Annotated in this window: 104 protein-coding genes, 2 tRNA genes and 1 pseudogene (1 of these 107 running past the window's edge); 47 read left to right on the top strand and 60 right to left on the bottom strand. The window is 56.1% G+C overall.

The features are described from left to right. The 7 genes from ABJF76_RS09565 to ABJF76_RS09535 form a co-directional block, all read right to left on the bottom strand. Positions 1 to 447 carry the 5' portion of a dihydroxyacetone kinase subunit DhaK gene (locus ABJF76_RS09565; protein ID WP_413822209.1) on the bottom strand. The gene continues 1,179 nt to the left of window position 1, outside the view, so 447 of the gene's 1,626 nt are visible here — the first part of the coding sequence; the start codon lies at positions 445 to 447; the stop codon falls past the left edge of the window. Between the two features lie 12 nt (positions 448 to 459). After that, positions 460 to 1,455 (bottom strand): ABC transporter ATP-binding protein, encoded by a 996-nt coding sequence (locus tag ABJF76_RS09560; RefSeq protein ID WP_413822208.1) that lies wholly within the window; start codon positions 1,453 to 1,455, stop codon positions 460 to 462. Continuing rightward, on the bottom strand, positions 1,448 to 2,545 hold the full coding sequence (locus ABJF76_RS09555) for an ABC transporter ATP-binding protein (protein WP_413822207.1): 1,098 nt from the start codon (positions 2,543 to 2,545) through the stop codon (positions 1,448 to 1,450). The genes ABJF76_RS09560 and ABJF76_RS09555 overlap by 8 nt, the downstream gene beginning before the upstream one ends. A 4-nt stretch (positions 2,546 to 2,549) precedes the next feature. Then, the gene (locus ABJF76_RS09550) at positions 2,550 to 2,738 is read right to left on the bottom strand and encodes a hypothetical protein (RefSeq protein ID WP_413822206.1); all 189 of its coding nucleotides are present in this window, start codon (positions 2,736 to 2,738) and stop codon (positions 2,550 to 2,552) included. Positions 2,739 to 2,783: 45 nt separating this feature from the next. Continuing rightward, the gene (locus ABJF76_RS09545) at positions 2,784 to 3,722 is read right to left on the bottom strand and encodes a carbohydrate ABC transporter permease (protein ID WP_413822205.1); all 939 of its coding nucleotides are present in this window, start codon (positions 3,720 to 3,722) and stop codon (positions 2,784 to 2,786) included. Between the two features lie 88 nt (positions 3,723 to 3,810). Beyond that, a complete protein-coding gene (locus ABJF76_RS09540; RefSeq protein ID WP_413822204.1) occupies positions 3,811 to 4,755 on the bottom strand; it encodes a carbohydrate ABC transporter permease in 945 nt (314 codons plus the stop codon). A gap of 96 nt (positions 4,756 to 4,851) precedes the next feature. Next, entirely contained in the window at positions 4,852 to 6,171 is a 1,320-nt protein-coding gene (locus ABJF76_RS09535) for an ABC transporter substrate-binding protein (protein ID WP_413822203.1), read from the bottom strand. A gap of 431 nt (positions 6,172 to 6,602) precedes the next feature. On the opposite strand from ABJF76_RS09535, the gene ABJF76_RS09530 reads away from it, so the two are divergent. The 6 genes from ABJF76_RS09530 (at position 6,603) to ABJF76_RS09505 (ending at position 13,588) form a co-directional block, all read left to right on the top strand. Then, positions 6,603 to 7,091 carry a twin-arginine translocation pathway signal gene (locus ABJF76_RS09530; RefSeq protein ID WP_413822202.1) on the top strand — a complete coding sequence of 163 codons (489 nt, stop codon included), beginning with the start codon at positions 6,603 to 6,605 and terminating at the stop codon, positions 7,089 to 7,091. Between the two features lie 10 nt (positions 7,092 to 7,101). Beyond that, positions 7,102 to 7,719 carry a ferric reductase-like transmembrane domain-containing protein gene (locus ABJF76_RS09525; RefSeq protein WP_413822201.1) on the top strand — a complete coding sequence of 206 codons (618 nt, stop codon included), beginning with the start codon at positions 7,102 to 7,104 and terminating at the stop codon, positions 7,717 to 7,719. Positions 7,720 to 7,813: 94 nt separating this feature from the next. Further along, positions 7,814 to 9,412, top strand: a complete 1,599-nt coding sequence (locus ABJF76_RS09520; RefSeq protein ID WP_413822200.1) for an FMN-binding glutamate synthase family protein — start codon at positions 7,814 to 7,816, stop codon at positions 9,410 to 9,412. A 115-nt stretch (positions 9,413 to 9,527) separates the two neighbouring features. Further along, the gene (locus tag ABJF76_RS09515; RefSeq protein WP_413822199.1) at positions 9,528 to 10,688 is read left to right on the top strand and encodes an acyl-CoA dehydrogenase family protein; all 1,161 of its coding nucleotides are present in this window, start codon (positions 9,528 to 9,530) and stop codon (positions 10,686 to 10,688) included. 102 nt (positions 10,689 to 10,790) lie between these two features. Beyond that, positions 10,791 to 12,812, top strand: a complete 2,022-nt coding sequence (locus tag ABJF76_RS09510; protein ID WP_413822198.1) for an acetate--CoA ligase family protein — start codon at positions 10,791 to 10,793, stop codon at positions 12,810 to 12,812. Further along, positions 12,809 to 13,588, top strand: coding sequence for a carnitinyl-CoA dehydratase (locus ABJF76_RS09505; protein ID WP_413822197.1), 780 nt, complete (start codon positions 12,809 to 12,811; stop codon positions 13,586 to 13,588). Before ABJF76_RS09510 ends, ABJF76_RS09505 begins: the two co-directional genes overlap by 4 nt. A gap of 36 nt (positions 13,589 to 13,624) precedes the next feature. On the opposite strand, the gene ABJF76_RS09500 is transcribed toward ABJF76_RS09505, so the two are convergent. After that, the gene (locus tag ABJF76_RS09500; protein ID WP_413822196.1) at positions 13,625 to 14,878 is read right to left on the bottom strand and encodes a cytochrome-c peroxidase; all 1,254 of its coding nucleotides are present in this window, start codon (positions 14,876 to 14,878) and stop codon (positions 13,625 to 13,627) included. A gap of 57 nt (positions 14,879 to 14,935) precedes the next feature. Here ABJF76_RS09500 and ABJF76_RS09495 point away from each other — a divergent pair, with 57 nt between their 5' ends. Further along, a complete protein-coding gene (locus tag ABJF76_RS09495; protein ID WP_413822195.1) occupies positions 14,936 to 15,406 on the top strand; it encodes a tetratricopeptide repeat protein in 471 nt (156 codons plus the stop codon). Between the two features lie 122 nt (positions 15,407 to 15,528). On the opposite strand, the gene ABJF76_RS09490 is transcribed toward ABJF76_RS09495, so the two are convergent. The 8 genes from ABJF76_RS09490 to ABJF76_RS09455 form a co-directional block, all read right to left on the bottom strand. Continuing rightward, positions 15,529 to 16,587: a transporter substrate-binding domain-containing protein gene (locus tag ABJF76_RS09490; RefSeq protein WP_413822194.1), complete on the bottom strand. Its 1,059-nt coding sequence runs from the start codon at positions 16,585 to 16,587 to the stop codon at positions 15,529 to 15,531. A gap of 396 nt (positions 16,588 to 16,983) precedes the next feature. Then, complete coding sequence (locus tag ABJF76_RS09485) at positions 16,984 to 18,207, bottom strand: HAMP domain-containing protein (protein ID WP_413822193.1); 1,224 nt, start codon at positions 18,205 to 18,207, stop codon at positions 16,984 to 16,986. A 264-nt stretch (positions 18,208 to 18,471) separates the two neighbouring features. Further along, entirely contained in the window at positions 18,472 to 19,530 is a 1,059-nt protein-coding gene (gene dctP, locus ABJF76_RS09480) for a TRAP transporter substrate-binding protein DctP (RefSeq protein ID WP_413822192.1), read from the bottom strand. A 32-nt stretch (positions 19,531 to 19,562) separates the two neighbouring features. Continuing rightward, positions 19,563 to 21,035, bottom strand: a complete 1,473-nt coding sequence (locus ABJF76_RS09475) for a TRAP transporter large permease (protein ID WP_413822191.1) — start codon at positions 21,033 to 21,035, stop codon at positions 19,563 to 19,565. Then, on the bottom strand, positions 21,036 to 21,617 hold the full coding sequence (locus ABJF76_RS09470; protein WP_413822190.1) for a TRAP transporter small permease: 582 nt from the start codon (positions 21,615 to 21,617) through the stop codon (positions 21,036 to 21,038). It lies immediately after the preceding gene. A gap of 69 nt (positions 21,618 to 21,686) precedes the next feature. Beyond that, positions 21,687 to 22,196 (bottom strand): flavin reductase family protein, encoded by a 510-nt coding sequence (locus tag ABJF76_RS09465; protein WP_413822189.1) that lies wholly within the window; start codon positions 22,194 to 22,196, stop codon positions 21,687 to 21,689. Continuing rightward, complete coding sequence (locus ABJF76_RS09460) at positions 22,196 to 23,086, bottom strand: aldo/keto reductase (RefSeq protein ID WP_413822188.1); 891 nt, start codon at positions 23,084 to 23,086, stop codon at positions 22,196 to 22,198. Before ABJF76_RS09460 ends, ABJF76_RS09465 begins: the two co-directional genes overlap by 1 nt. Then, positions 23,086 to 24,240: an LLM class flavin-dependent oxidoreductase gene (locus tag ABJF76_RS09455; protein WP_413822187.1), complete on the bottom strand. Its 1,155-nt coding sequence runs from the start codon at positions 24,238 to 24,240 to the stop codon at positions 23,086 to 23,088. Before ABJF76_RS09455 ends, ABJF76_RS09460 begins: the two co-directional genes overlap by 1 nt. A gap of 102 nt (positions 24,241 to 24,342) precedes the next feature. On the opposite strand from ABJF76_RS09455, the gene ABJF76_RS09450 reads away from it, so the two are divergent. The 4 genes from ABJF76_RS09450 (at position 24,343) to ABJF76_RS09435 (ending at position 28,077) form a co-directional block, all read left to right on the top strand. Continuing rightward, positions 24,343 to 25,053 carry a GntR family transcriptional regulator gene (locus ABJF76_RS09450; RefSeq protein WP_413822186.1) on the top strand — a complete coding sequence of 237 codons (711 nt, stop codon included), beginning with the start codon at positions 24,343 to 24,345 and terminating at the stop codon, positions 25,051 to 25,053. Between the two features lie 12 nt (positions 25,054 to 25,065). Then, positions 25,066 to 26,175 (top strand): Gfo/Idh/MocA family protein, encoded by a 1,110-nt coding sequence (locus ABJF76_RS09445; RefSeq protein ID WP_413822185.1) that lies wholly within the window; start codon positions 25,066 to 25,068, stop codon positions 26,173 to 26,175. A 370-nt stretch (positions 26,176 to 26,545) separates the two neighbouring features. Beyond that, positions 26,546 to 27,163 (top strand): AAA family ATPase, encoded by a 618-nt coding sequence (locus ABJF76_RS09440; protein ID WP_413822184.1) that lies wholly within the window; start codon positions 26,546 to 26,548, stop codon positions 27,161 to 27,163. Further along, positions 27,142 to 28,077 carry a carbohydrate kinase family protein gene (locus tag ABJF76_RS09435; protein WP_413822183.1) on the top strand — a complete coding sequence of 312 codons (936 nt, stop codon included), beginning with the start codon at positions 27,142 to 27,144 and terminating at the stop codon, positions 28,075 to 28,077. Before ABJF76_RS09440 ends, ABJF76_RS09435 begins: the two co-directional genes overlap by 22 nt. A 31-nt stretch (positions 28,078 to 28,108) precedes the next feature. On the opposite strand, the gene ABJF76_RS09430 is transcribed toward ABJF76_RS09435, so the two are convergent. Continuing rightward, on the bottom strand, positions 28,109 to 29,377 hold the full coding sequence (locus ABJF76_RS09430) for a glutamine synthetase (RefSeq protein WP_413822182.1): 1,269 nt from the start codon (positions 29,375 to 29,377) through the stop codon (positions 28,109 to 28,111). A gap of 528 nt (positions 29,378 to 29,905) precedes the next feature. Further along, positions 29,906 to 30,706 carry an IclR family transcriptional regulator gene (locus ABJF76_RS09425; RefSeq protein ID WP_413822181.1) on the bottom strand — a complete coding sequence of 267 codons (801 nt, stop codon included), beginning with the start codon at positions 30,704 to 30,706 and terminating at the stop codon, positions 29,906 to 29,908. Between the two features lie 92 nt (positions 30,707 to 30,798). On the opposite strand from ABJF76_RS09425, the gene hpaE reads away from it, so the two are divergent. The 3 genes from hpaE (at position 30,799) to ABJF76_RS09410 (ending at position 34,889) form a co-directional block, all read left to right on the top strand. Then, positions 30,799 to 32,310 carry a 5-carboxymethyl-2-hydroxymuconate semialdehyde dehydrogenase gene (gene hpaE / locus ABJF76_RS09420; protein ID WP_413822180.1) on the top strand — a complete coding sequence of 504 codons (1,512 nt, stop codon included), beginning with the start codon at positions 30,799 to 30,801 and terminating at the stop codon, positions 32,308 to 32,310. A 106-nt stretch (positions 32,311 to 32,416) separates the two neighbouring features. Next, complete coding sequence (gene hpaD, locus ABJF76_RS09415) at positions 32,417 to 33,397, top strand: 3,4-dihydroxyphenylacetate 2,3-dioxygenase (RefSeq protein WP_413822179.1); 981 nt, start codon at positions 32,417 to 32,419, stop codon at positions 33,395 to 33,397. Positions 33,398 to 33,491: 94 nt separating this feature from the next. Beyond that, entirely contained in the window at positions 33,492 to 34,889 is a 1,398-nt protein-coding gene (locus tag ABJF76_RS09410) for a pyridoxal phosphate-dependent decarboxylase family protein (RefSeq protein ID WP_413822178.1), read from the top strand. On the opposite strand, the gene ABJF76_RS09405 is transcribed toward ABJF76_RS09410, so the two are convergent. The 4 genes from ABJF76_RS09405 to xylF all read right to left on the bottom strand — a co-directional run bounded on the left by ABJF76_RS09405 (position 34,886) and on the right by xylF (position 38,941). Continuing rightward, positions 34,886 to 35,803, bottom strand: coding sequence for a glucokinase (locus ABJF76_RS09405; RefSeq protein ID WP_413822177.1), 918 nt, complete (start codon positions 35,801 to 35,803; stop codon positions 34,886 to 34,888). The two genes, ABJF76_RS09410 and ABJF76_RS09405, sit on opposite strands and share 4 nt — an antisense overlap. Next, entirely contained in the window at positions 35,796 to 36,551 is a 756-nt protein-coding gene (locus tag ABJF76_RS09400; protein ID WP_413822176.1) for an ATP-binding cassette domain-containing protein, read from the bottom strand. Before ABJF76_RS09400 ends, ABJF76_RS09405 begins: the two co-directional genes overlap by 8 nt. Next, positions 36,551 to 37,816 carry a sugar ABC transporter permease gene (locus ABJF76_RS09395; RefSeq protein WP_413822175.1) on the bottom strand — a complete coding sequence of 422 codons (1,266 nt, stop codon included), beginning with the start codon at positions 37,814 to 37,816 and terminating at the stop codon, positions 36,551 to 36,553. The genes ABJF76_RS09400 and ABJF76_RS09395 overlap by 1 nt, the downstream gene beginning before the upstream one ends. A gap of 93 nt (positions 37,817 to 37,909) precedes the next feature. Beyond that, positions 37,910 to 38,941, bottom strand: coding sequence for a D-xylose ABC transporter substrate-binding protein (gene xylF / locus ABJF76_RS09390; RefSeq protein WP_413822174.1), 1,032 nt, complete (start codon positions 38,939 to 38,941; stop codon positions 37,910 to 37,912). 178 nt (positions 38,942 to 39,119) lie between these two features. Here xylF and ABJF76_RS09385 point away from each other — a divergent pair, with 178 nt between their 5' ends. Together ABJF76_RS09385 and ABJF76_RS09380 are read left to right on the top strand one after the other, a co-directional pair. After that, positions 39,120 to 40,322, top strand: a complete 1,203-nt coding sequence (locus tag ABJF76_RS09385) for an ROK family transcriptional regulator (RefSeq protein WP_413822173.1) — start codon at positions 39,120 to 39,122, stop codon at positions 40,320 to 40,322. Further along, positions 40,315 to 41,883: a CRTAC1 family protein gene (locus ABJF76_RS09380; RefSeq protein WP_413822429.1), complete on the top strand. Its 1,569-nt coding sequence runs from the start codon at positions 40,315 to 40,317 to the stop codon at positions 41,881 to 41,883. Before ABJF76_RS09385 ends, ABJF76_RS09380 begins: the two co-directional genes overlap by 8 nt. Before the next feature lie 119 nt (positions 41,884 to 42,002). Here ABJF76_RS09380 and ABJF76_RS09375 read toward each other — a convergent pair whose 3' ends face one another. From ABJF76_RS09375 to xylB, 3 genes are read right to left on the bottom strand one after another with little or no spacing between them, the layout of a single operon-like run. After that, positions 42,003 to 43,307: a cytochrome-c peroxidase gene (locus ABJF76_RS09375; RefSeq protein ID WP_413822171.1), complete on the bottom strand. Its 1,305-nt coding sequence runs from the start codon at positions 43,305 to 43,307 to the stop codon at positions 42,003 to 42,005. Beyond that, positions 43,288 to 44,595, bottom strand: coding sequence for a xylose isomerase (gene xylA / locus ABJF76_RS09370; RefSeq protein WP_413822170.1), 1,308 nt, complete (start codon positions 44,593 to 44,595; stop codon positions 43,288 to 43,290). The genes ABJF76_RS09375 and xylA overlap by 20 nt, the downstream gene beginning before the upstream one ends. After that, positions 44,592 to 46,040 (bottom strand): xylulokinase, encoded by a 1,449-nt coding sequence (xylB, locus tag ABJF76_RS09365; RefSeq protein WP_413822169.1) that lies wholly within the window; start codon positions 46,038 to 46,040, stop codon positions 44,592 to 44,594. The genes xylA and xylB overlap by 4 nt, the downstream gene beginning before the upstream one ends. 216 nt (positions 46,041 to 46,256) lie before the next feature. Here xylB and rpe point away from each other — a divergent pair, with 216 nt between their 5' ends. After that, positions 46,257 to 46,946, top strand: a complete 690-nt coding sequence (gene rpe, locus ABJF76_RS09360) for a ribulose-phosphate 3-epimerase (protein ID WP_413822168.1) — start codon at positions 46,257 to 46,259, stop codon at positions 46,944 to 46,946. Positions 46,947 to 46,993: 47 nt separating this feature from the next. On the opposite strand, the gene ABJF76_RS09355 is transcribed toward rpe, so the two are convergent. The 6 genes from ABJF76_RS09355 to ABJF76_RS09330 form a co-directional block, all read right to left on the bottom strand. Then, positions 46,994 to 48,505: a class I adenylate-forming enzyme family protein gene (locus ABJF76_RS09355; RefSeq protein ID WP_413822167.1), complete on the bottom strand. Its 1,512-nt coding sequence runs from the start codon at positions 48,503 to 48,505 to the stop codon at positions 46,994 to 46,996. Next, positions 48,502 to 48,921 (bottom strand): PaaI family thioesterase, encoded by a 420-nt coding sequence (locus ABJF76_RS09350; protein ID WP_413822166.1) that lies wholly within the window; start codon positions 48,919 to 48,921, stop codon positions 48,502 to 48,504. Before ABJF76_RS09350 ends, ABJF76_RS09355 begins: the two co-directional genes overlap by 4 nt. Beyond that, complete coding sequence (locus ABJF76_RS09345; RefSeq protein WP_413822165.1) at positions 48,902 to 49,972, bottom strand: acyl-CoA dehydrogenase family protein; 1,071 nt, start codon at positions 49,970 to 49,972, stop codon at positions 48,902 to 48,904. The genes ABJF76_RS09350 and ABJF76_RS09345 overlap by 20 nt, the downstream gene beginning before the upstream one ends. A 2-nt stretch (positions 49,973 to 49,974) precedes the next feature. Then, the gene (locus tag ABJF76_RS09340; protein WP_413822164.1) at positions 49,975 to 51,174 is read right to left on the bottom strand and encodes an acyl-CoA dehydrogenase family protein; all 1,200 of its coding nucleotides are present in this window, start codon (positions 51,172 to 51,174) and stop codon (positions 49,975 to 49,977) included. A 3-nt stretch (positions 51,175 to 51,177) separates the two neighbouring features. Beyond that, positions 51,178 to 53,271, bottom strand: a complete 2,094-nt coding sequence (locus ABJF76_RS09335) for an FAD-dependent oxidoreductase (protein ID WP_413822163.1) — start codon at positions 53,269 to 53,271, stop codon at positions 51,178 to 51,180. Positions 53,272 to 53,383: 112 nt separating this feature from the next. Beyond that, positions 53,384 to 53,881, bottom strand: a complete 498-nt coding sequence (locus ABJF76_RS09330) for a class I SAM-dependent methyltransferase (RefSeq protein ID WP_413822162.1) — start codon at positions 53,879 to 53,881, stop codon at positions 53,384 to 53,386. A gap of 146 nt (positions 53,882 to 54,027) precedes the next feature. On the opposite strand from ABJF76_RS09330, the gene ABJF76_RS09325 reads away from it, so the two are divergent. From ABJF76_RS09325 to ABJF76_RS09305, 5 genes are read left to right on the top strand one after another with little or no spacing between them, the layout of a single operon-like run. Continuing rightward, positions 54,028 to 55,797 (top strand): dipeptide ABC transporter ATP-binding protein, encoded by a 1,770-nt coding sequence (locus tag ABJF76_RS09325; RefSeq protein ID WP_413822161.1) that lies wholly within the window; start codon positions 54,028 to 54,030, stop codon positions 55,795 to 55,797. Then, positions 55,790 to 57,718, top strand: a complete 1,929-nt coding sequence (locus ABJF76_RS09320) for an ABC transporter substrate-binding protein (protein WP_413822160.1) — start codon at positions 55,790 to 55,792, stop codon at positions 57,716 to 57,718. Before ABJF76_RS09325 ends, ABJF76_RS09320 begins: the two co-directional genes overlap by 8 nt. Beyond that, on the top strand, positions 57,715 to 58,743 hold the full coding sequence (locus ABJF76_RS09315; RefSeq protein WP_413822159.1) for an ABC transporter permease: 1,029 nt from the start codon (positions 57,715 to 57,717) through the stop codon (positions 58,741 to 58,743). Before ABJF76_RS09320 ends, ABJF76_RS09315 begins: the two co-directional genes overlap by 4 nt. Positions 58,744 to 58,750: 7 nt before the next feature. Beyond that, positions 58,751 to 59,902, top strand: coding sequence for an ABC transporter permease (locus ABJF76_RS09310; RefSeq protein ID WP_413822158.1), 1,152 nt, complete (start codon positions 58,751 to 58,753; stop codon positions 59,900 to 59,902). Continuing rightward, the gene (locus tag ABJF76_RS09305) at positions 59,902 to 60,978 is read left to right on the top strand and encodes an enolase C-terminal domain-like protein (protein WP_413822157.1); all 1,077 of its coding nucleotides are present in this window, start codon (positions 59,902 to 59,904) and stop codon (positions 60,976 to 60,978) included. The genes ABJF76_RS09310 and ABJF76_RS09305 overlap by 1 nt, the downstream gene beginning before the upstream one ends. A 9-nt stretch (positions 60,979 to 60,987) precedes the next feature. On the opposite strand, the gene ABJF76_RS09300 is transcribed toward ABJF76_RS09305, so the two are convergent. After that, the gene (locus ABJF76_RS09300; protein WP_413822156.1) at positions 60,988 to 63,096 is read right to left on the bottom strand and encodes a DEAD/DEAH box helicase; all 2,109 of its coding nucleotides are present in this window, start codon (positions 63,094 to 63,096) and stop codon (positions 60,988 to 60,990) included. Positions 63,097 to 63,186: 90 nt separating this feature from the next. Then, positions 63,187 to 65,517 (bottom strand): mechanosensitive ion channel domain-containing protein, encoded by a 2,331-nt coding sequence (locus tag ABJF76_RS09295; RefSeq protein WP_413822155.1) that lies wholly within the window; start codon positions 65,515 to 65,517, stop codon positions 63,187 to 63,189. A gap of 298 nt (positions 65,518 to 65,815) precedes the next feature. Here ABJF76_RS09295 and ABJF76_RS09290 point away from each other — a divergent pair, with 298 nt between their 5' ends. The 9 genes from ABJF76_RS09290 (at position 65,816) to ABJF76_RS09250 (ending at position 73,532) form a co-directional block, all read left to right on the top strand. Continuing rightward, on the top strand, positions 65,816 to 67,039 hold the full coding sequence (locus ABJF76_RS09290; protein ID WP_413822154.1) for a glycosyltransferase family protein: 1,224 nt from the start codon (positions 65,816 to 65,818) through the stop codon (positions 67,037 to 67,039). Next, entirely contained in the window at positions 67,036 to 68,274 is a 1,239-nt protein-coding gene (locus tag ABJF76_RS09285) for a glycosyltransferase family 4 protein (protein WP_413822153.1), read from the top strand. Before ABJF76_RS09290 ends, ABJF76_RS09285 begins: the two co-directional genes overlap by 4 nt. Beyond that, on the top strand, positions 68,271 to 69,332 hold the full coding sequence (locus ABJF76_RS09280; protein WP_413822152.1) for a glycosyltransferase family 4 protein: 1,062 nt from the start codon (positions 68,271 to 68,273) through the stop codon (positions 69,330 to 69,332). Before ABJF76_RS09285 ends, ABJF76_RS09280 begins: the two co-directional genes overlap by 4 nt. Further along, the gene (locus ABJF76_RS09275; protein WP_413822151.1) at positions 69,332 to 69,916 is read left to right on the top strand and encodes a histidine phosphatase family protein; all 585 of its coding nucleotides are present in this window, start codon (positions 69,332 to 69,334) and stop codon (positions 69,914 to 69,916) included. Before ABJF76_RS09280 ends, ABJF76_RS09275 begins: the two co-directional genes overlap by 1 nt. Continuing rightward, the gene (locus tag ABJF76_RS09270) at positions 69,913 to 71,043 is read left to right on the top strand and encodes a glycosyltransferase family protein (RefSeq protein WP_413822150.1); all 1,131 of its coding nucleotides are present in this window, start codon (positions 69,913 to 69,915) and stop codon (positions 71,041 to 71,043) included. The genes ABJF76_RS09275 and ABJF76_RS09270 overlap by 4 nt, the downstream gene beginning before the upstream one ends. Then, positions 71,040 to 71,786, top strand: coding sequence for a polysaccharide deacetylase family protein (locus ABJF76_RS09265; RefSeq protein WP_413822149.1), 747 nt, complete (start codon positions 71,040 to 71,042; stop codon positions 71,784 to 71,786). Before ABJF76_RS09270 ends, ABJF76_RS09265 begins: the two co-directional genes overlap by 4 nt. After that, positions 71,783 to 72,262: a class I SAM-dependent methyltransferase gene (locus ABJF76_RS09260; RefSeq protein ID WP_413822148.1), complete on the top strand. Its 480-nt coding sequence runs from the start codon at positions 71,783 to 71,785 to the stop codon at positions 72,260 to 72,262. Before ABJF76_RS09265 ends, ABJF76_RS09260 begins: the two co-directional genes overlap by 4 nt. Positions 72,263 to 72,374: 112 nt before the next feature. Continuing rightward, a complete protein-coding gene (locus tag ABJF76_RS09255; protein ID WP_413822147.1) occupies positions 72,375 to 72,941 on the top strand; it encodes a PA14 domain-containing protein in 567 nt (188 codons plus the stop codon). Between the two features lie 81 nt (positions 72,942 to 73,022). Next, positions 73,023 to 73,532: an REP-associated tyrosine transposase gene (locus tag ABJF76_RS09250; protein ID WP_413822146.1), complete on the top strand. Its 510-nt coding sequence runs from the start codon at positions 73,023 to 73,025 to the stop codon at positions 73,530 to 73,532. A 263-nt stretch (positions 73,533 to 73,795) separates the two neighbouring features. Here ABJF76_RS09250 and ABJF76_RS09245 read toward each other — a convergent pair whose 3' ends face one another. Together ABJF76_RS09245 and lepA are read right to left on the bottom strand one after the other, a co-directional pair. Then, on the bottom strand, positions 73,796 to 74,710 hold the full coding sequence (locus ABJF76_RS09245; RefSeq protein WP_413822145.1) for a hypothetical protein: 915 nt from the start codon (positions 74,708 to 74,710) through the stop codon (positions 73,796 to 73,798). Beyond that, positions 74,703 to 76,499, bottom strand: a complete 1,797-nt coding sequence (gene lepA / locus ABJF76_RS09240; protein WP_413822144.1) for a translation elongation factor 4 — start codon at positions 76,497 to 76,499, stop codon at positions 74,703 to 74,705. Before lepA ends, ABJF76_RS09245 begins: the two co-directional genes overlap by 8 nt. Before the next feature lie 65 nt (positions 76,500 to 76,564). Here lepA and ABJF76_RS09235 point away from each other — a divergent pair, with 65 nt between their 5' ends. Further along, positions 76,565 to 77,977, top strand: a complete 1,413-nt coding sequence (locus tag ABJF76_RS09235) for a hypothetical protein (RefSeq protein ID WP_413822143.1) — start codon at positions 76,565 to 76,567, stop codon at positions 77,975 to 77,977. A gap of 356 nt (positions 77,978 to 78,333) precedes the next feature. Continuing rightward, positions 78,334 to 78,693: a hypothetical protein gene (locus tag ABJF76_RS09230; protein WP_413822142.1), complete on the top strand. Its 360-nt coding sequence runs from the start codon at positions 78,334 to 78,336 to the stop codon at positions 78,691 to 78,693. Positions 78,694 to 78,747: 54 nt separating this feature from the next. Here the strand turns inward: ABJF76_RS09230 and ABJF76_RS09225 are convergent, their stop codons facing one another. The 7 genes from ABJF76_RS09225 to ABJF76_RS09195 form a co-directional block, all read right to left on the bottom strand. Next, the gene (locus ABJF76_RS09225) at positions 78,748 to 79,209 is read right to left on the bottom strand and encodes a low molecular weight phosphatase family protein (protein WP_413822141.1); all 462 of its coding nucleotides are present in this window, start codon (positions 79,207 to 79,209) and stop codon (positions 78,748 to 78,750) included. Continuing rightward, the gene (locus tag ABJF76_RS09220) at positions 79,210 to 79,689 is read right to left on the bottom strand and encodes a UPF0262 family protein (RefSeq protein ID WP_413822140.1); all 480 of its coding nucleotides are present in this window, start codon (positions 79,687 to 79,689) and stop codon (positions 79,210 to 79,212) included. It abuts the gene before it with no gap. A 154-nt stretch (positions 79,690 to 79,843) separates the two neighbouring features. Next, complete coding sequence (gene hisD, locus ABJF76_RS09215; RefSeq protein WP_413822139.1) at positions 79,844 to 81,145, bottom strand: histidinol dehydrogenase; 1,302 nt, start codon at positions 81,143 to 81,145, stop codon at positions 79,844 to 79,846. A gap of 62 nt (positions 81,146 to 81,207) precedes the next feature. Continuing rightward, positions 81,208 to 81,771, bottom strand: a complete 564-nt coding sequence (locus tag ABJF76_RS09210) for an N-acetyltransferase family protein (RefSeq protein ID WP_413822138.1) — start codon at positions 81,769 to 81,771, stop codon at positions 81,208 to 81,210. Further along, positions 81,731 to 82,201 (bottom strand): DUF2948 family protein, encoded by a 471-nt coding sequence (locus ABJF76_RS09205; RefSeq protein WP_413822137.1) that lies wholly within the window; start codon positions 82,199 to 82,201, stop codon positions 81,731 to 81,733. The genes ABJF76_RS09210 and ABJF76_RS09205 overlap by 41 nt, the downstream gene beginning before the upstream one ends. Continuing rightward, positions 82,198 to 83,469, bottom strand: coding sequence for a UDP-N-acetylglucosamine 1-carboxyvinyltransferase (gene murA / locus ABJF76_RS09200; RefSeq protein ID WP_413822136.1), 1,272 nt, complete (start codon positions 83,467 to 83,469; stop codon positions 82,198 to 82,200). Before murA ends, ABJF76_RS09205 begins: the two co-directional genes overlap by 4 nt. Continuing rightward, on the bottom strand, positions 83,462 to 83,623 hold the full coding sequence (locus ABJF76_RS09195) for a hypothetical protein (RefSeq protein ID WP_413822135.1): 162 nt from the start codon (positions 83,621 to 83,623) through the stop codon (positions 83,462 to 83,464). The genes murA and ABJF76_RS09195 overlap by 8 nt, the downstream gene beginning before the upstream one ends. An 83-nt stretch (positions 83,624 to 83,706) precedes the next feature. On the opposite strand from ABJF76_RS09195, the gene ABJF76_RS09190 reads away from it, so the two are divergent. The 3 genes from ABJF76_RS09190 to ABJF76_RS09180 all read left to right on the top strand — a co-directional run bounded on the left by ABJF76_RS09190 (position 83,707) and on the right by ABJF76_RS09180 (position 87,099). After that, positions 83,707 to 83,781, top strand: a tRNA-Thr gene (locus tag ABJF76_RS09190). A 523-nt stretch (positions 83,782 to 84,304) separates the two neighbouring features. Further along, positions 84,305 to 86,395: an acyltransferase family protein gene (locus ABJF76_RS09185; RefSeq protein ID WP_413822134.1), complete on the top strand. Its 2,091-nt coding sequence runs from the start codon at positions 84,305 to 84,307 to the stop codon at positions 86,393 to 86,395. Positions 86,396 to 86,706: 311 nt separating this feature from the next. After that, positions 86,707 to 87,099 carry a VOC family protein gene (locus ABJF76_RS09180; protein WP_413822133.1) on the top strand — a complete coding sequence of 131 codons (393 nt, stop codon included), beginning with the start codon at positions 86,707 to 86,709 and terminating at the stop codon, positions 87,097 to 87,099. Between the two features lie 35 nt (positions 87,100 to 87,134). On the opposite strand, the gene ABJF76_RS09175 is transcribed toward ABJF76_RS09180, so the two are convergent. Next, positions 87,135 to 87,815: a DUF1045 domain-containing protein gene (locus ABJF76_RS09175; protein ID WP_413822132.1), complete on the bottom strand. Its 681-nt coding sequence runs from the start codon at positions 87,813 to 87,815 to the stop codon at positions 87,135 to 87,137. A 35-nt stretch (positions 87,816 to 87,850) separates the two neighbouring features. On the opposite strand from ABJF76_RS09175, the gene ABJF76_RS09170 reads away from it, so the two are divergent. Then, positions 87,851 to 88,993 carry an alpha-D-ribose 1-methylphosphonate 5-triphosphate diphosphatase gene (locus tag ABJF76_RS09170; RefSeq protein ID WP_413822131.1) on the top strand — a complete coding sequence of 381 codons (1,143 nt, stop codon included), beginning with the start codon at positions 87,851 to 87,853 and terminating at the stop codon, positions 88,991 to 88,993. A gap of 27 nt (positions 88,994 to 89,020) precedes the next feature. Here ABJF76_RS09170 and urtE read toward each other — a convergent pair whose 3' ends face one another. From urtE to mscL, 7 genes are all read right to left on the bottom strand, one after another. Next, positions 89,021 to 89,728, bottom strand: a complete 708-nt coding sequence (gene urtE, locus ABJF76_RS09165) for an urea ABC transporter ATP-binding subunit UrtE (protein WP_413822130.1) — start codon at positions 89,726 to 89,728, stop codon at positions 89,021 to 89,023. Then, positions 89,718 to 90,458 carry an urea ABC transporter ATP-binding protein UrtD gene (gene urtD / locus ABJF76_RS09160; protein ID WP_413822129.1) on the bottom strand — a complete coding sequence of 247 codons (741 nt, stop codon included), beginning with the start codon at positions 90,456 to 90,458 and terminating at the stop codon, positions 89,718 to 89,720. Before urtD ends, urtE begins: the two co-directional genes overlap by 11 nt. After that, entirely contained in the window at positions 90,455 to 91,747 is a 1,293-nt protein-coding gene (urtC, locus tag ABJF76_RS09155) for an urea ABC transporter permease subunit UrtC (protein ID WP_413822128.1), read from the bottom strand. The genes urtD and urtC overlap by 4 nt, the downstream gene beginning before the upstream one ends. Positions 91,748 to 91,750: 3 nt before the next feature. Continuing rightward, positions 91,751 to 93,706, bottom strand: a complete 1,956-nt coding sequence (gene urtB, locus ABJF76_RS09150) for an urea ABC transporter permease subunit UrtB (RefSeq protein ID WP_413822127.1) — start codon at positions 93,704 to 93,706, stop codon at positions 91,751 to 91,753. 67 nt (positions 93,707 to 93,773) lie between these two features. Then, entirely contained in the window at positions 93,774 to 95,051 is a 1,278-nt protein-coding gene (urtA, locus tag ABJF76_RS09145; RefSeq protein WP_413822126.1) for an urea ABC transporter substrate-binding protein, read from the bottom strand. A 295-nt stretch (positions 95,052 to 95,346) separates the two neighbouring features. Then, complete coding sequence (locus ABJF76_RS09140) at positions 95,347 to 95,730, bottom strand: hypothetical protein (RefSeq protein WP_413822125.1); 384 nt, start codon at positions 95,728 to 95,730, stop codon at positions 95,347 to 95,349. Between the two features lie 160 nt (positions 95,731 to 95,890). Continuing rightward, on the bottom strand, positions 95,891 to 96,319 hold the full coding sequence (gene mscL, locus ABJF76_RS09135) for a large conductance mechanosensitive channel protein MscL (protein ID WP_413822124.1): 429 nt from the start codon (positions 96,317 to 96,319) through the stop codon (positions 95,891 to 95,893). 148 nt (positions 96,320 to 96,467) lie between these two features. Between mscL and ABJF76_RS09130 the strand changes: the two genes are divergently transcribed. Further along, a complete protein-coding gene (locus tag ABJF76_RS09130) occupies positions 96,468 to 97,166 on the top strand; it encodes a glutathione S-transferase family protein (RefSeq protein WP_413822123.1) in 699 nt (232 codons plus the stop codon). A gap of 69 nt (positions 97,167 to 97,235) precedes the next feature. Here the strand turns inward: ABJF76_RS09130 and ABJF76_RS09125 are convergent, their stop codons facing one another. Next, positions 97,236 to 98,843 (bottom strand): GMC family oxidoreductase, encoded by a 1,608-nt coding sequence (locus ABJF76_RS09125; RefSeq protein WP_413822122.1) that lies wholly within the window; start codon positions 98,841 to 98,843, stop codon positions 97,236 to 97,238. Between the two features lie 170 nt (positions 98,844 to 99,013). Here ABJF76_RS09125 and ABJF76_RS09120 point away from each other — a divergent pair, with 170 nt between their 5' ends. The 3 genes from ABJF76_RS09120 (at position 99,014) to ABJF76_RS09110 (ending at position 102,553) form a co-directional block, all read left to right on the top strand. Further along, positions 99,014 to 100,237 (top strand): hypothetical protein, encoded by a 1,224-nt coding sequence (locus tag ABJF76_RS09120; RefSeq protein WP_413822121.1) that lies wholly within the window; start codon positions 99,014 to 99,016, stop codon positions 100,235 to 100,237. After that, complete coding sequence (locus tag ABJF76_RS09115; RefSeq protein ID WP_413822120.1) at positions 100,234 to 101,580, top strand: cytochrome P450; 1,347 nt, start codon at positions 100,234 to 100,236, stop codon at positions 101,578 to 101,580. Before ABJF76_RS09120 ends, ABJF76_RS09115 begins: the two co-directional genes overlap by 4 nt. A 79-nt stretch (positions 101,581 to 101,659) precedes the next feature. Further along, positions 101,660 to 102,553: a fructose bisphosphate aldolase gene (locus tag ABJF76_RS09110; RefSeq protein WP_413822119.1), complete on the top strand. Its 894-nt coding sequence runs from the start codon at positions 101,660 to 101,662 to the stop codon at positions 102,551 to 102,553. A gap of 99 nt (positions 102,554 to 102,652) precedes the next feature. On the opposite strand, the gene ABJF76_RS09105 is transcribed toward ABJF76_RS09110, so the two are convergent. The 5 genes from ABJF76_RS09105 to pheS form a co-directional block, all read right to left on the bottom strand. Beyond that, a complete protein-coding gene (locus ABJF76_RS09105; protein ID WP_413822118.1) occupies positions 102,653 to 103,099 on the bottom strand; it encodes a YtoQ family protein in 447 nt (148 codons plus the stop codon). Between the two features lie 76 nt (positions 103,100 to 103,175). Next, entirely contained in the window at positions 103,176 to 105,575 is a 2,400-nt protein-coding gene (gene pheT, locus ABJF76_RS09100; protein ID WP_413822117.1) for a phenylalanine--tRNA ligase subunit beta, read from the bottom strand. A 132-nt stretch (positions 105,576 to 105,707) separates the two neighbouring features. After that, a complete protein-coding gene (locus ABJF76_RS09095) occupies positions 105,708 to 106,520 on the bottom strand; it encodes an alpha/beta hydrolase family esterase (RefSeq protein ID WP_413822116.1) in 813 nt (270 codons plus the stop codon). A 103-nt stretch (positions 106,521 to 106,623) separates the two neighbouring features. Continuing rightward, positions 106,624 to 107,556 (bottom strand): glutaminase, encoded by a 933-nt coding sequence (locus ABJF76_RS09090; protein WP_413822115.1) that lies wholly within the window; start codon positions 107,554 to 107,556, stop codon positions 106,624 to 106,626. A gap of 21 nt (positions 107,557 to 107,577) precedes the next feature. Further along, complete coding sequence (gene pheS, locus ABJF76_RS09085) at positions 107,578 to 108,651, bottom strand: phenylalanine--tRNA ligase subunit alpha (RefSeq protein ID WP_413822302.1); 1,074 nt, start codon at positions 108,649 to 108,651, stop codon at positions 107,578 to 107,580. A 294-nt stretch (positions 108,652 to 108,945) separates the two neighbouring features. Between pheS and ABJF76_RS09080 the strand changes: the two genes are divergently transcribed. From ABJF76_RS09080 to ABJF76_RS09070, 3 genes are all read left to right on the top strand, one after another. Beyond that, positions 108,946 to 109,773: an OmpA family protein gene (locus ABJF76_RS09080; RefSeq protein WP_413822114.1), complete on the top strand. Its 828-nt coding sequence runs from the start codon at positions 108,946 to 108,948 to the stop codon at positions 109,771 to 109,773. 342 nt (positions 109,774 to 110,115) lie between these two features. Then, the gene (locus tag ABJF76_RS09075) at positions 110,116 to 110,865 is read left to right on the top strand and encodes an OmpA family protein (protein ID WP_413822427.1); all 750 of its coding nucleotides are present in this window, start codon (positions 110,116 to 110,118) and stop codon (positions 110,863 to 110,865) included. A gap of 125 nt (positions 110,866 to 110,990) precedes the next feature. Continuing rightward, on the top strand, positions 110,991 to 111,293 hold the full coding sequence (locus ABJF76_RS09070) for a hypothetical protein (protein ID WP_413822112.1): 303 nt from the start codon (positions 110,991 to 110,993) through the stop codon (positions 111,291 to 111,293). 321 nt (positions 111,294 to 111,614) lie between these two features. Here ABJF76_RS09070 and ABJF76_RS09065 read toward each other — a convergent pair. Continuing rightward, a tRNA-Ala gene (locus tag ABJF76_RS09065) sits at positions 111,615 to 111,690 on the bottom strand. Positions 111,691 to 111,784: 94 nt separating this feature from the next. Next, on the bottom strand, positions 111,785 to 112,117 hold the full coding sequence (locus ABJF76_RS09060; protein ID WP_413822111.1) for a TIGR02300 family protein: 333 nt from the start codon (positions 112,115 to 112,117) through the stop codon (positions 111,785 to 111,787). A 131-nt stretch (positions 112,118 to 112,248) separates the two neighbouring features. Here ABJF76_RS09060 and ABJF76_RS09055 point away from each other — a divergent pair, with 131 nt between their 5' ends. The 3 genes from ABJF76_RS09055 to ABJF76_RS09045 all read left to right on the top strand — a co-directional run bounded on the left by ABJF76_RS09055 (position 112,249) and on the right by ABJF76_RS09045 (position 114,134). Further along, a complete protein-coding gene (locus tag ABJF76_RS09055) occupies positions 112,249 to 112,941 on the top strand; it encodes a M48 family metallopeptidase (RefSeq protein WP_413822110.1) in 693 nt (230 codons plus the stop codon). 31 nt (positions 112,942 to 112,972) lie between these two features. Then, positions 112,973 to 113,623 carry a GntR family transcriptional regulator gene (locus ABJF76_RS09050; RefSeq protein WP_413822109.1) on the top strand — a complete coding sequence of 217 codons (651 nt, stop codon included), beginning with the start codon at positions 112,973 to 112,975 and terminating at the stop codon, positions 113,621 to 113,623. Positions 113,624 to 113,963: 340 nt separating this feature from the next. Then, on the top strand, positions 113,964 to 114,134 hold the full coding sequence (locus tag ABJF76_RS09045) for a hypothetical protein (protein ID WP_413822108.1): 171 nt from the start codon (positions 113,964 to 113,966) through the stop codon (positions 114,132 to 114,134). On the opposite strand, the gene ABJF76_RS09040 is transcribed toward ABJF76_RS09045, so the two are convergent. Both ABJF76_RS09040 and ABJF76_RS09035 read right to left on the bottom strand, forming a co-directional pair. Further along, a complete protein-coding gene (locus ABJF76_RS09040) occupies positions 114,131 to 115,093 on the bottom strand; it encodes an acetyl-CoA carboxylase carboxyltransferase subunit alpha (protein ID WP_413822107.1) in 963 nt (320 codons plus the stop codon). The two genes, ABJF76_RS09045 and ABJF76_RS09040, sit on opposite strands and share 4 nt — an antisense overlap. Before the next feature lie 59 nt (positions 115,094 to 115,152). Then, a pseudogene (locus tag ABJF76_RS09035) lies at positions 115,153 to 115,343 on the bottom strand (LysE family translocator); the annotation flags it as partial.

The following is a 115,343-nucleotide window of genomic DNA, read 5'->3' as shown; positions in this document are numbered from 1 at the left end:
GCCGCGCGGTTGGGGTAGATGCGGCAATGCGATATCATCATCAACGACGACCATCGCAACCTTCAACCCAAAGGCCCGCGCGCGTTCAGCCGCAAGACCAAAGTTCAGTCGATCACCGGTATAGTTTTTGACGATCAGCAAGCAACCAGCCGACCCCGTCACAGCCAAAATACCCGCCAACACCGCATCAACAGAGGGCGACGCAAAGACTTCGCCGCACACCGCCGCTGTCAACATACCCGCACCGACAAAGCCCGCATGGGCCGGTTCGTGCCCCGATCCGCCGCCCGAGATCAGCGCAACGCGGGATTTGTCCCAATCCGCACGGCACACCACCTTGATATGAGGATAACCATCCAGCCGCGTCAGCGCCCCACCCGAGGTTTGCAAAATCCCGTCAACGGCGTCAGTAACCAGCGTTTCTTTAGCATTGATGAATTGGCTCATGGGGTGTCCTCCTCAGATAATCCGCTGGCCTTGCGCGTCAAAGCACAAGGGGTTCTTGGGCGCGATTTTGAGCTGTGCGCCGGGCGTATAGTTGGTTTCAGGATTGGCAATCGTGGTGATCGCATGGCCCTTTAAATCAAGATGCAGGCGCGTTTGATCGCCCAGATGTTCAACCCGCTTGATCTGCGCGTCTTGCCCATCGCCTTGGGCAATATGTTCTGGGCGCAGCCCGATTTGGGTTGTGCCGTCAGGCCCGCCGCCAAACAGATCAGCAGGCAGGATGTTGATGCGTGGCAACCCAAGGCGCGAGGCCACATAAAGGCTGTTGGGATTCTCGTAAATCTCACGTGGGGTGCCGTATTGCACCAAGTGTCCTTCGTTCAAAACGCCCACATGGGTGGCCATCGTCATCGCCTCAATCTGGTCGTGCGTGACATAAAGCAGGGTCGCGCCAAGGCTGGCATGGATGCGTTTAAGTTCCACCCTCAAGTCGGTGCGCAACTTAGCGTCCAGCGACGACAGCGGTTCATCCATCAGATAAATCGAAGGATCCCGCACAAGGGCGCGCCCAATGGACACCCGTTGCATTTCTCCGCCCGACAGGGCCGTCGCTTTGTTGTCGAGTTTGTGAGTGATTTGCAAAACAGATGCAACTTCGGCCACTTTACGTTCGATTTCGTCGGCCGTAGTTTTAAGGATCGGCGACTTTAACGGAAAGGCCAGATTGTCGCGTACACTGAGGTGCGGATAAAGCGAATACTGCTGAAACACCATCGCCACATCCCGCTGCGCAGGTGTTTCGGCCCCGACATTACGCCCACCGATCCAAACCTCGCCCGCGTCGGCCTTTTCCAGCCCTGAAATCAGCCGCAATGTTGTCGTCTTACCAGCCCCCGTAGGGCCAAGCAGCACAACAAAAGCACCATCAGGAATGGTCATGGACATGTCTGCGACGCCGACGTCTGTGCCAAAGGATTTCGTCAGGTTTTTCAGGATCACCTCAGCCATGGGCCAGCACCTTTTCATTAAGCTCTGAACGCAAGGCCTGCCCTGATGCAGCATCAAACAAGGTCACCGTGCGTGCTTTGAAATTGAGCCCAACCGTTTCACCCACATTGGCAATCTGATCGCTATCGATACGCGCCTTTACCTCTCCATTTGGAGTGGCAAGGGTGATGATTTGGGTGGTGCCCAGATACTCAGTCGCCAGCACTTCGCCGCGATAGGCACCACTGTCGGACAATGTGATGTGTTCAGGACGTACGCCAAACACCAACTTGCCTGATGCCCCGTCGATCTGGCGCGGAATGCCCAACACCTGACCATTAAGGTCAACGGCGTCGGCCCCTGTCGCAACCGTGCCATCGAAATGCAGAAAATTCATCGATGGCGACCCGATAAAGTCAGCGACAAACATGGTCGCGGGCGTGTCATAGATTTGCTGGGGCGTGCCGAACTGTTCGACGACCGCATTGTTCATCACCACAATCTTGTCGCCCATCTGCATCGCTTCAAGCTGGTCATGTGTGACATAAACGGTCGTCGCATTCATGCGATCATGCAGGGCGCGTAATTCCTCGGACATATGTTCGCGAAATTCGGCATCTAGTGCGCCCAGCGGTTCGTCCATCATAAACGCCTTGGGATCACGCACGATGGCACGCCCCAAAGCGACGCGCTGGCGATCACCGCCAGACAAGCCACCGACGGGGCGTTTCAAGATGTCCTGAATGCCAAGGATCTGCGCCACCTCATCCACCTTGGCTTTGATCTGCGCGCGTGGCATGCCTTGGGAAACCAGCGGATAACTTAGGTTCTTGCCCACGTTCAAATGTGGATAAAGCGCAAACATCTGGAACACGAATGCAATGTCGCGTTTCGACGGGGGTAGCTGGCTGATCTCTTCGCCATCAAGGTAAATCTCGCCCGAAGTGGGCAATTCAAGCCCTGCAATCATACGCAAAGTGGTGGTCTTTCCGCAGCCCGACGGACCTAGCAGCATAAAGAACTCACCATCCTCGATGGTAAAACTACTTTCCTTAACGGCGTTGAAGTCGCCAAAATCCTTGCGGATATTCTTGATCTGAATTTGTGCCATTCAGTTATTCCTTGAAGTGGGAAACGATGATGAACATCACGGTCCCGATAAGGGTGACAGTGAAGGAATAGGTGTAAAGCCACAGCACAAAGGGCTGCATCAGCATGAACACGCCAAGACCAATCAGAATGGTCGCTAACATCTCCCACGGGCCACGTCGCAGACGCATCAGCCCGTCAACAAAGTCACGCATGGCGGCCCCCTTCATTGTTCATCAAATACTCAAATTCACATGCCATCATTTTCGCACCGCCCCAAAGGTGATCCCGCGCAACAGATGCTTGCGCAAAAGGATGGTGAAAATCATGACCGGCAGCAAAAAGATGGTGGCCCCCGCCGCAACGGCAGGCCAATCCAGACCGCCCACACCAATAATGGTCGGGATGAAAGGTGGTGCCGTCTGGGCCGTGCCCGACGTCAAAAGCACTGCGAACGCATATTCATTCCAGGCAAAGATCAGGCAGAAGATGGCTGTCGATGCGATACCAGTTGCGGCCTGCGGCAACACGACTTTGTAAAAAGCCTGAAACCGCGTGTAGCCATCAATCAGCGCCGCTTCTTCGTACTCGAGTGGGATTTCATCAATAAATCCCTTCAGCAGCCAAACCGCGAGGCTGATGTTCACCCCAGTATAAAGCAAGATCATGCCAAGGTGGGTGTCCGACAAACCAAGCTGACGGTACATCAGAAAAATCGGGATCGCGACGGCAATGGGGGGCATCATGCGCGTACTAAGAATGAAGAAAAGCAAATCGTCCGCGAGCGGAATCTTAAAACGCGAGAAAGCGTATGCCGCCAATGTTCCCAAAAAGATCGATAAGAAAGTTGAACCGAAACCGATGATTACCGAGTTCAAAAACCGTTCGCCGAATTTCGAAGGACCCGCGATAACCATGTCATATTCGCGGACGATCTCTTCGTACCAAGTCTGCGGTGGGTTGGCCTCAAGGAATTCTGGCGTCTGTCGCGTGCGCGTGGTGAACAGGTTAACGTAACCTTCAAGCGTTGGTTCGAACAGCACCTTTGGCGGATAGCTGATCGCGTCAGCGGGCGATTTGAACCCTGTCAGCATGATCCAAGCCAACGGCACCATGGTGATCAGCGCATAAAGGATGACCAACGTACCTGCGAACCATTTGGATCGTTTGGACGGTTCAGTGACTGAATAACTACTCATGTTCCGGCTCCGACTTTTGCAGCGGGCAAAAATATTTCGAAATATTTTTGGACAAAGTCTTTTTCAAGACTTTGGGGTGCGGTGGTGGTCATCGTTCTTTCACCTTGTTCAGCGCTTTGACGTAGATCGAAGCAAGCCCGAACACCGTGACAAAGAGGATGATGGCATAGGCACTCGCATAACCCGTGCGCCATTTCTCAAACGCTTCGCGTTTAAGGTTGATCGAGGTCAGTTCGGTCGTAGACCCCGGCCCGCCACCGGTCAGTTGCACCACGAGATCAAACATCTTGAAATTTTCGATGCCGCGGAACAGCACCGCAAGCATCAAGAACGGCAACACCATCGGAATGGTGATGGTAAAGAACTGCCGTAGCTTACTGGCACGGTCCACCTCAGCCGCCTCATAGATATAGTCGGGGATAGATCGCAGCCCCGCGAGGCAGATCAACATCACAAACGGCGTCCACATCCACGTGTCCACAATCACGATGGACCAAGGCGCAAGGCTCACACTGCCCAGCATCTCGAAACTCGATGGGTCTTTGCCTGTGAAAAAGCCAACGACGTAATTGAACAAGCCTATTTGCGGCTGATAGAGGAACTTCCAAAAGTTCCCAACCACAGCCGGGGACAGCATCATCGGCAACACGATGATCGTCGTCCACAGGTCATTTCCCTTGAATTTCTTGTTGATCAGATAAGCCAGTGTGAACCCAATCAGCACTTGGAAGAAAATCGTCCAAAACAGGAAATGCGCAGTCGCCTGCATATTTAGCCAAATGTCGCTGTCGGTCAGGATGCGTTCGTAGTTGCGTGTCCCGACCCATTCAATCGGGCGATTTCGATTGGCTTTGAAGTTTGTAAACGACAGCCGGATTGTCCAAATCAGCGGAAAGATGTTGATGGCCAGCAGCAAAAATATCGTGGGCCCCACAAAGATCCATGCAATGGCACGGTCACTCAGACCTCTGATCTTGCGCGCGACGCTGGGCGGTGTGGCCGTTGCGGCGCGGGTGGCAGGGGTGTCAGTCATCAGGCACGTCTTTCCAATGAGGTCGGCAAAGCGCCCACCCTACGGCTTGCAGAAAAAGTTGGATGCGGGGTGGACGATCCGCCCACCCCAAAAGGCTTAAAGCTTGCCTTCGTCCTCAAACACTTCGGTCCAATCTTCGACCAACTTGTCCAAGGCTTCTTGTGCGGTGCCTTGATCGGCAACCACATAGTCATGTAGGCGCTTTTGCATCGCCAAAAGCAGTTCGGCATAGGCCGGTTCTTGCCAGAAATCCTGCACCGAACCCATGGCTTCGATGAAGTCACCGGCAAATGGCGCGCTGTCTGGGAAACCGGGATCGTTCAGCACCGAATTGTGTGCCGAATAACCACCCAAGGACCACCATTTCGCCTGCACTTCCGGGTCAGCGAACCACTTGATGTATTCAAGGGCTGCGTCCTGCTTGTCAGAATAAGAGACAACCGAAATGCCCTGTCCGCCCAAAGTGGAACCCGCGACATTTTGCGGTGGGTTCACAAAGAAATCGATCTTGTCGCCGCCTGTATTTGGGTCTGCATAAAGGCCCGGGAAGAATGCAAACCAGTTCATGGCCATCGCGACCTGACCTGATTTGAATGCATCCAACGATTCACCCATGTACGAGTTGGTGTAGCCCGGAGGCGTCGCTGTTTCATAAAATTCTTTATAGAATTCCAGCGCTTCAACCGCTTCTGCCGAATTCACAGCCCCGTCCATGTCGTAGGACCCGGGCGTGTTCTCATACTTGAACCCCCAAGGATACAACGCCGACGTCACGCCCATCGTGATCCCTTCCGAGCCACGCTCGGTAAAGATTGATGCACCGTAAACAGTTTTGCCGTCGATTTCGCGTTCTTGGAAAAACTGTGCGATTTCTAACAGTTCTTTTTGCGATTTCGGTTCTGCTAAATCACGGCCTGTTGCCTCTTTAAAGGCGGCCTTGATGTCGTCGCGCTCGAACCAATCCTTGCGATAGAACCAACCGTTGGCATCCCCCATGGCAGGCAGCGCATAATAGTTTGGCGTGCCCTTGGGCCACGTGGAATAGGCATAAACTGTCGCCTCGGCGAAATCGTCCATGCTGATGCTTTCGGCATCAAAAAAGTCGTTCAATTTAACGTAGTGGCCGTTTTCCGCACCGCCACCGATCCATTGGCTGTCACCAATCAACAGATCACACAATTTACCGCCCGAATTCAGCTCGTTCAGCATACGGTCGGCAAAATTGGGCCATGGGATGAACTCAAAGCTCATCGTATGGCCGGATGCCGTTTCAAATTCTTTGCTGAGTTCGACCAGCGCATTTGCAGGGTCCCAAGCAGCCCAACACAGAGTCAGGTCTTCGGCCTGAGCGCTGCTTGCGAAAGACGCGGCGGCAATGCTGAGCGCACTGACCGATGCCAATTTCATATTTTTCATATTCAATCCTCCCAGTTTGAATTCGGCAACTCTTACGGCCCCCGAATCGTCAATCAGACAAGACCAACGCTAGATGAGGTACGCACCTCACGTCTACTTATTTTTGAGGTGCGCACCTCAAAATGGCATCAAAATAGAAGCAACCCTCTGCTATAAAATGAAAATAAATTAAATATTGCGAAAAATCACGTCACCTCCGGACCCGATTCTTCGACGTGCGTCCAACCAAAGCAAGCCATTCGCAATGCGCATTAAATAGCCGTCTCATCCACGTGCGGATACACACAGGCCCATTTCACAAAGCTTTGGGTACACTTTTTACGACATTCCCCTATCTAATGTTGCAACAACTTTTCCACACGGAAACGATTATAACTGTTACTCATCACAGGCGAGTAGCGGCTCAAATGAACGTCAGAATGGAGACCAAGATGACGCACAAACTACGCACCCGACGCACCGTCCTGGCAGCTGGCGGAGCGGCCTTACTCACTGGGATGTCGGGCCTTCGCTTGCCCGCGCGTGCCCAAGGCATTGCGCCCACACAAACCATGCGCGGCGGGTCCAACAACTACCGCCCCGGCGCCCCCATTGTCGAAAAAATCGGGGGCGGTGGTTTTTGGATGACAGGATCAGTGCGTCGCGCCAATGATGGCGCGCCGTTGTCCGGCCAGCGCATTCAAATGTGGGCCCACACGACTGAAGGGCATGAACGCGACCCACAAAGCCACGGCGCAACTCTGACCGACGAAGACGGGCTATTCCGTTTGGAAATGCCGCAGATTGTACCCGCGTTTGGTCAAGCACACGGGCATTTGGCCTATGACGATGCGGATTTTCAAACTGTGTTTTTGCGCCCTGTTATGAACAGTCCGAATGACACAACATTGAACGTGGATTTCGTTTTGCAACCAGCCTGATAACGTGCGCATGCGCCCCTTATCTTATTGGCTCAAAGTTTTGATCTGGGTCGCGTTAGCTTTGGCCGTTGCGATACCGCTGGGCGCCGCGGCCCTTAGCCCGCAGCTCGCGTGGCGCGACCCGATCTATATCATTGCTGGCTTTGCAGGTATTTTAGCGATGACGTTGCTTTTGGTGCAACCGTTGCTGGCCGGGGGGCACCTGCCCGCACTGTCCGCTATGCGCGCACGCCGTTTTCATCGCGTAATCGGCGCAACCCTTGTCGTGGCCGTCATTGTGCATGTTGGCGCGCTTTGGATCACAAGCCCGCCCGATGTTATCGACGCACTTTTACTTGCGTCGCCGACACCGTTTTCGATCTGGGGAGTATTGGCCATGTGGGCGGTTTTTGCCGCAGCACTTGTGGCAGCATTGCGCAAACACATGCCCGTGCGCACATGGCGTTTGGTTCACATGGCCCTGGTTTGCATTGTCGCGGCGGGCACCGTCGCGCATGCCCTATTGATCCAAGGCACGATGGGCACCTTTTCAAAAATTGGTCTGAGCATCCTTGTTGTCGCCGCAACCGCAAAAGTTGTGGCCGACAGACGCATATGGACACTGTTGCGACGATCACGCCGTGATTGACGCCCTCGGCCCTTCCCACCCTCGTCTTTCAAAGTTTCCGATCCCTCGTTAGACCGATAACTAACAATTGACGTCTGACGCTGAGGATACGTTTATGACCCGCTATAGCCTTCTTTTTGCTGCCGCCGCTTTGACCGTTTTGTCATTGATCGGGCTAATCTGGTCTGGTTGGATGAGTGTTCCAGTCGTTATCTTTGCCGCGCTCACAGCGCTTGGTATCTACGACGTCATGCAACCTGATCATGCGATCCTGCGCAATTATCCGATCATGGGGCACTTGCGATTTTTATTCGAAGGCATTCGCCCAGAGATCCGCCAATACCTGTTAGAAGCCGATCAGGACGAAGAACCCTTTTCGCGCGACCAACGTTCGCTTGTGTATCAGCGCGCCAAAGGGGTCGAGGACAAGCGCCCATTTGGCACCCAAAAACGGGTTTACGATTCCGGTTATGAATGGATCACCCATTCGATTGCCCCTAAGCAAATCGCCGATCATGATTTTCGCGTCCACATCGGTGGACCCGACTGCAAGCACCCCTATGACGCATCAATCTATAACATTTCGGCCATGAGCTTTGGGTCGTTGTCTGGCAATGCCATCCTTGCGCTGAACAAGGGGGCGCAAAAAGGCGGCTTTGCCCATGACACAGGCGAAGGAAGCATCAGCCGCTATCACCGCGAAGGCGGCGGCGATCTGATTTGGGAACTGGGTTCGGGTTATTACGGCTGCCGCACGCCCGAGGGGCGATTTGATGCGGAGAAATTTTCGCAACAGGCCAGTAACCCACAAGTCAAAATGATCGAACTTAAACTAAGCCAAGGGGCCAAGCCCGGTCATGGTGGCGTATTGCCGGCCTCAAAAATCACCCCCGAGATCGCAGAGGCGCGCGGCATTCCGATGGGTGCCGATTGCGTGTCGCCTGCGGCCCACCCCGAATTTTCGACACCCATCGAATTGATGCAATTCATCGGCAAGCTGCGCGAACATTCCGGCGGCAAACCCGTTGGTTTTAAGCTGTGTATCGGACACCGCCGTGAATTCATGTGCATCGTGCGCGCCATGCTTGAAACGGACATCGTACCTGATTTTATCGTCATCGACGGCAAAGAGGGCGGCACTGGGGCGGCTCCGCTAGAATTTGCCAATCACGTCGGCATGCCATTGATCGAAGGGCTGACATTTGCGCACAACACATTGCGCGGCGCAGGATTGCGTGATCGGCTCAAAATCGGCGCATCGGGCAAAATCGTGTCGTCCTTTAATATGGCAAAAATTCTGGCCCTAGGTGCCGATTGGGCCAACTCGGCGCGCGGTTATATGTTCGCCATTGGGTGCATTCAGGCGCAGGCTTGCCACACCAATCACTGCCCCGTGGGCGTGGCGACCCAAGACCCATTGCGCGCGCGTGCATTGGTGGTGCCCGACAAGGCAGAACGCGTCTATCGTTTTCACAAAAACACCCTCAAAGCCTTGGCCGAAATGACTGGGGCTGCAGGGTTAAGCCATCCCAATGACTTCCGCCCGCACCATTTGTTGATGCGCGAAGGCGATTGCAACATGGTCACAGGCGAAGAAGTACACCCCTATTTGCCCGACGGTTTTCTGCTGCGCGGCGAAGCGGACAAATACGGCTATCTTGAGCGCTGGAAGCGGTCCCGCGCCGAAAGTTTCGCCCCTTTTGATGCCGAATAAGGCGAACCTTTCCGCAGCGTCGCGTTTCCCCCAAACTTTGGCGTTTAAGAGCTAAACCTCGGCATCGAATTGGGGCAGTGTAGCGCAATTATTGCCCCGAGGCAGGAGACCACGAATGCAGTTTGGTTTAAGCGAAGAACAAGAAATGATCGTGTCGACCGTGCGCAGTTTCGTGGAAAACGAAATCTATCCGCACGAGGCAGACGTTGAACGCACAGGCCATGTGCCGCCCGAATTGGGCGAAGCGATCAAAAGCAAGTGTATCGATCTAGGGTTTTATGCCTGCAACTTCCCCGAAGAGGTTGGCGGTGCTGGGTTAAGCCACGTCGATTTCACACTGGTCGAACGAGAACTAGGCCGTGGATCGATGGCGCTGACCCATTTCTTTGGCCGCCCTCAGAACATTTTGATGGCTTGTGATGCCGAACAACGCGAACGCTATTTGCTGCCCGCCGTTCGCGGCGAACGCATGGACGCACTGGCAATGACAGAACCGGACGCCGGATCAGACGTGCGCGGCATGAAATGCAGTGCTGTGCGCGATGGCGGAGATTGGGTTGTGAACGGGTCCAAGCATTTTATATCGGGTGCGGAACATGCCGATTTCTTTATCGTTTTCATCGCCACCGGCGTTGATGACACGCCCAAAGGACCAAAGAAACGCATTACCACCTTTCTTGTGGATCGCGGCACGCCCGGTTTTGAAGTCCGTGACGGTTATAATTCGGTCAGCCACAAGGGGTACAAAAACTGCATTCTGGATTTTGATGACTGTCGCCTGCCGGATTCTCAGGTGCTGGGCGAGGTCGATGGTGGTTTTGCGGTGATGAACGAATGGCTTTATGCCACGCGGATCACGGTTGCAGCCTTTTCCGTCGGACGCGCGCGCCGCTGCTTTGATTATGCGCTGTCTTATGCGGCGGAACGCAAGCAGTTCGGCCAACCCATCGGCAAGTTTCAAGGTGTCGGCTTTCAGATTGCCGATATGATCACCGAGATTGATGCCGCCGATTGGCTCACTTTGGCGGCGGCCTGGCGGCTTGATCAAGGCCTGCCCGCCAATCGAGAGATCGCGAGCGCCAAGCTTTATGCCTCTGAGACGTTGGCGCGGGTGACTGACGCGACCTTGCAAATTTATGGTGGTATGGGATTGATGGATGATTTCCCAATTGAACGGTTCTGGCGCGATGCGCGGGTAGAACGCATCTGGGATGGCACATCGGAAATTCAGCGTCACATAATCAGTCGCGACTTGTTGCGGCCTTTGGGTGCTTGAAATGGTTTCGAATGAGCATGGCTCATCCGATAGGAGCGAGGGGTTTCCCCTCGCGCTCCCCAAGGTATTTGGGACCCAAAGAAAGGCAAAGAGTGGTTTTTGGTGGCACGGTTAAGTCGTCTTTTTAGACCGCGTAGCGTTGCGGTCATTGGGGGGGGCGCTTGGTGTGCGGCCGTCATCGAGCAAACCCAAAAGATGGGGTTTGACGGCCAGATTTGGCCTGTCCATCCACGTGCTGCAACTGTGGGCGGATATACGGCGTTTCCGTCTGTCAACGCCCTGCCGGGGTCTCCGGATGCGGTGTTTATTGGTGTAAACCGTCATGCGACGATCGATGTTGTGGCGCAACTCGCGCGTATCAATGCGGGCGGGGCCGTTTGTTTTGCCTCTGGCTTTTCCGAGGCGAGTGCCGAGGATGCCGCGGCGCAGGACCTTCAGGCACAACTGGTCCGCGCGGCAGGTAATATGCCGATCCTAGGCCCTAATTGTTACGGCTTTATCAATGCGCTGGATGGAGCGTTGCTGTGGCCGGATCAGCATGGCTGCGCGTCGGTTGATCGCGGTGTCGCCATCCTGACGCAAAGTTCAAACATCGCCATCAACCTTACGATGCAGCAGCGCGGGTTGCCCATCGCCTATACGGTGACTTGTGGGAACATGGCGCAGACGTCTCAGGCGCAGATTGCCATGGCGCTGTTGGATGATCCGCGGGTGACGGCAATTGGTCTGCATATCGAAGGGTTCGGAAATCTGCGTGATTGGGAGGCGCTGGCCACCAAGGCGCATGCAAGGGGTATCCCGCTTGTCGCCTTAAAGGTCGGCGCATCCGAACAGGCGCAGCGTGCGACCATTTCCCATACTGCGTCGTTGGCCGGAAGTGATGCCGGGGCTGATGCTTTACTTGCGCGCCTTGGCATTGCACGGCTGCGCACCCTACCCGACTTTTTAGAAACGCTGAAACTGCTACATGTCCAAGGCCCTTTGGCGGGATCAAAGATCGCGTCGATCAGCTGCTCGGGGGGCGAGGCGAGCCTGATTGCCGATATGGCTGTCGACACGCGCATCAGCTTTCCTGCGTTGACCGACACCCAATCCCACGATTTGCGCGCCGCTTTGGGCCCGATGGTCGCCCTGAGCAACCCACTTGATTACAACACCTATATCTGGCGTGACAGAGACGCGATGGCGCGCGCGTGGGGTGCCATAACGGGGCCGGGCATTGATATGACCCTGTCGATTATTGACTATCCCGCAACGGATGCAAAAGACTGGGTGTGTGCCACAGATGCCGCGTTAGCAGTGCGCACGCAAACGGATCGTCCCTTTGGCGTTGTTGCGTCTTTGCCGGAGCTGATGCCAAAAGATATCGCCAAACAGCTGATGGCCGGCGGCGTTGTTCCTTTTTGCGGCCTAGGCGAGGCTTTGGCCGCGATTGAGGCCGCAAGTCACGGGGCAGTGCCCCATGCTTTGCCCCTATGCCTGCCCGCCGAGCTAAGCACCGACACGCACACCCTAAGTGAGGCTGAGGCCAAAGCGGCCTTGAACGCGCATGGTGTGGATGTACCGCGCAATCTCACCACGTCTGCGGATCAAGCGTACCTAGCCGCGCAGGACCTGACCCCGCCCTTTGCCATTAAGGGCGTGGGCTTGGCTCACAAAACCGACGCAGATGCGGTGCGCTTGAATGTGTCGATGGACGGCGTCGCACAGACCGCCGTGCAAGTTAGCACCCCGGTCGTGTTGATCGAGGAAATGATCGACGGCCCTGTTGCTGAGTTACTGGTCGGTGTCACCCGTGATGACGCCCACGGATTGATCCTGACCCTTGGCGCAGGGGGCGTGCTGACCGAACTGCTGCGTGACACGGTTTCGCTGTTGTTGCCTGTCACCAAAGACGACGTGACCTATGCCTTAAACGCACTGGCCTGTGCGCCGCTGTTACACGGATATCGCGGCAAGCCCGGTGCGCATATGCCCAGCGTCATCGATGCTGTCATGGCCGTGCAATCCTATGCCCTTGCCCAAGCCGACACCTTGAGCGAAATTGAGATCAACCCGCTTTTGTGCACGCCCACCCGGGCCGTTGCAGTGGATGCGCTGATAGAGAAAGCTGACCCAAAATGAGCCCCATCAAAACACGACGCGAAGGTGCGATCCTTGAAATCACTTTGGACCGCCCCAAAGCAAATGCCATTGATCTCGCCACCAGCGTGGTGATGGGCGAAGCGTTTATGGCCTTCCGTGACGATCCCGAATTGCGGGTCGCGATCCTGACTGGGGCTGGACAAAAATTCTTTTGCCCCGGTTGGGACCTTAAGGCGGCGGCGGACGGGGACGCCGTGGATGGCAACTATGGTGTGGGCGGTTTTGGCGGCCTGCAAGAACTACGCGACATGAACAAACCGGTGATTGCCGCCGTGAACGGGATTGCCTGTGGTGGTGGGCTGGAACTGGCGCTGAGCGCCGACATCATTCTGGCCGCAGATCACGCCAGCTTTGCCTTGCCCGAAATACGATCCGGCACTGTGGCGGATGCGGCGTCGGTCAAGTTGCCCAAGCGCATTCCTTATCACATCGCGATGGAACTGCTGCTGACTGGCCGGTGGTTTGATGTCAACGAAGCGCATCGTTGGGGCTTGGTGAACGAGATCGTTGCGGGCGCGGATTTGATGGATCGTGCATGGGATTTGGCCCGCCTGCTCGCCTCTGGTCCGCCGTTGGTTTATGCGGCGATCAAGGAAATCGTGCGCGATGCTGAGGATGCAAAGTTTCAAGACGCCATGAACCGCATTACCAAAAGCCAGTTGGCCTCTGTGGAAAAACTGTATCGTTCGGATGATCAGTTGGAAGGTGCGCGTGCCTTTGCTGAAAAACGCGACCCCGTCTGGAAAGGCCGTTAAGGCCCGCTGCTGAGGCTGACCAATTTGGCGGGCAATTCAACGTTTGGGGCGTGCATCCATTGGCAGGCCACTTGGCACGTTGGGTGGAATACCCAGCTTGCCCTCCTTCGCCGTTTCACCGGTTAACGCGCCCAGAAAATCAACAATTGCGGTGACTTCTGTATCCTGCAATGGCGTTGGATCAAGTGTGATCGCCGCCCGCTGGCGTGTGATTTCGCGGGCATCGCGCCTGACCATGAAGTCCGCTTGTTCCAGCCACGGCACAGACACCAACGCCGCCATCTTTGGCATCCACGTATCAAAACTGCTGCGTGGATCTAAGTGGTGGCGCACGATGCCCTCTAGCGTCGGATAGGCCCCGTTGTGCCCATAGGGCGCAGTCAGCGCGACATTGCGCAACATCGGCGTTCGGAACGCATAGGCATCTTCTAGGCGGTCACTTTTGCCCATCCGCCCCACGTCCCGCACCATCGGATCAAAGGGCCGCGTGCGCCCCGGCCCAAAGGGCGGCAGGCCAATTGCATGAAAGCCGTGATCGCTTAGCAGTGAGCCACTGTGACAGCTCGCACAGTCTGCCTTGCCGTAAAACAGCGCCATACCGTCCTGTTGTTGCGGTGTCAGGGCCCTCGTTTCGCCAGCAAGATAGGCGTCAAAGGGGCTATCAAAGCTGGTCCATTCATGGACCATAAAGGCGCTAAGGCTGTTGGCGATATCCGCAATTGTGATGTCAGATGCGGATTGAATGTGCGGGAAGGCCTGCGTGAACATTTTGGCATAGGCGGGGATATGGCGCACGCGGTCGGTCAGGATTGGCCATGCGTAATCAATGCGATTGTGCACGGCCCCTGCCACTTCGTTTTCGCGCGGATTACCCGCCATTTCAAATTGTGCAACCAGCGGAAAGATGGATTGCGCGGCCAACAGATTATCAAGGCCGTCGGGCAACCATTCCTGCGCGGGCGAGTTAAAACCGTTCTCGTAGGTGTCTTGAGCCATCAGCCGCCCGTCATGAAACATCACCGACAAATCACGCGCGCCAAGGTTCCACAGCCCCGGCGCATTGCGCGGGATGCGTTTGCGAATACGATCATCGCCCGTGCCCGGCGTGCGTTCAGGGCCAAGGCCCACACCGCCCTCTCCGATCCCAAGGCTTAGCCCATCGGCGGTGCCAAGATCAGGGTGGTGACAGGTTGAACAGGCGATATTTTGATTGCCCGACAGAATGCGATCGTAAAACAGCAATTGACCCAGTTTAGCTTGTGCCAGATCGACAGGAATGAAATCATCCATGGTCAACGAACGCGGTAAATCGGTGGCAAAAGCCGGTGTCGCGGCAAGGAGGACAACATGCGCAAACTTGCCATAGCCTTGGCGTTTCTGGCCCTGCCCGCCTGGGCCGAAATGGAAGAGGCCCGCGATTTGATGGAGGCGGGTGAATATACCGCCGCCTATGATGCATTGTGGCCCGCCGCGCGATCCGGCAACGCCGAGGCCGAAGAATTGATCGGTGTCCTTTACGCGCTTGGCCTTGGGGTTGAACGCGACGACGAGCGTGCTTTTGAATGGTATCTGCGCGCTTCGTTGAAGGGGCACCCGGGCGCGCAAAGCGGCATCGGCTGGTATTACGAAGTCGGACGCGGCATGCCCGCCCGCGACCTTGTGCGCGCTTACATGTGGTACACGTTGTCCGCCATCGGCGGCGACCCGGACGCGGCCATCTCGCTTGAGGAAGTGGTCAAGAAAATGACGAAAGAAGAGATTGATCGGGCGCATATTCTGGTCGCTGATTACAAGGTGTGGATGTATCCATTTCGCTGAGTTTGGCAGTCTGCCCTATCCAATGGAAGATAGAACTGCCAAAATTTACAATACGCTCCATCACACGGCAATCAAGGCAGGCACCAACCGGAAAATCCCTTGGAAAACGGGATTTTAATGACTTAGCGCCCCACCCCAAACCACTTTGCACGCAGGCTATCGTATGTCCCATCCTCGCGCAGGCGCAGCAAAGTCTGATTAAGCGGCTCAAGCAACGAACTGTCAGTGGGCAACGCGATGCTATAGTTCTCGGGTTTAAAAATGGGGTCCAGCATGCGCCCCGTTTTCTGTCCACGCGTCGTGACATAGTAATCAAGGATTGGTTTGTCGAAAACGACCGCGTCCAAGTCGCCGGCTTCAAAAACACGATACATCTCTTCGAGATTGTCGAGCTCAATGAAATTTATGTCTCTGTTCAGCAAAAACGTAGAAGCGGTTGACCCGCCGATTGTGCCGACGCGCTTGCCTTCAAGATCCGACAATGAAGTGATTTCATTTTTCAACGCATTAACCGTCATTGCCGCTGTGATTGTCGCCACAAAGACGGACACCACAAAAAGGGATGATACGACTAAAAGCACCGCAAACCCGCGCCCAGCCCGCGATTGCGGCATGCGTTCTTCGAACCCCCCATTAACCACCAAATTCAACGCCCACCAAAACGCAGGGAAAGCCGCATCTTTGGCGGGGCGACGAAAGTAATCCGACACGTTGCGTTCGAACACCCACATCAGCATGCCGCCACCAAAAAGCAGCAGTATTGCAATCGCCAACGCAAAAAAGATATCCCACGTCAGCAATGCAGAAAAAATCGAAGACCTTTTCCCGCCAAACGGAACCATAATTTGCAAGCCGCTGTCAAAAATCGGCTGGGTGAAATCCATGACCGTTTCGCGCGCGGCCGTGATCGAGATATTGGCAATCGCGCCGTCCACAGCCCCCGTTTCGACAGCCGCCAACATCTCACCAAAGCTGTCCGTGCGAACAAACGTCGCCGTCAGATCCAACCGTTTGGCAAGCTCTTGGAACAGTTCGATACTAAATCCGACGTGCTCACCCTCGCGTTCCATCGAAAATGGCTCGCGCGTGACCGTCGAAATCGAGATATCAGTTTGTTGCGCCAGAACCGACGACCCAAATGAGACCGCCGCAAGAAACAACAGCACAAGTAGCTTTCTCACCTTGACCCCCAAAATTCACGCAAAAGTGCGTGGGACGTAGAAACGCACGCTTAAACAGCCAAACCATCAGCATCAAGCATCCAATTTCGGCTAGCCCCGGAATATTCCAATCCCGAGGCTGATCTGTCACGCCGGAGGCAAACGCGCGTTCAGGTGCATCAGATTTAAGCGCAGTACTGTTGGCCATATAAAAAACGGCTGTCCGCACCAAGACGGCTCGCATTTTGTGTTGGCGTCGGCGCATAAATGTTAAAACCGTCGGCGACGATCTTTTTGCGTGCAGCAATCGACGGACTCTTAAGCGACGCGAAAAACCAACTGGTCCATATTGGCACTAACCTACACTTCGGTCAGCCTAAATTATGATGGGTCTACATTGTGACTTACATTTCACCACTACTTACTTTTTGCGTTCGGAGTGGGGCGCAACCTACTGACCAGTTTGCTGCCGGTTTCAATAACCGTCTTCATCCGTTCTTCGAGGCGCGTCATTTCGGCGATACCATTCTTCAGTTGCTCGGCCTCATCCCCCAACACCGTCAATTCCCCGTATAACTGTTCAGATCCCTCAATCTGCGCCTCTGCCCCTGCAACAACGGAACGCAGCGTTTCAACGAGTGAGCCAGCCTCAGGAGCACCCTCGACGCTCGCCATGGCCGCATCCAATTCTGCGATCGATTTTCGCATGGCATCGAACCATTCAGATGATAGCCGCGGTTCTCTTTTTGCAGTCAGCATCGCGCCGCGTTCCAATGAGCGGCTTTTTGACACGACAGTGTCGATCTGATCACGCAGCGAAACCTGAACCTGAATGATGTCATCATTTACGGACACCACACGACGCAATACCAAGTCGAGTTCATCAACAAGCAGGCTAATGCGATCAAGAAAGACATTCAGGTCGCGGGCCAAGACACCAAACTCATCGGCTGTCTTAACTTCAACGCGCCGATTAAGATTGGTGTAAGCCTTGGACAAACTGCTTACGACAGCGCGCAGCCGCAAAAGAGGCTCCATTCGGCTTCGCAGGATCAAGAACAGCAAAAACGAATGCAAAACGATCTTTCCGATCGCCAAGCCGAGAGTGACCTTGATGTCTTCCCACCAGACAAGGAAATCACGGGCCAAGTAATTTCGCACCACAATATGCCCAAGCACGTCCCCCACATCCGCATCTGTGTGGCAACTGAGACAGAATGAATTTGCCGCAATTTCGACGATTGCAGTCTTGTGACGCGTGTCCGGAACAGGTGAAATTGGAACACCTTCCGGAGTATAGCCAAACGCGTCTTCGATTGACGTTACCGTAACTTCGGACGGCACGATGCCAATTTCGTAACCCAGATCTTCCCAGTTTTGGTCCAGGATCGGATAGATCGTGCGGGCCGCGACTGGACCGCCTTCGTTTAACATGATGGATACCACGTTCTCGGCAAGTTCTTCAGCGACCACGCGCGCCTGGTTTTCGCCGTCGCTGGAATATACCCGATAAACATTCGCCCCCTTCAACGCGAACTCAAGGGCTGAAACAGCCATGAGAACGATAAAAAAGTCTTTGATCATGTGAATGAGGAAGGATTTGTCGAACCGACCAATAGAAAGTTCGTCAGGTTTAGACATAAACAATTGCTTTCTTGTCTTCATTGGCAACCAACGAGTTCGCAATGTCTGAAGCGCAGCGAGGCCGGCAGCTTTGATTGACCCAAGGGTAACCATCTCGCTGGAAATGGAACTACAAAATATAGTTATTGGAGTTTCTTAAGAGATTCACCTAGCTTAGGCCGTTGATTGCACGGCCTCGCACAGAGGCGAACACACAACAAAAAAGGCCGCCCCAAAAAGGAACGGCCTTTCTAAAACATGCAGGCGGTTGCCTGCCTTGGGTTAGTTCAAATCGGCATCGCGCGCGGCACCAATTTCCGCCTCAGCCTCGGACACAGCCGAAGTCAACGCATCAAAGATCGCGGGACCACGGGCCACGTTGTCTTTGAACCAGTCATAAACCGGTGTGGACGCTTCGGCGAAAGCCGCCTTTTGCGTAGGTGTCGGCACATACAGATCACCACCACCGGCGACGAACTCTTCGTAAGCGGCAATCGACTTGCGCTTGGGCGATGCGAACGTGGCCTGTTGCAGGGCATAGAACCCATCAACCACAACGCGGCGCATGTCTTCTGGCATCCCGGTGAACTTTTCATTGCTCATCCACCACAGCGCGCCCATGTAGGCGTGCCCATCCAGCGTCACATATTGCAGACCCGCATCAGGGAACTTCATGCCCATGATGTCGGTGATGCCGTTCTTGGATCCTTCAACAACGCCCGTCTGGAACGATGTGAACAGTTCAGGCCATGGGATCGGCGTTGGGGACGCGCCCAATGCTTTGACCAACTCTTGGGGCAGGTCGGCGACCACGGTGCGGATTTTCAGACCGTCCATATCGGCAGGCTCGGCCACACGGCGTTGCGTGTTGGCAAAGTTGCGCCAGCCACCTGTGTTGCCGATGGTCATCAGGCGGATCGAGTTGTCGGAATCCTCAAGCGCCATGTCACGCATGGTGCGGGTGAAATCGCCCGACAGTACGTGTTCGGCGATACGGTCGTCGGCCATCAAATAGGGCAGATCAAGCACCTGCACATATGGGAAAATGCCGGACGCACCCCCCGAGGTCGAGATATAGACATCAATGCTGCCATCCGCGACGCCTTGCAGGCATTCCGCACCGTTTGAACACAGCTGGGTGCCGATGAACAATTCCACAGCGATGGCACCGTTGGATGCTGCCTCGACGTAGTTTTTGAACACAACAAGACCGTCATAATCTTCGTCGTTTTCGTTGGAGTTGGCCGTGGCCCGGATTGTGAAATCCTGCGCACTTGCCATCATGGTGCTGCCTGCAAGCAGCGCGGCGGCCGTAAGGGCCTTGAGGGTTGTCTTGAGCATAATTTAGGTTCCTCCCATTGGTACTCAATCGTTTAGTTGGCGAACCCCGTCAGGCGGGGAATGGTCATCGAAATCGCGGGGATATATGTAATCAAAAAGATCACGATCACCTCGACTGCGAGGAATGGCAAGATGGCTTTGGCGATGGTTTCGACCTTTTCTTGGCTGACCGCTGCGGCCACAAACAGCACAAGCCCCATGGGCGGCGTTGCCAGCCCCACAGTCAGATTCACGCTCATGATGATGGCAAAGTGGATCGGGTCGACGCCCAGATCGGTAAAGATCGGCGCAAGGATTGGACCCAAGATGATAATCGCCGGACCCGCATCCAAAAACATGCCCACGACGAACAGCAGCAGGTTGATCAAAAACAGCAGGATCAGTGGATTTTCCGACAACGTCAGGATGTAGTCGGCCAAGATTTGCGGCGCATATGACAGTGACACCACTGTCTTGAACGCCATCGCAGCCCCCACCAACAGCAGCACAATGGCCGACGTCAGCCCAGCGCGCGACAGGATATTAGGAAGGTCTTTCAAAGACATGGTGCGCAACACAAAGAACGCTACAAACATCGCATAGGCCACGGCAACGGCGGCAGCCTCGGTTGGGGTGAACACCCCGCCAAGGATACCGCCGAGGATCAGAACTGGGGTTTGCAACGGCACGATGGCGCGTTTGCAGATGGTGCGGAATTGCCCGCTAACTTGGGTGCGCAGCGCCAACATCAGCGCGTGAGCCACGGCGACGGCCCCGGCAAGGGTTACCCATTGCATCAGCGCAGATGTGGCCGGGATGGGAACAATGGCCCAGATCAAAAGACCGATGTTCAGGCGCACCAAAACAAAAGACACCCATTTTTCCAGCGGCTTCAGTTCGACCCCGTCAAATTCAACCCGTTTGGCCGCAGGTAGGTCGTAGTGATCCGCAGTCAGCCGGATCATCACCATCAACCCCACACCGACCATGATCCCCGGCACAATGCCCGCAAGGAACAAGGCCGCAACGCTTTCGCCCATCACATAGGCATAGATAATCATAATGCCCGAAGGCGGGATAATCGGCCCGATCACTGAACTCGCCGCGGTGATCGCAGCGGCAAAGCGGCGGGTATAGCCTTCTTTTTCCATGGCCGGGATCAGCATGGACCCCAGTGCAGATGTGTCCGCCACAGCCGATCCCGACAGCCCAGCAAACAGGATCGACGACAGCACGTTGACTTGCGCCAAGCCGCCACGCAAATGACCCATCAGTGCTTGGGAAAACTGCACAAGGCGGATGGTGATGCCGCCTTTGTTCATCATTTCGCCCGCAAGCATAAAGAACGGGATCGCCATAAGCGGAAAGCTGTCCATCCCGTTGTAAACATTGCGATAAAGCAGCGTGATGTCTTTTTCCTGTCCATTCAACCACAACAGCAAACCCGGTGCGGCCAACAGGCCAAAGAACACCGGCAGACCGATCAAAAGGAATAACAAAAACAAGGGCAAGAACCAGATCAACATTTATTCAGCCCCCGCCATTTCGCCCATATCGATGACAGGCAAGCGGTCTTTGCCGCCTAGCATTTGCACAATGCCGCGCAGGATCAGTTCGATGTTTACGGCCAGCAAAAGGATGACGCCGACGAGCAGCGACAGCATCATCCAGCTGCGCGGAATACGAAACCAACCGTCGAATGTAGGCAGGTAAAGGGATGCAGTGGCAAAGCGGCCTCCGAACCCGGTGACTTCGCCCCAGCCGATTTGTACCGCGACGACCAAAATCAGGGCCGATATCAGCAACAGGATCAGCGACAGTACAGCCGACACACGTGCTGACATAAACCCCGAGATCATATCAAGCGCCACAAACCCGCCGCGCCGAAACGCAGTGGGCGCCATCAACCCCGTCATCCAAAGCATGCAAAACCGCGCAGCCTCATCCGGCCAAGGCAGGGCGTTGTTGAACACATAGCGCGCGACAACCTGTATCAAAATTGCAGCCACCATGATGGCAATGGCGGCAATGCCAATGCCGCGCCCAATCTTGAGCACGAGAGCATTCACAACACTGATAGGTGCAAGCACCGTCAGCAAAAGCCCCATATGGGCCCCCTCCCTTTTTGTTATCGGCCCGACGCTTATCTGCGTCGTGGCCGGGGTCGTCCCGAAAGCCTAGCCAATCGGGCCGATTTGTCCGCCATAAAACGTCAACGGCGCGCCATCGCGCATTTCGGTGCGCTGCACTTGGCCCACGATAATGATGTGATCACCTGCATCATGTGCAGCCACCCTGCGGCATTCAAATCGCGCAAGGCAATGATCAATCAGGGGCACGCCGTCCGCATTCAATGTATGCGCCACTGCGCCCAGCGCGTGCACATCCCGCGATACCTGCGTGCACAGGTCTTGTTGTTCAGCCGCCAAAACGTGGATCGCGTAGTGATCCGCTGCCTCAAAATAAGGAAAGCGACGTGACGTGCGATCGACTGACCACAACACAAGTGCTGGATCCAGCGACACTGACGCAAAGCTGTTGGCAACAATAGAAACCGGGCCATCCGCACTATGCGCCGTGATCACGGTGATGCCTGTGGCGAACTTTCCAAAGGCGTCGCGCAACTGGCGGCTTGTGCTCTCGTCGGGCGAAAACACCGTAGGTTGGATCGGGTCTTGCAGGCTCATCACGCCACCTCGTGCCCAAGTGCTGCTTCGTACAGACGGAACCATGTGGGGCGATCCAGGTTGACGCGCATCGCGTCGCTGATCCGTTTAATCCGGTCCAGATTGTTGGTGCCCATCACTGGCAAAATGCCCGCCGGGTGCGCCAGCAAAAAGGCGACAGCAACGGCGGCGCGGTCCACGTTATGTGTCTCGGCCAATTCATCCATGACCGCATGCAGCTTGTCACTGCCCGACATCAAGCCGCCCCCACCCAAAGGGGACCACGCCATCAGGTGATGCCCGTGTCGTTGGTGGAAAGCCAAATCACCGTTGCTAAAGGGGTCAATCTGCCCAAGGCTGATTTCGATCTGGTTGGTGATCATCGGTGTTTTCATCGCCGATTGCAGCAAGTCCCAGTCATAGGGCCGGAAATTCGATACACCTACGGCGCCCACTTTGCCGGATTTTACCACTTCGTCCAGCGCGGCGCCGGTTTCATGGTGATCCATGAACGGGTCGGGGCGGTGGATCAGCAGCAGATCAATATGGTCAATCGCCATATCTGTCAGCGAGTTTTCAACCGATTGCAGGATGTGCGCACGGCTGGTGTCGTAGTATTTGACAGGTGCCGCGGCATAGCGGCCCGCCGGGGCGACGATATCGCATTTGGTCACGATTTCCATGCGTCCACGCAAGGATGTGTCGGCCTTCAAAGCCTCACCCAAGATCGCCTCGGCAACATATCCGCCATAGATGTCGGCCTGATCAAAGGTTGTGATGCCCTGATCAAGGCAGGCGTGAATTTTGGCCTGCACGTGTTTGGCGGATGTGTCGGTGTCGTCACCGATACGCCACATGCCATAGACGATACGGGAAAAATTTGTGCTGTCAGATAGTTGGACGCGATCCATTAGTGGCGCTCTCCTAGCGAAAGGGGTGTTGCGGGCGCGCCGGTCGGCACCCGTCCATAAGCATGGGGCAAAGAACAGGTTTTCAAGTGCGGCATGACGCGCGACCCAAAGTGCTTTGCCTCGTCAATGTGCGGATATCCCGAAAAGATAAAGGCCCGGATACCCATCTTCTGGTATTCTTCGATCTTGGACAAGACTTGATCGGTGGACCCAACCAAAGCCGCTCCGCAGCCAGAGCGTGCACGACCCACGCCTGTCCAAAGACCCGGTTCAACATAGCCGAACTTGTCTGCCAATTCGCGCGCTTTGGCCTGATGCGCCACACCCAAAGACGTGGAATCCAACGCGCGATCACGGATCAACTGTCCGTACTCATCATCAAGTTTCGATACGATGTAGTCGGCATATTCGCGCGCCTCGGCTTCAGTATCGCGCACAATCATGTGGACGCGCAGACCATAATCCAGCGTGCGATTGTATTTTTCAGCCACAGCATTCACATCGCGCATGCGGCCTGCCAATGCCTCTTTGGGCTCGGGCCACATAAGGTAGACGTCACAGTGTTGCCCACAAAGTTCGAGGGCCGCAGGGCTGTAGCCGCCAAAGTACAAAAGCGGGCCGCCCGTTTGGTAAGGGCGCACGGGGTCTGTCGTCAGACCTTGAAAATTGTAAACGTCGCCTTCGAAATTGATCTCATCCTGCGTCCACGCTTGTTTCAGGATTTCGACCACTTCGCGCGAGCGTTGGTAACGGAAATTACTGTCGGCCTTTTCGCCGGGAAAGTCGCTGCTGATGATGTTGACCGTCAACCGCCCCTCTAGCATGTGATCCAGCGTCGCGATGGTACGGGCCAGCATGATCGGTTGCATTTCTCCGCAGCGCACTGCGGCCAGCATGTTGATCTTGTCAGTAATCGGCGCACAGCCCGCCACAAAGGACAACGTGTCTTGCCCAACCTGATAGGACGAAGGGCACAAAACGTTGCGAAAGCCCTGCGCCTCGGCCTCGCGTACGATGTTGCTGCAATGCGCCCAGCTGGATCGCATATCGCCGTCGGGCACACCAAGGAACTGATAGTCGTCTGAACACAGCGCCGAAAACCACGACACTTCGGCACCATCAAGATCAGGGGACGTGATCGGAACAACGGTCATGTGCGGTCTTTCGATTGGTGCAACTTCATACTTGCGTAACACTGTCATTGATGTAGATCAATAATGTATCAATTTTCACTTCCACTGGCCCTGGCACATCGCGTGACGTCACCACATCCCTCCCCCCAAGCGCTGCCGATCTATGTGCAGATCGCCGAACTTCTGACGCGGGACATCGTGTCAGGGCGCTTGATAGATGGCCAACGCCTACCCCCCGAACGCGAGATGGCGGTAGAGCTGGGCGTGTCTGTAGGCACCCTGCGCAAAGCGCTGCGGGATATGGGGGAAAAGGGGTTGATCGAAGCGGTTCAGGGGTCGGGCAACTATGTGCGCGCTGGGGGCGACACAGGGTCGGTCTATGCGATGTTTCGGCTAGAACTGATGGAAGGCGGCGGCTTGCCGCGCGCCCAAGTGCTAAGCCTAGATCACATGGACAAGCCTGCTGATTTGCCCGCTTTTGGCACATCGTCACAGGCCACACGCATCCGCCGTCTTCGCAGCCTCAATGAAACAATTATAGCGGTCGAGGAAATTTGGCTCGATGCGGATGCAGGTTTGATCGAGGAAAGCACAATGTCCGAATCGCTGTATGCCACGTATCGAAAAACCTTGGGCCTTTGGATCCAACGCGCCCAAGATCGCGTTGGCTTGGCATCCGTCCCCGACTGGGCACCCGATGACTACGCCCCGCGCCCAGGCGATGCCGTGGGCTTTATCGAACGTCTTAGTTGGGCCGATCGCCCCGACGCGATTGAATTTTCGCGCACATGGTTTGACCCTGCGCGCGCCGTCTACGTCCAACGACTGAAATAAGGAACGCCACACATGGCACAACAGGTAAGATACGGCATCATTGGATGCGGCATGATGGGGCAAGAGCATTTGCGCAATATCGCGCTGCTGCCCGACACCCAAGTTGCTGCAATTTTCGAACCTGACGCCGAAATGGCAGCCAAGGCGCAATCCCTAGCACCGGACGCTTTGATGGTCGAAAGTGTCGCTGCATTGCTGGCGGTAGAAGATCTGGATTGTCTGCTTATCGTCAGCCCCAACTTTCGTCATGTCGAACAGTTGCAAGATATTGCCGGCACGCGCGCGCTGCCTATTCTGGTGGAAAAGCCGCTCTTTACCGATCCTGACGACGTGGCAAAACTGGTCACCTTCCGGGACACCTATCGGGCCCCTGTTTGGGTCGCGATGGAGTATCGTTATATGCCCGTCATCTCTCATTTCTTGGATCGTGCGGATGATGCAACAGGTGGGATCAAGCAATTTTCAATCCGCGAACACCGATTTCCGTTTCTTGAAAAAGTGGGGGATTGGAACCGGTTCAACCGCTATACGGGCGGGACATTTGTGGAAAAGTGCTGCCACTTCTTTGATCTGATGCGCCATACTTTGGGCGCTGAACCGATACGCGTTATGGCATCGGCTGCGCAGGCCGTGAACCACCTAAGCGAAGCTTACGAAGGGGAAACGCCGGATATCATCGACAGCGGTTATGTGATCGTCGATTTCGAAGGTGGCGCCCGGGCGATGTTAGAATTGTGCATGTTCGCCGAAGGGGCCGCCTATCAAGAAGAACTGTCTGCCGTTGGTCCCACAGGCAAGATCGAAGCCTTTGTACCCGGTCCGGGACGGTTCTGGCCGACGCATCTGGGCCCTGCTCCGGTCGCCAAATTGGTGACCTCACCCCGCGCACCGCAAGGGCCGATAACCCATGACATTCCTGTAGACCCCACACTGCTTGAGGCAGGGGACCACAACGGATCAACATTCTATCAACATCAGAAATTTGTCGCATTGGTGCGCGGCGAAACAAGCGTTGCTGAAGTGTCGCTTAATGATGGGTGGGCCGCAGTCGCAGTTGGAATCGCAGCGCAGGAAAGCGCACGCACAGGTCAAGCCGTAGACCCACGATATTGGATGCCCTAAGTTTCGGGCGCAAATCCTCAATGAGGATTTGTACACAGACTTTTTAAAAAGTCTGCGTCTGCCTTAATACACCGTGTCTTGTTGCTCGGGCGGGGCCTCGAATTTGGCTAAATCCTGCCGATTTCAACGGAATTTTCTGTTGTGGCCTTCAAGGTCAACATTTCTGCCATCACAGATCACCCCGCCGCTCTGGATAAACTCGACCACATGCGCGCCATTTCAATGCGGCACATAGGTTTGAAATTGCGCATCGAATCCATGTACACGGGTTGGGTCGTCGTTTCTCTGTGATCAAACCAACGAAACATCCCCTGCCCGATGCCCTAGGCGCAACGATTACAGCGTCCGTTCCGAAGAGATAGAGAGTGATATGACCTTAGACGACGTAACGGCGCAAATCCTAGCCCAGCCCCTTACCCCGCACAGACGCATCGTAGCCATTGCGGGCCCACCAGCGAGCGGCAAAAGCACTGTGGCAGAGGCTTTGGCAAAACGCCTTACTGCACAGGGCGAAGACGCGTTCGTCGTGCCGATGGACGGCTACCACCTTGACGATCGTTTGCTTCATTTAGATGGCACTCAGAATCGTAAAGGTGCGCCTCATACCTTTGATGCTGACGGTTTTGTTCGCCTAATCACAGCACTTCAATCTGTTAATCCAGTCATTTACCCTATATTCGACCGAAACCGCGAAATTGCCATCGCAGGTGCGGGCCGCGTGCCCGCAAAGTGCACAACCGTCATTGTCGAAGGCAACTATTTACTGCTGCAACAAGAGCCTTGGACGCGGCTACTTGATCTATGGAGCTTTTCCATTGCGTTAAAACCGCCAATGGAGTTGCTGATAGAGCGCTTAAAGGCACGATGGGTCGAACATGACAAGCCAGATGCGCAAGCATGGATTGACACCAACGACGTACCGAATATCACCACGGTACTAACCAAGTCGGCCCCGGCTGACGTCACATGGACGGAGACACCAACATGATCTTGTGTTGCGGAGAAGCGCTGATCGACATGATCCCGGATGCGGACGGGGCTTATGTCCCCCATGTCGGAGGGGCTGTGCTGAACACGGCTGTGGCCCTTGGACGCCTTGGCGTGCCTACGGGATTGATCACTGGCCTGTCTTCGGACCCGTTTGGCGCGATGATTGCAGCACATATGACGGCCAGCGATGTGTCGACCGCACATGTTGTGCGCAGCGCGCGAAATACCACGTTGGCTTTTGTCCATCTGGACCAAGGGCAGGCGACCTATACCTTCTATGACGAAGGCACTGCGACCCGCGAAATCAACCCAGACGACATCGACCCGGTTCCATCCGACATCGAGGCGATCTTCTTTGGCGGTATCTCTTTGTGCAACCCGCCTGTGGCCGATAGCTTGCTTACCCTTGCAATTGCCCAGCCCGAACGGCGTTTGGTCATGGCTGACCCCAACATTCGCCCCAGCTTTGTGTCGGACCACGGTGGGTATCGCGCGCGATTGAACGCGCTTATCGGGCGGGCCGATATCATCAAGCTGTCTGACGACGATCTGAACTGGATTGAACCCGGCGACGCGTCGTTGGCAGACAAAGCCCAAGCGATCCTAGCCAAGGGCCCAAAAATGTTTCTACTGACCGAGGGCAGCGAAGGGGCCACGGCCTATCTGCAAGGTGGCCGCCACCTGCACGTCCCCGCAGCAAAGGCCACGGTTGTTGACACAGTCGGCGCAGGCGATACCTTTAATGCTGGATGTTTGACGGCGTTGCGTGCGGCTGATGCGCTAAAGCCCGAGGGGCTTGCCACGTTGCCCGAAGAAACCTTGCGCGACATGCTAACCCTTGCAGCACGCACGGCCGCAATCACCGTATCACGTGCAGGCGCAAATCCACCGTGGGCGAACGAACTCGACTAAGGCGAGTTGCGCAAAATGCGCACCTTACATCTTACACAAAGGGCAGGTAAAAATCGCGGATTTCATCCCCGGACCTGCCCTTAAGCCGTTTCCATTCGTCTTGTTTCAAAAAGACTACTGCGTCGCAGATGTCTTTGCCGACGGCTTTCTGCAAGGCCTTGTCTTTCTCCAAGGCTTGCATCGAGCGGTCCAGCGTCGTTGGCACATGTCGCGTGGCGCGGGTGTTTTCCAAGCCATCAAGGTCTTCGGCCCCAGGCAACTCATAGCCGTTTTCAACACCCAAAAGCGCCGCCTGCAAGACAGCTGTCACCGCCAGATAGGGGTTGGTCGCGCAATCCGCCGTTCGATGTTCCAACCGCGCTGAGTTCGGCGAAGCGATACAGGTTCGCGTTGTCACCAATCGGTGATCCTCGGCCCAATTCGCCCAATATCCCGCCATCGACGCAGGCCCAAGGCGATCGTAACTATTTACTGTCATCGCCAACAGCCCCGCCAGCCCTTCATGGTGATGGATCAGCCCAGCCATGCACCCCTTGGCCACGTCCGAAAGCACCCCATCCGGCGCTATCACGTTGGTCCCACTTTCATCCGCAAAACTAAAATTCACGTGCAAACCCGACCCACCCCGATCCGGGATCGGCTTGGGCAGAAACGTCAGCAACAGTCCCATATCAGCGGCCACTTCCCGCGCCATCGTTTTGAACAGAAACGCAGCATCACAGGCCGCCACGGCATCATCAAAAGCCAAGGTCAGTTCGAACTGACCGTTGTCATATTCCCCGTTCATCGACTCGATCCGCAAACCGGCATCCGTTGCCGTTGCCCACAGTGCGTTCATCAACCTATCGGGATCATTTTGCGGCCCAGTGCCGTACACAAATGCACCGGGTGTATCATAAGGAATCCAGACGCCATCATCGTCCTGCTCAAAAACATAGGCCTCCATTTCCAGCCCGACTTTGGGCGACAATCCACGCGCCTGCCAAGCCGCAACTGCCGTCTGTAGCCGCCCCCGCGCGCACAGGCCAAAAGGCGCGCCGTCGGCATGCAGGGTGCCCAGCGCAATTTCGCAATCTTGCTGCCAATCTGGATGGCGGGCGTCGTCCAACATCAGCTCCATATCCGGGATACCATCAAACACGCCGGCCCCCGGCACAGGGATCAGATTGCGATCAAACGTGGTGCCAAACACCCCGCGTGCAAAACTGACTTTGCCCCTTGCCGCCGCATCCATGGGCACAAATTTGCCACGCGGAAGGTTCAACAAATCACAAAACAGAACTCGGGTGCGTTGGGTCATTTGATCCTCTTTAGATTATGGCGTTGGGTCAGTAGATTGCCCTGCAGATAAAACCAAATCGTGTCCATGTGAGCGCGGATGTGGCCTTAAGCTTAGTGATACGCGAAGCCAATTCTTGCAACATGCACTTGGGTCCCAAATTCGCCGACTACTTTTCGAGAACAGGGGGCAATTTGCCCTTCAGACGTTTTCAGTTGAAATTGAACTGACCAAAAACGAACCAAATCGCCGGGCAGTGTGCAGTTTTTCCATCCTGCCTAAATGATCAAGATCACAAGGGCTAACAGCACGAACCCTACCGCACATAACGACAAGATTAAGCGCCATCGCCACCGAGCCTCATTCACATCCTCAACAGTTTCGCGCTTTGCCACACTGTTGCGGCTGGCAAATTCACGCCCCCGTGATTTTGATCGCATCGGTGCATGTCGCATCACGCTTGTCAGTGTTGGGGGGGAAACGCGGCTTTTCACGAGGCCAACATGTTGCCAGACATGCGGCCCATCGCGCATATCAAAGCCGCAGTTTTCACAACGCGGCCTTTTCGCGGCTCATCGTCCAAATGTCCTGCACATTGCGCGGCACATCACCGCCCAAAGCACGCGACATCTTGGCCCCGGCAGCCATCAACAAACCGGCAAGGCGTTGTTCTGCATCCACCCCACCGCGCCCCGTAGGAAACGCAATCGCGCCGGTGGCAACGACAACATGATTAGCGTCAAATAGCGGAATGGCCACAGACGACACGCCCGTGCGCAACGTATCGCGGCTGCGCGCATAGCCACATCGCGCAATGGCATCAAGTTCGGCCCGAAGCGCAGTCTTGTCCGGAGGGTTCTCTGGCGTCACCCATGTGCGCGGCACATCCAAGGCCTCAATCAGTTTCGAGGCCGGTGAAAACGCCAAAAACGCCTTGCCCGACGCCGTCGCAAACAAAGGCGGCAACCCATAAGCATCAAAGCTAACGCGCACCGGATGACTGTGATGTTCGGCGTGATAGACATCGACAAGATCAAAACCCCGAAGGCGGCTGATATGCACCAATTCGCCAGCTTCACGGCTCAGGGCATCGACAACTGTGCGCACCATCTCGACCTCGGGCACCGTGCGCGCGCGCATTCCTGCAAGTCGGGTCAAGGTCGGGCCAAGGCAGTAGGCGCGCGTTTCTGAATCTTGCTCCAAAAACCCAATTTTCTCTAAGGCGACCAAATGGCGATGCAGCGTTGCCTTGTCGCGAGCAGTCAAGCGCTGCACATCCGACAGTCCCAACCGCGGGCGCGCGTCGGTAAAAAGCTCAAGAAGTTCGAAGGCTTTTGCAATCGTCGACATGAGGTACAGCTTGACGCACCTCGTTTCAGCTTACAATATATTTTTGCAGCCACTGGTTCATTTAATGAACCCATCAAGAAAGCAGGATGCCCATGACCGATCTTGAGCGTAACATCGAAAGCCTTGCCCCCCACTTGGCCAAAGTCGGCAAGACAGGCATCCTTAACCATATCGCGGGACAAGCCGTTCCTGCGGTTTCAGGCGCGTGGTTTGACACGATATCCCCTGTGGACGACAGCCAGATCGCCCGCGTTGCGCGCAGCGACGGGGCTGACGTGGACGCAGCGGCGCGCGCAGCACTGGACGCGTTTCCCGATTGGCGTGACACCCCGGCAACCCAGCGGCGTGCCATCCTGAACGCCATCGCTGACGGCATCGAAGCACGCGCCGAAGAAATCGCGCTATGCGAATGCTGGGACACGGGTCAAGCCTTGCGCTTTATGTCCAAGGCAGCCCTACGCGGTGCCGCCAACTTCCGCTTCTTCGCTGATCGCGCCCCTTCTGCGCGTGACGGGCAATCCCTGCCCTCACCCAGCTTGATGAACATCACAACGCGTGTACCGCTTGGACCCGTTGGGATCATCACGCCATGGAATACGCCATTTATGCTGTCCACATGGAAGATTGCACCGGCACTGGCTGCGGGCTGCACAGTCGTGCACAAACCCGCCGAATTTAGCCCATGGACAGCCCGCATTCTGATGGAAATTGCCGAAAATGCGGGCCTGCCAGCGGGTGTTTGGAACCTCGTCAACGGAATAGGCGAAGAAGCAGGCAAAGCGCTGACAGAACATCCCGCCATCCGCGCCATCGCCTTTGTCGGAGAGTCCGCAACCGGCTCTGCGATCATGGCGCAGGCCGCACCAACTCTAAAAAGGGTGCACTTTGAACTCGGCGGCAAAAATCCGGTGATTGTGTTTGACGACGCGGATCAGGACGCCGCACTCGATGCAACAATCTTTATGATCTACTCACTCAACGGCGAACGGTGCACGTCCTCTTCTCGGCTTTTGATCCAAGATACCATCGCCGACGACTTCGAAGCCAAACTCGCAGCCCGCGCCAAAGCAATCAAAGTCGGCCACCCGCTTGACCCCAAGACCGAAGTCGGGCCCCTGATCCACCCCGTGCATCACGCAAAAGTCATGGCCAGTTTCGACACAGCCCGCACCGAAGGCGCAACAATCGCAGCTGGTGGAACCCGCGTGAGCGAAGTTGGGCAATACGTCGCCCCAACCCTGTTCACCAACGCCACCAACGACATGAAAATCGCGCAAGACGAAATCTTTGGCCCCGTGCTGACATCCATCCGCTTCACCACCGAAGACGAAGCCCTCAGCATCGCCAATGACACGCCTTACGGGTTAACCGGGTATGTCTGGACTTCCGATGTCACGCGCGCCATGCGGATTACAGACGGGCTAGAGGCCGGGATGATCTGGGTCAACTCGGCCAATGTGCGCCACTTGCCAACCCCGTTCGGCGGTATGAAAGCCAGCGGCATCGGGCGCGACGGCGGCGACTGGAGTTTTGAATTTTATATGGATCAGAAACATATCGGCATTGCCACAGCTGATCCAAAAATTCCAAAACTTGGGATATAACCCCTCTTTGGGTGTAAAATACCTTCGGGGAGTTTGAGGGGCAGACAGCCCCTCATTCAAGCCAAATACAACGCGGCGCAGCCGCACATTATGACAGGACCGGATTATGGCAATACCCCCTCCAGTGCTCTACCCGCCCTTCAACATCGTGCGGCTCAGCCATGTGGAATACCGGGTCACCAACCTTGCGGAATCCCGCGCATTCTACGTTGACACATTGGGCCTACAGGTCACTCAAGAGGACGCAGGCACGATCTACCTGCGCGCCATGGAAGAACGAGGGCACCACTCAATCATCCTGTCCCAAAGCGACAGCGCCAATGTGGCCCGCTTGGGCTTCAAGGTGTTCGATGATCCTGATCTGGACAAAGCAGCAGACTGGTTTTCCCAACAAGGCCTGCCAATCGCGTGGACCACCCGGCCTTTCATGGGGCGTGTGCTACAAACCCAAGACCCGTGGGGCGTGCCGCTAGAATTCTACGCCAAAATGGAACGGCTCCCGAGCATTGCACAGAAATACGCACTTTATCGCGGGGTTAAACCGCTGCGGATCGATCACTTCAACTTGTTCTCATCGGATGTAGACGGGGCGGTCGCTTTCTATACTCAAATGGGGTTCCGCACGACCGAATACACCTCAGACGCTGAGACCGGCAAAACATGGGCGGCATGGATGCACCGCAAAGGGGGCGTGCATGACATCGCCTTTACCAACGGCACAGGACCACGCCTACATCATTCCGCCTTTTGGGTGCCAACCCCGCTCAATATCATCGACTTGCTCGATCTGATGAGCACGACAGGCTACCGCGAAAACATCGAACGAGGTCCTGGGCGACACGGTATTTCAAACGCGTTTTTCCTATATGTGCGCGACCCTGATGGACACCGGGTAGAGATCTATTGCTCGGACTACCAGACGGTTGACCCCGACCACGAACCCATCAAGTGGGACCTCAAAGACCCGCAACGCCAGACCTTGTGGGGCGCCCCCGCACCGCGCAGTTGGTTTGAAGAAGGCAGCATGTTTGATGACGTCCCAACCCAAGCCCCCCTTCTCAAGGCGCAACCAATCGTGGCACCCTAAGCGGGGCGGAGGAACCTCCGCCTTACCTAGAAACGCATCCTCATGATGCGAAACGTAAGGCGCATCCTGATGCGCCTCTCTGGAAAGGACCCGCATGAGCTGGGATGAATTTGCCAAACACGCCAAGGATACCGCAGATTGGGGGGCCAACTATCACAAGACGTTACGAGAACGCCCTGTGCGTGCCCAAACCGCGCCCGGTGAAATTGCGGCACAACTGGGTGCAACACCCCCCGAAGACGGCATTGACCTGTCCGCCATCATGGCCGATTTCGAAACCATCGTGATGCCCGGCATCACCCATTGGCAGCATCCCCGCTTCTTTGCCTATTTCAACTCGAACGCCGCTCCGGCATCAATCTTGGCCGAATTCTTAGCCTCGATCATCGCCCCGCAATGTATGCTTTGGCAGACCTCTCCCGCAGCGACCGAAATGGAAACGCGGATGATGGACTGGTTGCGCCATGCTTTGGGCCTACCGGAAATCTATCAAGGTGTCATCCAAGACAGCGCGTCGTCTGCCACCCTTGCAGCAGTTTTAACGATGCGTGAACGCGCGCTTGCGTTCCGTGGCAACATCGAAGGGCTGCACGGCCAACCTCAACTGCGCATCTACTGCTCGGATCAGGTCCACAGTTCTATCGATCGCGCCATCTGGGTTGCCGGCATTGGGCAGGACAATCTGGTTAAAATCCCCACCACAGGTGATCTGCGCCACATGGACCCGGTCGAACTTGAGGCCGCCATTCGCAAAGACAAAACCGCTGGTCGTGTTCCTGCAGGTATCATCGCCGCGACGGGGGCAACAGGCATGGGCGCTTGCGATGATTTAAAGGCCGTTGCACGCATCGCAAAGGCCCACAATCTTTATATGCATCTAGACGCGGCTTGGGCCGGCACAGCAATGATCTGCCCCGAATTCCGCCCCCTTTGGGCCGGTGCGGAACATTTCGACAGCATCGTCTTTAATCCGCACAAATGGTTGGGGGCACAGTTTGATTGCGCCGCTCATTTCCTGCGCGACCCGGATCAATTGCGTCAAACCCTCGCCATTCGGCCCGAGTACCTAAAAACGCACGCGGCCGAGGACATCACCGACTATTCCGAATGGTCGATCCCTTTGGGGCGGCGGTTCCGCGCGCTCAAGCTGTGGTTCTTGATGCGCCATTACGGGATGGAGGGGCTGCGCACCCGTATCCGCAACCACGTGACATGGTCCCAAGCGCTTTGCGAACAACTGCGCGGGCATCCCGGCTTTGAGATTGTGACCAACCCGATCCTGTCGCTTTGGACTTTTAAGGTCGCGGGCGCCTCCGATGAAGAAACTCAAACTCTGGTCGATGCGATCAACGATGATGGGCGGATTTACTTAACTCAAACCCTGATCGACGGCCAAAAAGTCATCCGCTTTACGGCAGGGCAATTTGATTGCGAAGAACGGGATTTTCACACGGCCTTTGACGCGATTACAGATATCGCATCGCGGCTTTAGGACCGCGCCATCGATAAGTAACGCGCGCACCCTTGCAAGGCAGAGGCGTCGTCGGTCAACAGATAGGTCGGAATGCGCGCCATGCGGCCATCAAACCCGGTCTCGCTCAACAAAGGCGCAAGGGCCAGCGCTGACGTATCGCCGCTGAACAGCGTCCGCGCAAAGCTGCCGTTGAAATAAATACCGCCCTCTGGCAGGTAAAGGTACGCCACCTCGCGCACCAAAGCGCCCAAAGCACGTGCCGCAATGGCCAGGGTTTCAGGGCCGCCATCTGATGCTTCAACATCCTGAGGAGCAAGCGTTTGCCCGGTGCGGATGCTGTGCAATCTCGCCAGACCGCCCCCCGAAAACAGATGTTCAACCGTTTCAAACGCCTGTTCCTTGCCCAAGGCGTCAGCCATAATCGTTTCAACGGCATGGGGCAAACGCGCGTGGCCCATTTCCGCTGAAAACACCACACCCGATGGTCGGTGCGTCAGCGCCACATTGAACCCAGTGCCAAGGCCAACAACCATCGCCTGCGGTTCATCCAATGTCGGCGTGCCCGACAGATGCGCCAACGAGGCATCTGGTAAGACGCAAATGGCATGGCCCAAGGCCTCAAGATCGTTAAGCAGGTTCACATGGTTCAGCGAAAGCGTTTCAGCCAAACCTTTGGCATCAAAATGCCAATCACGGTTGGTCAACCGCCCTTCGCCCTTGCCCACCGGGCCTGCGATGGCCACGGCGGCAGAGGTTAAAGACGGTTGATCCGCGATATAACTACGCGCAAGTTCAGCAAACCCGGCATAGTCGTCATTGCGAAACCGGCGCACTGTGTCAGCGCGCACCCCATCGCTATCTGCCAGCGCAAGGCGGCAATTGGTGCCGCCCACGTCAGCCACAAGGTGCAGCAATGACGCGTTGTCACGCATTGTCAGGCGCACCCGGTTTCTTACCCATGATGATCATCGACAACACATCATCTTCGGTCACGTCTTCGACCTTTTCTGTGCCGATTAACTGGCCGTTCTTCATCACAGATACCCTGTCGCACAAATCCATCATCTCGCGCGTATCGTGGCTGATGAGGAAAATGCCAAGCCCCTGTGTCTTCAATTCTTTGATCAAGTCCGCAACCATCGCCGTTTCGTGCACGCCTAGGGCTGCTGTGGGTTCATCCATAATCAAAATACGAGCATTGAAGTAAACGGCCCGCGCAATCGCCACCGATTGTCGTTGCCCACCAGACAATGACCGCACCGGTTCAGAGAAACGTTTGAAGTTAGGGTTGAGGCGCGCCATGATTTTGCGGCTTTCGGCCTCCATCTTGGTGTCGTCCACCAACCCAAAAGGCGTCGTGATCTCTCGCCCCAGAAACAAGTTACTGGCGGCATCCAGATTGTCGGACAAAGCCAATGTCTGATAGATCGTTTCGATGTTCAGATCACGGGCATCGCGAGGGTTGTTGATTTCAACCTTGTTGCCGTCGACATAGATTTCTCCGCTGTCTTTTTGATAGGCCCCGGCCAAGATTTTGATCAGCGTGGATTTACCGGCCCCGTTGTGGCCTAACAGGCCCACAACTTCGCCCGGCATGACGTCGATGGTCACATCGTCCACCGCTTTGATCCCGCCAAAGTTGATCGAGATGTTGCGCATTTCCAGAAGTGGCGTAGTCATCAGCTGTCTCCCGTTTTGCGGCGATACACAATGTCGACCCAGACGGCAAAGATCAGCACGCCCCCGACGATCATGTTTTGCAGTGGTGAATCTACGCCCACCATGCCCATGCCAGACACCAGCGCCTGCATGATCAACGCGCCAAGGATGGCACCATAAATGGTCCCCACCCCGCCCGCCAAAGCGGTGCCGCCAATGACAGCCGCCGCAATCACGCGCAGTTCGTCCAATTCACCCAGCGAACTGCCTGCAGACCCCAATCGGGCCGACGCGATCACACCCGCGATGGCCGTAAGCGCGCCCATCAATGCGAACACTTTGACCGTTAAAAGGCGCGTGTTGATACCTGACAGTTCTGCTGCATCCGGGTTGCCACCCATCGCAAAGATATAGCGTCCAAAGCGCGTTTTCTTGGCCACCACAGTCATCACGATGGCCACCGCCAACACAATTAGAACCGAGATGGGAAAGCCGTAGGCTTCGGTATAACCTTCGGGCATTTCCAACCCTTCAGCGGCAAAACGACGTTCCAAGATGCGCGATGGCACCAGATACGCGTTCATAATCGCAGTGATCCCACAAATTGCGCCAACAAGGATCGCGCCAAGTGCGAATTCCGCCCAAAGAGGTTTAACCGCAAAATTATGACTGATGTGCTTGCGCCGCGTGTTGACCAGAAACCAAACCGTCAAGGCAGAACCGACAATGGCCAGCATCCAACTTGCCGTGACTCCGATGGTGCCCGTGGCCCCGCCCAACTTAACAAATGTTGGATCAAGCGGCGAAATGGTTGTGCCCTTGGACACCCACCATGCACCGCCGCGCCAGATCAGCAGGCCACCCAGCGTAACGATAAAGGACGGGATCGCTAGATAGCCGATCAACCAACCCTGAAAACCACCAATCGCAGCGCCCAGAACGACGCCCGCGATCAAAGTGATGATCCAGATCGACGGGCTTCCAAAGCCCACGATGTCCGGCAGGATTTGCGCCTGCAATAACCCCATGATCATCCCGATGACGCCCAAAAGCGATCCAATCGACAGATCGATATTACGGGTGACGATAACAAACACCATGCCCGTCGCCATCACTGCGACCGATGCAGTCTGCAAGGTCAACGTAAACAGGTTGCGCGGTGTCAGGAATGTCCCGCCCGTCGCGAAATTAAAGACCACAGCGATCAGTACAAAGGCACCAACCATGCCCAGCAAGCGCGTGTCGATCTGCAATGTCTTGATTAGTTTCCCCAGTCCGTTGGACATGAGATTCCCCTTCCCCTCGATCCGCATCCGGACCGTCGATCAAAAAAGCCCCACCCGCGTGCAGCGGATGGGGCCAAAGTCGTTCAGATCAGATCACTCGCAAACAGCGAGGCCAGACACACCCTGGCAAAGCACGTCTTTTTCGATCCAGCCCGCATCCACAACAAGGTTCAACTTGTCTTGGGTGATTGGCAAAGGTGCCAGCAACATCGAGCTGACAGCAACGCCGCCGGGGGAAGTGAACGTGGCAGAGCCTTCGATCGCGTCCAGAGCTGTGCCACCGGCCAGCGCAACTGCGATCTCGCCCGCGTTGCGACCCAGTTCACGGCTGTCTTTCCAAACCGAAACAGTCTGTGTGCCAAGGGCAACGCGGTTCAGCGCTGCGTGGTCACCGTCTTGGCCAGAAACGGGGATACCGTCCATGCCTTGCGAGGCCAAAGCCGCCACAACACCGCCGGCCATGCCGTCGTTGGAAGAGATAACCGCGTCGACCTCGTTGTTGGCCTGCGTCAGGATCTGTTCCATGTTGCGCTGCGCGTTTGAGGGCTGCCAGCCGTCAGTATAAGATTCGCCAACGATGGTGATGTCGCCGGCATCGATGGCCGCTTGCAGCACTTCTTGTTGACCACCACGCAGGAAGTCAGAGTTCGGGTCGGTCGGCGAGCCCTTGATCATGACATAGTTGCCTTTGGGCTGCTTGGCGAACACGGCTTGTGCCTGCATGCGACCCACTTCGACGTTATCGAATGTTAGGTAAAAGGCACGCGGGTCTTCGATCAAGCGGTCATAGCCGATGACTGGAATGCCAGCCGCTTCGGCTGCGTCCAAGGCTGGGCCAATCGCGCTGCCGTCTTGGGCCAAAATGATCAGCGCATCGACGCCTTGTGTGATCAGGCTTTCAACATCTGCCAACTGCTTGGTGGCCGAAGACTGCGCATCCGCCGACAAATATGTCGCGCCTGCTGCATCCAGCGCGCCAACAATCGCGGCTTCGTCTGTTTTCCAACGCTCTTCCTGAAAATCGGACCAGCTGACGCCAACGGTTTTGGCATGGCCGTCTGCAAATGCCGCACCGGTCAGCATTGTGGTCGCCGCGAGGGCGGCGATAATCGTACGTCGTTTCATTTGGTGTCCTCCCAAAGACTATGTCCAACCATCGTGCGTTCGCGGCTGGGTAAACTATTGATACCGGATTAAATTCGAAAAGCAAATTAAATTGGACAGCCTCCATAAAAAGCGTCATCATATTGCATGAGAGTTCTGTAGATTTGGCACGAACAAGAAAAGAAAAGAGAACAATTTCATGGCGTTCGGTCATCAAAAGGTAGAAAGTAGGCGGCTGCTACTGCGTGAAATTTCGCAAAACGGGCCTCTACCTCGCATAGATTTGGCAGAACGTACGGGAATCAGTCGCGCCACAGTGACGTCCGTGACGGCCGAACTTTTGCGCGGCGGATTGATCGAAGAAGTCCCCCGCGATTCGCGCGGCGATGAAAGCGCGCGCGGCCGCCCCCGCATCGACCTAAAAGTCGTTGGGCGGGCGCATTTGATTGCAGGCCTGAAGGTCGCCGACAGGCGGATTTCGATGGTCTTAATGGATTTCGAAGGGCGCGATGTTGCCAACGCAGACCACATGATGCCAACAAACCGTTTAAGCGCGCAGGCGCTTGCCGAAGAAATTGCAGTAGGCCTGAACGCCTTGGCAGACAAAGCGGGATATGCGTTGTCAGAGGTCTCTGGTGTCGGTGTTGGGCTTGCGGGCGTTGTCGATGTCGGCGATGGCATTGTGTATTGGTCGCCCTCGCTAGATCAACGCAACGTCGCCTTGGGGGACGTATTGGGCCAGCGTCTGGGCATTCCGGCTTATGTCGACAACGATGCCAATCTGGTGGCTTTGGCGGAACTGACCTTTGGCATCGGTAAGGATCATTCGGATTTCATCGTTATCACGATCGAAAGCGGTGTCGGCATGGGTATGGTATTGGGGGGGCGCTTGTACCGCGGCGCGCGCGGGTGTGGCGCTGAGTTTGGTCATACCAAAGTACAGCTCGACGGGGCGTTGTGCCGATGCGGACAGCGCGGTTGTCTGGAAGCATATGCCTCGGATTACGCGCTGGTACGCGAGGCGGCTAGCGTCGGCACTGTGACCCAAACTGAATCGACGGCAGATGCTATAATGGCCGTGCTGGCGGCCGCCAAAGCAGGCGATCATACGGCACGTACAGTGCTGGAGCGCGCGGGTAAGATGTTTGCAATGGGCCTTGCAAATCTGGTCAACATTTTTGACCCTGAATTGGTTATTCTTGCTGGCCCACAGATGTCTTTTGACCACGTTTATTCAGATGCCGTCATCGAACAGATGCGCAAAAGCATTGTCGAGATCGACAAGCCTGCGCCAGATGTGGTTGTTCACCGTTGGGACACGCTAATGTGGGCCCGAGGCGCGGCGGCCTATGCACTGGAGTTTGTGCAAGATACAGCGGTGGAGGCCTTGGACGATGTTTGATGCAGTGCGCAGATTTTTCAAAAAATCTGACGTAGGCCGAGGCCGCCGCGCGAGGCGCGGCGGGGACTGCGTTGCAAGCGCGGTTTGCCTTTTTCTAAGCGGCGCCGCCTTAGCAGACACCCCGCAATTCACACCCCTGGATGTGCCCAACCATGTCTATGACGGCGGCTGGGAACACTTTGTTGGTGGCGGGTTGGCCGTGTTGGATTGTAACGGCGATACCCGCCCTGATTTGGTGGCCGCTGGTGGATCTAACCCTCCCATTTTACTGCGCAACACTTCTGTGCCGCATGGCACAGTCTCCTTTGAAGATGCGACGCCTGAAGCATTGGATTTGGTCGCGACCACGGGTGTTTATCCATTGGATTTCGACAATGACGGGCAAATGGATTTGGTCGTGCTCCGCGTCGGCCCAGATCGCTTACTGAAGGGCAAGGGAAATTGCGACTTTGCTCCTGTGCCTTTTGGTACGGGTGATCATTGGTCCACGGCTTTCTCTGCCACTTGGGAAGCAGGTCAAGATTTACCCACCTTTGCGTTTGGCCACTATGTGGATCGCGCGGATCCAGAGGGGCCATTTGAAGCTTGTGATACCAACGCCTTATGGCGACCTTCGCCATCCGGCTATAACCAAACCACGCTTGCCCCCGGACATTGCGCCTTGTCCATTCTGTTTACGGATTGGTCTCGTACCGGCAGTGCAGATCTGCGGGTGTCCAATGATCGCCATTACTATGTCCGAGACGGGCAAGAGCAACTTTGGGCGATGGACGCCACACCCCGACTGTTCACAGAACGCGACGGTTGGGCGCGTCACATGCTGTGGGGTATGGGTATTGCCACGCGTGATCTTGACCGCGATGGGCGCGACGAGGTGTTTTTGAGTTCAATGGGCGATCAGCGTTTAATGCGCCGCACAGGTGCAAAGCCGAGTTTTACCGACGTGCCTTTTGCGATGGGAACAGCGGCACAACGGCCTTATTTGGGGGATGACGGCCGACCTTCGACCGGGTGGCACATCGCGTTTGGCGACGTAACCAACGATGGGCGCGATGATGTATTTATTGCCAAGGGCAATGTCCAACAAATGCCCGGAAATGCGATGGAAGACCCAAATAACTTGTTGATATCCCAACAAGATGGAACTTTTTCGGAGGCCGGAGATATTGCAGGTATTGCTTCGGTCCACCGCGCGCGCGGGGCGGCATTGGTCGATTTTAATGCTGACGGATTGCTGGATTTGGCGGTTGTCAATCGCCGTGCACCTTTGGAAGTTTGGCAGAATACAAGTGCCCAAACCGGACATTGGCTTGCCGTTGCGTTGGAGCGGTCTGGCGTTAATGCGCAAGGTGTGGGCGCGTGGATCGAAGTGGATGATGGTTCTTCAATTCAGGCCCGTGAAGTCACTGTTGGCGGCGGTCATGCTGGCGGTGTTTCGGGCCCGCAACACTTTGGGTTGGGCGATGCTGACACTGCGCGGGTCCGTGTCCGTTGGCCGCATGCTGCATGGTCAGAATGGCGCACCGTGGGTGTGGACCAAGTGTTGGTTGTTGGCGAGTAGGGTTGTTGGCGTATTAAAAACCGACGTTTGGCGGCGATCACATTTCATAGGGGGCTTTGCCCCCGTCCTTCGGACGCCCCCAAGGTATTTTTAACCCAAAGATGACAGCACCGCGATCCTTAACGGTCTATCGGCAAGCCGCTTGGGACAGACGCAGGAATACCAAGTGCGCCGCGAACGCTTTGCGGGTCTGTTAGCTCGCCCAAGAAAGCAAGGATATCTGTGACCTCAGCATCCGTCAGGGTTTGAGATTGCAGCGTGTTTGCCATCGCGATGGCTTCAACTTCGTCCGCGTCATTGAGAACCCGCAGATCATCGGCTTTGAGCCCGGGCAGCAGTGCTTGGCTGATGTCGTAGTCGTAGAGTGAGGCGACAGGATCGAGGTGATGCCGCACGACGCCCTCTAATGTGGCGAACGCGCCGGTATGACCGTACGGACCGGTTTGCGCGATATTGCGCAAGGGCGGCGTACGAAAGGCGTAGGCGTCCTTTGGATTACCTGTCACGCGCATGCGGCCTGTGTCTTGGGCGTGCGATTCAAACCTTGCGGCCTTGCCCGGCCCGATCTGAGGCATCGCAATGGCGTGGAATTTGTGGTCGGTTTGAAAGCGCCCCGCATGGCAATCGGCGCAAGCCGCTTGGCCATAAAACAGGTCCATACCGCGCATGGCGGCGGGCTCCATTTCTGTGCCGTTTCTGAGATAAAGATCGAACGGGCTTGCCACTCCGCGCCATTCGAAATCGAGGAACGCGGCGAGCGCATCTGAAATGTCGGTGAATGCGATGTCTTTGGGGCCAATGACCGCATCAAAGCCTGTGCGGTAGACTGGAATACCTTCGATGCGTTTGGACAAGATATCCCACGCGCCGCCCTGCCCTGTCAGCAATCCTTGGCGCACCGCTTGGGCGACATCGTTTTCTGCGTAGTGCCCAGCCATTTCATCCGCGGACAAGACGGGAAACATGGATTGCGCAGAAAGGGCTGAGGCAAAGCCGTATTCCATTTCCGCACCCAATGGCGTTCTTATACCCGAAGGGCGCGAAGCGTCTTGTTCCAGCCGTCCGTCATGGAAAAACACCGTGAATTCAGTGGCGCCGAGATTGAACAGGGGTGGTGCGTTGCGTGGGATGCGTTGTTCGGGGATGTTGTCTGCGACCACCTTACGGTCCGGTCCAAGGCCTGCACCACCGTCCCCCAATCCAAGCGACACACCATCCCCTGTGGCGTGTTTCGGGTGGTGGCAGGTGGCACAGCTGACGGTTTTTGAACCAGACAAGATGGGATCGTAGAACAGCAACTGACCCAATTCGATTTGCGCACTGGGATGGTCTGGAAAGATAGGTTCATCATAAGGCAGATCACCCGCCCAAAGGGGCCCCGCGATCAGGCCAAATGCAAGTGCCTTAGACGAAGCGCGAAACATAGTTTTCCAGAATTTCCTGACGCCCTGAGCGCGGTGTAGGTTCGATCGTGTGGCCCAAAACGTGTTGTGAGATGGTGTCGAGATCGCTTTTCAACATGGCTTGGGCCTCTTTCCGGTCCCATCCGGCGTAACGTTCTTTTAATGCATCTTCCAATCCACCATCTTGGATCATGGCAGCCGCAGCTTTTAGGCCGCGCGCGCAGATGTCCATGCCGCCGACGTGGGCGGCTATCAAATCCTCGGCATCCAAGCTTTGACGGCGCAGTTTGGCGTCGAAATTCGTGCCTCCAGACCCAAGCCCGCCCGCCTTAAGGATGTGGTAATAGCACAGCGCGACTTCGGGCACGTTGTTGGGGAATTGGTCGGTGTCCCAGCCGGATTGGTAATCGTTGCGATTCATGTCGATCGACCCAAGCATCCCATCAGCTGTCGCCACGGCGATTTCGTGTTCAAAACTGTGGCCCGCAAGGATGGCGTGACCTTGTTCGAGGTTCAGCTTTACCTCGTTTTCCAGCCCGTATTTGCGCAGAAATCCAATACTGGTCGCTGCGTCAAAGTCGTATTGGTGTTTGGAGGGTTCTTGAGGCTTGGGTTCGACCAAGATTTGCCCTTTGAACCCGATCTTGTGCTTGTATTCGACCACCATGTTGAGGAACGCGCCCATATGGTCCAACTCACGTCCCAAGTTGGTGTTCAGCAGGGTTTCGTAACCCTCGCGCCCCCCCCATAACACATAGTTTTCGCCGCCCAATTTATGCGTGGCATCAATGCAAGATTTTACAGTGGCCGCGGCATAGGCGAACACGTCGGGGTCAGGGTTGGTCGACGCGCCGGACATCCAACGGCGATGGCTGAACATGTTGGCGGTGCCCCACAGGCAGCCGACGTTTTTGCCTTCCATCTTGGACAAGAAATAGTCGGTGATCTCGTCCAGACGCGAGATGCTTTCGCGCAAGTTTTCGCCTTCGGGTCGCACATCTGCATCGTGCCAGCAGAAATAGGGCGCACCGAGCCGTTCAAACATTTCAAAGGCCACATCCGCTTTCATTTTGGCGCGGCCCATGTCGTCTTGCGGGTGCCACGGGCGTTGCAGCGTTGGCCCGCCGAACGGATCGCCGCCTTCCCATGCGAAGGAATGCCAATAGGCGACAGCAAAGCGCAGGTGGTCTTCCATCCGTTTGCCCATGACTTTTTCGTCCGGGTTATAGTGGCGAAAGGCCATCGGATTGGTGCTATCTGGGCCTTCAAATTTGGCGGGCGGCACGGCGTCGAAAAATCCGGTGGTCATGGCATGGCTTTCAATGTTGGATAGGCGCTTGCGAAGCCCGCGTAAGCGTCTTCGTAGGCCTGCACGAGGTTCGTTTGCGGGTGAATAATGTTGGCGACCGGCGGTTTTGTCATGACCTCCGTCGGGTTAGCACGGGTGACCCCGCACATCGCAATCCGAGCAGCACCAAGAGCGGCCCCAAAGGCGCTTTCATCTGGGCGTTCAAGCGGGATATTCAGGACGGTGGCGAGCATTTCTGTCCAATAGTCGGATTGGCTGCCGCCACCAATAGCAAGGGCCGTTTCAAAGGTCGCGCCTGTTGCTTTGATCGCCTCAAAGCTGTCGCGCAACGCAAAGGCAACCCCGGCCATAACCGCACTCGTCAGTGTCGATGCATCAGTGGCCACGTCCAAACCGGTAAAGCTGCCGCGAACGGCCGCATCGTTGTGAGGGGTGCGTTCGCCCGACAGATAGGGATAGAATTTAACCGCGCTCGGCGCAGCCAACGTGTCGCCCAAAGCGCTAGAAAGGGCCTTAGCGCTTTGTCCCGTGATCTTGGACAGCCAATTCAGGCTGTCTGTTGCAGCCAACACAACGCCCATCTGATACCAGCGCCCCGGAACGGCATGGCAAAACGTGTGAACAGCGCTGTCGGCCAATGGCGCATAGCTGTCGCGCCCCGTCAAAACGACGCCAGAGGTGCCAAGCGATACAAACCCTTGTCCTTCGCTAAGCGCGCCAACACCGCAGGCGGCCACGGCATTATCCGCACCCCCGGCGATGACTTTGCAGGTTTTTGGCAGGCCAAGGTCTGCACGCGCAGGCTGCACTTGGCCAACCACATCGGTGCCTTCCAGAAGGTCCGGCATTTGTGCGGCGTCCATCCCGCCCAGCCCCAAAAGCTCATCCGACCACGCTCGCCCGCCCACATCCAGCCACGCGGTACCAGCCCCATCAGACATCTCCGTCGCAAAGCGTCCTGTCAGCCACCAGACGACGTAATCCTTTGGCAGCATGACGCGCGAAACACGCGCAAAAACGTCAGGTTCGTTTTCCGCAACCCACGCCAGTTTGGGTGCGGTAAAGCCGGGAAACACGATGTTTCCGCTGATGGCGCGCGCGCGCGGATCGCTGTCCATCGTGGCGGCTTGCACATGACTGCGCGTATCGTTCCATAAGATACAGGGCCGCAAAACGTCACCTGCAGCATCGACCAGAACGGCACCGTGCATGTGTCCAGACAGCGCCAGCCCCTGCACTGCGTCAAAGGCCTTCGGATGTGCAGATTTCAATGCGCTCAGCGTCGCCTTAACCCCGGCGACCCAATCGGATGGATCTTGCTCGCTCCAACCCTGCGCAGGGTTGGAAACATCATAGGACGCATCAGCACTGCCAATGGCACAGCCTTCGCCATCCACAAGCAACGCCTTGACACCCGAGGTGCCGAGATCAAGCCCCAGAAACATTGCAATCCTCCCTGACGGTCACAATCGCCCCCATTAATTTGAATGTCAAATTAAACATACCTTTATTGTCAGTCTTCTCCGTCGGCGTTCCTTATCCAGAAAGAACAACACCCCGCCCCGGCGTCGGCATTACAATAAAAAAATAGGACAGCGTGCGCACTTTCCGAGGCGATGAACGGCCGCTATAGATGGGCGAAACTCGACAGGAGCCTTCATATGCCCTTTGACCGTTCGATCAAGATCGCCCCATCTATCCTTGCAGCCGACTTTGCCAATTTCGGGGCCGAATGCGCAGCTGTTGAAGCGCAGGGGGCGGATTGGATTCATGTGGACGTAATGGATGGCCATTTCGTGCCCAACATCACCTTCGGCCCAGCCACCTGCGCCGCCATTCGCCCCCACATCAAAGGGGTGATGGATGTGCATTTGATGATCGCACCGGTTGATCCCTTTATTGACGCCTTTGCCGACGCGGGGGCCGACGTGTTGACGGCCCATGTTGAGGCCGGGCCGCACATTCACCGCACCCTTCAGGCCATCAAAGGTGCTGGTATGAAAGCAGGTGTTGCGCTGAACCCAGGGACACCCGCCAGTGCAGTAGCCGAAGTCATGGATATGGTTGATCTTGTCTGTGTGATGACCGTGAATCCCGGCTTTGGCGGGCAAAAATTTATCGACATGACGACCAAGATCAAAACACTGCGCGATATGATTGGTGATCGCCCCGTGCACATCGAAATCGATGGTGGCGTTGATCCAAAAACAGCACCGCTCGTGGCACAAGCGGGCGCAGATGTGTTGGTGGCTGGCTCTGCTGTGTTCCGCGGAGGATCAGTCGATGATCCTGCACCCTATGGCAACAATATCCGAGCCATTAGAGAAGCCGCACTTGGTGTCTGGACTTAATCGGTCTCTGACACAGAAAACGACCGGAGTGCGTGTCGCACTCCGTCCTAGTTAAGTTCGTCGAAAAACGTCGAGATCAGTTTATGCTTCAGGATTTTACCCGTCGGCGCTGCCGGTAAGGAACTTGCAAACACATATACGGCGGGGCGTTTGTACCCCACCAGTCGCCTCGATACGAATGCGTGCAAGATTGCCTCATCAAGCGTCGACCCAACAGCGGGTTGTACAAAGGCCAACACGTCTTCATCACTGCCATTTCGCCGTCCAATCACCGCTGCCTGCACGACATCTGGATGATCACTTAACGCTGCCTCAACCTCTGGCGGATAAACGTTAAAACCACCATGGATAATCAGCTCTTTAAGACGCCCGACGATATGCAAACGGCCCTGATCATCAATGCGCCCCAAGTCGCCCGTTTTCAGCCACCCATCCACCCCAAGAACATCAGACGTGGCTTGGAGATTGCGAAAATACCCTTTCATCACATGCGGTCCGCGCGTCAGCACTTCGCCCACGCCGTCAGGCCCAGCGGCGTCAATCGCAATCTCGACACCCAACAAAGCAGGCCCGACAGACGTGTCCGGATCGCCCAATGCGTTGTGTGTCGCTGCCACCCCAGCGGTACTTTCCGTCAGGCCATACCCATTCTGAACGGCCACGCCATAAAACGTCTCAGCCTTACGCTTCCATGTCGGATCAAGCGGCGCAGCACCCGAAGAAACAAAACGCAACGTATCTGAGCCCAGCACCTTTAGCCCAAGCTTGCGGGCATGGGCCATCAACAGCGCATGCATTTGAGGCACACCAGAAAACAAGGTAATCCCACGGTGCAAACCCTCAAATACGGCGTCCACCTCAAAGCGCGGGATCAAACGTACCGTTGCGCCTGCGAATACCGAGGCCACGATAATTGAACTCAGCCCAAACACATGGGTCGCAGGCAACACGCCATAGATCAAATCGCCCGGTGTCATCCCCCGATACTTGGCCGAAGTCGCACCGCCAAAGGACACGTTCCCATGGGTCAACATGACACCTTTGGGGTCGCCCGTGGTGCCCGTGGTGTAAAGGATAACCGCCACGCCCGCAGCACTGGGCGAACTTTCGTGTTCCAGCGCAACAAAGTCCAAGAGCCCCCAAAGCCCGACAAGCGTCGCGGCCCCCAAACGTTCGGCATGCTGCGCGGCATCCGGGGAAACTTGTGACGTAAAAAGGATCAAGGACGGGGCAGCATGCGAGACGATCTTGTCAATCTCGGCAGGCGTTTGGCGCGCATTTACAGGGACAATCACGGCCCCAATAACCCATGTCGCGAACAAAGCCGCCGCACCAGCTGCACAATTTTCCGACACACAAACAACGCGGTCGCCCGGCCCTACGCCGTTGTCCTTAAAAGCCTGCGCCAAAGCGCGAGCCGCCGCATCAAGATCGCGATAGGACCATACCGCACCTGTCGCATCTTCTAGTGCGCATGCCTCGGGCCGAACAGCCGCCTGGTGCGACAACAGATCATAAACAGATTGGGCGGGCACTGCGCCAACCCGGTCCGCATTCACGGCTTAACCCGTTTATATACACCCGTCGAAGTGGCCAGCACCGTGCCGTTCTCGTCCGTCAGTTCGCCTTCTGCAAAGACCAAAGACCGCCCACCGCCCGCGATGCTGCCTGATGCCGTGACCCGGCCGCCACGTGCGGGTGCAAGATATTGCGTGGTCATCGAAATCGTCATGAATTTTATGTCGCCCGCCGCGTCCCCCGTCAGTGACGCCGCAAAACCCATCGCGTTATCAAGCATACAGGACATGATGCCACCATGCAGACCGCCGTGGCGATTGGAATGCTGTGCACCGATATCAAGATGGCAACGGGCCGTTCCGTCACCTGCCGAGATATCAACCACATACCCAAGCAAGGTTTGCGCGCCAGTTTCGTCCTGAATGATGCCGGGTTTTTCAGTTGGTTGAGAGGGCAATGTAACGCTCCAAATGGTAATCCGTATCGCCAAAGCGGTGGTCGGCCATGGTAATGCGTTTGGCGATATGGGCCAGTTCATATTCTTGGGTCATGGCAATACCCCCATGCATTTGGATCGCCTCTTCGGCCACAAGGCGGCCAATACGCCCGATCAGGTTTTTACTGGCGGACACGTGCAGATCACGATTTGCGGCATCGACATTTCCCGCCACGTTGATGACGGCACTGCGGGCCTGTTCCATTTCGATCAACATGTCCGACATACGGTGTGCAAGCGCCTGAAACGTGCCGATGGGTCGCCCGAACTGTTGCCGCGTCATAAGGTATTCTTTGGTCAATCCAGTTGCCGTTTCCATCGCCCCCAGCGTTTCAGCGTTGATGGCAACAACGGCAAGCGCGGTTGCGTCCTCATAATCCTTCAACGTCAAACCCAGCGGGCTAGCCGGGGTGTTGTCCAGTGTAACTTCGCCCGCACGCCCCCCCGCCAGCAGTGGGTAACCTTGGATGATAAGGCCCGGCGCGCCACGCGCCAAAAGATAAAAAGCGATGGTGTCGCCGTCGCGGGCAGAAACGATCAAATGATCAGCCGCTTCGCCGTTCATCACGAGCGCTTTGCGACCCGTCAATGCGCCGCCACTCGCCCGCGTATGCACGTAATCAACGTCATACCGCCCACCCGGTTCGCCATGCGCCACGGCCAGATGTATAGCGCCTGAAATGACGTCTTCGACCATTTCTGTTTTGCCCGCAGCTGCCAGCAAACGGCCCGCCAAGAGTGCGGAGTCAAGAACAGGTTCAACAACACCTGCCCGCCCCAGTTCTTCAAAGACAACGGCAATGTCGAACCCAGCGCCGCCAAAGCCGCCTTGGTCTTCGGTGAACAGCGCGCCCAGAACGCCCAGTTCGGCCAGATCGGACCAAATTTCAGGCGAAAATCCCGCTTCGGAGTCAAGGATACCGTTGCGTATGTTTGTCGTGTACTTTTCACGCAAATAACGGCGCAACGTGTCTTGCAGCATTTGGCGTTCATCGGTGAGGTTAAAGTCCACAGTTACGCGCCTCCGCTCATGGTGACTTTGGCGATAATACCGCGTTGGATTTCGTTGGATCCTCCGAAGATCGACAATTTCCGGTTGTTAAAATATTGCGCAGCGACGGGACCTGCCTGATTGGGATCAGGGATCACATCATTGGCACCGTCAACCGCTTCAGAGGCGAAGGGCATCGCGTAAGGCCCCGCCGCACGTCGCGCTAAATCATTAATTTCCTGACGCAGTATCGAGCCCTTCACCTTAAGCATCGACGCCTCTAAACCCGGCGCTCCACCTGCGGCAGCCTGCGAAACGATGCGCAAATTAGACGTCGCCATCGCTAGCATATCGATTTCCACCTGTGCCACGCGTGCCGCAAAATGTGGATTTTGCAAAAGCGGTTTGCCGTTGTGATTTTCGGCCCTTGCCAGACGTTTGACGGCAGCCAATGCCGCCTGACTAGCGCCCACCCCACCAAGGCCCGTGCGCTCGTGGGTCAGCAAATATTTGGCATAGGTCCAGCCTTTGTTTTCCTCGCCGACAAGGTTGGAGACGGGCACCTTCACATCCGTGAACCAAACTTCGTTCACCTCGTGACATCCATCCAACAGAATGATCGGGCGCACTTCGACACCCGGTGTTTCCATGTCGATCAACAAGAACGAAATGCCTTCTTGCTGCTTTACCGACGCATCCGTACGGACAAGGCAAAAAATCATGTTGGCGTGTTGGCCCAGCGTCGTCCATGTCTTTTGCCCATTGACGACATAGTGATCGCCATCACGCTCGGCTTTGCATTTCAACGATGCAAGATCCGACCCGGCACCCGGTTCAGAATAGCCCTGACACCACCAATCCGACCCGTCCAGAATGCGTGGTAACCAGTGGTCCTGCTGTTCTGTTGATCCAAATTTTTGCAGCACCGGCCCCAGCATCGACAGACCAAATGGCACGATGCGCGGGGCGCCGTGCGCGGCAGCTTCGACGTCGTAAATATGACGCTGTACCGCGCTCCATTCCGCACCGCCAAAGGCTTTCGGCCAGTTCTGTGCCAACCAGCCGCGCGCATTCAGAATGGCGTGCCACCGTTCCATGTCGTCCTTGTCCAAATCGCGCCCCATGCGCACTTTTTCGGCAATCTCGGCAGGTAGTTCTGAGCGTAAAAAATCACGCAGCTCGTCTTGAAATACTAACTCTTCCCGGGAATATTTCAGGTCCATCTGTCAGCCCTTTTTATTAGCATCATCAAAGGTCTGCCCGTCAGCCACCAGCTGACAAAGCAACGGCGCTGGTGCCCAGAAATAGGGATCAGTTTGTGCATAGCCTCTGATATCAGAAAGCAGGCCCGTAAGCCCGTCGATATCCGCCCATTTCAGCGGTCCACCCCGATAGCGAGGGAACCCGTAACCGAACAGCAGTGTCATATCGACGTCGAGCGGGCGGCGCGCGATGCCTTCGCCCACGACTTTGGCGGCCTCATTCACCATCGCCGCCATATAGCGGCGGGTGATTTCGTCTGCGGTGAACGTGCGCGGCGTAATGCCTTGGGCGGCGCGTTCGGTTTCGATCAATGCCAACACGTCGGGGTTCGGAACCCGCGCCTTTGGGCCGCCTGCGTAATCGTAATATCCCTTGCCCGTTTTCTGGCCAAAGTGCCCAGCTTCGCACAGTTTGTCAGCGTAAGTGACGTCGCGCGCCCGTGGGTCCAGCCCTTCGGCGCGTTTACGTTTGCGTCCGGCCCAACCGATATCAAGGCCTGCAAGGTCCGCAACCGCAAATGGTCCCATGGCAAATCCAAACGCCTCAAGTGCGGCATCAATTTCGAACGGGGATGCGCCATCAAGGATCATATGATCCGCGCATGTGCGGTAGGTTGATAGAATACGGTTGCCGATGAACCCATCGCACACACCGGCCCGAACTGAAATTTTGCCCAACGCTTTGCCCAAAGCAAAGCCTGTTGCGGCAACATCCGGTGCCGTTTGGTCAGCTACAACAACTTCAAGCAGTTTCATCACATGGGCTGGCGAAAAGAAGTGCAGACCCAACACATCACCGGGCCGCGACGTGCTTGCAGCGATTTCGTTGATATTAAGGTAAGACGTATTGGACGCCAATATCGCACCCGGTTTACATACACGGTCGAGTTCAGCAAAGACCGCCTTTTTGACAGCCATCTCTTCGAACACCGCCTCGATCACCAGATCAACATCAGACAGCGCATCATAGTTGGTGACGACCTGCAACGCTTGATCCAGCATCGTAGAGTGCTGATCGGCGTTGATTTTACCACGCTTTAATGCGCCAGCCAGATTACCCGCGATGCGACCATGTGCGGCCTCGCCTGCCTCTGGCGTCATTTCCAAAAGATGCACGCGCAGACCTGCAAGCAGGGCTGCTGTCGCAATCCCCGCGCCCATCGTGCCCCCCCCAATCACGCCGACATGAGCGATGCTGCGCGGTTCAACACCTTTGAGTTCGGGCAGATTGCCCACTGCCCGTTCCGAAAAAAAGGCGTGAATCATGCCTTTGCGCTGGTCGGTTTGCATAAGGTCGAAAAAGATCTGACGTTCCGCCTTGAGCCCCGCCGCAAAATCACCATCATAGGCTGCCTGCACCGCGCGCACGCACCAAGCTGGCGAAATCTGTCCTTTCGAGCGGGTCAAGGTGGCATCAAAAGCGGCATCCCAATCGATGGGGGTTGGCAAGGGCATCTCGCTCACGGGGCGACGCGGCGCATCCTCTGCCACCAGTTTTTCGGCATAGGCAATACCGTTCTGCGTCGGGTCACCGTCCTGCACCACATCTACGATACCGATCTTATGCGCCTGTGCCGCGCCAATTTGTCGACCTGTGGTCATCACATCCAAGGCAGCCTCGACCCCTGTCAAACGCGGCAACCGTTGGGTGCCACCGGCACCGGGCAACAGCCCAAGGTGCACTTCGGGCAGGCCGACGCGGGCCGACGGTACTGCAATGCGATAATGACAGCCCAGCGCCACCTCAAGTCCGCCGCCAAGCGATACGCCATGCATCGAGGCCACGACCAAAAGGGGCGAGGCTTCGATCCGGTTGATCAGCTCAGGCAGGAACGGGTCCAATGGCGGCTTGCCAAATTCGGTGATGTCAGCGCCGGCAAAAAAGGCCCGCCCTTCGCCTACGATCAGCACAGCGCGTACGCCCGTGTCAGCTTCGGCACGATCCATCCCGTCCCACAGGCCCTGCCTGACCGCTTGACTTAATGCGTTAACAGGTGGGTTGCGCACGCTTAGAACAGCGATGTCGCCGTGGCGGGAATAGGCAATCTTGTCGCTCATGGGGTCTCCGCTGATGGTTGGGGCGGCAAGGGTCCTGCCCTTCCCGCGCGCCCATCAGCCTAAGACACGTTCACAAAAGGGCAAGCCCTTCCAAGGCGAACGCGATATCCCATCACGCTTCGCGACGGTAAATAAAGCAACGCCCCTCTACGGCGCCGTCTGGCAATGGTTGCTCGACAAGATCATCAAAATACATCCGATCTGATGCGACCATCAACCCGCCAACTGCCAACAGCGGCGCGACAACGGGTGAGATATTGCGTGCGAAAAGATCATTCTTTTTTGCATTGTGCCCACCGAGGTCAGCATGGATCAGCGCCGCCGTCGCCCCAAACCGCGTGAACGCAGCTGGCAACGTATCATACACATCCCCCAGCAGGACCATGTCTTCGGGCGGCGTGCTATCAGGATGCGAGGCAACAGCCCGTTCGAACACGAAAATATCACGATCAGATAAAATGTGACGCATGTGATGATAGGTGCGCCCGTTGCCAAGGCCCAGTTCAAAGACCGGCCCCGGCAGGTCGGCGATTTCACGTGCAGCATGGTCCAAACAGGCACGTTGTGACACCATACGGTCCACAAAAAGATCAAGACGGCTTTGGGTCATCGACAAAATTCCTTTGGCTTTTCCTCTAGATGGGGCACTTTGTAACGAAAGTGTAGCAACTTTTGCGACATAACTGTCGTCTATGGACCTATGCGCCGGAATCGGTTTGACTGATCTTTGGCAAAAAATGCAACAAAGGACGGTATATGCCCCCCCTGCTAAGCGTAAAAAACCTGTCGATCGGCTTTGGATCGGCGCCGCCAGTGGTGGCAGGGGTGAATTTTGCCGTGAATGCCGGTGAAACGCTGGCGCTTGTGGGCGAAAGTGGATCTGGCAAGACCCTAAGCTGTCGGTCGATCCTGCGCATTTTGCCAGGCGCTGCGCAAATGCGCAGCGGGGAAATTGAATTTGGCACCGGTGCGTCGCGCGCTGATTTGCTTAAACTCGGCCAGAAACAGATTCGCGCCGTGCGCGGCGACGCCATTTCCATGATCTTTCAGGAACCGATGCGGTCTTTGTCGCCGCTGCATCGCATTGGCAACCAAGTCAGCGAAGTATTGACCCTGCACCGCGACATGAGCGCCGCAAACGCCAAACGCGATGTGCTGGCCACCTTTGAACGTGTAGGTTTTGCTGATCCGGAACGTGCTTTTCGCGCCTATCCGTTCGAAATGTCCGGCGGCATGCGTCAACGGGCCATGATTGCGATGGCCATGGTGGCCAAGCCCGAATTACTGATTGCCGACGAACCCACCACCGCGCTTGACGTGACCACGCAGGCGCAGGTTCTGGGCCTGATGAAAGATCTGCAACGCGACACGGGTATGGCGATGATCTTGGTCACGCATGATTTGGGCGTCGTTGCCAATATGGCCGATCAAGTTGTGGTCATGAGCAAAGGCCATGTGATGGAAAGCGGCCCTGCCAAAGCAGTGCTGGGCGCGCCGGGGCATGGCTACACACAAAAGCTGTTTGCCGCCGCACCTATGATCCCCACAGTGGCCGAACCCTCGCCGCCTGTAGTGGATGATGATCTCATCCTTGAACTTAAAAACGTGTCCAAAACCTATACCGTGCGCGCAGGTGGATGGCGCGAAAACAAGTTGGTCCATGCCTGCCGCGATGTGTCGCTTAAATTGCAACGTGGCACGACTTTGGCCGTGGTTGGCGAAAGTGGCTCTGGTAAGACAACGTGCGCGCGCATCGCCCTTGGTGCCGAAATCCCCGATGCGGGGTCAGAGGTTCTATTTCGCGCCGGTTCCAACTCGAATCCGGTTTGCGTTAACGACCTAACGCGGTCCCAAAAGATCGACTTTCAGCGCCAAGCACAGATGGTTTTTCAAGACCCCTATTCATCGCTATCACCGCGTATGCGCGTCCAAGAAGCGTTGACCGAACCGATGGAAATTCACTGTATCGGCAACCGTACCGAACGTCGCGACAAAGCAGCGGAGATGCTGCGATGGGTCGGTCTGAAACCAGACATGCTGAAGCGCTATCCGCACGCGTTTTCTGGTGGCCAACGCCAACGCCTGTCGATTGCGCGCGCATTGACCCTTAATCCCGAGTTGCTGGTTTGTGACGAACCCACCTCGGCTTTGGATGTGTCCGTTCAGGAACAAATTTTGACCCTGCTGGAACGTATTCGTGACGGTATGGGGTTAAGTTATTTGTTCATTAGCCACGATCTGGCTGTGGTCGCGCGCATAGCTGATGAAGTCGCCGTGATGCGTCAGGGTATGGTGGTCGAGCAGGCCCCGCCCGATACGCTGTTTTATGCGCCCCGCCACCCCTACACCAAGGCGTTGATCGCAGCCCAACCCGAACCTGATATGAACCGCCCGATCGATCTGGCGCAGGTCGCCCTTGGCGCAGGATCACCCACCGGTTGGGCCGAAGAATTTCGTTTCGATGGGCTTGATGCCCCCGATCTTATCCAAGTTGAACCCGGACATAAGGTGCGTTGCCATGTTTAAACACGCCGTAGCCCTTGCGTGCGCTGGCCTGATGGCCTTGCCTGCGCTCGCCCAAACAGTCGTTACCGAAAGCCCATTTTGGGCGGCCGAGGTCGCCAAAGGCGACATGGACGCAGCGCCCGAACGTGTTCCCGACGTTCCATACATCGTCGATCTGGCCGCAAAGGGGCGCGAATTTGGCACCCAAGGCGGCACCTTACGCACCATGGTCACACGGTCAAAAGACGTGCGCCAGATGGTTGTCTATGGCTATGCCCGCCTTGTCGGCTATGACGAAAACTACAAGCTGCGGGCAGATGTGCTGCGCGACTATGACGTAGAAGAGGGGCGCATTTTCACCCTACACCTTCGTCCCGGCCATCGTTGGTCAGACGGCGCGCCGTTTACGTCAGCTGACTTTCAATATTGGTGGGATCACGTCGCCCAAAATACTGAACTCAGCCCCAATGGCCCACCCCAAGTGATGCGCGTCGGCAATGACGTTGGCGACATGACGTTCCCGGATGAACATACCGTAGTGGTATCCTTTCCGCACGCAAACCCGACGTTTTTACAACAACTTGCGCAGGCGTCTCCGCCATTTATCTTTCGCCCGTCACATTACCTCAAACAGTTCCATGTGGATTTCAACACAGTGGACGAGATGGAGGAAATGATCGACAGCAAGCGCGTTCGAGGATGGGCGCCGCTGCACAATAAATTGGACAACATGTACCAATTCGACAATCCATCGTTGCCCACGTTGCAACCTTGGATGCCCGCCAGCGTCAGCGGCAATTCGCGCCAGTTGTTTGTGCGCAATCCCTATTTCCACCGCGTTGACGCGCGCGGAACGCAACTGCCCTACATTGATGTGGTTGAGATGAATATCGTCGGTTCGGGTCTTGTCGCAGCCAAGTCAAACGCAGGCGAGGCCGACTTGCAGGCGCGCGGCCTTGATTTTCGCGATGTTTCGATCCTGAAAAAAGGCGAAGTTGACGGCGCTCCCTATCGCACCTTTTTGTGGTCCAATGGTGCTGCAAGTCAGATCGCGATTTATCCCAACCTGAATTTTGCCGACCCCGTTTGGAACAAGGTGATCCGCGACGCCCGCTTTCGGCGTGCTTTGTCGCTGTCAATCGACCGGCGCATGATCAACCGTGCGCTCTATTTTGGCCTTGGCCGAGAGGGCGGCATGACGGCCCTGTCTCAAAGCCCGTTTTTTGACCCGACAAACCTGACCGAATGGGCGATTTATAGCCCCGGATTGGCCAACGAAATGTTGGATGAAATGGGCCTAACCGAGCGTAACAAAGCCGGTGTGCGCCTACTTCCTGATGGTCGACCGATGGAATTTGTGATCGAAACCGCGGGTGAACGCCAGGAGGTTGGTAATGCGCTGGCGATCATCACAGACACATGGCGTGATATCGGCGTAAAGCTGATCATGCGCCCCCTTGACCGTGACATTCTGCGCAATCGTGTATTTTCCGGCGTTACAATGGCCGCCGTTTGGTTCGGATGGGACAACGGCATCCCGCAGGCATTCACGCCGCCTGACTATCTTGCGCCCACCGATCAGGTATTTTTTGCATGGCCCAAATGGGGTCAATATCACCAAACACATGGACTGGCCGGTGAACCCATCGACATCCCAGAAGCCCAACGCTTGTTGGACTTAAGCGATACCTGGCGTGAAACTGAGGTGGAGGCCGAACGATCTGACATCTGGCGCGAGATGCTGGCGATTCATGCGGATCAGCAATTTGGCATCGGCATCCTGTCAGAAGCGCCGCAACCCGTTGTTGTGTCAGACCTTCTACGCAACGTGCCCGAACAAGCCCTGTGGGCCTGGGATCCGGGTGCTCATTTCGGGGTGCACCGCGTGGACGAATTCTTTTTCGCAGAGGATGAAGAAGTCATCGCGCAGGTTTCCAAATGATGTTCGTACGTTACGCAATCTGGCGGTTTCTAACGATGTTGCTGACTCTGGCCGTGGTGTCAGTACTGGTCTTTGTCATCATCAACCTGCCGCCGGGTGATTACCTTTCCAACCAAATCGCTGAACTGCGCGCCACGGGCCAAGCCGAAGGTGTGGCCAAGGCAGAATTTTTGCGCACCGAATATGCGCTGGATCGCCCCTTGTGGCAGCAATATTTGATCTGGGTTGGTGTGATCCCCGGCCCAAACGGGTTTTCCGGCCTTTTGCAGGGTGACTTTGGATGGTCTTTTGAATTTGACGCACCCGTGGCCGACATTGTTGGCGACGCACTGTGGTTGACGGTACTGGTGAATTTAGCGGCTGTGTTGTTTGTTTATCTGGTCGCGCTGCCTTTGGGCGTCTTGGCCGCGGCGCGCTCCGCCACTTGGGTTGATTATACCACGGCCTTTGTCGGTTATCTGGGCCTTGCGACACCTAACTTTTTGCTGGCTTTGATGCTGTTTTATTACGGGCATAAATATCTAGGCCTACCCATTGGGGGCCTGATGGACCCCAGCTTTGAAGGCGAACCGATGTCGATGGCAAAGGTGCAATCCATCTTGGTTCACCTGATCGTTCCGACCTTTGTGATCGGCACATCCGGGGCCGCGGGCATGATGCAACGCCTGCGGGCCAACATGCTGGATGAACTCAGTAAACCTTATGTCGAGACAGCAAAGGCCAAAGGTCTGGGCCCTTCCAAACTGCTGACAAAATACCCGCTGCGCATGGCCTTTAACCCCTTTGTTGCTGATATCGGCAACCTGCTGCCTGCGATGGTGTCGGGGTCGGTTTTGGTGTCTGTGGTGCTGGGCTTGCAAACAATTGGGCCCGCACTTTTGACCGCATTAAAATCGCAGGACCAATTCTTGGCCGCCTTTGTTTTGATGTTTGTGGCCTTACTGACGCTTATCGGCACGATGATTTCTGACCTCTTGCTGGTGCTGCTTGATCCGCGCATCCGCTATGGCGCACGAGAAGGATAACAATACCATGAGCACCCTTCCCGACGGCCGATTCATCGACGACGCCCCTTACGATCCCAATGTCGACCTGTCTGCACTAGACCGCACCGACATGGACGCGCCGAACTTTGTACTCGTCTGGCGCAAATTCAAGAAACATCGGCTTGGCCTTGTATCTGGCATCTTTTTGTTTCTCGCCTATATGGCCATCCCATTTGCTGGTTTCTTTTCGCCCTATACGCCCAATGAACGCAGCGCCGAGTACTTGTATCACCCACCCCAAGCGATCCGGTTTTGGCACGAGGGCGAATTCATCGGCCCCTATGTTTACCCGACCGAGGCGTTCGCCGATCTTGAGAATTATCGATGGCGCTATACCACCGATAAAACACGGCCCATGCCGCTCCAGTTCTTTTGCAAAAAAACCCAATACAACCTCTTTGGTATTATTCCCGCCGAAACCCACCTGTTTTGTGCCCCCGAAGGTGCGACCGTGTTCATCTTTGGCTCGGACCGGCTGGGGCGTGACGTGTTTTCGCGCATTTCTTATGGTGCGCAGCTGTCGCTGACAGTGGGTCTGATCGGGATCACAGTGTCTTTCATCCTTGGCATCGGGTTCGGCGCGATTGCAGGGTACTTTGGCGGCGCGACCGATTGGGTCGTCAACCGTGCGATCGAAATTTTACGCTCGCTCCCTGAGTTACCTTTATGGCTGGCCTTATCTGCGGCGGTGCCGTCGAATTGGGGACCAGTGTCGGTGTTTTTCATCATCTCGGTCATCCTTGGCTTACTGGATTGGCCGGGGCTTGCGCGGGCTGTCCGAAGTAAGTTCCTCTCGTTGAGAGAGGAAGAATATGTCAGAGCCGCCGAAATGATGGGTGCCAAACCGGGCCGAGTAATCCGCCGCCACTTGTTGCCGAACTTCATGTCGCACTTGATTGCGTCCGCCACCCTGTCGATCCCCGCGATGATTTTGGGAGAAACGGCCCTTAGTTTTCTGGGTCTTGGTCTGCGTGCCCCTGCTGTGTCGTGGGGGGTGATGCTCAACGATGCGCAAAACCTTGCCAGTATTGAGATTTATCCGTGGACAGCGATCCCCATGCTACCAATTATCGTGGTGGTACTGGCGTTCAATTTCCTTGGTGATGGCCTGCGCGACAGTTTGGATCCCTACACATAATGCGCATCGCGGACATCTCGGCCCGCGCTGTCATGGCCCCTTTGGCCACGCCGATCAGCACTGCGCAAGCGGTGATCCCGGCTGCGCCTTTGGTGTTGGTCGACGTGCAAACGGACGAAGGCGTGTCTGGCACCGCCTATATCTTTGGCTACACGCCACTGACGCTGAAACCTTTGGTCAGCTTTTTACATGGGCTGCGCGACACATTGATCGGTCATTCGGCCAATCCCGATGACGTCACCCGCGCCACTGAAACCCAGTTTCGTTTGCTTGGGCGCCAAGGCATCGTCGGTATGGCATTGGCGGGGTTGGACCTTGCGCTTTGGGACGCGCAAGCCCGCGCGCTTGACGTGCCGGTCTGCACGCTATTTGGAGCCGCGCCGCGACCAATACCCTGCTATGACAGCCAAGGTGTGTTTGTTCCGGGACGGGACGAACCACTTATCGAGGCCTCTCTGACGCGCGGTTTCCAAGCCATCAAAGTCAAACTTGGTTTCCCCACAAGGGCCGAAGACGTCGCAGCCTTGCGCGCTGTTCGTGCGATTATGGGGGCGGATCGCGCTTTGATGCTTGATTATAATCAAGCCTTTGACGCACCCGAAGCCATCGCGCGCATTCGTGCCATTGAGGATGCAGGAATCAATCTGGCGTGGGTCGAAGAACCCGTTCCAGCCGAGGATTTCGCCGGATTATCTGCTGTACGCGCCGCCGTTTCAACACCAATCCAGTCCGGGGAAAACTGGTGGCATCCGGCGGATGCGGCACGCGCGCTTGCGGCAGGAACCACCGATTTGGCGATGCCGGACATGATCAAGATTGGCGGTTTTTCTGGCTGGTTCCGAGCTGCGGCAATGGCCGAAGCCGCCGCCGTACCCGTCAGCAGCCACCTTTTTATCGAGGCCTCAGCCCATGCATTGGCCGCCACGCCAAAGGCGCATTTGCTGGAATGGTTGGATATTGCCGGCGGCTTGATGGATGCGCCTTACGCGTTACACGATGGCTGCGTCACAGCACGTGGTCCCGGTCTTGGGATCACATGGGACGCAGACAAAGTCGCGCACTATCAGCTGAAATAACGCCGCTTATCAGGACGATCGTTTGGGTGGCTGCCCGCCACCTTGGGCAGCGGCAGCCCGGCGCGCCTGATTTTTCTTGCTGTTATATTTGGCTTGCTTGGGCGCGCCCGATTTTGGGGCTCCTGTCGGTTTTCCAGCATGCGCCGCTTTGTGACGCGGTTTTTTGGGTGTCGTCACGCTGCCGTCTTTGACCGCTTTTTCCATAGTCGAGGGCGCTTTGGCGAATGGCTTTTTGCCCGACTTATTCGCAGGCTTCGCACCCGGCTTTGGCTTGCGCGGCTTCGGTGTCGACGTGTCATTCCAATCGATGGGTGCTGCATCATTGCGCGGTTTGGGTGCCGGCGCAGAATCACTGTCCCAGACACGTTTCTTTGACGGTTTACCGGCGGGTTTGGCTGCATCGCCGTAGTCACGCTTGGGGCGATCATCGTAGGCCCGCTTGGGTTTATCCGCGAAATCACGCTTGGGTTTATCGCCGTAGTCGCGTTTGGGTCTGCCGCCCGGCTTGCTATCAAAGCGCGGTTTGGGCTGGCTGGCTGCCGCAGGCACGCCGTCAAGCTGCGTCATGGTGGCGCCGCCTTCGATCTGCATGGCCCCGCCAATGTTTTTCAAAAAGCCTGCGACGGCCTCGGTTTTCAGTTCAACATACGACATGTCGTTCACGATACGGATCGCACCAATGTCGTCTTTGGTAATGTCGCCTGCGTTGCACACAATCGGCAACAAGCGGCGCACTTCGACACCCTGATCCCGCCCACCGGTGACAGAAAACCATGTGCTTGGCCCAAACGGAACGTGGACCTTTGGAGTTTTGTCCTTAGCTTTCACATCTGACAGATGTTCGGGCGAGGTATGGCGCAATCCGTGAATGCGCAGAAGTGCGGCGGCAAGTTGGTCCGCGCTGAACTCGGCGGCCAGCTTGGCGACCATGTCAGTTTCTTTTTCGGTGATGGGATCGGTCCACATCGGGTCGCTCATCAGACGGGCTTCGTCTTGGGCGCGCACGGCGCCTGCGGATGGGGCATCGACCCATTCAGCGTCGACTTGCGCACCTTTCAGGATACGTGACGCTTTAGAACGGACTTTGGCTGTGACGATCAACACGCTTGTGCCTTTGCGCCCAGCGCGACCTGTTCGGCCAGATCGGTGCAACAAGGTTTCGTGGTTTGACGGCAGTTCGGCGTGCACCACCAGATCAAGGTTGGGCAAATCGATCCCACGTGCGGCCACGTCTGTGGCGACACAAACCCGCGCGCGCCCATCGCGCATGGCTTGCAATGCGTTGGTGCGTTCGGATTGCGTCAATTCGCCTGACAGCGCCACAACCGGAAAACCGCGATTTGACAGACGCGTCGTGACGCGGTTGACCATGGCGCGCGTGTTACAGAACACGATAGCATTGGGCGCTTCGTGATACCGCAAAATGTTAATGATCGCGTTTTCGGCATCATGATTTGCCACGCTCATCGCTTGGTAGGTAATGTCGGCGTGCTGCTTTTCGCCCGACGTAGTGGCAACGCGCACGGCGTCTTTTTGATAAGTCTTGGCCAGTCGCGCAATTTGCGCTGGCACCGTGGCCGAAAACATCAGGGTGCGGCGGGTATCGGGGCATTCGCCAAGGATGAATTCAAGGTCTTCGCGAAAGCCGAGGTCCAGCATCTCGTCGGCTTCGTCCAGCACGACGCCGCGAATTTCAGACAGGTTGATGGAACTGCGCATGATGTGGTCACGCAGACGACCGGGGGTCGCCACGACAATATGCGCACCGCGGGCAAGAGCGCGCTTTTCGTCGCGCATGTCCATGCCACCAACACAGGATGCCATAACGACGCCCGTTTCGGCGTACAGCCACGCCAGTTCGCGTTTCACCTGTAACGCCAATTCACGTGTCGGTGCGATGACCAAGGCCAACGGCGCGGCGGCCATTTGAAACAGGTCTTCGTCGCCCAACAATGTCGGTCCCAACGCGATCCCAAAGCCTACGGTTTTGCCTGATCCGGTTTGTGCAGACACCAGCAAATCCGAGCCCACCAAATCGGGGTCGGTTACAGCAAGTTGCACCGGCGTAAGATCGGTATAGCCACGGGCGGTCAATGCGGTCTGGAGAGGCGTAATCACGGGTTCAGGTCCTAACAAAACATGCAACCGGCCGATGCCGGTCGCCAAGCTTGCGCGCCTATGCCCTTCTGAGGCCCTTGTCGAGGGGGTTTATCGGTCGTCCCCGTCCGCGTCCTCGCCATCCAACAGGTCTTCTTCCAGCGATGCCTGTGCGGCGGCGGTGATGGCTTTGCGATCTTCCTCGTTCAAATCTTCGGCTCTTTGGCCATCGGCAAGGCGCACTGTCACCTCGCGGTGGGCAAATTTGATGCCGTTCAGTTCAAACAGTTGACGGATTTCTTCGTAGACTTTTTTACGGACAAGCCATTGATCTCCGGGCTTTGTCATGAATTTGACGCGGATGATCATGGCGCTGTCTTGCATTTCAATAACGCCTTGGGATTTCAGCGGCTGAATAAAGTTGTCGCCAATCACTGGATCATCCAACAAAGCAACGCCAAGGTTTTTGATCATCTTGCGCACTTTTTCGACGTCGGTGTCATACGTCACACGCAACGGCAGCTTCATAATGACCCAGTCACGCGAATAGTTGGTGAGCACCTGAATTTCACCAAAAGGCATCGTGTGCAGCGCACCAAGGTGGTGACGCAATTGAAAAGATCGCACGCTGATTTTTTCGACCGTCCCTTTGACCCCGCCCACGTCGATGTATTCACCGCGTCGGAAAGCGTCATCGAACAAGAAAAACGCGCCGGAAAAGATGTCGCGCACAAGGCTTTGGCTGCCAAAACCGACCGCGACACCAATGATACCAGCACCCGCGAACAGGGGGGCCACGTTGACGCCCATTTCCATCAAAGTGATCAACGCGATGATCACCACGATCACGATCAGGATGAAATTTCGGAACAGTGGCAACAGAGTCGCCAAGCGCGACGCACTCGTGCCGCCACCTTCGTCGCCCAATTCGCCGTCTTCCATGTCGCCTTGTTCTTCGGCAATTTTCTGGTCGATCCAAATCCGGAACGCGTAATACGAGATATTGCCCAAAAACAGGACGATGGCCACGCTTAGAAACTGGTTGGCGAATGAATCAGCAACGATCCCGGATTCCGGGCTCCACATTCTGATGAAGGCATAAACGCCAGCAACAAAAGCAACAATCCCGGCAACGCGCCGCGCCAACGCCTGAAACGACGTCAGCCCGCCGCTTGCCGTCAGAAGCTGCTCAGGATCAAGGCCCTCTGAATTTTCAGCGATTTTTAGTTTGTGTTCTTCGATCAGCCGGGCGCGGGTAAAGCTGCGTTCGATCACATAATTTAGCACCCCGTAAACCACGATGATTGTCGTCAGGATCACCCACCCCCCCAACAACAAAGGCGTGCCGTTCAGTGCGCCCAGCACAAGGTGATAGGTTTGGTTCCCCCAAGCAAACACAAAGAACAAGATGCTGGTCGGTGCCCAGGCCCGCGATAGGGTTCTGAGCACCCAACTGGCATGGCCGGCCGACCCATCATTCAAAATCGCAGCCGTTACGCTGCGCCGGTTGAACAACACCAGCGCAACGCTTTGCAGCATGACCACAAGTGACAACAGCGAAAACAGAAAGACATAGACGTCCTGATTAAGCCCAAATGAACGAATCCACTGCCCAAACAAAAACGCTGAAATCCCCAGTATTGTGCCAGCACTTAGCCAATGGAAAAGACGCCTTGCGTCAGCGTTCGACAGCTTTGGAATGCGATACTGCGGAAGAAACGGCGACACGATCATCCGCCAGACGTTGATCACGACGCGTATACTTAAATAGCCAACGTTGATCAGTGTAGCCGTAAATTGCAACGATGGGTCTTTGAGTGGGCCAAAGAAGATTGAACCCAGTACGTATGCCACGGCAATCGACAGCAAAATGCCAATCACCCCCATAAAAAACCGGAAGATGAGAAAAGGCATCTTTTCGGCATAGCCGTGTGGATTTTCGCGAATGCGCGCGACCACAAAGCGTTTGGCCATGTGTTTGCCGTAGACGTAGTGTTGAAACAAAATGCCCAGACCCAACAGCAGCAAACTGAGCAACAGCACCTTAACATAGGCAAATATCGTTCCGTCCGGGCTGCTGGATCGCAAAATCTGAAGCACCTCGCTGAAAGCTGACGGCAGTTGCAGAAACCGTGTCACCAACGCCGTGCGAAAGGCCGCAGCACTATCTTGCACGCTAATGAGCGTTAGGCCGCTTTTTTCGGCCTCTTCGAGAGGTGGTGCGTCACCAATTTCACTTAAGACCGTGCCGTTGCTGTCAATGACAATGACGCTGACACCATTTTCCGAAGCGGCGCGTAGCACGTCATCAATGTCTGTCGTCGCAGAGCCCCCCGAAGGCACCAGACTGGTTAGCCCTTGTGCATAACTGTGCTGAGGAACGAGGCAGGCGACCCACAGCAGTGCACTCGCCAATAACATCCAAATCGTGTTCGTCCGCATACAGTCTTTTTTCCTTTGCCACCGCTGGAAGCTAAGCGAGCGACGAAGCGCTGGCAACTCCGTCGGGCTGAATTTGTGCCCGTTGCAAAACGAAGCGGACTTTTTTTGCAATACGTTCTATTCCATGTCATAGCGAGTCTGGGGTGGTTCGATCTGGGGCAATGGCCCGAAACCGGACACGGACCAATGGGATGGCGACGCGTTTTGCAAATACTTGTGTCGTGCGGCACGAACAAAAGGGACACTTGACGGCCTTGGCCCAAAAAGTGCCCGAACGAACGGGACTAAGACGACGACGATGGGCTCATCTGCATTAACGACACGAAGCCAGGTCGGGCAACGCCCGCGGCGCGCCGTACTTTACAGCCACGACACCTTTGGCCTTGGCCATTTGCGCCGCAGTCGCGCGCTTGCATCCGCATTGACGCAATCCGGCACTGTCGGGTCCGCGATTATTTTGACAGGAAGCCCGGTCGCAGGCCGCTTTACCTTTCCTGCAGGCGTCGATCACGTGCGTCTGCCCGGCGTCAAAAAGCTCGCTGACGGCACCTATATCAGCCAGAACTCCGGAATGGATCTTGAAACCACGACATCCCTGCGCGAAGGCTTGATAAATTCGACCATCGCACATTACGAACCGGACCTGTTGATCGTCGACAAAGAACCCACTGGGTTTCGCGGTGAAATGCTGCCCATCCTCGAAAAGCTAAACGCAGCCGGGCGCACGCAGATCATTCTAGGTCTGCGCGATGTGCTGGACAAACCAGAGGTGCTTGCCAACGAGTGGGACCGCAAAGGCGCGATAGAGGCCACAGAGCGCTTTTATAACGAATTGTGGGTCTATGGCCCTAAATCTGTCTATGACCCAACCAAAGGCTTACCCCTGTCGCAAGCTGCGCGCGATCGCATCGTTTGGACGGGCTATTTACGCCGCGCGATTATCGATCCGGCTGATGTGCCCGACCGCCCCTACATCCTTGTCACCCCCGGTGGCGGCGGTGACGGTGAAGCAATGGTTGATCTGGTGCTTAAGGCTTATGAACAGGATCCAACCCTTGGGCCGCAAGCTGTGCTGGTCTATGGTCCGTTCTTGTCCGGCGACACCCGAGACGCTTTTGAAACACGCGTGGCCGCCCTTGGTGGGCGGGTCACAGCAACTGGCTTTGACAGCCGCATCGAGGCCTTGTTTGCCGGCGCTCAAGGTGTGATTTGCATGGGCGGGTACAACACATTTTGCGAAGTGCTGTCGTTTGATCAGCGTGCGGTGATCGTCCCGCGCACGAAACCACGCCTTGAACAATGGATTCGCGCCAACCGCGCCGAGGAACTTGGCCTTGTCCGCAATCTTGATGAATTCCGCGATGGGTTAACGACAGAATCGATGATCGCCGCCATTCGCGGCCTGCCCCATCAACAACGCCCCTCGCAAGCCGGGGCTGATGGGCTTCTGGATGGTTTGGATGTGGTGATTGAGCGGGCGCAGCGTCTGATGGGCGCACAATTAAGCGACGCTGCCGAATGACATCAGCCCCCCCAAGACTTGCCGTCGCCGTCAAAGGCTGGCCGCGCCTTTCGGAAACGTTCATCGCCCAAGAACTCGTGGCGCTGGAACGCGCAGGCATTACCTTTGATATCTGGTCACTGCGTCACCCGACAGACACCAAAACCCACCCTTTGCACGATCAATTGCGCGCCAACGTGCGCTATTTGCCCGAATACCTGCACGACGAACCTTTGCGCGTCCTACGCGGATTCATCGCGGCCCTGGTTCGCCCCGGCTTCCTAAAGACCTTTGCCCAATTCACACGCGACTTGTTCCGTGACCGCACCCGCAACCGGGTTCGCCGTTTCGGGCAAGCTTGCGTGATGGCCCGCGAATTGCCATCAGGTACAAAGGCGATTTACGCCCATTTCTTGCATACGCCATCATCCGTTGCGCGCTATGCCGCTGGGCTTCGCGGCATTCCATGGACGTTTTCCGCCCACGCCAAGGACATCTGGACATCTCCCGATTGGGAACTGCGCGAAAAGCTGGACACCGCCAGCATTGGCGCAGCTTTTGGTGCGACCTGCACTGCGTTCGGCGCGGACCATCTGAACACCCTCGCCACCACAACCCCTGTTGACCTTGTCTACCACGGGCTGGATCTTGATCGCTTTCCCGAAGCCCCCGAAAGGCCCGAACGTACGCCCGGTGATCCGTTTGCCTTGCTGTCCGTGGGTCGTCTGGTCGAGAAAAAGGGGTTTGACCGACTGATCGACGCACTTGCGCTTTTGCCAAGTGACATCGATTGGCATTGGACCCACATCGGCGGCGGCGCACTGGATGCGACCATGCGGGCACGCGCAACAGATCGTGGCATTCAAGATCGGATTACGTGGCGCGGCGCTTGTGATCAGCCCGAAGTGATCGCCGCCATGCGGGCTGCGGATTTGTTTGTACTGCCCAGCCGGATCGCCGAAGATGGCGACCGCGACGGCCTGCCGAATGTATTGATGGAGGCGGCGAGCCAATTGCTCCCGATCCTTTCCACGCCCGTATCGGCCATTCCCGAATTCATAGACACTGGCGTGCATGGCATCCTGTGCGACGACGACCCCAAAGTGCTGGCCGCCGAAATCGCGCGCATTGCCAACACGCCGACATTGGGTCCAGACCTAGCCCAAGCCGCCCACGCGCGGCTTTATGCTGATTTCACCATGCAACCTGGCATTGACCATCTGGCGCAAAGGTTGCGTGCGGTTATGGATGAATGAGTGTCGCCTTCTACGCACCGTTGAAACCCGCCGACCACCCGACACCCTCTGGCGATCGCGCCTTGGCGCGCGCCTTAATCCAAGCGCTTGAGGTCGGGGGCTATGAGGTCACCGTTGCCTCTGATTTGCGGTTGTATGATGGCGCCGGGGATACGGCTGCGCAAGATGCACTGATGCAAAAGGCCACCGCCGAAATCGCCCGCATCACCGCCTTGCCTGCGGCAAAGGGCTGGCGGGCATGGTTGACCTATCACAACTATTACAAGGCCCCCGACCTTATCGGGCCCGCCGTGGCCCGCACCCTTGGCATTCCGTATTTTCAGGTCGAAAGCACACGCGCGCGCAAGCGTCTCGACGGGCCTTGGGCGCGTTTTGCCGCCGCCGCCGAAGCCGCGAGTGATGCAGCCCATACGATTTTCTATGTGACACAACGTGACGCGGAAACGCTGCGTCGCGATGCCCCTGATGGACAGGTTTTGTGCCACTTACCGCCCTTTCTGTCCCGCTCCGACCTTCCCCCCGCAAGCACCCTTGCTGGGCCAATGCTTAGTGTCGCAATGATCCGGCACGGAGACAAACTGGCGTCTTATCAGCTGATTGCACAAACGCTTGCCGCCTTGCCTACATCGCTGGATTGGCACCTTGAGATCGCAGGCGACGGCGCCGCCCGGTCCAAGGTCGCATCGCTCATGGCCCCCTTTGGCGCACGCGTCAGTTTTCTGGGCGCATTGACATCAGACACGTTGGCCGAACACTATGCCAAAGCCAGCCTGTTGCTGTGGCCCGGCGTAAACGAGGCCTTTGGATTGACCTATCTAGAAGCGCAAGCCGCAGGCATTCCCGTGGTCGCCCAAGATCGCCCCGGCGTGCGCGATGTCGTGTTTTGCCCCTTGGTTGAACAAGATCTTGGCCCCTCTGGTATGGCCGCGCAAGTGGTCCATCTTAGCGACCCCGAAATCGCCCAAACGACCGGCGCGCAGGCCCGCGATCGTATCGCCAAGCATCATCTGCTTGGTGCGGCCTCTGCCACCCTGTCCCGCACAATCGAGGCACTGTGATGATCCGTCTTGCTTTATTGCGACATGGCCATACTGCGTGGAACCGGGCGGGGCGGATACAAGGGCGTACCGACATTCCGTTGGACGACGACGCGCGCGCGCAATTGGGCGATCTGCGCCTGCCGCAAAGTTGGGAACATGCCCACGTCGTGGCAAGCCCGCTGAGCCGCGCAATGGAAACCGCACAGATTGTCACCGGGCAAACAGCACTGGCAGAACCTGCCCTGATGGAAATGGATTGGGGCGATTGGGAAGGCGCACATGGCATCGATCTGAAGGCCGATCCCGATTCCACCTTTCGCGACATCGAAGACTGGGGCTGGGGCTATTGCCCGCCCGGTGGTGAAAGCCCCGGCGATCTACGCGCGCGCCTGCAACCGTGGGCCAATGCGTTAACCCATGACACTTTGGCAGTCTGCCATATCGGTGTGATGCGCGTTTTGATGGGCCTTGCGACAGGCTGGGATTTCGAAGGCCCCGCCCCGTTTCAAATCAAACGAAATCGGCTGTTCATCATCCATATCGATGATACCAATTGGCGATCAGATCCAAGCCCTGCGCGGCTGGAAAGGCGCACACCATGAAAGTGATGATCGTCGTCACCCATTTGCTTGGCACCGGCCATCTGGCCCGGGCGCTAACCATCGGGCGCGCCTTTGCCGAGGCCGGAGACCAAGTCAGCGTCGTCAGTGGCGGCGGTGCGGTGTCGCATTTTGACACCACAGGCGTGAACCTGCATCAGCTACCACCGGTGCAATCCAACGGAACCGAATTCACCACATTGTTGTGCAAAGACGGGACCCAAGCAGGCCCCGCGCATTTGCAAAAACGCCAAGATCGTCTGATGGAACTTTTGATCGACATCGCCCCAGATGTTCTTATCACCGAACTGTTCCCGTTTGGCCGTCGCATCTTAAAAGAAGAGTTCGCCACTCTGTTGCAAGCCGCGCGCGCGATGTCGCCGCGCCCGCTGGTGTTGTCCTCGATCCGCGACATACTTGCACCGCCCAGCAAACCATCCAAGGCAGCCTATGCCGACGAGATGGTGACCAACTTTTACGACGGCGTGCTGGTGCATTCTGATGCCGACGTTGTCCCGCTTGACTTAAGCTGGCCCGTGTCGACAGCCCTTGCGCCGTGCCTTCATTATACAGGGTTTGTTGCACCCGCCCCGCCAGATGAAACGCCCGCGATGCGCCGTGGCATCGTCGTCAGCGCAGGCGGGGGCACCGTTGGTGACAAGGTGTTTGAGGCCGCCATCAACGCCGCCAACCTTGCGCCAGATATACCGTGGTTATTGCTTGTCAGCGGCGAAGACAGCCGCCGTATCGCTTTAAACGCCAAGGCCCCCTCGCATGTACGCATCGAAGCGCCTCGCCCGGATTTCCGCGCCCTGTTGGAAAAGACCGCGACGTCGGTATCCATGTGCGGCTACAACACGGCACTGGACGTGTTGCAAACCGGGGTGCCTGCCGTTCTGGTCCCCTTCGATGACGGAGGTGAAGTCGAACAGGGGCTGCGTGCCGCGGCCCTGAGCACCCAAAACGGCATCGCAATATTGCGACAAGATGCTCTGTCAGGCACGTCCCTTGTTGACGCCATTGCTGACGTACAGGCGGCCAACAAACGCCCACCGCGCATAGCGGGCATGGACGGTGCCGCGCGGACCGTTGAAATCGTGCGCGACCTGCACAGAAGGTCGTTGCAATGACACTTGATTGGTCCCCTTTGCGCGCCGCCCTTTCCGCATGTCGGCGCGACGCGGTCGCTGTGCCCCTTTGGTGGCGCGATGACGATGCCATAGCTCCGACCGCAGCGCTTGATCAGCTGTCGCACCTTTCATCGCAGACTGGTTTGCCCATCCATTTGGCGGTTATTCCCGCGCACACCGACCCCGCGCTTGTTCACGCCATAGACACAAGCCATATCATCCCAGTGGTACACGGTTGGACCCATATGGATCACAGCGGCGGCGTCGGCAAAAAAAACGAATTCCTGACAGAGCGCGCCAACGCCAGTACGGATGCAGCGCGCGGCTTGGCCCAGATGCGATCACTGTTTGGGGCCGAATTGCGCACCATGTTTGTCCCGCCTTGGAACCGGATCAGCGCAGCGGTCACCGCTGCCTTGCCGGGCCAAGGCTATACCGCCTTGTCCACCTTCGGCGCGCGGACCAGCCCGAATGCGGCACCCGGTCTCGCCCAAATCAACACCCATATCGACCCGATCTGGTGGAAGGGCACCCGCGACCTTGTGGACCCGGCCGCCCTGATCGCACAAGCGACCCAACTTCTTGAGCCGCGCCGTACAGGCGTGCAAGACCCAACCGAGCCCTTCGGCCTGCTGACCCACCACCTTGTGCACACAGACGCGATCTGGAACTTTTCCAGCGCCTTTGTCACCGAGATGCTGGACGGCGGTGCCACCCCTTGGACCATGGAGAAAACGACATGAGCAGACTTGAATCCATGCGCCGTCGCTTGACCGCGCAAATCGATGGCATCAACTGGGCCGCCGACCTGATCAAGGACATTGACGGGGACGTTCTGGAAATGGGCCTTGGTAATGGGCGGACCTATGACCACCTGCGTCAAGAGATCACCGGACGGCGCATTTGGGTGATCGACCGTGTGCTGAAACCACATCCCAGTTGTATCCCCCCCAAGGATGATTTCTTGCAAGGCGAAGCCGAAGACATGCTGTCCAAACTGGCCGACGCCGGGCACAAGATGGCACTGGCGCACTATGACTTTGGTCATGGGGTAAAGGAACTGGACGTGGCCGAAGGCGGAGCACTTAGCCCCTTTATCGCCGCTCTGATGGTGTCGGGCGGGCTTGTGTTATCGCAGCAACCGCTTGTTGGGTTCGAACAGATCAAAGGGCCCGATACGGTCGATCCCGAACGCTACCTGTTTTACCGCGCACCTTAACGGGGACGTCAGTTCACGATTTTTGTTAAGATGTTGTCATTCTTACAAAGGTCGCCCTAAGCTGCGTGTGATTCAAGGTCACATCAAGTGACCAGTCATAGGGAGTAAATGAATGAAACTGTTCAAGACGGCTACGTTGGCCGCCGCAGTGCTGATGATCGCGGGTGCCTCTTTTGCCGCTCCGCTGAAACTGAAACCCGCGAGCCCTCAGCCATCGGGCCTGAAATCCGGGTTGGCCGTGAAATATGCATATCCGCAGGATGTCAAAAGTCTGAGCCAAGCCAGACGCGCACTGAAAAGCGCCAAGGCTGGTACACCGCTCAAGGGTCTGGATTACCGCGACACCGCGTCTGGCGAAAAAGCACTGACGTCAAAGCAAGAAAGACATGTGGCGGCCGCCATTTCAGGCTTTGTGAAGTTCGATAGCGCCGGCACGTATACGATCGACTTTCTAACCAATGATGGCTTGGACGCAAAAATCGGCGGGCAAGAGGTCGGCCATTTCGATGGACGCCAATCCTGTCAGGAAACCCGCGCCGTACAGGTCGAAGTGCCTCAGGCTGGGTGGTATCCTGTGGACATCACTTATTTCCAACGGGTGGGTTCGTCATGCCTGCTGATGCGCGCAGGCAAAGGGGCGCCGAACTGGATGCCGAACAAAGCGTTTGGGTATAAGTAAAAGCCCGAAGCTAGGTTTTTAAGACAATCGCGCGGCCCGACGGGGTCGCGCGTTTTGCGTTTAGCAGTGTGTTAACCATGGATGATACATGGTCGGGGCATGCCAAACTATCGCCGCCCTCAAGTTACCGGAGCTTGCGTCTTTTTCACCGTCACGTTGGCGCGGCGTGGAGGGTGGACGTTGGTCCAGCACATCGACGATCTGCGCGACGCAGTGCGGATGACACGGGCGGAGCGCCCCTTTGAGATCGATGCGTTTGTGGTGATGCCAGATCACTTGCATTGCGTGTGGACATTGCCTGCTGGGGATCGGGATTTTTCCACGCGGTGGCGATTGATTAAATCCAGATTTTCGCGGTGTTTACCGAAGGGTCCAACCCGAAAAAGCCACGACGCGCGGAATGAACGCGGGATTTGGCAACGCCGATTTTGGGAGCATCACATACGTGATGAATCAGACTATTGGGCGCACATCCATTATTGTTGGATCAATCCAGTGAAGCACGGGTTTGTGGAAAGGCCGGAGGATTGGGCGTATTCAAGTGTACATAGCGATGCCCGTTTCAAGAGAAACGCCGAACGGATCATGTAGGGTGCGTGATTTCACGCACCGATGGAGCGTGTGATGAAAGAGCGGTGCGTGCAAGCACGCACCCTACGTTTTTTGATCAGAACACCGCGCACGAACCGTGGGGCAGGAAACAATTCGCCCGCCCCGTGGAGACGGTTCAAGCGTTGATCGATCTTTGATTAGACACCAGAACGCAAAAAAGCTTGAACACTCTGATAGCTCAAACGTTTTACACCAAGTCTCTCTTTCACCGTTGCTGCCAAAATTCTAGTTTTCTCAATAGCTTATGTGATGGATCTTTCATCGGAAAGGCTCATTCGCATTGAGACTAGAGTACCTTCAATCGCACAAGGAATTTCCTTGTACTTATCTTTGTCTAAAAATAAAGACGAATTACCACTTGCTATGTAGAAGTGGCCTAATTTTCCGAAAAGTTGATGAGCAAAAAAAAGACCGTACCCAGCGTTATCCCAAACCGATTTTTGAGCCGCCTTTTTCTTTTTGTGCCGCCATGCCTTAGAAGAAACTCCCGGCATCAGTGAGAACCCAAGAGCTTCACTATCTGTGACAGGTTTTGTATGTTTGCTCTCGGTTAACGAGGCTTTGACGCCCATACCTCGATCAGCGATGCAAATCTCGACCGTATTTAATTGTGGCCAATATTGAGCACAAAAAACCGCGTTTTCAGACCCACCATGTTCAAAGCAATTCCTGAAAATCTCACAAAAAGAACGTGCGAGAATGTCACTTAAGTGCGCCTTTTGATGTTGCGAAACAATCCTTGCTATATCTTCGCAACGCCGTTCTATGGCATCACCCAGTTCATCTCCCACTTCCAGAGCGTCCGCGTCTAAGCTTGTGCGCGATAAAACACTCATCGGAATATAGTTGTGCCCACCAAACGCGCCTTGTGGATAAGGCCGTCCCTCTAGCGACAGCGCGTCGGAAAAACCCAAATTATTGGCATACGTAAGTTTGTTCAGGCCTTTATAAACTACCTTCTCGGCATCTTTCGCACGTGTCCTCATCTTGCAAGATTTAGCAAGAAAAATAAGACAGGTTGGCCTCAAAAACTCTACGTGATCGGCACCGATTAGAAGCGTTTCTCTAGTTGGAAACTCGTGAAGATCGACAGAAAACTCCGCAAGTTTATGTATTGAGCCGCCGCTAGGCATTAAGATGTCTGGCTCGTCATCCATCCATTTTGAGAGCGCTTATGAAAGCTTCCTGCGGAATATCCACCTTCCCAAACTGGCGCATCTTTTTCTTACCCGCCTTCTGCTTGTCCAGCAGCTTGCGTTTGCGTGTGGCATCCCCGCCGTAGCACTTCGCCGTCACGTCTTTGCGCATCGCGGACAATGTTTCGCGGGCGATCACCTTGCCGCCAATCGCCGCTTGGATCGGGATTTTGAACATGTGGCGCGGGATCAGGTCTTTTAGCTTTTCGACCATCGCGCGGCCCCGCATTTCGGCGCGGTCGCGGTGCACCATCATCGACAACGCATCAACAGGTTCGTCGTTCACAAGGATCGACATTTTGACCAGATTATCTTCGCGGTAGCCCGTCAGTTGATAATCAAACGACGCATAGCCCTTGGTCACCGATTTCAGCCGATCATAGAAATCAAACACCACCTCGTTCAGCGGCAGGTCATAAACCGTCATGGCGCGCGACCCGGCATAGGTTAGGTCTTCTTGGATGCCGCGCCGTTCTTGGCACAGTTTCAACACGTCACCCAAGTATTCATCGGGCACCAAGATCGTCGCCCGGATGCGTGGTTCTTCGACGTGGTCGATTGTGGACGGGTCCGGCATGTCTGCGGGGTTGTGCAATTCGGTCATCGACCCATCGCGCGCATAGACGTGATAGACCACGGACGGCGCCGTCGTGATCAGATCGATGTCATATTCGCGTTCGATCCGGTCGCGGATCACTTCGAGGTGCAAAAGCCCTAAGAACCCACAGCGAAAGCCAAACCCAAGGGCGGCCGACGTTTCCATCTCAAAACTAAACGACGCGTCATTCAGCGCCAGTTTGTCGATGGCGTCGCGCATGTCCTCAAACAGGTTGCTGTCCACCGGGAACAGGCCACAGAACACCACGGGCTGCGCAGGTTTAAAGCCGGGCAATGCCTCGACCTGTTTGCGTTCGTGCGTGATCGTATCGCCCACACGGGTGTCGCGGACTTGTTTGATCGAAGCGGTCAGAAATCCGATTTCACCGGGCCCAAGGCTGTCAACCACCTGCATCGCGGGGCGGAACACGCCGATGCGGTCCACATGGTGCACCGTGTCGTTGGACAGGAAACGCACCTTTTCGCCTTTTTTCAAACGCCCATCGATGATGCGCACCAAAACGATCACACCCAGATAGCTGTCGTACCACGAATCCACCAACATCGCTTTCAGCGGCGCATCTTCATTGCCGGTGGGTGCGGGCAAGTGCGTTACGATGGCCTCAAGGGTTTCGGTGATGCCTTGGCCCGTCTTGGCAGACACCTGAATGGCGCCAGAGGCATCGATGCCAATCACGTCTTCGATCTGTTCCGCCACGCGGTCGCAATCGGCGGCAGGCAGGTCGATCTTGTTCAGGATCGGGACAATCTCGTGATCCGCATCAATGGCGTGATACACGTTGGCCAGCGTCTGCGCCTCGACCCCTTGCGAGCTGTCGACCACCAAAAGCGAGCCTTCGACGGCGCGCATGGAGCGGGACACCTCATAGGCGAAATCGACGTGACCGGGGGTGTCGATCAGGTTCAGCACGTATTCCTCGCCATTCACGGCTTGGTAATTGATGCGAACGGTCTGGGCTTTGATGGTGATGCCGCGTTCGCGTTCGATATCCATGCTGTCAAGCAGCTGCGCCTTCATGTCCCGTTCAGAGACCGTGTTGGTCGACTGGATCAAGCGATCAGCAAGCGTGGATTTCCCGTGGTCAATGTGCGCCACGATGGAGAAATTGCGGATGTGAGAAAGTGGTGTCATGCTTGGGATATGTAGGTGTTTTTGAGGGTGGTCAATGGGGATGCGATTTTACGGGGTGCAAGGGCGTGGCTGAGGTCGATTTTAGCGACGTTAACGCGGCTGAAGTGTGGTTTGAACGTCAAACCCCCGAGGTACGCAGCACAATGGCCAGCCGCGCCGCGTTGCGGGTGGCAGCGAATCTTGGCCGATATGAGGGGGAGGGTGCAGAATCCCTAGTCTTGACTGCATTGAGATGTACGCTCACATCTGCGGTTCGCGGCATGGGACGAACCGCAGATGTGGGTTGGTTAAACGAGGCCACCCGTTCCGCCAATTCCGCCGCCCACACCACCCTTTCCACCCTCTCCCCCGTCGAGCCCGTGCCTTCCGCCCATTCGGGCTTTTCCGCTGTCTATTCCGCTCGTTCGGCCAAGTCCGTCGGCCGGGCCGCTTTGTCCGTCGCCCATTCCATCAGCTCCACCGGCTATTTTGCCAAAGCCGCCACAGCATGGGACAGCGAGAATGTCGAAACCGACTTGAACGCCAACGCACTTTGGGCCGGGGTAGATGTACCTGATAGCGCCCAAATACAGCACACAATGTTTCTGACCGATTTGAGCAAAAAACCCGATTGGGATTTTTTCCGCAGTTGGTACGAACAGATGTGGGACGGCACATTCATCGATTGGGATTTGGCGACAACGGTGGCCAAAATTGACGATGACGTTTGGGACAAAGGGTTGGCAGCGGTTGCTGAGGAGATTCGGGGGATTGAGGCACGACGACTGACGGAAGCGCTACCTCAGATCGAAGAGGTCTTCGAAACGGTTACTGGTGAATATGACGTACGAGGAACCATTGCCGAACCTACCAAGCTGATCGACAGCGTTGCGAATCGGGTTCAATTTGCGATGGACCTCGCCATAGACAGCAATGTTTGCGATTTGGATTCCATGAGCACCGCCGCAAAGATTTTGCGCCATGCTTTAGAAAACTGTCTAGATGATCCAAATGCACTTGAACAATTCCTGCGGCAGGCCGGCGCGTTGATCCGGTCTGGTTTGGACTCAGGTAAGTTTGGCGATGATGACGCTTTGGATGTCCTTGTTCGCACGTTGGACGAAACGGCTTTGCAACTTCGCGCCGATCACCCCGACGTCGCGGATGCTGTCGATGCACGTGTGCGGCAACGATTGCGCGAATTGGAAGACGTTGAGCGTTTGCGTGGTGCAGCTCTGATCGAGGATATGCGCGAGGGAGCAACTGGTCGGCTTGATGCTGAGTTTGAGTTGGCGGCAGAAACGACCCGTGAAGGTGATAGCCCGGATGCGACTGCGGAGGCTTTGAAACAGAGTGGGAACCGCGCGGGCAAGATCAGTCTTTCTGAACGGGCCAAAAAGGCCGAAGGGTCTGGATTTATGTCCAGCATTAAAATTGGAATGCGAGCGCAGAATTTGGTGGAGTTTGTTTCCAATTTGCTGAGCGGTGGAACAGTTTAAGAGCGGTCAAAGTGGGATAAGCCGCGCCATCGACAGGCCGCGGGTTGGCGTCCGGACTTGTGTGCGGCAGTACTTTATACCAGCCAAGTGCCTCCAACATCAAAGCTGTGCCCAAGCGGCACCCAATCGCCAGACCGGGGGGCGGTCTGGTGATGGCGCGGCGGCCTGTGGCCTTGATTCCGCGCTTTGGTTCCTCTTTCTAATGTCGCGCGTATTTATGACGCCGCCTTCGCGCATGGCTTTGCACGACCCGAGCGGGCATGTCTGCTTCGTGAATTGCCCTTGCCGCGCAAATCCGGCATACTATCTTCCAACAAAGCGGGCAAACCCGCAGCAGGCAAGGCAAGGGTACGTACATGAAGCTTTCGTTGATTACCGTGGCGACGGTCGCCGCATTCACACTTGCGGCCTGTTCCAGTGGCAACCGCAATGCCGTGACAAGTGCCGCGCGCGCGCCGATTTCGCAATTCGCCACAGGCCCGATTTTCCAGGGATGCGTGCAATCTGATCGCAAGCAGGCCAACCGGTCTCGGTGTGGGTGCGTGCAATCCGTTGCCAACCAATCGCTGTCCGCAGGTGAACAACGACGCGGGGCCGCGTTCTTTAAAAACCCGCATCAGGCGCAGGTGACACGCACGTCAGATCGCCCTGCGGATGAACGGTTTTGGCTGCGTTGGAAAGCGTTTGGCGACCAAGCCGCGCGTGTCTGCGGCTAAGCCTTTACAATTCATGCAATCAGACGTGCAGCGGCGAGCCAGTCGCCACGTCTATTAGGTGTTTCCCTGTGCCGCGCCCCAGCGATCGGTCAAACGGGTGATAATCTGGTCTCGGGTCGCGCGGTAGCTTTCCAGCTTTGCCTCGCGTGTTTCGCCTAAGCCTGTGGGATCAAGGGTTGGCCAGAATTCGACCTCAAGGTGGTAGAACCGCGTCAATTCCATTGCACGGGCCTGACTGGCCGGAGACAAGGCCACAACCAGATCAAAAGACGACAGGTCTTCGCCCCACTCTTCCATTTCGTCAAAGCTGCGCGAACGATGGCGGCTGAGTTCAACGCCCAATTCGTGACAGACTGCGATGGAAAAGCCGTCGATCTCCATATCGTTCTGGACGCCGACAGATTGCACGTAGGTGCCTTGGCCATAGAATTTCTTCATGATGCCTTCGGCCATGGGGGAGCGTACCGCATTATGATCGCAGCAAAATAGAACCGACTGCGGCAAGGGATGTGTCATTCATCCACCAAAATGCAAAACACAAATCAAGGTGAACAACCGGCGCGCTGTGTCTGTGTCGATCTCCGCCTTGCCGGTTAGCCTTTCTTGCAGCACCCGACTGCCTTCGTTGTGAATACCGCGCCGCGCCATATCGATGGTTTCGATCTGGCTGGGCGGCAGTTTCTTGACCGCGTCGAAATAGCTTTCGCAAATTTGAAAGTAATCTTTGACCACCTGACGGAACGGACCAAGGGACAGATGGAATTCAGCCGCCTTTTCTGCATTGTCCGTCTCTAGGTCAAAAATCAGCCGTTTGTCGCGGATCGACAGCGTAAGGTGATAGGGGCCAGCTGGTACTTCACGTCCTTCACGCGCGGGCAGCACAAATGTGTTGTCCTCAAGCAGGTCAAACATGGCCACTTTCCGCTCTTGCTCGATTTCGGGCGTAGGCGGGGGCAGGTTGGCGTCGTCGAGCGTTATGTGTGAAATGCGGGTCATGGGCAGTCGTCTTGGTTACGGGGCGTGATGCAAAGTGCTTACGCAAGCCCCGCCAACAACACAATGGCAGCGCGAAGTTTCATGAAACCCAAAATCAAAACAGATCCGGTGTGACCAACAAAATTTCAGAGCCGCCTTAGGTGTTTGGCCAGTTTTACCCGTTTAATTTGCGCAAACGTGCTGTGACTGAAAGCCCATGTGCCTCAAGGCTTTCTGACGCGGCCAGCCGTTCCGCACTGGGCCCAATCGCGCGCAAGGCTTCGGGGGTCATTTGCGCCAAAGTCGTGCGTTTGACAAAATCCATCACCGACAGGCCCGACGAAAACCGGGCCGAACGCGCTGTGGGCAACACGTGGTTGGGCCCGCCGATGTAATCGCCGATGGCCTCTGGCGTCCATTGCCCAAGGAAAATAGCACCTGCGTGAGCGATCTGTTCAGACAGCCCATTAGGGTCGGCCACACAAAGTTCTAGGTGTTCTGGCGCAATGCGATCCGACAGCTGCGCGGCGATTTCCAGCGAAGGCACTGTAATAATCGCGCCAAAATCGCGCCAACTGGCACCCGCGATGGCGCGGCGTTCCAACGTTTCCAACCGTTTGTCGACGGCCGCAGCCACAGCGCGGCCAAAGTCGGCATCCGTGGTGATCAAAAGCGATTGCGCGCTTTCATCGTGTTCGGCCTGACTTAGCAAATCAAGAGCGATCCAATCGGGGTCATTATCCCCATCCGCAATGACCAGAATTTCCGACGGCCCGGCGATCATGTCGATACCGACCTTGCCAAAGACCCGACGTTTCGCCGCCGCGACAAAGGCGTTGCCCGGCCCGGTGATCTTGTCGACGGGCGCAATCGTGTCGGTGCCATAGGCCAATGCTGCAATCGCTTGCGCGCCGCCAATGCGGTAAATCTCGTCCACGCCTGCGATTTTTGCTGCCAGTAAAACCAGCGGGTTCAATACCCCATCTGGCGTCGGCACCGTGATGGCCAAGCGCTCTACCCCCGCGACCTTGGCAGGCACCGCGTTCATCAAAACCGAAGAAGGGTAGCTGGCCAGCCCTCCCGGCACATAAAGCCCGGCCGCTGAAACGGGTGTCCAACGCCAACCAAGCGTCGCACCGGCATCATCAGTCCAGCGCGCGTCGTCTGGCATTTGGCGCGTGTGATAATCCCCGATCCGCGTTGCGGCCAATTCCAGTGCGGCGCGATCTTTGGCGCTCACTTGGGCAATCGCGGCGTCGACCTCGGCTGAAGTGATCCGCAGAGTTTCTGGTGTCAATGCGATCCGGTCAAACCGCTCGGTCAGTTCAATGACCGCCGCATCGCCGCGCGCGCGTACATCCGCAATAATATCTGCAACGACGACATCCACATCCGGGCTATCCTCGCGCTTGGCATCCAAAAGGGCCGCAAAGCGCGCCTCAAAATCTGCGTCGCTGTGATCAAGGAATTGTGGCATGGGCGTTTCTCCGTTCACGCTGGGACATAGCGGGACAAAGTGGGGTTCTCAAGGCTACCGCGTCACGTGGTCAACGTGCGCACCATGATCAAATCATCCTCAGGGCCCAACGCACCAAGGATCGCATTGGGTATCTTGCCCATCACGGCAAACCCATGGCGTTCATAAAGCGCAATAGCGGGCTGGTTTTCGCAAAATACCGACAGTTCCAATTGCCAAATACCCGCGGCATCGGCAGCACCTTCGATTGCAGAGATCAGACCATCAGCAACACCTTTTCCGCGCGCTCCCGGAATGACGTACAACGGCCCGATTTCGGCCCTATGCCGCGCACGTGAAATGCCCAAGCGGTTAAGTCCTGCCAAGCCGACAGGTGTGTCACCAAGAAAGGCAAGAAACCGATGCCCGCCCTCAAGGCTTTGCGCGTCCCGTTCAATCGGAACAGACTTCGCCTCGTCGGTTGTCAGGATAAAAGCCTGCGGGTGCCGTTCAATGCCGTCCAACCGAAGCGCGCGCCAGATATCTACGTCGTCAGGCGTCGCCGCCCGCACATACACTGATGATGCAGGCGGCGGCACAGACGTATCAGTCATCGTGACGAGGGGCGGATTTTGATGGCGCGACATAGGGGCGCGTTACATCCTTAAGCGTGGCTTCGATTGCCTCAACGCTCAGACGGATCGCGCCGTCACCTGCCAATGTCAGTAGGATATCGCCTGCCCCGTCTTCGCCCGGTTCAAAACCGACGGACAGCAACGACAGGATCATGTCTTTGTCGCTGCGATCAATGCCGTTGGTCGCCACGTTCTGCACCAGATCAAAGGCCAGAACAGATTGCACCCGTTCGGGCGCGTGACGCCCCTGCCCTTCGTCTTCCCAGCGGAACCGATTGATCAGCAAAGCAAAACGGCGTTGCCCACGCGCATAGGTCATTTCGGTGATCGGAAAGACCCCGTCTTGGGTCAGCGAAGACACCACCTGCAAATCCTCGGCGTCCAACACGCCAAGGTTCAACGGTGCCTCGCGCCCGTCTTCGAATTTGGCGTCGTCGCTCATTCGCCCTGTACCCGTTCGATTTGCGCACCAACGCCCGAGAATTTGCGCACCACTTGTTCATATCCGCGATCAAGGTGGTACACCCGCGCAACCCGCGTTTCGCCCTCGGCCGCGAGGCCCGCAAGGATCAAGCTGACAGATGCCCGCAAGTCAGTCGCCATCACAGGTGCACCTTTCAACTTGGACACACCTTTGACCGTGGCCGTTCCGCCGTGAACTTCGATGTTTGCCCCCATGCGGATCAATTCAGGCGCGTGCATAAACCGGTTCTCAAAGATCTTCTCTTCAAGCACGGACGTGCCTTCGGCGGTGCACAGCAGCGCCATCATTTGCGCCTGCAAATCGGTGGGGAAGCCGGGGAAGGGTTCGGTGGTTACATCAATGGCTTGGATGCGCCCGCTTTTGCGTGACACTTTCAAACCTGCGGGCGTTTCTTCGACGCTGACGCCTGCGGCATCAAGTTTTTCGCAGAACGCACCAACCAAATCCATGCGCCCGCCCAGCAATTCGACTTCGCCACCACAGATCGCGGGGGCCAGCATATAAGTGCCCAGTTCGATCCGATCGGTCACGACCCGGTGGGTGGCGGCGTGCAGGCGGTCGACGCCCTGAATAGTGATGGTCGACGTGCCGTCGCCGTCAATTTGCGCCCCCATGGCGCGCAGGCAATCAGCCAGATCGACGATCTCAGGCTCTCGCGCGGCATTGTTGATCACGGTCGTGCCTTTGGCCAGCGTCGCGGCCATCATGATATTTTCAGTTGCCCCAACTGAGGCAAAAGGGAAATCAATGACAGCGCCCTTCAATTTACCGCCATCAGCTTTGGCGTGCAGGTAGCCGTCGCGCAGGTCGATCTCTGCACCCATTTTGGCTAGCCCATCGGTGTGGATGTCCATCGGACGCGCGCCAATGGCGCAACCGCCAGGCAAGGACACCTCGGCGTGGCCTTCGCGGGCCAAAAGCGGGCCCAGAACAAGGTTAGAGGCACGCATTTTGCGCACGATGTCATATTCGGCGCGGGTGTTGATCGCACCGTGGCACGACATGACCTGCACTTGGCCGTCCTGCATCGAGGTAATTTCGGCCCCCAAAGACTCCAACAGCTGCGTCATCGTGCGAATGTCGCTCAGACGCGGTGCGTTGGTTAGCGTCAGCGGTTCGTCACTCAGTAACGTCGCCGGCATCAACGCAAGGCACGCGTTTTTGGCCCCCGCAATCGGGATTTGCCCATTCAGCGGACCACCGCCTTGTACCACAATACTATCCATCGTCCTGCTCCGTCGCCTTGACTTGTTTGTTGTCCACATCCCCGCGGGCCTGCGCCTGCGTTTTACGCCGTGCAAGGTTTGCTTTGAGCGCTTGTTTCAACCGCGCATCGCGGTCTGCGTTAGCTTTGGGTCGGGGGGGTGATTTTGCTGCCATGGTGTCTCTCTATCTTAGGTGGGCGTACGCGTCCAGAATGGGGTTGCACGGACGGACGATTGTCGCTACTCACCCGCCACAATGCTGTGGTAGCTCAGTGGTAGAGCGCGTCATTGGTAATGACGAGGTCGGGAGTTCAATCCTCCCTCACAGCACCATCCAACACATCGACCTGAAACAAGCCTCAAAACGTGCCTCTCTTGCGGGCCCCAACTGACGGGCACCGGCTGCGCCGTTACATCGTTTAGTTTGGACTCAGTATTGATGGTCCTTCGCACCATTGCGTCGGACAGGTCGCAATACCTTAGGCCACTCCTTCAACAGAAAAGCATAGACGGTGCAGGGCGGCGAACCGCAGGTCTGAACCAAAACTACCAAATGCCGCGCATCCCATAACTGGTCATTCATCAGAGCTACCAAAAACCTTCAACAACGCCTTGGCGTTTTGAACAGGGTTTTTGGCAGCGTCAATCGGGATGAATTGTGCGTCTGCCCAAAAGCATGGTTTTTGGAACGCACTTGTCGATTTAGAAGATCTAATCACTACGGATTCAAAAATGACACAAGCAAATAGAATAGCAAAAGCCCTGTCGACTTACAACAATAAGGGGGCTTAAACGAGCCAATGGCTCGGTAGAAAGCCGCGAAACTTTCACTGTGGAAAAGAGAACGGAGAGCGTCTTGCCTTCAATTGAATCTACAAAAACTTCTTACAGGGCTGAAATAGATGGGCTGAGAGCCTTTGCTGTACTTTCGGTCGTTGCATATCACGCCTTTCCTGCGCATCTAACGGGTGGCTTCACAGGGGTTGATGTCTTTTTCGTTATTAGTGGTTATCTGATCACCGCCCACATCTTTACGAGCCTTGACGAAGACAAATTCTCTTTTCTCGACTTCTTTCAAAGACGCATCCGGCGGATTTTTCCGGCCCTCATTCTTGTGATGTCCAGCTCTCTCATTTTTGGTTGGTTCGCGCTGATATCAGAAGAATTTCAACAACTTGGAAAGCATGTTGCCAGTGGTGCGGCCTTTATCGTCAATTTCATTCTTGTGGGTGAAAGCGGATATTTCGACACCGCAGCAGAAACAAAGCCCATGCTTCATTTGTGGAGCCTGGCCGTTGAGGAGCAGTTTTATCTCGTCTGGCCAATCGTTCTATGGCTCGCATGGCGGCAGCGTTTTAGTCTTATCTGGGTCACGGCGTTGGTTGCAGTGGCGTCATTTTATTTCAATTTACGCTTCGTGGAGTCGCACCCGACCGAGACTTTCTTTTGGCCCTTCGGGCGCTTTTGGGAAATGTTAAGCGGCAGTGTGCTTGCCTGGCTGATGCTGTATAAATGCGATGTAATAGATCGCGCCAAGTTACGCGTCGACACATGTATTGGGCGGATGATCCCATTGTCGCTCGCGCGTGGACAGATAGCCTTTAGCGAAAATGCTATGGCTTTGGCCGGGCTGTGCTTTCTGATCTACGGTTTCGTAGGGATCAACTCAAACGTGCCGTTCCCGTCCACTTGGGCCTTAGTTCCAGTTTGCGGTGCCATTCTTATCATGGCAGCAGGAGCAACTGCGTGGTCCAATCGGGTCTTTATGATGAACCCGGTTGCGGTCTGGTTTGGATTAATCAGCTATCCACTTTATCTTTGGCACTGGCCCATTTTGTCGTTTCTCCAGATTGTCGAAGGTGGTGAACTTCCGCATCGGGATACACGCATTATTGCGGTAGTTTTGGCGTTTTTTCTTGCCTGGCTCACGGTCAGGTTTGTTGAAAAGCCTTTGCGATTTGGACGCCGGAACGTTCGCCTAAAGATAGTCGGCTTGACGGGAGCGATGATTTTCGTAGGTGGGGCGGGACTGTTGATTAGTCGAACGGATTTCTCGGAGTCGCACACGCTGGAAGAGCTCCCCGTCAAACGCCCGGCGGCTGAACACATTTATGGCTCATCTTCCAGATGGTATCAGGGTCAGGAAGGGTGGCTGTTTTTAGGGAACGCATACGACGACACAGTTGCGAAACTGAAGCTTGCCTCTCCTCCCGCTCCGGCAAACATTGAGCGGGAGGCAGATCTTTTCGCGAACCTGGCTGAAGCCGCAGAAACAGCAAACACTTCGGTTGCATTGTTGATTGGCCCCAATAAATCTACGCTCTATCCGGAATATCTCTCCAGTGAGATCGGGCCTTCTGAGCGGCGTTACGTGACATATTTCACTGAGCGATTGGACGCGATTGCAGACCTGACTGTGGTTGATCCAGTCGAAGACTTGCTGCGCACCAAAGAAAGCGCTGGGTTGTTGTATTACAGAACAGACACGCACTGGAACGATAAGGGAGCGTTTCTGGCTTTCTCGGTTTTAGCAAACCGCATGGGCTGGCCCACTCCTGACGTATCCTTCGAAACCGGCGCGCCGCACTCAGGTGATTTAATCGCGATCTCAGAGATTGAGGGCTTCCCCGTGACCACAGGTGACAGCTGGCAAATCGCATGGGTCAGCGCGCCAGATCTGGAAACCAAGCCTCTACCGAACCAACCGAAAACGCCCTTTGGACGCGCCGAGGTTGTGACAAACAACTCGCCACTATCCGAGCAGACTGTATGGGTTATTGGTGATTCCTTCACAAATGCTGTAGCGCCCTACATCAACGCTACTTTTGAGGAGGTTCGTTATCTTGGGCACTGGAACGAGAAACTACGTACGCTTCCACAAGACCTTGCGAGTGCGGAGGATAAACCTGATATAATCATCCTGATCCGTGTTGAGCGGTCGTTTTGAGTTGAAATGGTGAATGCCCCGTCAAAGAGAGTGATTTGCAGCAGGGGGCAAGGTTATGGGTTCGAGCCCTGAGGGTTCCAAAAAGGACGGTTTTTGAACGGTTCGCGGAAATGGACCTTGGTGCGTCTGCTACGAACCGCGACCTTGTCCCATCTCGCAAACACAAAGCGATTCATGCCAACATGTGCATGAACAAGAGTTGTGCTTGCTCGCATCATTTATCTAGCTGCATACTAAATGTACGACTTCACAAGGTGTCTTGACGCACGACGGGATGCCACGCGGACTTCACACCAATTCAGAGGCAAAATATGAGCGAAACACTTGGAATCGATCACCTTGGCCTGACGGTATCCGATCTTGACGCCAGCCTTGCATTCTTCACGCAAGCTTTGGGATGGACGCAATTTGGCGGCAACCCGGACTATCCGTCAGCCTATATTACCGACGGTCATTCCAAGCTGACGTTATGGCAGCAACGCGGAGACACCGCCTTTGACCGGCACGCCAATGCGGGCCTGCACCACACAGCACTCAAGGTGGCGTCGGCCGCGCAATTGCAGTCACTGTTCAAAGTGGTCGCAGATTGGCCCGGTGTCGTGATCGAATTTGCGCCCGAGTTTTCCGGCAAAGGACCGAAAGAACACTTTATGGTTCGCGAACCGGGGGGAACCCGATTGGAATTGTCCTATGATCCAAGATGATCACGTTGCAGCACGCAGATAGCTGGCTGCGCGATCTATCCTGCCAGTTCGTATCGGTGGATTTGGTGAAATCGCCCGTCCGCGTCCTCGCCCAACAAAGTGAGCGCCGCTATTGGATGCGGCGACAGATCAAGCGGGCTCAGCCGCTGCGCAAGTGCAGCTTCGGCATGCGCGAACGGTTCAGCACCAAGCCGCCCGGTCAACGTCATATGAAAGCGGAACTGATCCAACACGTAAGGATATCCCCAGCGTTGCAAATGCGCGTCTTGGGCTGGGTTCAACCGGCTTGCGCGGCGTTTTTCCAACTCAGCTGCGGTGGCTGGCGCGCGAAAAGCATCCAGGTCTTGCACGCAGCGCGCGGCCAACGTGCCCAGCGCGCTTGCATCGCCGACAGGCACAAGCGCCAGAAAGCGGCCCAATCGGGCCAATTCCAACCCATCCAAAAGCACCGGACATACCGTGGTGCACAGGGCCGTAAGGGCGTCGGACAAACCCTGCGCTGTGGTGCCTTCAGCCAGACGGAACGGCGGTTTGATCGTGCCATGAAACCCGTATTTGCGCGGCGTCGCCGTCACTGCGGCGACATCCAAACCACCCATGTCAGGATGCGGGCAAGTCGCACCGGTTGCACTGTCCCACCCCAGCCACCCTGCGCCGAAATCGGCCAACGGCGTGCCCAGTTCGGGCGTGTAATAAATCGCGTAGCGTGTAAACATGACGCAGCCCAATTGCAGTTCGAGATAACAGGCACATGACACAAGATTTAACCCTCGCCAACGCCAAGCTGATCCTAAAAGACGAGGTAATTATTGGCAGCCTGTCCCTGCGCGACGGCAAGATCGCGGCAATCGACACCGGGGCGGCTGTTCCGACTGGCGCATTGGACTGCGAAGGCGACTATCTGTGCCCCGGCCTGATCGAACTTCACACGGACAATCTAGAACGACACATTTCACCCCGCCCGAAAGTGTCTTGGCCGCATGGGCCTGCCATTCTTGCGCACGATCGTGAACTGGCGGGATGCGGTATCACGACTGTCTTTGACGCGATGCGCGTCGGATCAATCTCTAGCAGCAAGGCGCGACACGCCAAATACGCACGCGAAGTGTCACACGCGCTTTTGGCGTTACGCGCCCAAGGTGTGCTTAAGATCAGCCATTACCTTCACTTGCGCGCAGAAATCTGCAGCGAAACCCTACCGGTAGAATTGGCTGAATTCACGCGCGATGACCGCATTGGCATCGTCAGCCTTATGGACCACACGCCGGGCCAGCGCCAATTTCGGGATCTCGAAAAGATGAAGGCCTATGTGATGGGCAAACACAACATGAGCGCTGCGGATTTCGCCAAGCACATCGCCGATTTGCAAGATTTACAAGCCCAGTTCGGGGCCGCGCACGAAGCCGCGGCAGTGGCCTTTGGAAAAGCACTTGGCGCTGTCTTGGCCAGCCATGATGACACCACCGCAGGCCAAGTCGCGACCTCGGCGCGCCACGGCGTTGCTATGGCAGAATTTCCGACAACGGTTGAGGCGGCCCAAGCTTGCCGCGACAATGACATCGCAATCATTATGGGCGCGCCAAACCTTGTGCGCGGGGGATCACATTCGGGCAATGTCGCAGCCGGTGACTTGGCCGATCGTGATTTGTTAGACATCCTGTCTTCGGATTATGTGCCTGCCGCGCTTTTGATGTCAGCCGTGCAATTGGGTGAAACATGGGGCGACATGGCCCGTGGAATAGCCACAGTAACGGCGGCCCCTGCCAATCACGTCGGCCTAACCGATCGGGGTGTGCTTGAGGTCGGCAAACGCGCCGATGTGGTTCGATTCAAGCCGTTGGACGGCATCACCTCGATCCGGCAAGTCTGGAGCAAAGCGCATCAGATCGCCTAGCCCTAGGCCCACAACACACCTGAAATATCAGACGGAAACAGCCGCCAAAAGCGTGTCGCGGTCGATTTCTTCGCTGCGGCCTCGCAATTTTTCTGCGCCCCGTTCCAACACCAGAAACTGATCACCAAGGTCGCGGGCAAAATCGAAATATTGCTCGACCAAAACGATGGCCATATCGCCGCGTGCCCGCAATTGCGAGATCACACGGCCGATCTGTTGGATAATGTTGGGTTGGATACCTTCGGTCGGTTCATCAAGCAAAAGCAGCTTTGGGCGGGTCACAAGTGCACGCGCGATTGCAAGCTGTTGTTGCTGTCCGCCGGAAAGGTCCCCGCCGCGGCGGGCCAGAAATTCCTTGAGGATCGGGAACAGGTCATAGATTTCAGACGGCACTGTGCGTTCTGCCCGTGGCAAACAGGCAAAGCCGGTTTCAAGGTTTTCTTTCACCGTCAGAAAGGGAAAAATTTCGCGGCCCTGTGGCACATAGGCCACCCCTTTTTGGGCAAGCGCATGGGCCGAAGCGCGACCAATTTCTGCACCGTCCAGCATGTATGTTCCGCCTGAACGCGGATGCGTCCCCGAGATCGCCTTAAGCAAGCTGGTCTTGCCGACACCATTGGTGCCCATCACGCAGGTGACTTCGCCCCGTTTGGCAGTCACATTGACACCGTTCAGAATTTGACTGCCGCCATAATGCAGCGTCAGATCCGAAATGTTCAGGACGTTATCTTCCAAGATACACCTCGATCACTTTTTCATTGGCTGTCACATGGTCAAGAGAACCTTCGGCCAACACCGAACCTTCGTGCAACACCGTCACCTTGCAGTTCAGACGGCGCACGAATTCCATGTCATGTTCAACCACCACGACGGCGCGTGTCTTGGCCGCTTCGACCAAAATATCCGTTGTGTGTTCACGTTCGGCGGGCGTCATGCCAGCAGCGGGTTCATCGACAAGCAATAGGCGGGGGTCTTGCGCCAGCAGCATTCCGATTTCGAGCCATTGTTTTTGACCATGGCTCAATTCTCCAGATTTGCGGGCCAGTTGGTCGGTTAGGCCAATCTCGCCGGCCAATTTGGCCACGGCTTCAAAGTCGTCTTGAGCAGGGCGAAAGCGCAGCACGGCCCACGGGCTTCGGCTCTTTTTCAGGGCCATCATCAAGTTGTCAGCGACCGATTGATCCTCGAACACTGTTGGGCGCTGGAATTTTCGTCCGATGCCTGCTTGCGCGATTTGGCTTTCGCTCAGGCGCAGCAAAGACATGGATTTTTCTCCAAAAACCACATGACCTTCGTCTGGTTTTGTCTTCCCGGTCACAATGTCCATAAAGGTCGTTTTGCCCGCGCCATTGGGTCCGATCACCGCGCGCATTTCGGGTTCGCCGATCTGGAAGGACAGATTGTTAATGGCCTTAAAGCCGTCAAAGCTTTTGGACACACCTGAGACTTCGAGAAGGGTGCTCATTTGTCGGCCTCACTTTCGCGCAAACTGCCTGCATCCGGGCCAAGGTCGGCACCGTGACGTTTCGGGCTCGGCAACATGTCAAACAAGCCGCCGATACCTTTGGGCGCAAACAACGTCACGACAACGAAAGACAGCCCAAGCAGAACGGTCCACCAATCGACCCAAGAGATCGTATAAAAGCCAAGATTTATGTCAGGTGCCTGCCCGCCCGTGAACCAAGTCGACACCAAAGACACGAACGCCGCACCGATGACCGCGCCGTAAAGTCGCCCCCGTCCACCAATGGCAACCCAAACGGCAAGGTAAATGGATGCGATGGGTGCGATCTCAGCTGGGTTGATGATGCCCGCTTGGGGGTAATAAAGCGCGCCTGCGACGGCGGCGATCACAGCTGTGAGGGTAAAGATCGTCAGCTTGTAGGCTTCGACCGAGTAGCCAAGGAAGCGCACCCGTGCCTCGTCATCGCGGATCGCACGGATAACCGAGCCGAATTTGCCCGATACGATCCATGCACACAGTAGGTACGCAAGACCAAGTGCGAGGGCCGAGGCCCAGAGAAACCAGATGGAAACGGTTGATTGCGGTGTATCGCTGAGGCCCGGCAGATTTTGCAAGCCTGACAGCCCGTTGTTGCCCCGCAGCCCACTGTCGTTTTGGAATAGGTAAAGCGATAAGGCCAACGTCATGGCTTGTGTCAGGATCGACAGGTACACGCCCGTGACCCGGCTGCGAAAGGCCAGCCAGCCAAAGACCAGTGCGAGCAGCCCCGGTACGATGACGATAGCCGCAAGTTGCAGTGGCAGCGAATGGGCAAAGGCCCAGATGGGCGGGAATTCGGATGCCCCGACCACCCCGAAGATTTGTGTCGCGATTCCTTGAGATATTTCGCCTGATGTGGGGGGCAGTGGCGCTGCGGCGAGGCTTTGTACCACAATGAGTTCAGTACGCGCATACATCAGCCACATGCCAATGGCATAGCCGCCGATACCGAAGAACGCCATGTGGCCAAGCGATAGGATCCCGCAATAGCCCCACACCAAGTCCATCGCCAGCGCGACCATGCAAAGGCACAGCGTTTTGCCCAGTGTTTTGACAAAACTGGTAGAGATCACGCCGATGCCAAAGCCTTCGGCTAGGATCGTGACACCAATTGTGAAAATCGCGAGTGCTGCGATGAAGATCAGAACCGACGGGTGGCGTGTGATGAAACTGTGGGACCGGGGGCCAGCCCCCGCACCCCCGAGGTATTTGGAACCCAAAGAAGGGGAAGATGGATTGAGTGACGTCATTGTTTATGCCTCCGCCGCGCGGCCCTTGAGGGCGATGATGCCTTTTGGGCGGAATTGGATGAACAGGATGATGAACAGGATCATGTAGGTTTGTGCCGCCAGCGTGTTGGACGGGTTTAGGAATTCAATACCCTTTTGCATCGACCCGACCATGGCCGCCCCCAAAAGCGTGCCCCAGATGTTGCCAACGCCCCCCACGACCACAGTCATGAAGGATTGTACGATGTAGTCGGACCCCATTTCAGAGGTGACTTTGGCATAAAGGCCGATGGCGACCCCTGCGATGCCAGCAATCCCGGAACCAAAGCCAAAGGTCAGCATGTTGATGCGATCCGGGTTGATACCCATCGACGCGGCCATCCGTGGGTTTTGTGTCACGGCGCGCACTTCTAGGCCAAGGCGCGTGCGGTTCATCACAAAGAGAAACAGCGTAAGGAAGATGAGGGCAAGGATCAGGATCGCGATGCGGATATAGCTGATCGAAACGATGTCGTTGATTACCATCGACCCATCGAGCCAGCCGGGTGCTGTAAGGGGGCGCGCTTGGGTGCCAAAGATGTTTTTGGCCAGTTGCTGCAACGCAATGGAAACCCCGAAAGTCGCCAGAAGCGTTTCAAGTGGGCGGTGATACAGCCAGCGGATCACCAGCCGCTCCATCGCGACACCGGCGGCAAAAGTGACCATGAACGCCAACGGGATTGCCAGAAGGATCGACAAGGTATGATCAGGCACAAACAGCTGCACGACATACCCGGTGTAGGCCCCCATCATGATAAATTCGCCATGCGCCATGTTGATCACGCCCATGACGCCGAACGTAATGGCAAGGCCGATCGCAGCGAGAAAATAGATCGAAGCAAGCGAGATCGCGTCCAGCGCGAGGTCTGCCGTCTGGTTCAATGCGACAGAGGTTTCGATACCAGTCAGCACCTCTTGGGCGGCGCGCGCAACTGTAGGGGAAGGGCCGGTGAACACCTCGAAAAACTGATAGGCGGCGAGCGCTGTGTCGATGTCTTGAGCCGTGGCGGCGGGTTCTGCCAGCCCTTCTGAGACCAAAGTGGCGAAAGCTGCATTGCGCGCTTGGTCGGTGTCGAGGGTTGCGACCTGCACGCCAGCAACCATGCCTGCGTCTATGTTGCGAATAAGTGCCTCGCGGACCTCACTTTGGGGGATAAGCGGGGGCGCAAGATCTGCGCGCACCAACAGGTCGTAAGCATCTTCTTTGGACAGTGTGTCATCACCCGGAGTGACGGGTCGAACGACTTCGGGGCCAATTGGTATCGCTTCGCCGACCTCAATGCGGGTGGCGACAAGTGGGTTCAGGACCGCGCGCGCGTCGACACCTAAATCGCCGTTAAAATAACTGATCGCCTGAACTTTCTCGGCTTCGTCTGACCCAAACTCAACTGTAAGCAGACGCTCAAGCCGCGTCATTTGAGCGACCAAATCTTGGTCCGCTTCAGCCGCTTGTACATCGCGCAGGGCAGGCAAATGCGTTTCGTCTGGATCGCGCGCAATGGCATTCAGTGCCGTCAGTCGCACAGCAGGGTCCGGATCCGTCAACTGAAAGCGCACAAGACCCGCAGCGATCAAGCCGCGCACGCCACTGTTGGGTTTGAGTTGTTTGTACGTATCGTCTGGAACTTCGCCCAGATCAGCGCCGTCAGCCACATCGAAAATGTGAATGGTGTCACGGTCAATTTCTGTTGCAAAGACGAACAGGCCGGTTTCTTCGTCCTGCCACATCTCTTTGTCTTGCCAACGTTGCAGCACGTTTTGGGCTGCGGGCAGACCGCTGGCAGTCAATCCATCGATGGCTGTTTGGATGGTGCGACGCGAGGCCTTGGCGATCAGTTCGCCGTGGGCTTGCAACACTTGCTGAATAGGTGCGTCTGCGTTTTGTGCAGCGGCAGGCAAAGCCAGACCTAAACACACAAGAAAAGCCAGTAGTCGCTGCATTTATTCCACCCTCACATGACCAAGGGGCGGCTAACCGCCCCTTGGAAAAGTCGTAATTTAAGTCAGTTTAGTAGTTGGATTCGATCTGCACGCAGGAGCTTGTTGTCGTGTTGTACATGCCACAACCCAGCTCTTTCCAATCCGACACGAGAACCGCAGATTCAGGCAAGAAATCCGTCCACGCATCGCCCGGCACTTCGGAGGTTTGGCTGATGATGTCAAACTGACCATCGGCTTGGATTTCACCAATCAGAACTGGTTTGGCCAAGTGGTGGTTTGGCAACATCACAGCTGTACCGCCTGTCAGGTTTGGAAATTCCTGACCATACATTGCTGTGCGCACGTCATCCACGTCTGTGGTTTTGGCAGCCTCAGCCGCAGCAAGCCACATGTTGAATCCGATATAGTGCGCTTCCATTGGGTCGTTGGTTACACGCTCTTCGCCCATGCGGGCTTTCCATGCTTCAACCCATGCTTCGTTTGCATCGGATTCGGCTGATTGGAAATAGTTCCAAGCTGCCAAGTGACCAACCAAGTTGGATGTGTCCAAACCCGCCAACTCTTCTTCGCCAACCGAGAACGCAACGACGGGGATGTCGTCAGCGGAAATGCCAGCCGCTGCGAGTTCTTTATAGAAACCAACGTTTGCGTCGCCGTTGATGGTCGAAATCACGCCGACCTTTTTGCCGTCTGCACCCAATGCCACAACGTCCGCGACGATTTTGGACCAATCAGAGTGGCCAAACGGGGTGTAGTTTACAAAGATATCGTCAGACGCGATGCCTTTTTCCTGAAGGTAAGCTTCGAGGATGTTGTTCGTGGTACGGGGATACACATAGTCAGTGCCCAGCAGCGCGAATTTTTCAACACCCAGTTCCTCAAGGAAGTAATCCGTGGCCGGGATCGCCTGTTGGTTGGGGGCGGCACCTGTGTAGAATACGTTTTTGGAGGACTCTTCGCCTTCGTATTGTACAGGGTAGAACAGCAGACCGTTCAATTCTTCGATCACGGGCAGCACAGATTTGCGCGACACGGACGTCCAGTTGCCAAAGATCACGTCAACGTCGTGTACCGTCAGCAATTCGCGGGCTTTTTCTGCGAACAGCGGCCAGTCGGACGCGGGATCAACAACAACGGCTTCCAGCTCGCAACCCAAAAGGCCGCCCGCTTCGTTTTGCTGTTCGACCAGCATTTCCATTGTGTCTTTGAGTGTCGTTTCGGAGATCGCCATCGTGCCGGACAGTGAGTGAAGAACACCCACTTTAATCGGGCAGTTTTGAGCGGCAGCAGGAAGCACGGATGCCAGCAGCAGGGCAGCGGTGGTTCCAAGAAGGGTCTTTGTCATTTCTTTTCCTCTAGCGCAGGGCGCCAGGGCGTTGCGAAACGGACCATTTGGTCCCATATCACCCTAGCGCTTTTCGTTTTGGCGCGTGCGGCGGTGTTCAGGTTTCAAGGTCTAACACTGTCGCACAACTGATTGGCCCAAGTGGACCGCGTCGGCATTAACGTGTTCAGGGTGCTGCAAGCCGAGTCCCGACTAGGGAATTGTTATGAGCCCGACCGAATTAGATTAATTTATAGGCTAACTTTAGGTTGATTGCGTAGGGATTGAGCGGTTTGCCTGCAAATTTTGCACCTGCTCACCCATCCAGCAACATCGCCTGACAAGATTGCACCTGAATCCGCGCCTGCTTTTTCGCCAAACGAGAACGACGCGGATCAGTGCCAAATTTGGCAGTCGTCAAAATGGCCGAGTGCGCCAATTTCGCCTCGACACGATGGCTTAACGTTTCGCGCGCACGATCACGCGGCATGATCGCCTGCAAAATGCTCACAAACCGTTGGCGTTGCGTTTGCCATGTATCGGCACGGGCATCGTTTACAAGCCAAGCATGCTCCATCTCGGCGGACATGCGGCCCGCGCAGCCGGCAAACACCAGGACAAGATCATCATTCGCATGCGCCGCCCCAGTCAATCCCATGACGATCAGAGCGCTAGATATCAGAGTTCTTAATCTGCTCATAATTACAGCATTGCAGTATAAATTACGTCGCGCAAGCGTGCAGTTTGAAAGCCTCAAAAGGTGAACTCATGCAGCTAGGCCGTTCAAAACCCATGAATGTATAACAAAAAAGGGCCGCGTCCTTTCGAACGCGGCCCCAATCCTTCAGTCGATCTTCGGCTTACTTGGCCAAAGAATCGCGGATTTGCAGCAGAATATCCAGCTCGGTCGGGCCGGCGGGTGCTTCTTCTACAACTTCCTCTTTTTTCGCAGCGGCTTCTTTGATCTTGGCGACTTGGCGCACCAGCATAAAGACCACAAAAGCGATGATCAGGAAGTTGATGATGGCCATGATGAATGAACCATAGGCGAACACGGCTGCACCGGCTTCGCGCGCGGCTTCAAGCGACGCACCGTCGGCAACTTCGCCGGATAGTACGAAATACATGTTGGTGAAATCGATGCCGCCCATGAACAAACCGATGAACGGGTTGATCAAATCAGCCACAAGCGATGCAACAATCGCTGTGAAGGCCGCGCCGATAATGATACCAACGGCCATGTCCATGACATTGCCCTTGGCGATGAAGTCTTTGAATTCGTTTAGCATATTCTCGTCCCTTGTTGGTCTTAGCGCACTATTGGTTGATTTTTGTGCACTTACGAACACAAGTTAACACATGTAAACACAACAGAAAGGGTATTTTCCGGTCAGTTTTCCCCTATGTCTTAGCCGTACCCAACAGGAGACATTCCACATGGCCGACCTCAGCGCTTTTCCGATCACACGCAAATGGACACCGCAGAACCCGGACGTGTTGCAGTTGTTTTCATACCCGACACCCAACGGGGTTAAAGCGTCCATCGCGCTCGAGGAAATGAACATCCCTTACGAGGCGCACCTCGTGACCCTTTCTGACGCAGACGTCAAAAGCCCGGAATTTCTGTCTTTGAATCCAAACAACAAAATCCCGGCGATTATTGACCCAAACGGTCCAGACGGCACGCCAGTCGGGTTATTTGAATCCGGAGCCATCTTAATTTATCTCGCGGAAAAATCCGGCATGCTTATAGGCGACACCGCCAGCGACCGCGCGCGGACGATTCAATGGGTGATGTTCCAAATGGGCGGACTTGGCCCGATGTTGGGGCAATTGGGCTTTTTCGTGAAATTCGCAGGCAGCGAATGGGAGGATAAACGCCCACAACAGCGTTATATTGACGAAGGTAAACGCTTGCTTGGCATGCTGGATAAACAGCTCGCCGACAAAGACTGGATCACAGGTGCTTATTCCATCGCCGACATCGCGATCGCACCGTGGCTCAATGCCCTCGACTTTTATCAAGCGAAAGAAACCATTGGTTGGGAAGATCACAAAAACCTCGTCGCCTACCTTGATCGGTTCATGGCGCGACCCGCAGTGGAGAAGGGCAAAAACATCCCGCCGCGTCCCTAAGTCTACTTTCAGTCCGGCAAAAATTTGACACCCGCTGCGCGTTTGCGAAAGCGCGCGGCGCGGTGTTCTTCAGGTCGTGCTACGCATCTGATCTGAAATCTTTTCAGCCATCATAATCGTAGGCGCATTGGTGTTGCCCCCAAGAAGGCGCGGCATAAGCGAGGCGTCGACCACCCGCAGCCCCGCAACCCCATGCACAAGACCCGTGGGATCCGTCACAGCCATATCGTCTTGCCCCATTCGACAGGTGCCAACCGGATGATAAATCGTATCTGAGCGCGCCCGAATATCGGCCTCAAGTGCTGCATCCGTTCCGTCATGGCCATATAGCTTCTTGCCTCGCCACGGCTCCAACTCTGGTGCATCAAGGATATCTTCCATCGCCCGTGCCCCACGCATTAAGGCAGTCAAATCACGCGGGTCATCCAAATAGTTCGGGTCAATTCGTGGCGGGGCAGCAGGATCAGATGATTGCAATCCCACATGCCCGCGGCTTTCAGGGCGCAAGGCACAAACATGGCAGGAATATCCAAAGCGCGTGTGAATTTTGCGCATGTGCTGATCGACGATTCCCACAACGAAATGCAATTGTAAGTCTGGCCGCGCCAAATCAGGCGAAGACTTAAGAAATGCGCCCCCTTCGGCAAAGGGCGACGCGAACAGACCCGTGCCATCTTTGCGCCACCGCAGCCCAGCGCGGGCAAGATCGGCCAACCCCTTCGGGCCCAGACCAACCACGTCATCCCGCTTGGAATGATAGCTGATGATATAATCCAAATGATCTTGCAAATTTTGCCCAACGCCGGGCAACTCGTGAACCACATCGATCCCATGCGCAGCCAATTCGTCGCGTGGCCCGATCCCCGACAACAACAAAAGCTGAGGCGATCCGAACGCACCGCCCGAAAGGATCACCTCGCGCCCCGCTTCGACAAATTTAATGCGCCCCGCGTGACGCACGCGGACACCAATGGCGCGGCCATCCATCATCTCGACTTTTTGCGCCATGGCGCGCGTCATCACGGTCAGATTAGATCGCCGCAAGACATCATCCGGCAAATAGGCGGCGGCCGCCGAACAGCGCTCCCCCTTGGCCGGGCCGGAATGCGCTTGGGTCACCTGATAGAGACCAATGCCCTCTTGATCCGGCCCATTGAAATCCGCGCGTTCAGGTATTTGCGCCGCCACCCCGGCCTTTATAAAAGCGTGGGTGATTGCGCGCGGCTCTGATTGATCAGCAACCTGCAAAGGGCCGTCACCGCCATGCAAATCGTCATTGCCCCAGACATTCCCTTCTGAGCGTTTGAAATAGGGAAGCACCGCATCCCAGTGCCACCCGTCCGCCCCCAGATCAGCCCATTCATCGTAATCAGATTGGTGGCCACGTACATACAGCATTGCGTTCATGGCGCTGGACCCGCCCAAAGCACGTCCACGTGGCTGAAACCCGCGCCGCCCGTTCAAACCGACCTGTGGTTCAGTGTGAAACGCCCAATTGTTGATCTTGGGGCGGCCAGAGATCATGCCAGCCACCAATGCCGGCGCGCGCACAAAGATGTCGCGCCCTGTTCCCCCGGCCTCGATCAAACAGACAGACACATTAGCGTCCTCACTCAATCTTGCGGCCATCACACATCCCGCAGACCCACCGCCTATGATCACGTAGTCAAATTTCATCGCTTCACCTTCTCTTAAGGCCACTTAAGCACAGACCCCGCGAATATCGACGCAATTTCCCGTGCGACGCACCTGTTTTCTGCATCAGAAAACAACCGGAGACCGCGTCGGTCTCCGTCTTACTTTGGATAAACACATGCGTTACAGTATCTCTGAACAGAGGTGCAAAGATGAGCAGAGCGCATCCACGATCCGTAAAAAACCGCCAGGTGTTCTACATCCCCGGCTATGATCCTATTCACCCCCGACGCTACCGCGAACTTTACCGCAAGGAGGGGCGCGATCAGGCGGCGATTTCTGGTTATGACATCACGTTAAACCCAGGAGAAACCAAACCGCATTATGGCTGGAAGGTCGACGCGCGGATAGATGGGACAGATGTTCATGCCGATGTCTCTGTTCTTGTCTGGTCCGACATTGTTCGCGACAGTATGGACGCCTCCATTGTTGACACATACGCGCAACTTTTGCGCACCGCTTGGATCTATATCGGCTCGGGCGCTTTGCGCCGTCTGATGCGGTTGCGAAAGGGGCCTGTCATCGCAGCACTTTACCCTGTGGGCATGTTACTAACTCAATTATTGATCGCATTGGCATTGTGGTACGCGCTGTTTGCGGTCGGGCATGGGCTTGCAGGTGGTGTTGGTGCGGTGATCGGAGCCGCGATAGGTCTTGCTGCCTTCGTTGCTATTTTGCGATGGTTCAAAGCCAAAGACGGCAAGTTCTTTGCCTATTACCTCATGCATGATTACGCCTATTCTGCGGCGTCTCGCGGTGCCAATCCGGCACCACTTGAGGCCCGCATGAAGTCGTTTCAAGATGCCATCGCGGCCGCATTACAAAGTGACGTGGACGAAGTTCTTGTTGTTGGCCATTCGTCAGGTGCGCATCTTGGCGTCTCGATCCTGTCGGACCTGATCCGCGATGGCCGGGTGCCCGCGGATGGGCCAAAGCTGTCATTCTTGTCTCTTGGGCAAGTCGTGCCAATGGTGTCATTCCTATCCGACGCGCACCGCCTTCGGGGCGACCTGCAATTTTTGTCGGCACGGGACGAACTGACTTGGGTGGACGTCACCGCACCCGGCGATGGCTGCGCCTTTGCGCTTTGTGATCCGGTGTCGGTTTCGGGCGTTGCCCCAGATGGGAAACGCTGGCCTTTGGTCTTTTCGGCGCAATTCACTCAAAGCCTAAGCCCTGAACGCTGGGCTGAACTTCGCTGGAAGTTCTTTCGGCTGCATTTCCAATATCTGTGCGCCTTTGATCGGCCGCTTGACTACGACTACTTCCAGATCACCGCCGGACCAAAAACATTGGCAGAGCGTTACGCAGACCGACCACCTAGTAAGTCGCGCATCGACCATGCCGTTTCCAAATACACTTCGGTCCGCCCATGAAGCCGCCAAAACCCGCCAGTCGCCCCGATCGTGTCTCGCTTTGGCGCTATATGCAGCTGTTTCGCCAAGACATTCTATCCGCGCAACCCGCCCGACTTTATCGCGCATGGATGGCCGAATTTCGCACCCCGTTCTTTCGCAGCTACATGATGAACCAGCCTGATCTGGTGAAAACTGTGTTAAAGGACCGCCCCGAAGATTTCCCTAAATCCGACCGCATCGGAGAAGGGCTGCGCCCGCTGCTGGGCAATTCGGTGTTTCTGACCAATGGCGAAACGTGGAAACGCCAGCGTCGCATTATTGATCCCGCGTTTGAAGGCGGACGCTTGCGCGAAACGTTCCCGGCGATGTGGGACGCCTCCGAAGCAGCGGCCGGGCGACTTCGTGAAGGCGTCAGCGAAATAGAGGCCCAAACCAGCCATGCAGCCGCGGATGTGATCTTTCGCACATTGTTCTCGATTCCCATCGAAAATGAACTGGCCGCGGCCGTGTTCGACGAATTCCGCATCTATCAACGCAGTCAGCCGATCTTGAATTTAGCCGCTTTTGTCCCGCTGCCTAAATGGATGCCCCGCCTGTTTCGTCGTGACACGCGTGCCAGTGCTGCGCGCATCCGCGATCTGATCGGACAATTAGTGGCAGCCCGCGCCGATGAAATCGCAAAAGGCACTGCACCGGACGATCTGGCCACCAAGATCATGACAACCCAAGACCCCGTGACCGGTGAAAAATTCGCGCCCGAAGAAATGATCGATCAGGTTGCAATTTTCTTTCTGGCAGGACACGAAACCAGCGCGTCAGCCTTAGCATGGGCCTTGTATCTTATGGCGCTCTATCCCGATTGGCAGGACAAGGTCGCAGCAGAAGCGCAGGCGCTCAGCACCTGCGATTTCTCTGTCATCTCGAAGCTTTCGGTGACCCGCGATGTCTTTCGCGAAACTCTGAGGTTGTATCCACCTGTGCCGATGATGGTGCGCGAAAACACTTGCCCTGAACACTTCCGTGACCGCGATGTTCCGAAAGGCTGCCAGCTGGTGCTTAGTCCGTGGCACCTGCATCGACACGAACGTCTTTGGGACCAACCAGACGATTTCGACCCGGCCCGGTGGCACACCGAAAACGGCAAGGCGTGTCAACGCGAGGCCTATATTCCATTTTCAGTCGGCGCGCGCGTGTGCACCGGCGCAGGATTTGCCATGGTCGAAGGCGTGCTGATTCTGGCGCGACTGCTCCGCGATTTTGAGGTCGAGACGGTCAATGGACGAAATCCCGTGCCCGTCGCGCACCTGACTGTGCGTGCACAGGACGGTATTTGGCTAAGGTTGCGCAAACGGCAGCGCTAACATTGCGCAAGTGGGTTTAACCCAACGGTTTTAATGGGTTAGGGGTTTTCAACAGATGTTGATAAAGCCGGAGATCCCAATGCCCGATTTTAAAAAGATGCGTGACCAAATGAAACAGGGGGCGGGGTTTATCGCCGCGCTGGATCAGTCAGGGGGCTCAACGCCCAAAGCTTTGGCGCTGTATGGCGTGGATGCAAACAACTATCCAAACGAAACCGCTATGTTTGCCGAGATTCAAAAGATGCGGGCGCGCATCATATCTGCACCGGATTTCACGAATGCCAAAGTGATCGGTGCGATCCTGTTTGAAAAGACGTTGCACGAGGACATCGATGACCAATCCGTACCTGAATATCTGTGGGCGCAGCGCGGGATTGTGCCATTTCTGAAAATTGACAAAGGCCTTCAGGACGAAACGGATGGTGTGCAGTTGCTAAACCCCATTCCCAATCTTGGATCGATGTTGGCTGAGGCCAAAGCGCTTGGGGTTTTTGGTACCAAGGCGCGTTCAGTGATCAACGCAGCCAATGTGAATGGCATTGAAAAGATCGTCGCCAACCAATTTGAAATCGCACATGAAGTGATTGCCAAAGGTATGGTGCCGATCATTGAACCGGAGATTGACATCCATTCAACATCAAAGGCGGAGGCAGAGACGTTGCTTGCGGCGGCTTTGCTAACGCAGTTGCAAAAGTTGCAGGATGGGCAAGACGTCATGTTGAAAGTAACCTTACCAGAGGTGCCCGGCATATATGATGCGCTGGCTGATCACCCTCGTGTGCTGCGGGTCGTTGCGTTGTCAGGTGGGTATTCGATGTCGGATGCAAGCGCGCGCTTGGCGCAGAACCACAAGATTATTGCCAGCTTCAGCCGCGCACTGACGCAAGGTTTGCAACGCGATATGTCCGATGCAGAATTTGCGGCGGCACTTGGGTCAAACATCGACGTTATCCACCGGGCATCGGTGGCTTAAACGGTCTCTGGCACACAGACCGGCTGGAAACTGTCATAGTTTCCAGCTGAGTTGCTGTTTTCGCGTCGAAAACAGGCCTGAGACCGTGTTGGTCTCCGGTTACCCGGGCAATGCGCCAGTCAGGACATATCGCAATATATCGACCACCTGCGCAGGTTCTTGCGCCACAGCCAATGCTGCTGCATCCACTTCTTTCAGCGCATGCGCATGATCTGATCCATGTAAAACAATCAAAGATTTCCCCAGCGCCGCCGCATAACCTGCGTCAAATGCCGCGTTCCATTGCTTGTACTGGTCCCCAAAGCGCACCACGACCACATCCGCGTCTGCAATCCCCTTACGGGTCCGGATTGCATTTACCTTAGCGCCTTTGTTGTCATGCCAAAACTTGTCCTGCTCTGCCCCCAGAATAGCGACACCGCAATCGTCGCTGGCCGCGTGATCCGTCACAGGACCGCTGAACGTCACATCCAGTTCTTTTGCACCGTCAATGATTTGTTCACGCCAGTCGGTATGAATTTCGCCAGAAAGATAAACAGTCAGCATGCGCATGCTCCTTAGATTAAGCGTTGGATGCATCCTGCCCCTTTAACACGCAATGGCAAGGGGCAGGTCCGCGCCTTTAGCCGCGCAGCGTGCCGCCTGTGGCTTTGGTCACTTTTTCGACGACCTTCAGGCCGACGGCTTCGATATCCGCATCTTTCAAGGTGGCCGCGCGCGGTTGCAACCGCACAGTGATCGCGAGCGATTTCTTACCTTCGCCCAGGCTGCCGCCAATGAACTCGTCAAAAACACGAACAGATTCGATCAAGCTTTTGTCCGCACCCTGTGCGGCATTGACCAAGGTCAACGCCTCGACCTCTGCATCGACCACGAAGGCAAAATCACGTTCGACCGCCTGCAAATCGCTGACATTCAAAGCGCCGCGATTTGCGCCCGCTTTGCGTGGCATCGGCACTTCTGCGGGCCACAAGGTAAAGGCCATCGCCGGGCCTTTGATGTCCATCGCATCAAGAACGCGCGGATGCAGTTCGCCAAACACACCCAGCACTTTTTTGGGGCCAAGACAGATCATCCCGTGACGACCCGGATGCCACCACCCCGCCGCACCGCGCAAAATTTGCACCTTCGCAGGCGCACCCATCGCAGCAAGCACCGCCTCTGCATCGACCTTTACGTCAAAGACATCAACGCCACGGGATTCACCCTGAACATCCTTTGGACCAGTGCGCCCCACAAGCAGCCCAGAGACCAGCAGATGTTGTTCCCCTGGTTCCCCACCATGAAAAGCTGGGCCAACTTCGAACAGCGACACATCCATGAGGCCACGCGCTTGATTGCGTGCCGCGGCTTGCAACAGCCCCGGCAGCAGATCCGGGCGCATGTGGCTCATGTCCGTCGAAATCGGGTTCTCGAGCCGTGTTGCATCATCGCCGCCACCGAACAACGCAGCCGAGGGCTGATCGATAAAGCTGTACGTCACACATTCGTTGTAACCCAAAGCAGCTGTTGTACGTCGTGCGATCTGTTCACGCCGCTGCATCGGCGTCATAACCGCCTTTGGCACACCATCGTTGATGCGTGGCAAAGGACGACCTTGCAGTTTTGTCAGCGACGCGATGCGCGCGACTTCTTCGACAAGGTCAGCTTCGCCCATCACATCAGGGCGCCAGCTGGGCACATGGGCCATGTCGCCTTCGAGGCGAAAGCCCAGCGCCGTGAGCGTCTGGCGTTGCTCGGATTCGGGAATGTCCATGCCCACAAGGCTTTGCACCCGTGCAGCATTCAACCGATAAGCGCGCGCCGTCTGCGGCACCTCACCAACCTGCACGCGGCTCGACACTTCGCCACCGGCATGTTCGACGATCATTTCGCACGCCATGTCGAGGCCCTGCGGCGTAAACGCGGGATCAATTCCGCGCTCAAAGCGATAACGCGCATCCGAATTGATCTTAAGCGCACGCCCAGTATAGGCCGTGCGCACTGGATCAAAATAGGCGGCTTCGACAAAGACATTCACGGTTTCAGCCGTACACCCACTGCGAGCGCCACCCATGACGCCCGCGATGCTTTCCACACCGTTTGCATCAGAAATAAGGGTCATGTCGGGGCCAAACGTGTATTCTTTGTCGTCAAGACCCATCAATGTCTCGCCACCCGCGGCGCGGTGCACCCGCAGAGAATCGCCTTCGATTTTGTCCGCATCAAAGACATGCAGAGGGCGATTTAAATCAAATGTGAAGTAGTTGGTGACATCCACAAGGAATGAAATTGGGCGCAGGCCAATGGCACGCAACCGATCTTGTAGCCACACTGGGCTTGGCCCATTCTGAACGCCACGAATATGGCGGCCGAAGAAGACGGGGCATTGGTCCAAGGTGTCCTCGTCAATCGCTACGGTGATGGGCGAAGGATAGTCCCCATCCAAATTTGTGTCCGGCAACGCGCGAAGAACGCCCAAATCACGCGCAGCCAAGTCGCGCGCGATTCCACGTACACCGAGCGCATCAGGTCGGTTCGGCGTGATGGCGATTTCAATCACCGGATCCACTTTCGCTGGATCGTTTTGGGCCAACCAGTCAACGAACCGATCACCGACATCGCCCGAAGGCAGTTCGATGATGCCGTCATGTTCGTCCGACAGCTCCATCTCGCGTTCGGATGCCATCATGCCAAAGCTTTCGATACCGCGGATTTTTCCCACACCGATGGTGGTGTCGATGCCCGGCACATAAACGCCCGGTTTGGCGACGACGACGGTGATCCCTTCGCGCGCGTTTGGAGCGCCGCAAATGATCTGTTTGGTGCCTTCATCGGTGTCGACTTGGCAAACCCGCAAGCGATCCGCGTCGGGGTGCTTTTCAGCGCTGATGACTTTGCCGATGGTAAAATCGGCTAGCTTGGCACCGCGATCTTCGACGCCTTCCACTTCAAGACCAAGATCGGTCAATGCATACGTGATCTCGTCCACAGTTGCGGTCGTGTCGAGGTGCTCTTTCAGCCAGGAAAGCGTGAATTTCATCGGTCAATTGCCCTTGGATACGCGGTGGCACTGCAATGGCAAAGATCGCGCCAAGGTGCAAGTATGGCGCAGGACACCTGCGCCTTACAATTACCCCGCCTCAGGTAAGGCGCAGGTGTCCTGCGCCAGCCTTTAGGGGTACACAGGCGGACGATCCAACAGTTCATCCAGTTGCCTTGCAATCCACCCGTGGGGAATGAAGTGCCCGCCAGGATGAACATCAAGGCTGACTTTTTGGTCGCCCGCGCAATCCCAAGTACGTCGCGTCAGCGTCAAAATTTCGACGGCTGACCATTCTGCTGGCGTGCTCGCTGGCTCTTCGCAGCCCATCTTGGACCGCCACAGCGCCACCGGTCCCGTTTCGTCGCCACCGGGACCAAAGGGAAAGTCCAGCACGTTATCCTTTAGCCCGTGCACATGGCGTACTTCTTGCGGCGCTTGTGCGCAGTCATTACTGCCCACAATGCCGGAAATGCCCAATAGCGCACGGATGTTCATCTCTTCACCGCGATCACAGGCCACACGCCACGCCATAATCGATCCATAAGAATACCCCGACACAAAGATGTTGTCTGGATCGATCGGATAGCGCTTGATCACATCCTCAAGAACATCCGCCGCAAATTGTACGTCATCGGTTTCCGGCGACCACATATCCCACGTTTTACGCTGACCATTGGGCGCAATCAGCAAAACACCGCGTCGCCGCGTTGCACCAGAAATCCGCTGGTGTTTGACAGGCAATGCGCCTGTACGTTGCCAACCGTGAAAATGGATAACCACTGGCATGGGGCTGGTCCCATCCCAATCGTCGGGTTCTTTAACGTGGTAGGACCGATCCCCCAACTCACACGGCACATCCAAAACGCATTCGCGTTTGGAAGGCCCCATAGCGACGGCAGGAGCGGCCCAAATCAGGGCCATCAGGCAAATTATATATTTCATAAATCGCAAATTACGGCACCCGCAGGCGGTGTCACGTCAAATTATCGTGGTTATCACAATTGCGCTGTTTTACCGCGCTCAACTAAGAAACCGTCAAAAGGGATCACCCTTCGAATACTGACCAGCCCGTGAAACGCGCCACATGATTGGCCGCCTCAGTTCCCACTTGAGAGTTCCCGTAATTGTTCAAACCCGGAGACCAAACCGCAATTGACGCCTTGCCCGGTGCGATGATCAGAATGCCACCGCCCACACCACTTTTCCCTGGCAAGCCAACGCGAAACGCAAAATCGCCCGACCCATCGTAATGCCCACACGTCATCATCAACGCATTGATGCGCCGCGCCTGTTGCCGCGACAACTGCATCGGCGCATTGGGAAACCGGGCAAAGATCCGCCCTGCCCGCGCAAGCTGATCTGTGGTCATCGCGATGGCACATTGGTGAAAATAAGTGCCAAGGGTAAGATCGGCGGAATTTTTCAGGTTGCCAAACGATGCAAGGTAGTGGGCCAAAGCCACATTGCGATGTCCCGTAGATTTCTCAGACTGAGCCACCGATTTGTCGATGTGGATGTCATCATCCTCGGCCGCTGCCCGTAAGAATTCCAGTAACTCTGTTAACGTGTCGCGTGGCATCCGCCCTTCAAGCAGCGCATCGGTGGTAACCAACGCGCCTGCATTGATGAATGGATTGCGCGGGCGTCCTGCTTCACGCTCAAGCAAAACGATTGAATCAAAAGACGTACCCGACGGTTCGCGGCCAACCCGGTTCCAAAGTTGATCGCCGATGCGACCCAACACACAGGCCAAAGTAAACACCTTGGACACGCTTTGAATGGAAAAAGGCGTTTTATTTTGCCCCGCAGACAACACCCGCCCATCCGGCAACGCCACGGAAATTGCGAACTGTTTAACAGGTACATCCGCAAGTTCAGGGATGTAATCTGCGACCTTACCCCATTCGGTCCGGTCACGCATCGTCGCATTCAATTCATCCAGAAAGGACTGCAACGCTTCGGGCGATGTGGTGTCCACAGGCGATGTCCTTTTGAGGGGTTACCTGCTCAGACCACCGTGCAGCGTCGGCACATCCAAAGCCGAAAACCCGTAATGGCGCAACCAACGCAGGTCACTGTCAAAGAAAGCGCGCAAATCGGGAATGCCGTATTTCAGCATCGCGATACGGTCGATCCCCATACCAAAGGCAAAGCCCTGCCATTCTTCTGGATCAATGCCGCCAGCTTGCAGCACCTTGGGGTGCACCATGCCAGATCCAAGAATTTCAAGCCAGTCATCGCCCTCGCCGACTTTCAGCGTGCCCCCTTCCCAAGAACAGCGAATGTCGACTTCGGCCGATGGTTCGGTGAACGGGAAGTGGGATGCGCGGAAACGCAGATCAACGCCGTCAACTTCGAAATAGGATTTAACGAACTCTTCGAGAACCCATTTAAGGTTCGCCATCGAGATATCCTTGTCGATGGCAAGACCTTCGACCTGATGAAACATAGGCGTGTGGGTCTGATCATAGTCCGCACGGTACACACCGCCGGGACAAATGATGCGGGTCGGAGCGCCTGTAGCCTCCATGCTGCGAATTTGCACAGGGGAAGTATGGGTGCGCAGCACGTGAGGGGGGCGATCGTCACCCTCTGCACGGTGCATATAGAACGTGTCCATTTCGGCGCGCGCCGGGTGGTGGCCTGGAATATTCAACGCATCAAAGTTGTACCAATCGGTATCGATGCGCGGCCCTTCAGCCACAGAAAAACCCATTTCAGAGAAAATAGCGGTCACTTCCTCGCTAACTTGAGAAATCGGGTGCAGCGTGCCTTGCGTGCGGTGACGCGACGGCAAAGTCACATCCAACCATTCACTGCGCAGACGTTCATCCAGCGCCGCATCGCCAAGGGCGGACTTTTTCGCCGCAAGCGCGCTGTTGATTTCATCCTTGAGAGCATTCAGCGCCGGTCCCGCGACCTGACGCTCTTCTGGGGTCATGCGTCCCAGCTCGCGCATTTTCAGTGCGACTTCGCCTTTTTTACCTACGGCAGCAAGGCGGATGGCCTCCAACGCAGGCTCGTCAGCCGCGTCTGCGATCTGGGTCAGGTACTTTGCTTTGAGATCATCCATCGTTTCGGCTCCGCTCAGGCTTTGTGGCGGAGTAATCATTCAGCTCCCAAGGTGCAAGACAAGAGCAAGGCCGCACAGAAAACGCGCCATTCATGCCACGATGGCCTGAAACAGCCTTGGATACCACACACACGATTTTGTTACTGTTGAAATGCGCCACACTTTATGATTGTGTTAGATCAATATTTGGTGATTGCGTGCCGTGTAGCCACAAGCAGCACGTACTTTTTGAAATTTCGTCCCGCAATCACCCTGCACGCCTTATTTTGGCATTGTCTTTCGGGGGACTGACACATGAGCAACCTAACAAGTGATTGCAGCGACACGTCTGCAACCGACAATTCAAACAATTCTAACGGTCGATCCAGGTCACGGATAATTGGCATCATTGGCGGCGTTGCTTTGCTTTTAATGTTCACCGGCCTATTGATTAGCACTACAATATTGCTGGCCAACAAACACTCAGCAGATCAAGCGCAACTGCGCGCTGCCGAACCTAGAACCGCACAAGTGTCCGCAGCTTCGGAGGTTCCCGGAACGACTTCAACACCAACGCGCGCCAGCGAAGTCACCCGTAGCAATGCAGGCATCGCAAACCTAACAGGCACCGAGCTCCCCAAATCTGCGGCCAACGCCACGGCGCAACGGTCTTTTGACGCCGCATTGCAAGAGGCCGCCATTGCCACCCAACAAGTCACTGCATTGGAACAAACATTTAAGCTACCGGACTGCGTTGCCGAGCTACAGGAACTGATCCAAACCGTGCGCGTCGGTTTTGCGGTCGGATCACGCCAACCTCTTCTTCAAGACATGGCCGGTGCACGGCACATCGCAACCATTGTTGCTGATTGTGAACCCGTGATGGTCGCCGTCGAAGGCCATTCTGACCTAACCGGAGAAGAACAGAACAACATGAACCTAAGCTGGATTCGTGCTGACGCCGTAATCACCCACCTACGCGACGAAGGCTTTGACGTAAAAGCTTTGGAACCGCTTGGATTTGGGGCCCGCAAACCAATTGATCCACGCGTGACGCCAGAGGCAAACGCGCTCAATCGTCGTGTGCAATTCCACCTTGCGCCACGCCCTGGCACGGATGCAGCGCTTTTTGCAGAAAATTAACGGGCGAGGACCGACTTTCCGATACAAAACATCGGAAAAATCACGGTCCTCCCCCCCTGATTCGAAAAAAAACGAATCAAATGGGTAAAAAAACGAATCACCACGCCTCGAGACTATTGAGTAATGATTCGCGATATGTTTCTGTCTCCACTATGGGTAGGCAGTCACGGCCCCGCTACTGCCATATATGCGGGTCGACGACAAAATGAGCTATGGCGCAGACCCTATATTGGACAACTTGTCTGGTCTTTGGGGGACAGTACATTGGCAAAACTAACCATGAATTCGCCCGGCGGTCATGCGCCGCGGCAATCTGAATTTTCGCAATCACAAAGCAGTTCCATGCCAGTTTGGGTTTGGGCCGTAGGAGGACTGGCGTTTTTGTTCATGTTCGCAGGTTTGGTGGTCACCACTACCCTGTTGATCGTGCAATCCAATCGCTCAGATCAAGTGCGCGAGATTGCAACGCAGCTGAATGAACCGTCTTACGCCGAAGTCGAGACAGATGTTGTGACCCGCCAGGACGTTAACATTCTAGAAGCCGACGTCGCCCAAGCGGCAGCCGCACCGGCCACGCCCGAAGTCGTCGCCGCCGTTGCAGCCCCGACACCGGCCCCGGTTCAGCCCGAAACCCGTGTCGCCAGCGCTTCCATCCCGCCCGTGCGATTGGGTGCCGCGCACCGCTACCGGGTGCCAAGCTGTGTTGATTACCTTGATACACTTGTAAAAATCACCAACGTACGCTTTGCCGTAGGCAGCGATGCACCCATCGACGCAGACATGCCCCGCGTTCGTAACATTGCCACAGCCGTTTCCACCTGCGACGAAGTCAAAGTCATCGTCGAAGGCCATTCGGATCGCCAAGGCAACCCAGAACTAAACATGAGACTGAGCTGGTTCCGTGCACAGTCCATCATTGATCAGTTGCAAAAAGAAGGCTTCGAAATCACCGCGTTGCAACCACGCGGCTTTGGCGCCGAACGACCCATTAACCTGTCGGGCACAACCTCGGGCGAGGCGGAAAACCGTCGGGTCCAATTCGCGCTTGCACCACGGGGCGCCGCACCGGCGACCCCAGCAAGCGATCGGTAAGACCGGCGCGAGCGCAAGACAGGGCGCCCTCCCCCCTTACCCCAAAGAGACAAAAGCCTCGCCGAAATCGGCGGGGCTTTTTGCATTTCTAAGCACCGTTCAACCTGCATGCAGCACTCCAGCCAGTGGTTGAAAATATTCAACTCACGGCCTTTGCAGAAACCTTAAGTTCGGACGAAACAGAGCGCCCCTCGTGCGTGTTGATCGTTGACCCCGATTTATACACCTCAGGTCTCAAAACAATACGGTCCTACTCGACGTGCCTGACGACGAAGACGCAGAAGCGCTTTAACGCGACAGGCATTATTCCAATTTTAGAAGGGGACGCGCAGCAATTTGAAGAGACAAACCTTGAATCTGAATTTGGCAACACGCGGTTAAACTTCGACCACCACGGCGTTGAACCTAATCAAATTGCCAACGCATAAGCCTTAGAAAACCAACTTCCAAAAGAACTGATTTGCATCCCTGCCCTCTTCTTGCTTGGCTTGACCGGTTGGTTGCAGTCTCGACGCGTGCGCATTCTCAAAGCAATGTAGCGCCTACCCGAACGGCCCAGCAGCATCGAACCACTGAGCGCCGGACCGCCCATCGTAAGGAATCACGTCACGTTTGAGCCGGGAAATAGGGTGAATGGTGGGACATAGCTGGGTCGAACCGTTGCACTCAGCGTTGCGGCGTCAGTCGTTGCGTAAGTCAGCGCCTATCCTGAGGATAGCGCGCGACATCTGTGCTGGGAAAAAAGAGAATGGTGGAGCATAGCGGGATCGAACCGCTGACCTCCTGCATGCCATGCAGGCGCTCTCCCAGCTGAGCTAATGCCCCAATCTCTTGGGCGACTGTTACCAGTCGATGCGCCGCTGATTAGGCGCTTTGCCGAACGGGATCAAGCGAAAAGAACCCGTTCGGCTGGTCTTATTTAGCTATCGTCTTCGGGCGTGGCGACGTCAGCGATTTCTTCGAGCGGAACTGTATCCTCGTCCTCGTCGTCATCATCCAGCAGATCGTCATCCAGATCCACATCAACGTCATCATCATCAACCACTTGATCCTCGTCATCCGAGGCCGTCTCGGCCTTGGCCTTGGCTGTGACTGCGTCTTCGGCGTCAGCCGCGATCATGCGGGTTTTGGTGCTGTCTACTTCGACCACATCGCCCGTATAGGGGCTGACGATGGGCGAACGGTTCATGTCGTAAAACCGTTTACCCGTGGTTGGGCAGAGGCGTTTGGTGCCCCATTCTTCCTTTGGCATCGGTAATCCTTGTCTATCCTGAGGGCCAATACGCGAAAGCGCAAACAGCCCGTCTATATTGCGGCGATTCTGGGCAAGTGCCATAAGGTCGGCACGGAGTCAAAGCCTTATGGCGAGATGGGGGATTTGGGATGGGTGAACGTGTCCTTAAAGGGGATCCGGATATCACTGTGACATTGCGCAAATCTGCGCGTGCGCGCCGCATGACATTGCGCATTTCGCAATTAGATGGCCGCGTCACTTTGACCATGCCCAATCGCGTCCCTGAACGCGAGGCCTTGGCCTTTGCCCAAGAAAAGCACGGCTGGATTTGCAAGCATCTTGCCGCTTGGGAAGGCACAGTGCCTGTCGGGTTGAATGTTGCCTTGCCGGTGGACGGGGTTTTACGGACAGTTGTAGGCGGCCAAGGTCGTGCCGTGCAGCTAGAGGACGACGCTTTGGCTGTGCCGGGCCCTGAGGCCCGCGTACCAGCCCGCGCATTGGGGTTCTTAAAAGCGCGCGCGCGGGATCGATTGGCCGCGGCCAGCGATCATTACGCAGCACTTTTGGGGCGCAGCTATAGCGGGATCAGTATTCGGGACACGCGGTCGCGTTGGGGGTCGTGTTCCAGCGCCGGTAAGTTGATGTATTCATGGCGCTTGATTATGGCGCCTCCGGCTGTTTTGGATTACGTCGCGGCCCACGAGGTGGCCCATCTGGCGCAAATGAACCATTCGCCCGCGTTTTGGGCCGAAGTCAGCCGAATTTATGGACCCTATGACGCCCCCCGCAATTGGTTGCGCAGTGATGGCAACGCGTTGCACCGATATCGCTTTGGCGATTGACCGCGGCCAAGACTTGTGATCACAAATCAACATGCAACCTTTATCCCGCCCCCGAGACGCCTCGACCGCCGCTCATGATCAGGTCTATCGCCGCTTGCGGTCCCGTATCATGCATGGCGACATCCCCCCCGGCACAGCACTGACATTGCGCGGCATCGGCAAGCAATACGAGGTGTCCATGACCCCGGCGCGCGAGGCGGTGCGTCGACTGGTGGCTGAGGGCGCGTTGACACTGTCGCAATCGGGACGTGTCTCCACGCCAGAATTGACCAACGAGCGGATCGAGGAATTGGCCGCCTTGCGCGCTTTGATCGAAGTCGAGCTAGCCACACGCGCCTTGCCGCGTGCGCACTTGGCGTTGATCGAACGGTTGCAAACCATCAATTCAGCAGTGTCCGAAGCTGTCGCGCACCGCGACGCGGTCAGCTATATCCGGACCAATCTGGAATTTCACCGCACCTTTTATTTGCGCGCTCAGGCGCCGGCTATGCTGGCGATGGCCGAAACAGTATGGCTACAGATGGGGCCAACCATGCGGTCGCTCTATGGGCGTTTGCGTCGAACCGAACCGCCGCATTACCATCGCTTGATCATCGCGGCATTACGAGCCGGAGACGAGCCGGGGCTGCGCCTTGCGGTGCGCTCGGACGTCACACAAGGGCTGAGAATGTTGGCAAGCTAGCGGCGCGCTAAAATCTCTGGACCCCGAAGCCTGTTTAGACCCGTCGCGACTGATGAGTGGTCGCCAAACGCAGCGAGAATTTTTCAAGCTGAAATTTCATTTCTCAACCAGTTTTTGTGCTGAAACCTGATGCCAACAATCATCCAAATCACCATCACCTGAGTGCCGCAACGCTACGGTATATTGATCGTCCATCAGATGAGTTGCGTGTCCTGCCCGCCTACGTGATTTTTAGCGGGCGCGCGGCTTATGCCGAATATCGGCATCAATGCACGGCGTGGGCCAAGGGCGTTGCCACTGATTACGAAGTTCGCTGACGATCAAAAAGAATGCGGGCCGCATGACCCATATGGCAAACACCTCGCAAGGCATCTCTCAGATACGGGCGTATTGTAGGTGCATGCAATGGATGCCGCCGCCCGATAGGCCGGGCGCAGAAGTCATTTTCGAACTGCCCGGCATGACCCTTGATACCGCGGTCGAAGAAAAACCGCCGTTGCGTCGTGCTTAGGCGGCAAGACCGCTTTGACCCAGACCGATGAATTTAGCGCGTCGATCTGCAATCAAGGCTTTAGCGTCTTTGGAACTAAGGTCCGCCAACATCCCTGAAATCGCTTTACCAACGGACGCAATGGTTGCTTCTTTGGCGCGGTGCGCGCCGCCGACAGCTTCGGGAATAATCCGGTCAATGACACCAAGCTGCTTGAGATCTTGCGCCGTAAGACGCAGGGCCTCGGCGGCTTCGCGCATCTTTTCGGAATCTTTCCAAAGAATCGAAGCACAGCCTTCGGGGCTGATCACGGAATAAACCGAATGTTCCAGCATTGCGATGCGGTTGGTCGTCGCAAAAGCCACCGCTCCACCAGAACCGCCTTCGCCGATAACGACGGAAACCATCGGCACGCCGATTTGTAGGCACTTTTCAGTGGACCGGGCAATCGCTTCGGATTGCCCGCGTTCTTCTGCACCTTTGCCGGGGTACGCGCCCGGCGTGTCCACCAAAGTGATGACCGGTAAGTTAAAGCGGTGCGCTATGTCCATCAATCGGATTGCTTTGCGGTATCCTTCTGGCCGGGCCATGCCGAAATTGCGTGCGATGCGCGATTTGGTGTCACTGCCTTTTTCGTGGCCAATGACCATGACGGGCTGGTCGTTAAAGCGCGCAAGCCCGCCCATGACGGCATGATCGTCGGCAAAGTTGCGATCTCCGGCCAGCGGCGTGTATTCGGTGAAAAGCGTGTCGATGTATTCGTTGCAATGTGGGCGATCGGGGTGGCGCGCGACTTGGCATTTGCGCCAAGGCGTCAGGTTTTTATAGAGATCCTGCAACAAAACATCGGCTTTGCCATCCAAAGCGGCGGCTTCATCAGCGACATCCATGTCCTCGTTCTGACGGGCAAGCGCGCGGAGTTCTTCGGCTTTGCCTTCGATTTCGGCCAGTGGCTTTTCGAATTCCAGATATTGCGTCATGTGCCCGTCTCCGATTGCGTTTCACGCTATATGGCTGGCGGGCGTGATATTTGCAATATTTAGGGAAAGACAACGGGGTAAAGCGAGACAACAAGCAGTGCGCCCATCGTCCAGTTGAACACAACCAAGCGTGCGCGATTGGTCAGCACCCGCGCCATCTGTTGGCCCATCACCGTCCAAACCGTGATGGAAGGCAGGTTGATCGCACCAAACACCAGTGCCACCAACGCGATTGCCGCAAGCGTTGTGT

The organism is Tateyamaria sp., from assembly GCF_039940735.1.
In the GTDB taxonomy this organism is placed as follows: Bacteria; Pseudomonadota; Alphaproteobacteria; order Rhodobacterales; family Rhodobacteraceae; genus Tateyamaria.
Note: the sequence above shows the minus strand (reverse complement) of the source record. Positions and strands in the feature narration are given on the sequence as shown.

Bases quoted from the DNA above. Each gene is read 5' to 3' on its own strand.
- ABJF76_RS09560 (WP_413822208.1), bottom strand. From the start codon at position 1,455: ATGGCTGAGGTGATCCTGAAAAACCTGACGAAATCCTTTGGCACAGAC.
- ABJF76_RS09555 (WP_413822207.1), bottom strand. From the start codon at position 2,545: ATGGCACAAATTCAGATCAAGAATATCCGCAAGGATTTTGGCGACTTC.
- ABJF76_RS09550 (WP_413822206.1), bottom strand. From the start codon at position 2,738: ATGCGTGACTTTGTTGACGGGCTGATGCGTCTGCGACGTGGCCCGTGG.
- ABJF76_RS09545 (WP_413822205.1), bottom strand. From the start codon at position 3,722: ATGAGTAGTTATTCAGTCACTGAACCGTCCAAACGATCCAAATGGTTC.
- ABJF76_RS09540 (WP_413822204.1), bottom strand. From the start codon at position 4,755: ATGACTGACACCCCTGCCACCCGCGCCGCAACGGCCACACCGCCCAGC.
- ABJF76_RS09535 (WP_413822203.1), bottom strand. From the start codon at position 6,171: ATGAAAAATATGAAATTGGCATCGGTCAGTGCGCTCAGCATTGCCGCC.
- ABJF76_RS09530 (WP_413822202.1), top strand. From the start codon at position 6,603: ATGACGCACAAACTACGCACCCGACGCACCGTCCTGGCAGCTGGCGGA.
- ABJF76_RS09525 (WP_413822201.1), top strand. From the start codon at position 7,102: ATGCGCCCCTTATCTTATTGGCTCAAAGTTTTGATCTGGGTCGCGTTA.
- ABJF76_RS09520 (WP_413822200.1), top strand. From the start codon at position 7,814: ATGACCCGCTATAGCCTTCTTTTTGCTGCCGCCGCTTTGACCGTTTTG.
- ABJF76_RS09515 (WP_413822199.1), top strand. From the start codon at position 9,528: ATGCAGTTTGGTTTAAGCGAAGAACAAGAAATGATCGTGTCGACCGTG.
- ABJF76_RS09505 (WP_413822197.1), top strand. From the start codon at position 12,809: ATGAGCCCCATCAAAACACGACGCGAAGGTGCGATCCTTGAAATCACT.
- ABJF76_RS09500 (WP_413822196.1), bottom strand. From the start codon at position 14,878: ATGGATGATTTCATTCCTGTCGATCTGGCACAAGCTAAACTGGGTCAA.
- ABJF76_RS09495 (WP_413822195.1), top strand. From the start codon at position 14,936: ATGCGCAAACTTGCCATAGCCTTGGCGTTTCTGGCCCTGCCCGCCTGG.
- ABJF76_RS09485 (WP_413822193.1), bottom strand. From the start codon at position 18,207: ATGTCTAAACCTGACGAACTTTCTATTGGTCGGTTCGACAAATCCTTC.
- dctP (WP_413822192.1), bottom strand. From the start codon at position 19,530: ATGCTCAAGACAACCCTCAAGGCCCTTACGGCCGCCGCGCTGCTTGCA.
- ABJF76_RS09475 (WP_413822191.1), bottom strand. From the start codon at position 21,035: ATGTTGATCTGGTTCTTGCCCTTGTTTTTGTTATTCCTTTTGATCGGT.
- ABJF76_RS09470 (WP_413822190.1), bottom strand. From the start codon at position 21,617: ATGGGGCTTTTGCTGACGGTGCTTGCACCTATCAGTGTTGTGAATGCT.
- ABJF76_RS09465 (WP_413822189.1), bottom strand. From the start codon at position 22,196: ATGAGCCTGCAAGACCCGATCCAACCTACGGTGTTTTCGCCCGACGAG.
- ABJF76_RS09460 (WP_413822188.1), bottom strand. From the start codon at position 23,086: ATGGATCGCGTCCAACTATCTGACAGCACAAATTTTTCCCGTATCGTC.
- ABJF76_RS09455 (WP_413822187.1), bottom strand. From the start codon at position 24,240: ATGACCGTTGTTCCGATCACGTCCCCTGATCTTGATGGTGCCGAAGTG.
- ABJF76_RS09445 (WP_413822185.1), top strand. From the start codon at position 25,066: ATGGCACAACAGGTAAGATACGGCATCATTGGATGCGGCATGATGGGG.
- ABJF76_RS09440 (WP_413822184.1), top strand. From the start codon at position 26,546: ATGACCTTAGACGACGTAACGGCGCAAATCCTAGCCCAGCCCCTTACC.
- ABJF76_RS09435 (WP_413822183.1), top strand. From the start codon at position 27,142: ATGGACGGAGACACCAACATGATCTTGTGTTGCGGAGAAGCGCTGATC.
- ABJF76_RS09430 (WP_413822182.1), bottom strand. From the start codon at position 29,377: ATGACCCAACGCACCCGAGTTCTGTTTTGTGATTTGTTGAACCTTCCG.
- ABJF76_RS09425 (WP_413822181.1), bottom strand. From the start codon at position 30,706: ATGTCGACGATTGCAAAAGCCTTCGAACTTCTTGAGCTTTTTACCGAC.
- hpaE (WP_413822180.1), top strand. From the start codon at position 30,799: ATGACCGATCTTGAGCGTAACATCGAAAGCCTTGCCCCCCACTTGGCC.
- hpaD (WP_413822179.1), top strand. From the start codon at position 32,417: ATGGCAATACCCCCTCCAGTGCTCTACCCGCCCTTCAACATCGTGCGG.
- ABJF76_RS09410 (WP_413822178.1), top strand. From the start codon at position 33,492: ATGAGCTGGGATGAATTTGCCAAACACGCCAAGGATACCGCAGATTGG.
- ABJF76_RS09405 (WP_413822177.1), bottom strand. From the start codon at position 35,803: ATGCGTGACAACGCGTCATTGCTGCACCTTGTGGCTGACGTGGGCGGC.
- ABJF76_RS09400 (WP_413822176.1), bottom strand. From the start codon at position 36,551: ATGACTACGCCACTTCTGGAAATGCGCAACATCTCGATCAACTTTGGC.
- ABJF76_RS09395 (WP_413822175.1), bottom strand. From the start codon at position 37,816: ATGTCCAACGGACTGGGGAAACTAATCAAGACATTGCAGATCGACACG.
- xylF (WP_413822174.1), bottom strand. From the start codon at position 38,941: ATGAAACGACGTACGATTATCGCCGCCCTCGCGGCGACCACAATGCTG.
- ABJF76_RS09385 (WP_413822173.1), top strand. From the start codon at position 39,120: ATGGCGTTCGGTCATCAAAAGGTAGAAAGTAGGCGGCTGCTACTGCGT.
- ABJF76_RS09380 (WP_413822429.1), top strand. From the start codon at position 40,315: ATGTTTGATGCAGTGCGCAGATTTTTCAAAAAATCTGACGTAGGCCGA.
- ABJF76_RS09375 (WP_413822171.1), bottom strand. From the start codon at position 43,307: ATGTTTCGCGCTTCGTCTAAGGCACTTGCATTTGGCCTGATCGCGGGG.
- xylA (WP_413822170.1), bottom strand. From the start codon at position 44,595: ATGACCACCGGATTTTTCGACGCCGTGCCGCCCGCCAAATTTGAAGGC.
- xylB (WP_413822169.1), bottom strand. From the start codon at position 46,040: ATGTTTCTGGGGCTTGATCTCGGCACCTCGGGTGTCAAGGCGTTGCTT.
- rpe (WP_413822168.1), top strand. From the start codon at position 46,257: ATGCCCTTTGACCGTTCGATCAAGATCGCCCCATCTATCCTTGCAGCC.
- ABJF76_RS09340 (WP_413822164.1), bottom strand. From the start codon at position 51,174: ATGGACCTGAAATATTCCCGGGAAGAGTTAGTATTTCAAGACGAGCTG.
- ABJF76_RS09335 (WP_413822163.1), bottom strand. From the start codon at position 53,271: ATGAGCGACAAGATTGCCTATTCCCGCCACGGCGACATCGCTGTTCTA.
- ABJF76_RS09330 (WP_413822162.1), bottom strand. From the start codon at position 53,881: ATGACCCAAAGCCGTCTTGATCTTTTTGTGGACCGTATGGTGTCACAA.
- ABJF76_RS09325 (WP_413822161.1), top strand. From the start codon at position 54,028: ATGCCCCCCCTGCTAAGCGTAAAAAACCTGTCGATCGGCTTTGGATCG.
- ABJF76_RS09320 (WP_413822160.1), top strand. From the start codon at position 55,790: ATGTTTAAACACGCCGTAGCCCTTGCGTGCGCTGGCCTGATGGCCTTG.
- ABJF76_RS09315 (WP_413822159.1), top strand. From the start codon at position 57,715: ATGATGTTCGTACGTTACGCAATCTGGCGGTTTCTAACGATGTTGCTG.
- ABJF76_RS09310 (WP_413822158.1), top strand. From the start codon at position 58,751: ATGAGCACCCTTCCCGACGGCCGATTCATCGACGACGCCCCTTACGAT.
- ABJF76_RS09305 (WP_413822157.1), top strand. From the start codon at position 59,902: ATGCGCATCGCGGACATCTCGGCCCGCGCTGTCATGGCCCCTTTGGCC.
- ABJF76_RS09295 (WP_413822155.1), bottom strand. From the start codon at position 65,517: ATGCGGACGAACACGATTTGGATGTTATTGGCGAGTGCACTGCTGTGG.
- ABJF76_RS09290 (WP_413822154.1), top strand. From the start codon at position 65,816: ATGGGCTCATCTGCATTAACGACACGAAGCCAGGTCGGGCAACGCCCG.
- ABJF76_RS09285 (WP_413822153.1), top strand. From the start codon at position 67,036: ATGACATCAGCCCCCCCAAGACTTGCCGTCGCCGTCAAAGGCTGGCCG.
- ABJF76_RS09280 (WP_413822152.1), top strand. From the start codon at position 68,271: ATGAGTGTCGCCTTCTACGCACCGTTGAAACCCGCCGACCACCCGACA.
- ABJF76_RS09275 (WP_413822151.1), top strand. From the start codon at position 69,332: ATGATCCGTCTTGCTTTATTGCGACATGGCCATACTGCGTGGAACCGG.
- ABJF76_RS09270 (WP_413822150.1), top strand. From the start codon at position 69,913: ATGAAAGTGATGATCGTCGTCACCCATTTGCTTGGCACCGGCCATCTG.
- ABJF76_RS09265 (WP_413822149.1), top strand. From the start codon at position 71,040: ATGACACTTGATTGGTCCCCTTTGCGCGCCGCCCTTTCCGCATGTCGG.
- ABJF76_RS09260 (WP_413822148.1), top strand. From the start codon at position 71,783: ATGAGCAGACTTGAATCCATGCGCCGTCGCTTGACCGCGCAAATCGAT.
- ABJF76_RS09255 (WP_413822147.1), top strand. From the start codon at position 72,375: ATGAAACTGTTCAAGACGGCTACGTTGGCCGCCGCAGTGCTGATGATC.
- ABJF76_RS09250 (WP_413822146.1), top strand. From the start codon at position 73,023: ATGATACATGGTCGGGGCATGCCAAACTATCGCCGCCCTCAAGTTACC.
- ABJF76_RS09245 (WP_413822145.1), bottom strand. From the start codon at position 74,710: ATGGATGACGAGCCAGACATCTTAATGCCTAGCGGCGGCTCAATACAT.
- lepA (WP_413822144.1), bottom strand. From the start codon at position 76,499: ATGACACCACTTTCTCACATCCGCAATTTCTCCATCGTGGCGCACATT.
- ABJF76_RS09230 (WP_413822142.1), top strand. From the start codon at position 78,334: ATGAAGCTTTCGTTGATTACCGTGGCGACGGTCGCCGCATTCACACTT.
- ABJF76_RS09225 (WP_413822141.1), bottom strand. From the start codon at position 79,209: ATGACACATCCCTTGCCGCAGTCGGTTCTATTTTGCTGCGATCATAAT.
- ABJF76_RS09220 (WP_413822140.1), bottom strand. From the start codon at position 79,689: ATGACCCGCATTTCACACATAACGCTCGACGACGCCAACCTGCCCCCG.
- hisD (WP_413822139.1), bottom strand. From the start codon at position 81,145: ATGCCACAATTCCTTGATCACAGCGACGCAGATTTTGAGGCGCGCTTT.
- ABJF76_RS09210 (WP_413822138.1), bottom strand. From the start codon at position 81,771: ATGTCGCGCCATCAAAATCCGCCCCTCGTCACGATGACTGATACGTCT.
- ABJF76_RS09205 (WP_413822137.1), bottom strand. From the start codon at position 82,201: ATGAGCGACGACGCCAAATTCGAAGACGGGCGCGAGGCACCGTTGAAC.
- murA (WP_413822136.1), bottom strand. From the start codon at position 83,469: ATGGATAGTATTGTGGTACAAGGCGGTGGTCCGCTGAATGGGCAAATC.
- ABJF76_RS09195 (WP_413822135.1), bottom strand. From the start codon at position 83,623: ATGGCAGCAAAATCACCCCCCCGACCCAAAGCTAACGCAGACCGCGAT.
- ABJF76_RS09180 (WP_413822133.1), top strand. From the start codon at position 86,707: ATGAGCGAAACACTTGGAATCGATCACCTTGGCCTGACGGTATCCGAT.
- ABJF76_RS09175 (WP_413822132.1), bottom strand. From the start codon at position 87,815: ATGTTTACACGCTACGCGATTTATTACACGCCCGAACTGGGCACGCCG.
- ABJF76_RS09170 (WP_413822131.1), top strand. From the start codon at position 87,851: ATGACACAAGATTTAACCCTCGCCAACGCCAAGCTGATCCTAAAAGAC.
- urtD (WP_413822129.1), bottom strand. From the start codon at position 90,458: ATGAGCACCCTTCTCGAAGTCTCAGGTGTGTCCAAAAGCTTTGACGGC.
- urtC (WP_413822128.1), bottom strand. From the start codon at position 91,747: ATGACGTCACTCAATCCATCTTCCCCTTCTTTGGGTTCCAAATACCTC.
- urtB (WP_413822127.1), bottom strand. From the start codon at position 93,706: ATGCAGCGACTACTGGCTTTTCTTGTGTGTTTAGGTCTGGCTTTGCCT.
- urtA (WP_413822126.1), bottom strand. From the start codon at position 95,051: ATGACAAAGACCCTTCTTGGAACCACCGCTGCCCTGCTGCTGGCATCC.
- ABJF76_RS09140 (WP_413822125.1), bottom strand. From the start codon at position 95,730: ATGAGCAGATTAAGAACTCTGATATCTAGCGCTCTGATCGTCATGGGA.
- mscL (WP_413822124.1), bottom strand. From the start codon at position 96,319: ATGCTAAACGAATTCAAAGACTTCATCGCCAAGGGCAATGTCATGGAC.
- ABJF76_RS09130 (WP_413822123.1), top strand. From the start codon at position 96,468: ATGGCCGACCTCAGCGCTTTTCCGATCACACGCAAATGGACACCGCAG.
- ABJF76_RS09125 (WP_413822122.1), bottom strand. From the start codon at position 98,843: ATGAAATTTGACTACGTGATCATAGGCGGTGGGTCTGCGGGATGTGTG.
- ABJF76_RS09120 (WP_413822121.1), top strand. From the start codon at position 99,014: ATGAGCAGAGCGCATCCACGATCCGTAAAAAACCGCCAGGTGTTCTAC.
- ABJF76_RS09115 (WP_413822120.1), top strand. From the start codon at position 100,234: ATGAAGCCGCCAAAACCCGCCAGTCGCCCCGATCGTGTCTCGCTTTGG.
- ABJF76_RS09110 (WP_413822119.1), top strand. From the start codon at position 101,660: ATGCCCGATTTTAAAAAGATGCGTGACCAAATGAAACAGGGGGCGGGG.
- ABJF76_RS09105 (WP_413822118.1), bottom strand. From the start codon at position 103,099: ATGCTGACTGTTTATCTTTCTGGCGAAATTCATACCGACTGGCGTGAA.
- pheT (WP_413822117.1), bottom strand. From the start codon at position 105,575: ATGAAATTCACGCTTTCCTGGCTGAAAGAGCACCTCGACACGACCGCA.
- ABJF76_RS09095 (WP_413822116.1), bottom strand. From the start codon at position 106,520: ATGAAATATATAATTTGCCTGATGGCCCTGATTTGGGCCGCTCCTGCC.
- pheS (WP_413822302.1), bottom strand. From the start codon at position 108,651: ATGGATGATCTCAAAGCAAAGTACCTGACCCAGATCGCAGACGCGGCT.
- ABJF76_RS09080 (WP_413822114.1), top strand. From the start codon at position 108,946: ATGAGCAACCTAACAAGTGATTGCAGCGACACGTCTGCAACCGACAAT.
- ABJF76_RS09075 (WP_413822427.1), top strand. From the start codon at position 110,116: ATGCCAGTTTGGGTTTGGGCCGTAGGAGGACTGGCGTTTTTGTTCATG.
- ABJF76_RS09060 (WP_413822111.1), bottom strand. From the start codon at position 112,117: ATGCCAAAGGAAGAATGGGGCACCAAACGCCTCTGCCCAACCACGGGT.
- ABJF76_RS09055 (WP_413822110.1), top strand. From the start codon at position 112,249: ATGGGTGAACGTGTCCTTAAAGGGGATCCGGATATCACTGTGACATTG.
- ABJF76_RS09050 (WP_413822109.1), top strand. From the start codon at position 112,973: ATGCAACCTTTATCCCGCCCCCGAGACGCCTCGACCGCCGCTCATGAT.
- ABJF76_RS09045 (WP_413822108.1), top strand. From the start codon at position 113,964: ATGACCCATATGGCAAACACCTCGCAAGGCATCTCTCAGATACGGGCG.
- ABJF76_RS09040 (WP_413822107.1), bottom strand. From the start codon at position 115,093: ATGACGCAATATCTGGAATTCGAAAAGCCACTGGCCGAAATCGAAGGC.